Source organism: Mesorhizobium sp. M0019 (genome assembly GCF_040323975.1).
Lineage (GTDB): Bacteria > Pseudomonadota > Alphaproteobacteria > Rhizobiales > Rhizobiaceae > Mesorhizobium.
This window is the reverse complement of record NZ_JAMYVK010000010.1, coordinates 1-115,343: the sequence shown is the minus strand read 5'-3', so window position 1 is coordinate 115,343 and position 115,343 is coordinate 1. Positions and strand designations below refer to the sequence as shown.

Genomic DNA, 115,343 nt, shown 5'->3' with positions numbered 1-115,343 from the left:
GGCGTTGGCCGAGCTTGGCGAACGTGCCGGCCTGCCGGCTGGCGTGTTCAACGTCCTCACCGGCAGGGCTTCGATCATCGTCGGGCGGATGTGCGAAGACCCGCGCGTTCGCGCCATGAGCTTCACCGGCTCGACCGAGATCGGCAGGTTGATCGCCGCTCAGAGTGCGCCGACGATGAAGCGTCTGGTGATGGAACTCGGCGGTCATGCGCCGCTGATCGTCTTTGCCGACGCCGACCTCGACAAGGCTGTGGCCATTGCGGTCGACGCCAAATTCGCCACCTCCGGCCAGGACTGCCTCGCCGCCAACCGCATCTATGTTCAGCGTCCGATTTACGATCGTTTCTGCGCTGCTTTCGCTAAACGCGTCGAGGCATTGCGGGCCGGCAATGGCCTCGCCGACGACACCGAAATCGGACCCTTGATGCACGAACGCGCCGTCAAGAAGGTCGAGGAGCAGGTGGCCGATGCGCTCGCCAAAGGCGCGCGTTGCCTGACCGGCGGCAAGCGCCATCCGGCCGGTCCGCTGTTCTACCAGCCGACCCTGCTGGCCGATGTTGACGACGACGCCCTGATCATGCGCGAGGAGACCTTCGGTCCGGTTGCGGCCGTGACGCCTTTCGATAGCGAGGACGAAGTCGTCGCCCGCGCCAACGCCACCGAATACGGGCTCGTCGCCTATGTCGTCACCGAGAACGGCGGCCGGCAATTGCGCATGGGCCGCGCGCTCGACTATGGCATGGTCGCCATCAACCGCGTGAAGATCACCGGCGCGCCGATCCCCTTCGGCGGCGTCAAACAGTCCGGCATTGGCCGCGAGGGCTCGCGCCACGGGCTCGAAGCCTTTACCGATCTTAAATACCTCTGTCTGGACGTGGCGTAAGCCGCGCCCGACCCTTTTCCTCAGGAGTAAAAAGATGCTCGACCAGTCCAACGAACTCGCCGCCTGGGATCGCGATCATTTCTTCCATCCCTCGACCCATATGGGCACGCACGCACGCGGTGAATCTCCGACGCGGGTGATCGCCGGTGGCGAAGGCGTCACCATCTGGGACAATAACGGTCGCAAGAGCATCGATGCCTTCGCCGGGCTCTACTGCGTCAATGTCGGCTATGGCCGCCAGAAGATAGCCGACGCCATCGCCGCGCAGGCCAAGAACCTCGCCTATTACCACGCCTATGTCGGGCACGGCACCGAGGCATCGATCACCCTTTCCAAGATGATCATCGACCGCGCGCCGCAAGGCATGTCGAGGGTCTATTTCGGCCTCTCCGGTTCCGATGCCAACGAAACCAACATTAAGCTGATCTGGTACTACAACAACGTGCTCGGCCGGCCGGAGAAGAAGAAGATCATCTCGCGCTGGCGCGGCTATCACGGCTCCGGCATCATGACCGGATCGCTGACCGGCCTCGACCTGTTCCACAACGCCTTCGACCTGCCGCGTGCGCCGGTCCTGCACACAGAGGCGCCCTATTACTTCCGCCGCGCCGACCGCTCGCTGAGCGAGGAGCAGTTCTCGCAACATTGCGCCGACAAGCTCGAAGAGATGATCCTCGCCGAAGGCCCGGAAACGGTTGCCGCCTTTATCGGCGAGCCGATCCTCGGCACCGGCGGCATCGTGCCGCCGCCGGCCGGCTACTGGGTAAAGATCCAGGCGGTGCTGAAGAAGTACGACGTGCTGCTGGTTGCTGACGAGGTCGTCACCGGCTTTGGCCGGCTGGGCACCATGTTCGGCTCCGACCATTACGGCATCAAGCCCGACCTGATCACGATCGCCAAGGGCCTGACCTCGGCCTATGCGCCGCTGTCGGGCGTCATCGTCTCAGACAAGGTCTGGCAGGTGCTGGTGCAGGGTTCAGACAAGCTCGGCTCGCTCGGTCATGGCTGGACCTATTCGGCGCATCCGATCTGCGTGGCCGCCGGCGTCGCCAACCTGGAACTGATCGACGAGATGGACCTGGTGCGGAACGCCGGCGAGACCGGCGCCTATCTCCGCGCCGAGCTGACGAAAGCCGTCGGTGGCCACAAAAATGTCGGCGAGGTACGCGGCGACGGCATGCTGGCGGCAATCGAGTTCGTCGCCGACCGGGACGACCGCGTGTTCTTCGACGCCTCGCAAAAAATCGGGCCGCAGGTCGCGACCACCCTTGCGGAAAGCGGCGTCATCGGCCGCGCCATGCCGCAGGGCGACATTCTCGGTTTCGCGCCGCCGCTCTGCCTCACCCGCGAAGAGGCCGACATCATCGTGTCGAAGACGGCCGATGCGGTGAAAAGCGTGTTTGCCAACATCTGAAGAACCGACATGAATGCCATGACCAAGACCCTCCCCGCCACCATGGCCGCCGTGCAGCTGATCGGTCACGGCGGACCGGAAAAGCTCGTCTACCGCACCGATGTGAAAGTGCCCTCGCCCGCCCGGGGCGAGGTGCTGGTCAAGGTCACCGCTTGCGGCATGAACAACACCGACGTCTGGGTGCGCCAGGGCGCCTATGGAACGGAGGAGGATGCCGCCGCTGTGTCGACCTGGCGTCGTCAGGGCAATACGCTGAGCTTCCCGCGCATCCAGGGCACCGACACGGTCGGCAACATCATTGCCATCGGCGACGGCGTGTCGCCAACCCGCATCGGCGAGCGGGTGATGGTCGATTTCTCCATCTACAATCGCGACGACGATTCACTCGCCGACATCGACTATATGGGCCACGGCCGCGACGGCGGCTATGCCGAATACCAGGCAGTACCGTCCGAAAACGCCCATGTCGTCGACACCGATCTGAGCGACGTCGAGCTTGCCACTTTCTGCTGCGCCTATCTCACCGGCGAGCAGATGCTGGAACGCGCCGCATTGAAGGCCGGCGAGCGTGTGCTGGTCACCGGCGCCTCGGGCGGCGTCGGCTCGGGCATCGTGCAGCTGGCGCGGGCGCGCGGCGCCATTCCCTATGCGGTTGCCGGCAAGGGCAAGGAACAGGCCGTGCGTGACATCGGCGCCGAGGCCGTGATCACCCGTGGCGTTGCCGATCTGCCGGCCGCCGTCAGCGCGGCGACCGGGGGCCAGCCGATCGACGTGGTGGCCGATCTGGTCGGCGGCGCGATCTTCAACGACCTCCTGCGCATCCTAAGGCCGGAAGGCCGCTATACCACGGCTGGTGCAATTGCCGGCCCGGTCGTGCAGCTGGATCTGCGCACCATGTATCTGAAACAGCTGCAACTGCATGGCTCGAGCCAGGGCACGCGGGCGGATTTCCGCCGCATCGTGCGTTACATCGAGGACAAGAAAATCCGGCCGCTGGTCGGCGGCGTCTACAAGCTGTCCGATTTCCATCGCGCCCAGGCGGATTTCATCGGCAAGGATTTCGTCGGCAAGCTGGTGGTCGTTCCGGATGCGGCCGCCAAAATAGCGCGTCGACAACAAACGCCTATGACAGGCTCGGGCCGTTCGCGGACGCGGTGAGGTCGAGCGCCACATCCAAGCAGCGTTTTCGTGATGGCTTTGTTTATCTGAATGAGCAAAACCCATTCTGATTTGGCTGCACGCCGGCAACAAGGATTCCTGACCCTCTCCTGCGGCGTTATAAGGTTTTCGCGATTTTCTTATAACCCCCGCTTGCGTCCCTTGAGGTCATGCCGCTATAAGAGAACCGCATTTTTCTTATAACCGGAGCCGCCCGACATGAAGACGGTCGACCTCGTTTACCGCACGATGTATGCGGAACTCGTCCAGCGATCCTTGGACGCAGCCTTCGAAACGGATTTCCCTACGACGGGCAATCTCGTCAAGGTGCCCGTCAAGGGCAAGGTATACTGGTATTTCGAGGAAACGCAGCCGACGAAGACGCGACGGTATGTCGGGCCTGACAGCGATCCCGAGATTGCAAAACGCGTCGAATCCTTCCGTCAGATCAAGGACGACCTCCGCGCCCGCAGGAAGCTGGTATCCACGCTCGTGCGCGAGGCAGGGCTGACGGAACCCGAAAGGTTCACCGGGGATGTCGTTGAGGCGCTGGGGAAGGCTGGCATCTTCCGCTTGCGCGGCGTCCTGGTCGGCACAGTCGCCTTTCAGTCCTACGCGGGCTATCTGGGCGTGAAGCTGCCCGGTGCAGCGTTGCAGACGGGCGATGCAGACTTCGCCCTATTCCATTCCGTGTCGGCCGCGGTCGAGGACAGCCTGCCGCCCATCCTCGAAATCTTGAGGGAGATCGACCCAACCTTCAGGGAAATCCCTCACAGATCAGATCCCGGACACGCGACGCAATTCGAGAACGCAGTCCGATACAAGGTCGAGTTCCTTACACCGAACACGGGCAGCGATGACTACGCCGATCATGCAACCTCGATGCCGTCTTTGGGCGGTGCATCCGCGCAGCCTCTTCGGTTTCTCGATTTCCTGATCCACGAACCAATCAGAACTGTGCTGCTGCATCGATCGGGAGTGCCTGTCGTGGTACCGTCGCCCGGACGATATGCGGTTCACAAGCTGATCGTTGCCTCGCGCCGACAGAACAACGCAAACGGCGTGGGCAAGCGGGAAAAGGATGTCCACCAGGCAGCACTTCTGGTCGAGGCACTGGAAGCTACCCGTCGCCAGGACGATCTCGCCATCGCGTTTTCGGAAGCGTGGGACAGGGGGAAACATTGGCGTGAAGCGATACAAAAAGGACTTGGCTTGATTCCCCAGAAACAGCGTGGCGACGTCGAGGCGACGATCGTCAACGCACTTTCAGGAATCGGCGAGGAACTGGAAGGATTCAGCGGCTCATCTGCGAAAACAAAGCACGGAGACTAAACGGCAGCAACGGGTGTGGAGGGTAACCTTCTGCCAGCCGTCGCCGAGGCGTTTTTGTTTTCAGGTTTCAAAATCGACTTTGCCTATTCAGCTCTGCGATCGGACCTGCTTGGCGGCAGCCTCGAGCGACCGTTCAAACGCGTCGATCAACTGGTCGACCTGCGGCTCGGTGATGATCAGCGGCGGGCAGAAAGCCAGCGCATCGCCCATATTGCGCGAGATGACGCCGTTCTGCTGCATGAAGCCGTTGACGAGTCCGCCCAAGGCACCAACCGTGCCCCACGGCGCCTTGTTCGCCTTGTCGCCGACCAGTTCGACCGCCGAAATCAGGCCGATGCCGCGCGCCTCGCCGACAAGCGGGTGCGAAGCGAGATCGCGCAGCCGCTTCTGCAAACGCGCGCCGACGGTGCGCGCGTTGCCGACAAGGTCGCGCTCCTCAATCAGCTTCAGGTTCTCGAGCGCGACCGCCGCCGCAACGGGATGGCCGCCGCCGGTGAAGCCGTGGCCGAAGGTGCCGATACGATTGCTTTCGTTGGCGATCGGCTCGAATACCTTGTCATTGATCAGCAGGGCCGAGATCGGCAGGTAGGACGAAGAGATCTGTTTCGACAACACCATGATGTCCGGCCTGATGCCGAAGGTCTGCGAACCGAACATCTCGCCGGTTCGGCCAAAGCCGCAGATGACCTCGTCGGCGACGAGCAGGATGTCGTATCTCGACAGGACCGCCTGTATCTTTTCCCAGTAGCCGGCCGGCGGAACGATGACGCCGCCGGCGCCCATGATCGGTTCGCCGAAAAAGGCGGCGATGGTTTCCGGTCCTTCGGCGAGGATCAGCTTTTCCAGCTCGTCGGCAAGCCGCGTCGAAAACAGCTCTTCGCTTTCACCCGGCAGCGCCTCGCGCCAATGGTGCGGCGTCGAGGTATGCAGCACATTGGCAATCGGCAGGTCAAAGGAAGTGTGGTTGTTGGGCAGTCCGGTCAGGCTCGCCGAGGCGATGGTGACGCCGTGATAACCCTTCTTGCGGCTGATGATCTTCTTGCGCGCCGGCTGGCCGAGCGCATTCGACCGGTACCAGATCATCTTCATGGCCGTATCGTTGGCCTCGGAGCCGGAATTGGTGAAATACGCCTTGCTCATCGGCACCGGCGCCATCTGCACCAGTCTCTCGGCAAGATCGATCAGCGGCGAATGCGATTTGGAGCCGAAATCGTGATAGTAAGGCAGCTTCGACATTTGCCGTACTGCCGCATCGATCAGCCGCTTCTCCGAAAAACCGACCGCGACGCTCCAAAGCCCGGCCATCGCCTCGATATAACGGTTGCCGGCGAGGTCCTCGACATAGATGCCGTCGCCCTTCTCGATAATGAGCGGCCCCGATTCCTGATGCTTGCGCGCATTCGTATAGCCATGCATGTGAAAGCTTATGTCGCGGGCTTCGGGAGAATTCGGTCGTGCGTCCATGATGGCTCCTGTGCTGCACGCGGAAACAGTCCTGCCGCCGGTCCGGCTCGGCAGGTCCCCGTGCATTATGCCGTTTGATGCATCTTTCTCGAACGGTATAGTGTCAAGCGCTTTCGACAGGGCCAGCGGATGGATGGACGCATGCAGAACTTCGGCTTGACCTGACCGTGGACCATGTCGACTGCATTGTCGCCGGCGCCGGCGTTGTTGGCCTGGCGATCGCGCGAGAGATGGCGCAGCGCGGCATCGATACGCTGGTCCTGGAAGCCGAGAGCGCTATCGGCACCGGGACAAGTTCGCGCAATTCCGAGGTCATCCATGCCGGCCTCCATTATCCGGTTGGATCGCTGAAAGCCCGGTTCTGCGTGGCCGGCCGGGAAAGACTCTATCGCTATTGCGAGGAGCGGGCGATCCCGCACGCGCGCTGCGGCAAGCTCATCGTTGCCACAAATGCCGAACAGGAGCCGGTGCTCGCCTCAATCCGGGCCAATGCACGCGCTTGCGGCGCCGGCGACCTGTTGCGCTTGAGCGAAGCCGAGGCGCATACGCTGGAGCCCAGCCTTAAGTGCACGGCGGCGCTGCTGTCGCCCGCCACCGGCATCATCGACAGCCATGCCCTGATGCTCGCCCTGTTGGGCGACGCCGAGGAGCACGGGGCGGCACTTAGTCTCAACACGCGCATCGCCTCCGGCCGCATCGAAGCAGGCCGCGTCGTGCTCGAGACGGTGGACGCTGCCGGCGGCGAGCGCTTCGAGATCGCCACTCCGCGTTTCGTCAATGCCGCCGGGCTTGGCGCCGCAGCACTTGCCGGTTCGCTTGAAGGGCTCAATCAGCAATTCGTGCCAAAGCTCCATTATGCCAAGGGCAATTATTTTTCGGTGGCCGGCCGGGCGCCGTTCTCGCGATTGGTCTATCCGGTGCCCGAACCCGGCGGGCTCGGTGTTCATCTGACACTCGACTTTGATGGCGTCGCCCGCTTCGGGCCGGACGTCGAATGGACCGATCAACTCGACTATCGCGTCGACCCGGCTCGTGGCGAGCGCTTCTACAGCGAGATCCGCAAATACTGGCCGGACCTGGCCGATGGCAGCCTGCAACCCGCTTACAGCGGCATCCGGCCAAAACTGTCCGGTCCCGGTGAGGCCAATGCCGACTTCGTCGTCCAGGACGTGGCGGTGCACGGCGTGGATAGCCTGGTCAACCTGTTCGGCATCGAAAGCCCCGGCCTGACCTCCTGCCTGACGATTGCCGACCATGTCGCGCAGTGCCTCGCGCCGAAGTTGTAGCGTGCGGCGCCCCGCGCCGCGATCTGCACTGTATCAAGGCGCATTGCGTGAACTTTCAGACGCAAGTCCCCTATGAGGCACATCGCGCACTTGCAGCCCGCTCCGCGCTCTGATTCCCTGCATTCTGGGGCTGTCCTGATTCGCACTGCCCGGTTCAGAGTTTTCGCAGTGCGCCCGGGACAAGCTTCCAGCGACCACTCGGCGTATCCAGGGAGAACGGCAATGAACACCGCGACGAGGCCGGTAATCTCGGAGATGAGGCCCAAGATCACCGTCGTCGGGGTCGGCGGCGGCGGCGGCAACGCCGTCAACAACATGATCGCCGAAGGCCTGCAGGGCGCGGAATTCATCGTCGCCAACACCGATGCCCAGGCCCTTGCCATGTCGAAGGCAACGAGGCTGATCCAGTTGGGCGCTCATATCACCGAAGGTCTCGGCGCCGGGTCCCTGCCCGAGGTCGGCCGTGCTGCGGCCGTGGAATCCATCGACGAGATCACGGATCACCTTGCTGGAACGCACATGTGCTTCGTGACCGCCGGCATGGGAGGCGGAACCGGCACTGGTGCCGCGCCTGTGATAGCGCAGGCAGCGCGGGCAGCCGGAATACTGACCGTTGCCGTCGTCACCAAGCCATTCGTCTTCGAAGGCAGGCGCCGCATGTACGCTGCCGATGAGGGCATCGAGCGCCTGCGCGAAAGCGCCGATACCGTCATCGTCATTCCCAACCAGAACCTGTTCAGGATCGCCGACGCCAGAACCACGTTCGCCGACGCCTTCGCCATGGCCGACCGGGTCCTCTATGCGGGTGTCGGCTGCATCACCGATCTGATCGTCAAGGAAGGCCTGATCAATCTCGACTTCGCCGATGTGAAGTCGGTGATGCGCGACATGGGCCGCGCCATGATGGGAACCGGCGAAGCCGCCGGAGAAGGCCGCGCCAAGAAGGCAGCGGAAGCGGCAATCGCCAACCCGCTGCTCGACGAAGCTTCGATGATGGGCGCCAAGGGCGTCCTTGTCTCGATATCGGGCGGCATGGACATGACGCTGTTCGAGGTCGACGAAGCCGCTACCCGCATCCGCGAGGAGGTCGACAACGATGCCGACATCATCGTCGGCGCCATCTTCGACAAGGCACTCGCCGGAAAATTCAGGGTGTCGGTCGTGGCGACCGGCTTGCGGCGTGGCTTGGAGATTCCACTGCTTGCCGAACCGGAAGTTCGCATGAACTGAACGCGTATCGCTGCAACTCGCTCAGCCGACTGCCAGCCTCGCGTCACCAGGGCCGCGCGCCGTCGATGACTTCCATGGCGCGTGCAGCAAAACGGCCGGCCAGCGGGACTACATCCGCCGCATCGGCCGCAACCGCGCTGCCGGCCAGCACGCGGTCGGCGATGCCGACGAAGATCACGGCAAAGCGGAACATGGCAAACACCAGATGGAACCGCTGCAGCGGCGCCGTCGGCACGGCGTGGGCGAAGTAATGATCGAGGAATTCGCGCTGTGTCGGAATCCCGAGGGCTGCCTGATCAAGGCCGAGGATGCCGCCATATTCGTCCGATGAGGAATGCCAGGGCATCGAGCAGAAGCCGACATCGGCAAGCGGATGACCAAGCGTCGACAATTCCCAGTCGAGAATGCCGATCACCTCGGGCCGCTCGGGATGGAAGATGAGATTGCCGAGACGGAAATCGCCATGCGCGATCGAGACGCGGCCGTCATCTGGCGGAAGATGTCGCGGCAGCCATTCGGCGACGGCTTCGAGCGCGGCAATGCGCTCGCTCGGCGATTCCCGCAACTGTCTGGTCCAGCGCGCGATCTGTCGCTCAAAATAGTTCCCGGTACGGCCATAGTCGCCGAGCCCGACCTCTTCCGGCCGGACTGCGTGCAGCTTTGCCAGCGCCTCGGCCGTGCCGAAATAGATGCCGCGCCGCTCGTCCGGCGCCAGTCCCGGCAAGGAGCCATCGTGGAACACCCGGCCGTCGAGCCGCTGCATCAGATAGAACGGCGTGCCGAGCGGCTCGTCGCCGTCGTGATAGAGCACCGGCCGCGGCACCGGCACCTTTGTCGATGCTAGCGCCTCGATCACCCGGTACTCGCGATCGACGGCATGAGCGCCGCGCAGGATCGGTCCCGGGGGTTTCTTGCGCAGCACCATGCGGCGGCCGCCATAGTCGACGAAATAGGTCGGGTTGGATTGGCCGCCGACGATCCGCTCAAGCGACATTTGGCCATCGCCAAAATGCGCTCTCAGAAAATCCTCCAGGCGTACTGCATCGAAATCCATCCTCATTGCCGGCTCAGCGGTTCCCGCCGCGACCTGTTTCGTCTTGTCTGCCGGCTTCGACATGCCAGCGCCAGAAGCCCGCACCTTCCTCGTTGAGAAAGCGGTTGAGCACCATCTTGTGGACCTCGTCGGCGCCGTCGACCAGGCGAGCCTGGCGGGCGTAGCGGTAGATCCATTCGAGTACAGTGTCTTTCGAATAGCCGCGGGCGCCGTTGATCTGGATCGCCACGTCGGCGGCGTCGTGCAGCACGTTGGCGACCTGGATCTTGGCCATGGAGACCTCCTTGCGGGCAAAGCCGCCGCGATCGAGCTCCCAGGCCGCCTTCATCACCAGCAGCCGCCCGATCTCGATGCGCATGGCAAGGTCGCCGAGCATCAGCTGGATACTCTCACGGTCGGCCAAAAGCTGCCCGAAACCGCTACGCTCGGCGGCATAGGCGCGCGCGATCTCGATGCAGCGCTTGGCAAGCCCGAGCCAACGCATGCAATGGGTGAGCCGCGCCGGACCGAGCCGGACCTGGGTAACCCGGAGGCCGCTGCCTTCGCCGGCAAGCACGTCCTCGACCGGGACTTCCAGGCCGTCGAACTCCAGCTCGCAATGGCCGCCATGTTCTTCCGGTCCCATGATCTCGATGCGGCGCACGATCCGCCAGCCCGGCTGGTCCTTGTGGAACAGCAAGGCCGAAAGGCCGTGACGCGGATCGTCCGAAGTGCGCGCAATGAGAATGAAGTGGCTCGCCTCTTGCGCGCCGGTGATGAACCATTTGCGGCCTTTGACGACATATCTGTCGCCACGCCGTTCGGCTCTGGTCATGATCATCGACGGGTCGGAGCCGCCGCCCGGGTGCGGTTCCGTCATTGCAAAGGCCGAGCGCACCTTGCCCTCGACGATCGGTTTCAGCCATCTTTGCTTCTGCTCCGGCGTCCCCAGTCGCTCCAGCACCATCATGTTGCCGTCGTCGGGGGCCGCGGAATTGAACACGACCGGACCGAAGATCGAGCGGTTCATCTCTTCATAGCAGACGGCCATATCCACCTTGGAAAGGCCGGCCCCGCCGGTCTCGGGTTTCAGTTGCAGGCACCACAGGCCGGCTGCTTTCGCCTTGCCCCGCAGCGTTTCAAGCAGCGGCAGCGCAATATTGCCATGGCCGTCATAGCAAGCCTTGTCAGCCTCGAGCGGCAGGATTTCGCGCTCGACGAAATCGGCGATCCGGCTGCGGAAGGCCTCGGTTCGGACGGAAATGTCGAAATTCATGGCGCTCACAAGGATGAAACGAGATGCCGCCATCGGCTCCGATGGTCGCGGCCGGTAGTGTAACTGCCGTCGTTGAATGGGAGCAACAGCAGTTCGCCGGCCGTTCCTTGCGCACGTCAAAGCGCCGGTTCGATATGGATCGATGCCGGCGTGCTGCCGATGGCGGTCGAATTCCAGGATCAAAGAGTACTCAGGTTTCGTATGGCTAACGTCCGCGACAATGCTCAGATCAATTCGAGGACAGCGCAGCCATAGCCGTCCAGCGTCAACACTCCGGAGACAGGTCCTTCGCTATCGAGCAGGTTGCTGCCGAAGGGAACGCCGGTTACCGCAACGGGCGTGTCTTTGATGTTTTGCACGAACAGCAGCCGGCGTTCGTCATTCTCGCGCATCGTGACCTCGACGCCGTCCGGCAGATCCGGAACCAGAGGCTCCACATTCGCATCCACGAAAGTGCGCGTAGCGAGTTGAGCTGTCAGCTCCGGGGTTAGATAAGTGCCGACATAGAGCACACGGCCCTTGCCGACGGCGCGGGAGGTAATTGCGGGCGTTCCCGCCGCATAGCGGTTCGACCAAACCCCTACAATTTCGACTTCCGGTTCGACTGCGAGGTTCTCATAGAAATAACCGGCATCGAACTCGTGGTTTCCGACGGTGAAACGACGGATACGGCGGCTGGATTCGGCCGGTCTGTCGGGAGGAATGACGAGCCCGCCGGAGCGCGACATGGTATTGAACAGGCCATTGGCCCCGGGTGCCGCCAGCCGCCCGAAATCCTCGACGCGAACGCCGGTCAGCTTCGACAGCGACTGGCCCGGCGCTGTCTCGCGGATGACGTGGTTGTTTTCGTCGCGGATTCCCGTGCGCGCGCCGATGATGACGGTACCGCCATTTTCGGCAAAGACTTGCAGCCGCTCGGTCCAGCTGTCCTTCCAGATCACCCAATGCGGCACGTAGAACACCTTGAGCTTCGACAGATCGTCTTCCGGGTGGATGAAGCCGCAGGCGATGCCGCGGTCATAGCAATACTGATGCAGCAAGATTGCATCATCCTGCGGACTTGGCAGGCCGATGGGGAAGGTCTTGTGGGCTTCCTGATTGTCGAAGTCCGAGCCGGCGATGCCGACATCCATCCGCACATGGGTGCCCAGGATCTTGTCTTTAAGCGCCGTCATCTCGGTGGCGAACTGCCTGGCTTCGTCATAGCGGCGGCGAGCGACATCATCGTGATCGATGATGCCCATCCAGTATATCTCGGCGCCGAAATGTGCGGGACGCCAGCGGAAGAACATGATCCCATCGGCGCCACGCGCAACCGACGACATCGCCATGCGTCGCATTTCGCCCGGCTCCGGCGTCAGCGTGCAGAAGCCCGGCTGGGCGCCAAAACCCGACTGTTGTTCCGGCACTATGTAGTTGCCGGAAAATCCCCTGCAGATGTCGAGATGCAGCGCCTGGATCTTGGCGTGGTTGCCTAGGCGAAAGAACTCGTCATAGAGGAACGGATAGATGTCGTAGCCGACGAAGTCGAGATCGGTAGAGAATTGGCCGCGAAAGTCGATGTCACGCAATCCGCCGAGATTGTGGAAAATGAACCAACTGGCATTCGCTTTTCTCAGGATCTCGACCTGGTCGTGCTGGAACCGTGCTGTCGAAAAGGCGAGAAAACGGTGGTAGTCCTGGAGGTGACCGGGACCGGGAAAGGACGGGGAAAAATCCAGCGGGAAGACAATTTCGCTGAAATCGCCGTAAGCCGTCGCCCAGAAATCGCCACCCCAGGCGAAGTTCAGCCTGTCTATCGTCTTGTAGGTTTCCTGGAGATAAGCCTGGAATTCCTTCAATGCCGACGGCGAATAGGATTCCGGCATGCTGGTGTTGAGTTCGTTGTCGGTCTGCCAACCTATGACATTTGCATTGTCGCGGTAGTGGTCCGCCATCGCGTTGGTGATCTTGCGGCTATAGTCGCGAAACACCGGGCTGCTGGTGTCGGCATACTGGCGTGAGCCGTGGCTCATCGACCGGCCATTTCCATCACGCCGCAGGATTTCCGGATGTTTTGCCGTCAGCCAGCGCGGCGGAGTGGCGGTCGGCGTGCACAAGATCGTGTTGACGCCGTGACGCGCCAGCCCCTCGATTGCCCGGTCGAACAGGTCGAAATCGAAGGTGCCTTCACGCGGTTCGAAAATGTGCCAGGCGAATTCGCCGAGGCGGGCGACGTTGAAGCCGGCCTCGGCCATGCGCCTGGCGTCATTGTCCCAGTAACTCTCGTCCACATGCTCGGGGTAATGCGGCGCGCCGACCAGAAAGCGGTCGGTCTGGATCGTGCGCCAGACCGACAGGGCGCGGCCGTTTGAAGTCTTGTTCACGAAGGATACTCCTGCAGGTCAATCGGTGATGGTGGGTTTACGGGCACTGATGGTCCGCTCATCGACAGAGGAAAAGAGATAGACGTCACGCGGCTCGACCTTTAAGCCGACGGTCGCGTCGGCAGAGACAGCGCTCGCATGGCCGATCTGGACGGTGACGTTGCCGCTGCCGCTTTCAGAACTGACGCATTGCAGCGGGCCGGCGTCGGCATAGAGGATGGTCTCGCGGCCGAGATGCTCGACCAGCCGTACCCGTCCTGCAAAACTCGCTGTCCCTTCCGCGGCCAAGCTGATGCTCTCCGGCCGAATCCCCATCGTCACCCTATCGCCGACCTGTACGGATGCCGCTTCCGTCAGTTCGACAGTCAAAGGAGAAAGACCGGCGGTCGACAGCGTGGCGGCGCCGCCGGAGACGGCGGCGACGGTCACTTCGAAAAAATTCATCCGGGGTGCGCCGAGGAAGCCCGCGACGAAAAGGTTGGCCGGATTGCGATAAAGTTCGAGCGGAGCGCCCACCTGCTCGACCGAGCCGCGATTGAGCACGACGATACGGCTCGCCATTGTCATCGCCTCGGTCTGGTCGTGCGTGACATAGACCATGGTGGCGCCGAGCCTGGCGTGCAGATCGGAAAGCTCGACGCGCATCTGCGTGCGCAGCGCTGCGTCAAGGTTGGATAGCGGTTCGTCGAACAGGAACACGTCGGGCGAGCGGGTTATGGCACGGCCGATCGCCACACGCTGACGCTGGCCGCCGGAAAGCTGTTTCGGCCGCTTGTCGAGCTGGTCGGTAATGCGAAGGATCTTGGCGGCTCGCAGCACGGCGGCATCGATCTCGGCCTTGGGGCGATGCGCCATGCGCAGGCCGAAACCCATGTTCTCGGCGACCGTCATATGCGGGTAAAGCGCATAGGACTGGAAGACCATGGCAATGCCGCGCTCACCCGGCTCGGTGGTGGTGACATCACGGCCGTTGATGAGAATTTCACCGGTCGAGACGGTTTCAAGCCCGGCGATGATCTTCAACAGCGTTGACTTGCCACAGCCGGACGGCCCGACGGTGACAATGAACTCGCCCTGTTCGACGCTGAGATCGATGCCGCGCAGCGCGTGGTAGCTGCCATAATTCTTTTGTATCTGCCGGAGTTCAAGACTGGTCATGGAGCCCTGCTTGCGAAATGAGTTTCGGATCGGGGCGACGCCTTGAAGCCATGGTCGCTCATCCCTTGACCGCTCCCATGGTGAGGCCGGTGATGAAGTGCTTCTGCATTAGGAAGAACATGGCAACCGGCGGCAAAGCCACAACGATGGTTCCGGCCGAGATCAAGTTCCAGGCCGAAACCCATTCGCCGCGCAGGTTGGCCAGGCCGGCGGTTACCGGTTTGACGGTATCGCTGATGGTGAGCACGACCGCCCAGAAATAATCGTTCCAGATGAAGGTGAAGAGCAGGATCGCCAGCGCCGCAAGAGCCGGCCGCACCAGCGGCACCACGACATGTACCAATGTCTGAAACGGTGTCGCGCCCTCGGCCCTGGCGGCCTGAAACAGTTCTCCCGGCAACGCGGCGATGAAGTTGCGCATGAACAGTGTCGCAAACCCGGTCTGGAAGGCGATGTGGAAGATGATCAGGGCGGCCATCGTGTCGTAGAGGTTGAGCCGCACCATGAGATCGCGCACCGGGATCATCATGATCTGGTGCGGCAGGAAGTTTCCGCCGACGAACAGGGCGAAGACGAGCATGTTGCCGCGAAAACGGTAACGGGCGAGCACGAACCCGGCGAGCGTGCTCAAGATGAGAACGCCGATCACCGAGGGGATGGTGATCGTCAGGCTGTTGAGGAAGTAGCGGGCCATCGGCGTCTGGGTGAAGACCGCCGTGTAGTTGTCGACCAGGCCGAATTGGGTCGGCCAGCCCCACAGATTGCCGCCCATGACATCCTGCGTAGAGCGGAACGAGGTAAGGATGATGGCAAAGAGCGGCGCCAGCCAGACAATCAGGATGCCGACCACCAGCACGACATAGAGGCCACGCTGCCAAATAGCAATCTCGGGAATCGGGCGGGGAAACATCAGCCGCCTCTTTCATCGGCGCGGATCATCCGCGTCAGGTACCAGGCGATGAAGACCGCCATGATCACGAACAGCACCGAGGCAATGGCCGCGCCATAGCCGAAGCGGTAGGAAAATATGGACTGCTCGAACATCTGATAGGCAAGCACCTCGGACGAACCGAAGGGGCCGCCGCTGGTCATCACCGAGACCATGTCGAAGGAACGCAGTGCGCCGACGACAGTGACGGCGATGGCGATAAAGGTGACCTGCGTCAGCTGCGGCAACACGATGTGGCGCAGCATGTTCCAGCCCCTGGCGCCGTCGACCCGCCCGGCGCCGATCAGGTCCTCGCTGAGATTGTTGAGGCCGGCGAGATAGAGCACCATGCAGAAGGCGATCTGCGGCCACAACGCTGCGATCACGACGGCGAAGGTGACGAAATTTTCATCCGACAGCACTGCCGGGGCGGTCGCGCCGAAGGTGCGGAAGATCAGGGCGAGAAGTCCGAATTCCGGCGTATAGACCCAGGTGAAGACCACGCCGACGGCAACCGAAGCCAGCACCAGCGGAATGAAGAACAGCGATTTGAGCAGGCGCATGCCGCGGATTTTCTGGTTGACGAGCAGCGCGATGGCGAGGCCGAGCGGCGGCGCCAGCATGAACATCACCAACCAGATCAGATTGTTCTTCAGCGAAACATAGAACTGCGGGTCGGCGAACAGTTCGCGGTAGTTGCCGAGGCCGATCCAGACCATCGGGCTGAAGCCGTCCCATTCGTGCAGGCTGATCCATAGGCTCTCGACCGCAGATGCCAGAATGACGACGGAAAACAGCACAGCGGCGGGCAGAATCAGAAGTGTCGGTGTCAGCCACCAGCGATGGCGGCGCCAAAGCTTCGTCATTTTGGGAGACCTCATTCACGGAAAGCATCGGGGAGCAGAGCACGAACCCCGCTCCCCTCCGCTGGGAGGCGCTAGATCTTGAAGATCCGGCGACGGGTTCCCTCGAGACGCTGAAGAATGGCGTCCCGGCGCTCCGGCTTGGCCATGAATTCCTGGAAGCCGACCAGGCCGGCCTGGGCCATGTCGGGATCGGTATCGCGGTCGTAATATTGCGATGTGCCGGCCACCGTCTTCAGGCTTTCCACGGCTGCGTTGACCAGCGGATCCTTGCTGGCCGGAAGGTCGTTGCGCGGCGGAACGTTGCCGCCAGGTTCCAGATAAGGGCCGAAATTTTCCGGCTGGTAGAAGAAGGCGAGGAACTCGCGGGCACCCGCCTTGTTCTTGGCGTTGGCCGGGATGTGGACCGAATTGACCGAGAATTCTTCGTAGCGGTCGAGGGCGCCGTCAATCTTCGGGAAAGGAGCGAATGTCAGCTGCTCGAGATCCTGCTCAGGGAAAGTAGCCTTCACGAAGGCACCGAGGTTCATCATGCCGGCCTTCTTCTGGGCGAGGAAGGCGCCGGCCTCCTGCCAGCCGAACGACGTCTGATCCGGTGTGAAGAAACCCTGCTTGATCAGCTCTTCCCAGTGGTCGAAAACAGGCGTCAGCGCCGGGTCGGTGTAAGCCATCTTGCCGTTCATCAAGGCAAAGTGCTTGTCGAGACCGTTGATCCGCAGGTTCATCTGGTCGAACCATCCGGCCGCCGGCCAGAGTTCCTTGGTGCCGATGCTGACGGGAATAAGGCCGGCAGCCTTGGACTTCTGGCCGTAAGCCAGGAATTCGTCCCAGGTCGCCGGCACCGTCAGTCCGTGCTCGGCAAAGACGTCCTTGCGATAGAACATGCCCCACATCGTGCCGCCAGTCGGCAGGCCATACTGCTTGCCGTCGACAGTGACGGCACCGGTCATGGCACCCAGCACGTCCTTGTACTTTTCCTTCTCGAACAGATCCGAAATGTCGTCGAACAGGCCGCGGGTGACGAAGGCGCGCATGCGGTTTCCGGAGAACCAGAAGCAGACATCCGGCGCCCCGGCGACAAGGTAGTTGCGGATCGCGGTCTTGTGGGCCTCGTGATCCATATTGTTGATCACAACCTTGGTGCCGGACTGCTTCTCGAAGTCGGCCGCAATGCGCCGCAAGATCCGCAGGGCATCGGCATTGTTTTCGTCTGAAATGATGGTGACTTCGCTCGACTGGCTGAGTGCCGGCATCGGGAAGCCCGCGAGGGCTCCAGCGGAAATGCCCCCAGCTCCCTTCAGGAAATTGCGCCGCGTCGACGGCTTTTCAATCCACTTGAACGTCATTGTTACTCCTCCCGTGTTGTCAATTTCTCTACTGGCACACCGGCCGGCGCGGTTGTTCTTCTCACCGGCACCGCTCACCTCCCGGGCAAGGGAATATGCTTGCCCGCTCCTTCAGAGCGCGGTGATATTGCTAACCGGATTAATTTCGCTGACCCCCGGTTCGGGTGTTGAACAGTCGGGCAAACTTATGCATACGTTTTCTCGAGAGGCAATAATTAATTTACAAAATTAAGAAAGCGGATCCGTGAAGCTCAAGGGTGACCCGAGCACGACTCGGGCGATGAACCGCAGACTGATCCTCAATCTCTTGCGGCAGGAAGGAGCGCGCAGCCGGGCCGACATAGCGTCAGTTACCGGCCTTAGTCCGGCAGCGGTCACCTTCGTCGTGGCCGACCTCATCGAGGATGGCCTGCTGATCGAAGGCAAGACAGTCGTGGGCTCGGCTGGGCGCCGCCCTATCCCGGTGGATATCAACTATGCCAACGGCCTTGCCATAGGTTTCAAGCTGATGGTCGGATCGGTCGAATGCGTGGTCACCGATCTTGCGACCAATCCGCTGGGCTCTCTGCGCGTCAAGCTCTCGGACAGCGATCCCGACCATATCATAGCGACCTTGGCCAAGGCGGTGCCGGAGCTGATTTCGATTGTCGATCGGCCCGCTGCCAAGCTTGCCGGGATCGGCATTTCAATGCCTGGCGTCATAGACAACCAGAAGGCTGTGTGTATCCGCAGCAATCGCTACAACTGGGACAACGTTCCCCTTGGCCCGATGCTGGCCGAACTGGTAGACGTCCCCGTGTGGCTTGAGGACGACACCAATGCCTATGCCATTGCCCAGCAACTCTTCGGCCTCGGACGCCAGCACCGCAATATGGCCGTGCTGGCGATCGGCGTCGGAATCGGCTGCGCGCTCGTCTTCGATGGCAAACTCTATCGCGGCGCGAACGGTGCCGCCGGCAAGTTCGGCCACAGCTCTTATGAGGAGAACGGCCGCCTTTGCGAGTGCGGAAAACGCGGCTGCTTGATGGCCTATTACGCCGAGCCGGCGATCCTGCGCACCTGGCGCGAAGCCACCGGGCACAACGAAACGGATAGCAAAGTCAGCCTTATGGCAGCCTTGGCAGACCGCGAACCGCGAGCCGTCGCCATTCTCGAAGAAGCCGGACATGGCATCGGCCGGCATCTCGCCAATCTTGTCAACATCACCGACCCGGAGGTCATTGTCGTCGGCGGTGAAGCCGTGTCGTTTGGCGATGCGCTGTTTGGCCCAATGCGGCTGACGCTTGGGAAAAATACCTTTCGCGCGGCACCACCAATGCTGCTGGACTGGGAGGACAATTCCTGGGCAAGGGGAGCGGCTGCTCTCGTAACGCAGAAACTCTTTGATTTCGAAACATCTGCCGGCAACGCCGCTCCGCTTTCAAAGCCGGCCCTATGGTCGGCATAGGTGAGTGAAACAGACAGCCCTGCGCCTCAGGCCGCCCGAACGCTGCGCGCTCCACGCGCCCAGGCCGGCAGCCAATCGCCATGCGCAACCAGCAAATCATCGACCAGCGACCATATCTGGTCGAGGTCGAGCTCGGCCGCCGTGTGCGGGTCCATCATCGCCGCGTGATAGATGTGCTCGCGGTTCTCGGTCATCAGCGCTTGGACCGTCAGCTCCTGGACGTTGATATTGGTGCGGATCAGCGCGGTGAGCTGCACCGGCAGGTCGCCAATGAACGTGGGTTGAATGCCGGAGGCGTCGACGAGGCATGGCACCTCGGCCGCGCAATTATACGGCAATGTCGTGATGCAGCCATTGTTGCGGACGTTGCCGTAGATCACCGACGGCTCGCCGGTCCAGACCGAGTTCATGATCGAGGACGCATATTCCTTCGACTGCTCCACTTCGATCTTGTCAGCCGAGCGATAGGCTTCCGCTTGCCCCTTCCAGCGTTCGATCTGCTCGATGCAGCGCTTCGGGTATTCGTCGAGCGGGATACCGAATTTCTCGATCAGATCCTCGCGCCCGTCCTTGATGAAATAGGGCGTGTATTCCGCGAAATGTTCGGAGCTCTCGGTGACGAAGTAACCGAGGCGCTTCAGCATCTCGTAGCGCACCTTGTTCGGGCAGCGCGGATTCCATCCAGGCTTCGGCGCCCGCCCTTCGCTGTAGGCGCGCAGCAGATCCGGATAGAGATTGCGGTAGGAGCCGTCCGGCTGGCGATGCTCGAACTTCAGGTAGAAGGCCATGTGATTGATGCCGGCCGAGCGGTAGCGAATCTCCTCGCAGGGAATGTCGAGATCATGCGCCAGCTCCATTGCCGTGCCTTGCACCGAATGGCAGAGGCCGACCTGCTTGATGTCGGGGTATTTCTCCGCGATCGCCCAGGTGTTGATCGCCATCGGGTTGACATATTGCAGCATGATCGCCTGCGGGCAGACCGCGAGCATGTCCTCGCAGATCTTCCAGAGATGCGGCACGGTTCTCAACCCTCGCATGATACCGCCGACACCGAGCGTATCGGCGATGGTCTGGCGCAGCCCGTATTTCTTCGGAATTTCGAAATCGGTCACCGTGCAGGGCTCGTAGCCGCCGATCTGGAAGGCGACGACGACGAAATCGGCGCCCGCCAGCGCCTTGCGCTGGTCCGAATAGGTTTCGGCTTTGGCCTTTACGCCAAGCGTCGAGATCAGCTTGCCGACGACGATTGCGCTTTCCTCGAGCCGTTGCGGATTGATGTCCATCAGCGCGATCGTCGCGCCGGATAAAGCCGGACGCTGCAATATGTCGCCGACGATGTTCCTCATGAACACCGTCGAGCCAGCTCCGATGAAAGCGACCTTGGGATTTCTTGCCACAACAACCTCCGGCATAAGCAATTAGGCTACCTCGAAAGCGGCTTTGACCAGCCGTTCGGTGTAAGCGGTCTTGGGATGGGACAGGACTTCGTCGACCGGCCCCTCTTCGACGATCTTGCCGTGCTGCATGACGATGACGCGGTGGCACAGCGCCCGCACGACCTTGAGGTCGTGCGAGATGAAGATGTAGCTCAGGCCCCGTTCGCGCTGCAGCTTGCGCAGCAATTCGATGATCTGCGCCTGGACCGAGAGATCCAGCGCCGATGTTGGCTCGTCGAGTACGATGAATTCCGGTTCGAGCGCGACGGCGCGGGCAATCGCAATACGCTGGCGCTGGCCGCCGGAAAACTCGTGCGGGAAGCGCGAGAGGATATCGCCGGGCATGCCGGCGCTGATCAGCGCCTCGCGCACCCGCTCGATCCGATCGTTCCTGGTGGCGCCCATGCGGTTGACGACCAGCCCTTCCTCGATGATCTGGCCGATCGTCATGCGCGGGTTGAGCGACGAGAACGGATCCTGGAAGACGACCTGCATGCGCGACCGCAACGGCCGCATCTGCGCGCGCGAACAGCCATGGATCGGCTGGCCATCGAAATAGATCTCGCCGCTGTCCGTGGTGTTGAGCCTGAGCAACGCCTCGCCGAAGGTGGTCTTGCCCGATCCGGATTCGCCAACGAGACCCAGCGTCTCGTGCCGCCGAAGGGTCAGGCTGAGGCTGTCGACGGCGACGAGTTCGCGCAGGTCCGGCCTCATGAACGTGCCATGCCGCAGCATGAAGGAGACGCGCACATTCCTAGCCTCAAGAATAACGTCGGCGCCTTCCGGCAACGGATTTGCCTGGCCGCGCGGCTCGGAGGCAAGCAGGTGACAGGTGTAGGGATGCTGCGGATTGGCGAACAGCTTCTCCGTCACATTGTGCTCGCGCATCTCCCCATGCTGCATGACGTAGACATAGTCGGAGAACTGCCGCACCACGGTCAGGTCGTGCGTGATCAGGATCACCGCCATGCGCAGTTTCTTCTGCAGGTTTCGGATGAGATTGAGGATCTGCGCCTGAACCGTGACGTCGAGCGCCGTCGTCGGCTCATCGGCGATCAGCACATCGGGATCGTTGGCCAGCGCCATGGCGATCATTACACGCTGGCGCTGACCGCCGGAAAGCTGGTGCGGGTATTGTTTCAGCCGCGCTTGGGGTTCAGGGATTTGCACCTGCTGCAGCAGCTCGAGCGCCCTTGCTTCGGCCTGCCTGCGGCTCATCTTGCGATGCACCCGTATCGCCTCGACGATCTGGCTGCCGATCGTGTAGATCGGGTTGAGCGAACTCATCGGCTCCTGAAAGATCATCGAGATGCGGTCGCCGCGCAGTTTGCGCCGCGCACGCTCGGAAAATTTCAGGATGTTCGCCCCGTTGTATTCGACAGTCGATTTCGGCGACACGACTGCGCGCTTCGACAACAGTCCCATGACGGTGCGCGCCGTCACCGACTTGCCCGATCCCGACTCGCCGACAATGGCGATCGTCTCGCCGCGATAGAGCTGGAACGAGATGTCCTTGACGGCTACGATCATGCCGTGTTCGACCTTGAAATCGACGGCGATGTTGCGGGCATCAATGACCGGGTTTTCCGAACGGCCGTCATGGTCGAGCCGGACAGGCGGTGCGAAGGATTTGACGAGCGCGTGTTGCATCATGTCATGCTCAATAAGGATCGACCGCATCGCGCAGTCCATCCCCAAGCGCGTTGAACGCGAAGACGGTGACAAGCACGAAGCCGACCGGCGAAAGGATCCAGGGATAAGTGCCGATGACCGAATAGGTCGCGGTGTCTTGCAGCATCAGGCCCCAGGAGATCAGCGGCGGCTTCACCGCGAAGCCGAGAAAACCGAGGAAGGATTCGAGCAGGACCACGCTGGGGATTGCCAACGTGACCGCAACGATCACGTGGCTCATCACGTTCGGAAAAATGTGTTGCATGATGATGCGGCCATCTGTGGCGCCGACCGCCATCGCCGCACGAACGTAGTCGATCCGCGCCAGTGCCAGGGTCTTGCCGCGCACTTCGCGCGACATCTGCGCCCAGCCGAGTGCCGACATGACAACAATCACGAAGGCCAGGAAAACATTCGTCGGCGCCGTCACCGGAACCAGCGAGGTCAGCGCCAGATAAAGCGGCAATTGCGGAAACGCGAGCACCAGTTCGACGAAGCGCTGGACCCAGACGTCGAATGTGCCGCCGAAATAGCCCGACACCATGCCGACCGTCGTGCCGATCACGGTGACGATGAAGACCACGGTCAATGCGATCATCAACGAGATGCGCGAACCATAGATCGCACGAGCCAGCACATCGCGACCGAATTTGTCGGTGCCAAGGAAGTGCACCGGCTGGCCGTCGGTCGAGCCGAAGAAGTGCCGGTTCGCGGGAAGCAGGCCGAGCAGTTTGTACTCCGCTCCCTTGACGAAGAAGCCGAGCAGCCGCGGATGGTCGTAGTCCGGCCCGACGACGGGTTGGAAGGTGACCGGGTCGAGGTCTTCCGAATCCGCCAGGGCATAGACGCGTGGCTGGAAGACGAAGTTGCCGTCCTTGTCATGGAAGCTCATCATCTGCGGCGGGGCGAAGCCGACATCGGTCACCTTGGGATCCATCGGTGCGAAGAAGTCGGCAAACACCGCCAGCAGCACCAGAAACGCGACCAGGATGAGCCCGGCCATGCCGGTCCAGGACCGTTTCAGGCGGCGCCAGACGAGTGCGATGTAACTCTCATTGCCGCGCGGCTTGATCTTGGCCGGTTCCTCGGCAATTGGCGGCAGCGAGGGCTCGAAAGCAAGCATCTCAGGACCCTGCATATTGGCGCACGCGCGGATCGAGCATGACGAGCAGCATGTCGGCGATGATGTTGCCGACGATCAGCGTCGCCGACAGCACCATCATGAATGTCGCCGTGACATAGACGTCGCCCACCGCCATCGAGCCAACGATCGCCGGGCCGACGGTCGGCAGGGCAAAGATGATCGCGGTCTCGATCTCGCCGGTCAGCATATAGGGCAGCACCACGCCCTGATACATGACCAGCGGATGCAGCGCATTGGGCACCGCATGGCGCATCACGACCGCACCGCCGCTAAGGCCCTTGGCGCGAGCGGTTTCGACATATTGCGCATTCAGCGTGTCGAGCAGATTGCCGCGCATCACCCGCATGTTGTAGGCGAGCCCGCCGAAGGTGGCGATGGCGACAACCGGCCAGACATGCCGGACGAGATCGACGAACTTCGCCCAGGACCACGGCGCCCCGCCAAATTGCGGCGAGAAGAAGCTGCCGATCTCGGAGACGTTGAATTGGAAGACCAGCAAATAAACGATGATCAGCGCCATCAGGAAGCGCGGCACCGTCATGCCGAGGAAGGAAATCGCTGACAGCGTACTGTCGATCCAGCTGTACTGCCTGGTCGCCGCCCAGATGCCGAAGGTGATACCGAGGACCGATGCCAGCAGATGGCACACCAGCGCCAGGAGCAGCGTGCGCGGCAGGCGCTCGCCCACCACATCGGCCACCGGCTTATTGTAATAGAGGCTGTAGCCGAAATCGCCGCGGGTGATGATGCCGCCGATCCAGTTGAGATACTGGACGGGCAGCGGCTTATCGAGACCGTGTTCTATCCGATAGGCCTTGGCCTGCGCGTCGGCCTCGGCGAATGAGGCCCCGCCCTGATTGATCAACTGCGAGCGGATGTAGTCGGCATAGTCGCCCGGCGGCGCCTGGATGATGGCGAAGGTGACCAGGCTCAGAATGGCGAGGACCGGGATCGCCGACGCTATGCGCGTGAGCAGGAATCGCAACATCGGTCGGTCCGCTTCCTTGTCTAGCCGGTCGCTCTCTTTGAGCGTACGGAGGTTTGCTTTGTCCGGCCGCGCCAACTGGCGCGGCCGGAGTTCTCAGTCAGGGGAGGTAAACCTAGTTCATCGGGCCCTTGTCTCCGGGCTTGCCGGGAAGCTCTTCGGGGAACAGCTCGTATTTGGCCTGCTTGTCGGCAGCGACAAAGACCCGCTCGCGGACAATCGAATCCTCGGCCCAGTTGAACATGAAGATCGGCGTGCCCTGCGGGATGTTGGAGAAGCGTTTGTTGATGATCAGCGCGCCGGGATATTCCGTCAGGCCGACATTGTAGACGTGCTCGGTCGAGATCTTCTGGAACTCTCTCATCAGGCTGGCGCGCTCGTCATTGTCCGCGGACGAGACAAATTTGTTGACGATGTCGACGAGGTCCTTCTCGAAAGGCATCATATCGACCTCGCCGTTTTCCGGCGCACGATGGTCCCAACTGGTTCGTGGACCGACCGGGGCCAGTTGATCGGTATTCTGGACGACGGAAGTCAGCTCCTGATCGTTGCGCCGTACCAGCCAGTCGAAGCGGCCGGAGTATTGCGAGGCATCGCGCTGGGTGCCGTTGAGTCCGTTGAGCACGATCCGAAGCCCTAGCTTTTCCATCTGGGCGACTACACCTTCGGCAAGGCTCTTGTCGGTAGTGTAGTCGTTGTTGACGAGCATCACGATCTCGACATTCTTGCCGCCGGCGGTACCTGCAGGAAAATTGACGAAGCCGTCGCCGTCCGTGTCTTTCAGGCCTGCCTTGGCGAGTTCCGCCTTGGCGCCTTCGAGATCGAAGGGGTAGTAGACCGTCGACTTCCGGTCGTAGAAGCTCGTGCCCGAGGATAAGCCGCCCGGATAGATGGCAGTGAACGGACCCTTGACCAGCGAGTCGCCGAGCGCCTTGCGGTTCAGCGCCATGGTGACGCCCTTGCGGAAATCCTCGTTGCGGTTCAGCTCGCGTATCGCCTGTCCGCGCTCGTCGGGGTTGCCCCAGCCATTGGCTGAGAAATTCATGCGCAGATTATAGCCGATCAGCCGCGCGCCGAACGCAAGCCGTGCCGGTGCGTCCTTTTGCGCCGCGCGCTTCAGCGAGGCAACGAAGTTCTCCGGCTGCTCCAGATTGGAGAAGTCGCCGGCTCCCGCGACGGCCTGAACGTCGCGGTCGGCCCAGGTCGACAATTTGTAGTGCAGTTCATTGAGATACGGCAGTTGGTTGCCCTTCTCGTCGACCTTCCAATAGTACGGATTGCGACGCATGACGATGATGTCGTCGGGGCGGTATGCCACCGGCACCCAGGCACCCATCACCGGCATGTTCATATATTCCGGCGGGAACGCGTTCTTGAACTGCTCGTAGGTGTTCTTCGAATATTTCGGATGCTGCGGCTTGAGGATATGCGACGGGCCCGGACAGAAGGTGCCGTAAGCCATGGCGTAAAGGTATTGTTTCGGAAAGGCGTCCTTGAACGTCCACTCGACGGTGTAGTCGTCGATTTTCTTCAACGTCGTGCCGACGCCGAAGGTCTCCTGCGTCGCGCCGTTCAGCGGCGACACATTGGGGTCGATCACCTCGTCGTCCCAATAGAACATCACATCGTCGGCGTTGAATGGAACGCCGTCCGACCATTTCGCGCCCTCGACCAGATGCATCGTCAGCGTGTGGCCGTCCTTGGACCAGTCCCAACTCCTGGCGAGGTTCGGCAGCGGCTCCGTGTCCTTGGCCTCGACCTGGAAAAGCGGCGCGGTGCGCGTCAGGCATTCGGAAAGGCCGATGTCGATGCCGCCCCAGCCTTGCGTCTGGCCGGCGCCATAATTCCAGCCTTCCGGCCGGCCGCCGATGACATGGCGCATCGTATCGCCGTAAACGCCGATGCCATCCGGCATGTTGCCGGTCTTGAAGACCAGCGGCTCCTTAGGCAAACGGTCCTTGACCGGCGGCAGCTTGCCCGCCTTGACGTATTTCTCGGTGACCCAATCCGATTCGTGATATTCCGGCAGTGCCTTGAATTCCAGGATGGAGTCGCGCGCGACGTATTTGATCTTTCCCTCGGCGGGGAATTGCGCGGGCACCGGCGGCACGGTCGGCTCGGATGCATACGCGTTCAGCGCCGAGGCCGAGACGCTAAGCGCCAGCCCGGCGAGAATGCCAATGTTTCGAAAATTCCTCATCGTCTCTCCTCCCTGTTTGTTCAGGAGCGCGTTGACGCGCTCCATTTCTCCTCGAACGAATGTACAGACGGGTGCGGAAAATTCTCCCGAAAGCTCGCCGCGATCCACCCGGTGAAATTCACACGGCCTGCTTGAGAGCCGTTTTTTCCGCACGCAATTCCTCGATCGAACGGACGTCGCGCCTTGCCGCACCGGCCCATTCGCGGGTCTTGATCCTGGATTTCGAAAGCCGTTCCTTCGCGGCCGGCACCGCATCGGCATATTGCGGCAGCCAGCGAGCCTGGGCGACGACCATTTCGTCCACCATTTGCCAAACCTCTTCCGGCGTCGAAACCGCGCCGACCAGCGGGTCGTGCAGGACCGCGAGCTTCAGCAGGTCGATATCGCCGGAGATCGCCGCATGAACCGACATGCGCTGGACGTTGATGGAGGAAATGCAAGTGGCGGCGCAGGCCTCCGGCAGCGTGATGCCGGAGGCCATGTTGATACCGAAGCGGTCGACGAAGCCGGGCGACTCGACGATCGCGTCCTGCGGCAGGTTGGTGATGATGCCGTTGTTCTTGACGTTGAAATGGCCGCGATAAACGCGGTTCGTCTCCAGCGCCTCGAGAATGTGGCTGGCATGCTCGTTGGAGCGCTTGGCGGGGTCTATCGGCCTGGCGGCGGATTCCAGAAATTGCGGGAACTCCGTTTCGAACCAGTTGCGTGTTTCGGTCGAATAACGAAGGTAGCCGCCGGTCTCGCCGTGGATCCAGTCGGACATGTCGATCCAGCGGGTGATTTCGTCCGGCCGCTTGCGATACCAGGGCAGGTATTCGGAAAGATGGCCGTTGCTTTCGGTCGAATAGACGCCGAAGCGCTTCAGGACATCGATGCGCAGCTTTTCCTGCTGCGAATAGACCGGATGCGCCTCGAAGGCGGCAACCAGCTCGTCCTTACCGATCTTGCGGCCGTTGAGACGCAGGTCGATGAACCAGGTCTGGTGATTGATGCCGGAGCAGACGTAGTCGAGCTCGGTGCGCGACTTGGCGCCGAGCACTTCGGCGATCTGGTCGGCGCCATGCTGGACGCCGTGGCAGAGGCCGACGGTATCGACCCTGCCATATTCGATCGCCGCCCAGGTGTTCATAGCCATCGGATTGGCGTAGTTCAGGAATTTCGCCCCAGGCTCGGCGACTTCGAGGATATCCTTGCAGAAATCGAGGATTACCGGAATGTTGCGCTGGCCATAGAGGATGCCGCCGGCGCAGATCGTGTCGCCGACGCACTGGTCGATGCCATACTTCAAGGGAATGCGGATATCGTCCGCATAGGCTTCGAGACCGCCGACGCGAACGCAGCTGATAATGTAGCGGGCGCCCTCGAGGGCAGCACGGCGGTCTGTCGTTGCCGTAACCTTGGTCGGCAGCCTGTTGAATTCGACGACCCTGTCGAGGATCGACTTGATCATCTGGAGGTTGCGCTCGCTGAGATCGGTCAATGCGAATTCGACATCCCTGAATTCAGGAACGCACAAAATGTCGGTGAAGAGCTTCTTGGTGAACCCGACGCTTCCCGCACCGATGATAGCGATCTTGAAACTCATCAGCCTCACCTCGACCTGATCGAATGCTAGGGCAAAGGCGGAGAAAAGAGGCCTGGCCCGCCTGCCACGCTATGCAGGCTGGAATCCGGCACTTCCTCCCATCCGCTCTTTGACCGCGGTTTCTTTTGCTTTTCTCGAGGGATTATGCGCCTTATTCGGCACGCGACCAGAGAAGGATTATGCTTTTAGGGGTAATTTTGTGCTGCGGAACTTGATCGACATCGGGCCGGCGGGCAGGACGGTATCGCTGCCGCGCGGGCGCCAGCGCCTACACACCATGCCGACAAGCACCGGCTATGAAGTGCGCGAGAACGAGGTCTACGACTGGGATGGGCGCAAGCGCGGCCTGACGCCGTTTACCGTGCTCCAGCATACGATCAGCGGCACCGGCCGATTGCGCTACGAGAACCGGAACTACCGCCTGCAAAAGGGCGACACTTTGCTGGTTCTCGTGCCGCACAACCACCGTTACTGGCTGGCCAAGGGCGAACGCTGGGAGTTCTTCTGGATATCGATGAACGGCGAGGAGGCACTGCGCATCCACAAGTCGATCCTTGCCGCCGTCGGTCCGGTGCTGCGGCTGCAGCCCTCGACGATCGATCATCTGGCTGATTGCAGTGTGCGCCTGATCACGGGCGCGGTCTCGCCGGGAGCCGCCTCGGCCGTCGCCTATGAAGCAGCCATGGCGCTCTACGACGATGTCTTCGGCTCGCATGCCGTCACCGACGACAAGAGCGCCATGCAGCCGGTCATCGATCACATCAGGGCCAATCTCGACAGGCCGCTCCGCGTTGCCGATCTCGCTGAGATCAGCGGCCTGAGCCGCGCGCATTTCTCGCGCTGCTTCGCCGAGAGCGAGGGACTTCCGCCCGCCGAATTTGTGCTGCAGCAGCGACTGCAGCGCGCGGCGAAGTTGCTGACGAAGACCGATTTCCTGCCGGTCAAGGAAGTCGCCATCATGTGCGGCTTTGAGGATGCCAATTACTTTTCGAAGGTCTTCCGCCGCCTCTACGGCATCAACCCGACGCAATTCCGCACCAACGGAATGTATGCCAGCCTGGGAACCGCCCGATAGATTGGCACCGCGCGTGGCGTCGGAAGCGGGAACGCTTTTGCTTCCCCTTGGTTTAGGACAAGAGAGCCTGCTCGCCGCTGCGGCAACCCGCTCTTGGCGGAGATCAGGTCACAGTTGTCAGGGGAGTGATCGATGAACAATCCCGATCCGAATAACCCGAATCCACTGCCGGACAATCCCAATCCGGAGCCGGCCCGGCCGCCTGCCCCGCCGGAGACTCCGCCGGGAGAACCTCCAGGCGTACCCCCGCCCTCGCCGGATCCAATTCCGACGCCGGACCAGGAGCCGATCGGAGTTCCTCCCGGCACGCCTTCCGAAATTCCTTCGGAACCGACCTTTCCCGGGCCGACCGCCTGAAGGGCGGTCGGGTGGAGGATGGCAAGGGTGATTTCGGCGAAGCGCTCGAAACGGGTCTTGCCATGGAACGTTTTGCGCTGGCGCTCATTCACCCTTCCATCATGGAAACCCGCGGCGGGCCCTGCAACCAACGGAGGTTAAAATGAAAGTTAGCAACTGCATGACAAAGGACGTCGAGATCGCCAGTCCGCAGCAAACCCTGCGCGATGCGGCAGAAATGATGGGTCGCCTCGACGCCGGCGCAATGCCGGTGGGCGAGAACGATCGGCTTGTCGGCATGGTAACCGATCGCGACATCGCAATCCGCGGCGTCGCCCAAGGCAAGACACCTGACGCCAAGGTACGGGAAGTGATGAGCACCGAGGTCAGGTATTGCTTCGAAGACGAAGACGCGGAGGATGTTCTGCGTAACATGGCTGACCTGAAAGTGCGCCGCTTGCCGGTGCTAAACCGCGACAAGCGCCTGGTCGGCATCGTTTCGCTGGGCGACCTCGCCACCAACAGCGAGACGGCGACAGCAGGTGAAGCGCTGAGCGGCTTCTCGCAACCCGGCGGCGAGCATTCGCAAACGATACACTGACGGCGCACCACCGGCCGGCCTTTGCTACGACCGAACCGCCGGCTGGATAGACGCCGGCCTGCCGGCGAAACTGTTCAGAGCGAACTGGACTGCAAACCGACGAGGAGCAAGCCATGATTACGATGAAGGCCGTCCGTATCCACGATTTTGGTGGACCGGAGGTTCTTTCGCTGGACGCGGTTCCGTTGCCTCAGCCGCATGACGACGAGGTCACGCTCAAGGTCTACGCGGCAAGCGTCAATCCCGTCGACTACAAGGTTCGCGAGGGCTCTTCGGGCGCGGATCTGCCCGTCACGCTCGGCCGCGACGTATCCGGCGTGGTGGAACTGTGCGGCACGCGGGCCCATATGCTGAAGAAGGGCGATCCGCTATATGCCATGCTCGGCAACGACCGCGGCGGCAACGCCGAATATGTCGTCGTCAAGGCAACGGAGGCGGCGGCGAAGCCGCAACGCTTAAGCCACGCCGAAGCCGCCGCCGTGCCACTTGCGGGCCTTACCGCGTGGCAAGGCCTTTTCGATCACGGCGGCCTCAAATCCGGGCAGCGGGTCCTTATCCATGGCGGCGCCGGCGGCGTCGGTCATCTGGCGGTGCAGTTCGCAAAGGCCGCGGGCGCGTTTGTCGCGACGACCGTGTCCGCGCAGGATTTCGATTTCGTCCGCGCGCTTGGCGCCGACCAGGCGGTCGATTACAAGAACCAGCGCTTCGAGGAGCTTGTCGAGGACGTCGACCTCGTCTTCGACCTGGTAGCGGGTGAAACACAGGACCGCTCGTGGGACGTGCTCAAGCCCGGCGGGACGCTCGTCTCAACGCTTTCCGAGCCGTCGGCGGTGAAGGCCCGCCTGCATCGGGCTCGCGGCGTTTCCTATTTGACCAAGCCGAACGCGGCGCAGCTTGCCGAGATCAGCCGCCTCATCGACGCCGGGAAGGTCAGGCCATTCGTGCAGGCAATCTATCCTCTTGAGGAAGTCGCCAGGGCCGAGGAACAGCTCGAGAAGCAGCATACGCGCGGCAAGATTGTGCTTCAGGTAGCTGCCTGAGCACTCGCCGAACAACAGGCCGCAGGCCAGTTTGCGGAGTGCTCGGACACAGGCCGTTTTCTGCTGTCCAGAAGCCCGGCGGCCGAGAGTTTGACACAGGACGGCCCGCCGGGCCTGGCCGGCTTAGGCAGGTGCCGGCTGAAGCAGCATGCGCCGGGTTTGCCGGGATGCACAAATCAAACAAATCAAGGAGATGCAACGGATTGTGAGGCACGTCGCGACGACATCGTCGCACGGCCGCCGTCAGTTAACTGCGAAGCGAAGGACACAGCGTTTACCGACAGGCGGGCTAGGTTCCTACCGGCCGCAAGCCGCAAAAACCGCTTCAAACTGTCGGAAACCGGCGATAGGTTCGAACCATGTCTCAACCCGCCAATCCGATCTCCATTGCCCGTCGCGATCAGATGTTTCCAGTGCTGGCTGAGGCAGAACTGGACCGCATGGGCCGTTTCGGCGAAGCCGTGTCCTATGCTGCAGGCGAACAGATCGTCAAAGCCGGCGAGCTGGCGCCCGGTCTGATCGTGGTCCTGTCCGGCAAGGTGGATATCATCCAGGGCGGCAGCTTCGGCCGGCGCGAAACAATCGTCACGCACGGTGCAGGCAATTTCGTCGGCGAGTTGGCGCAGCTTTCAGCCCGACCCTCACTAGTGGATGTGGAGGCGGTCGAGCCGGTCGAGGCGCTCGTCATCCCCTCGCAAAGGCTGAGGGACCTGATGGTGCAGGAAGCAAACCTCGGCGAGCGCATCATGCGGGCGCTGATCCTGCGCCGTGTCGGCCTGCTCGAGAGCGGCACAGCCGGCCCGATCATTGTCGGACCGGTCGACAGCGGCGACGTTTTGAGGCTGCAAGGTTTTCTGGCTCGCAGCGGTCAGCCGCATCGCGTTCTCGATTCGGCTGCCGATCCCTGCGCCAGGACCCTGATCGAACGCTTCCATGTCGATATCCACCATTTGCCGATCGTGCTCTGTCCGAACGGCAAGCTGCTGCTCAATCCCGGAGAGAACGAGCTTGCCCGCTGCATCGGCCTGGTGAGGCCGATCGACGCCGGCAAGCTGTACGACGTGGCCATTGTCGGCGCCGGACCGGCCGGCCTCGCGGCGGCCGTCTACGCGGCTTCCGAAGGGTTGTCGACGATCGTGCTCGATTGCCGTGCCTTCGGCGGACAGGCGGGTGCCTCCTCGCGCATCGAGAACTACCTCGGTTTTCCGACCGGCATTTCGGGAATGGCGCTGATGGCGCGCGCTTACAACCAGGCGCAGAAATTCGGCGTCGAGATGGTGATACCGGACGAGGCGAAGCTGCTGGGCAGCGCAAGCGACACGTCCGGTGCCCACTACACGCTCGCCGTCGGCGGCGGGGAGACCGTGCGGGCACGGTCGGTGGTGATCGCCAGCGGAGCGCGCTATCGCCGCCTCGACATGGCAAACCTGGCGCAATTCGAGGGAACCTCCGTGCATTACTGGGCTTCGCCGATCGAAGCGCGGCTTTGCGCCGGGCAAGAGGTAGCCCTTGTCGGCGCCGGCAATTCGGCTGGTCAGGCTGCCGTCTACCTGGCGGCGCATGTGAAGAAGGTATGGCTGCTGGCGCGCGGCAGCAGCCTCGATGCGAGCATGTCGCGCTATCTGGTGGAGCGCGTCAGGGCACAGCCGAACATCGAAGTGCTGGCTGAGACGCAGATTGCGGCACTGGAAGGCGACGACGGCAATCTTGGCAAAGTGCGCTGGCGCAACCGCGACACCGAGACAGCACGTCCGATCCGCCACCTCTTCCTGTTCATCGGCGCCGATCCGAACACCGACTGGCTGGCGCAATGCGGCGTGGCGTTGGACGCGAAGGGCTTCGTTCGCACCGGGCCTGACATTGGCCAGGAACGTGGTGCACTGGAGACGAACCGCGGCGGGGTGTTCGCCATCGGCGACGTGCGCTCCGGCTCGATCAAGCGCGTCGCCGCTGCCGTCGGCGAAGGCGCCCAGGTGGTTGCAGCGCTGCATGCATATTTCGCGCGAAACGGCAGTCTCGCCGTGGCGCCACAACTGGTCAGGAGCGTATGATGGCAGACGAATGCAGGCACGCCGGGGACATTCGCGACGTGACACCGAGCGCGCTCGGCTGCGAGGAATGCCTGAAGAGCGGTTCGCAGTGGGTGCATCTGCGGCTCTGCCGCACATGCGGCCATGTCGGCTGCTGCGACGACTCGCCCAACCGTCATGCCACCAAGCATTTTCGGGCAACCGGCCATCCTGTCATCGAAGGCTACGATCCGCCGGAAGGTTGGGGATGGTGCTACATCGACGAAATCTTCCTCGACCTCGGCGACCGCACCACGCCGCAAAACGGTCCGATACCGCGCTTCATTTGAGCTTTTTGCGAGCGGGTCGCTACAGCAATTCCAGGAAAAGTGTGAACGGTTTTCATCCGGAATTGCGTCAAAACAAAAGATGGAGCTGTTCGGCGTTTCCGTGAAACGATGAACCATTCTAAAGCATGTCGCGCAAAAGTGCAGCGGTTTTGCGATAACGACATGTATGAAACAAGAATCTAAAGCGCGTCGCATGAGGCCGATCGAACGCGACGCGCTTTAGTCCAAGGCTGCTTCGGCTTGAGCGGGCGTATCGCGTCCCTCTGGTGGTGCCGATGACCGCTCGCGCATATGCCTGACGGTCTGGAGGACACGATCGGCAAGAAATGCAAGCGCGCCCTGTGCCGTGCGCGTCCCGATGACGGATTCCAGCGTAACCGCCTGCGTTGAGAATTTGTGTTTGAACGACTCTGCGCCACAGAGGAAATCGACCATGCTCAAGCCGTGATCGATCGACCACTGCACGTAATCCATCAACAGGATCACACCCGGCGACGCCCGGCCGAAATCCGGATCGAACGTCGTCACGAAGGCCATCATCACGTCGTGCTGGACGAAGTTGATCGACACCGCGACCATCACGCCATTGCATTCGAGGACGAAGATATGCAGCACGCCGGCGCGCGCCAACGCATCGACGAGCGCGGCGAGTACCGGCACGCCCTCTTCGAAGAGGTCTGATTCACGCATGCGCTCGGTCAGCCATTTCCGCTTCAAGGCCGCGAGGCGCTCCAGTACCGGTTGCAGCGGCTCGTCGGGCGCAAGCAGGCGAAATCTCACCTCTCCGGTTTCTTCCAGCGCCTTGATGCCGCGCCGATAGTTCTGGCGCGTCTTTTTCGACTGGTCCGCCAACCATGCCGCTCCGCTTTCCCATTGTCCGGCAACGCGATAGCTGACTTCCGTTCGGTGAAAGTGACGAAGCCTGATGCCGCCGGAAGCTCCCGGCGTGAAAATTTTGCGGGCCGCCGCATCCGGCGAGAGACGACTGATCAAGGCAAGATCGAAGCCACCTGCATCGCAGAGTTGCGTCCATAGCTCCTGCAGCGCCGATAACGAGCATTCCGGAGCAACGAGAATATCCCCATAGTCGGTATAGCTGCCGGCCGCCCATTCGAGAAACCGCAGCCCTCTGCGCCTGCCGATCGCCAGCGGAACGACAGCAACGAGTCTCTCGCCCTTCCAGACCAGGCCGATCCGCAACGCGCGCTGGTCACGGCGTTGTACGGTACTCCACCATGCCGAAATCCAGGCATGGCTTTGAAAGATCAGCCCGTCGGTACGATGCCAAAGCTCCATCCAAGCGGCTTCGACCGCAGCCAGGCGATCCGCCGAACGGACGATTTCCAGGCGCTCCGCGCCTAGGACGTCGATGGAAACAGCGGTGTTCATGAAGGAGAACTGTCCTGTGGCTGCGCGACCACATTGGGCCGTCTGTGAAACAGTCGCATGACATGCCTTGCCATCTTCTTGAGCGGCAGGATGTAGAGCCCAAAGAGCGACTGGTAATCGCGCACATCGCGATCGACCAGGCCAAATTTCAGGTCTTCATCCGGCTCCGGGACAAATTGCGTTCCGAACAGACGATCCCAGAACGAAAAAAGCAGGCCGAAATTCTTATCGTAGTGACGCGGGTCGATGCTGTGATGCACCTGGTGCCAGTGCGGACACAGGATGATGTTGTTCAACGGGCCGAACGATATCTTGAGATGCGTATGGCGAACAAAGTCCATCATCAGGATGTTGCGGATGACGTAGACGTTGATGCCGAAGATAGCGACCTCTACCGGATCGAGTGCGATCAGGCTCCAGACACCGAAGCAGATGCCCGGGATGACGCCATCCCACATACGGTTCATCAGATCGTCCAGCGGATGAACCCGGTCCTTGGTGATCCCCACCATCACTTCGGCCGAATGATGTACCTTGTGCAATTCCCACAGGAACGGGAAACGGTGCTGGGCGACGTGGTAGAGGTAGTATGAAATATCATAGGCGACCAGCATGGTTGCGGTGAAGATGACGATCGTCACCGGTCCCGCCGGGCCGCCGAGAAGCGGCGCGTGGATGTTAAGGAGCCAGCCAATTGCCTCACGTGTGCCATAGCCCACCGCGACGACGAAGGTGACGCCGGCAGGAATAAGCAGGAAAGGCATCATCGCCCGTTTCGTGATCCAGAACAGGGCGTCGGCTCGCGCCGACGGGTGCAGGATGACTTCCTGTGGGAAGGCGAAGTCGAAAAAGTCCCTGAGGGACTTATGTTCGGCAGTTCGCCAGTAGGCGATCACCGCGCTGCCCAGTGCGGTGAGGAGAAGCAGGCCGAGCGTGGTCAGATTGACGTTCGAAAGCTTTTCCACAATCGCTCTGGCAAATTCGGAAAACATTGATGCAGCGGCTCCTGGTCGTAAGTCGTAAGAAGGCGATCTGGCGAATAGCAAAGCACAAAATTCCCGCCAAACTCGCTACGCCGCCTGCAACCAGTGGCTGTTGCGGGCGCAGCGGGCAAAGCAGGCTGGATGGTGCGAGACTAGCAGATCAACGGTAACGAAACCGCTAAATGTCCAAACGTAATTAATGTCGAATACGGCTGGAACTCGCCCGGCAACTCTACGTTGGCACCGGTTTTTGCTGTTGCGGCGGGTGAATTGGGGCAAGATGGATATCGATCCCGGCTTCGCCCACTTCACCGTGCCAGGCGAGGCGTTCGGCTTGCTGCCTAGTGCCAAAACGCAGTGAAACCCAACCGCCTTGGCCCGGCATGTCACCGCCCGCGCCGATATCGAGCGCAGCATCAGGAAAGCGGATGGCCAACAGTACCTCGTCGCCGCGCAATACCGTGACCGTATCTTCGTGCCGGTCGGCATGGAGGCCGGCGGCCAGTTGGAAGACGATCTCGGACTGGCGCCTGCCGCCGAGCAGTTGGTCGGTGATGAGGATGCCATCGGCCTGGCGCGCCAAAGTGCGCTGATGCACGACGCCGAAGCGGCTTCTATAGCCGTCATGCCGGGCGCTCAGCCTCCAGTGCGGTCCCGGCTCGCTCTCCACCAGCGCTGCGACTGCCTTGTGCGACCAGTTGAAATTTCCAGCGATGGTGCTTTGGCTCTCGCCCTCGATGTTGAGCGTGTTGTGCGCCGGTGTGGAGCGGAACCAGTCGCGCCATGCGCCTCCCGAACCGTAGAGCCAGGTGCCGGGATCGACCAGCACCGGCTCATCGTCGATGCACAGGGTGAGCGACAGCGCGTCGGCATGGCCGTGCGCCGCTATCGAGAGATAGCCGAGCGGTCCATGGTCGAACGTCAGTTCGACATTGCGGCCATTCATTGCTCCGCGCCAGACGGAGAGCCCGCCTTGCGTGAATGTCTGCAAGCCATGCACCGCGGGCGCCGGGCCTGACGGCGCACCAAAGAAAAGCGAACGAAAATCGTCAGGCTCCGGCGCGTTGCCCGGCGTCCCCAGTAAGCCGTGGATGGCGGCCGCGACGGATCGGATATAGTTCGGCTCGTCGCCCAGCTTCAGCACATGGCCCTCATCGTCGTCGCCGAAGCGGGCGGCTTTCTGTGGCAGCCAGCCGACGAAATTGGCGAAGGCGCCCAGACGCGCTTCGACGGCCGAGGGAAACGGCGTTCCCGCCTGGCGTGCCGCGGCGGCGCACAGCAAGATGAGTTCGGCGCTGAAGGCTGCATAGGTCGGCGTTTGCTCGGCACCGGCGCCGTCGGCAAGAATCTGCTTGTGCGTCTCATTTAAGAGGGCGCTGCGGGCAATTTCGGATTCGGCCCCGAGCGCCAGGCAAACCAGATATTCGCCAGCCAACTCTGCGACGAGATGGTTGTTGGCGGAGGAATATCGCGACGGAAACCGCGGCAGCCAATAGGCGCTTGCCGCGAGTATCTCACCAGCTTTCCGCAGCGTCGCCGGGTCAAGCCGGTCACCGATAAGGTCCAGGGTGACGATCAGGCTGATGGCTCGCAGCGCTACTTCGATGCCGGAAGCCCAGCCAATGCCTCGGAACGGCGGATTGGCGGAATGCCAACTGCCGATTGCCGCCTCAATGGCACTCCGGGATCGATTGTCCTCGCTGAGGAGCAGGTGTGCAGCCAGTACTGGCAATTGCTGCAGCCGGTTGACCTCCCAGACATATTTTATATCGCCAAGGTCGCCGCCATCGCGAAAATCGATATCGAAAGTATGAGCCTCGGCGCCAGGCCAAAGCCTGCCGGTTACCGGATCAAGACGCCAAAGCTCAGCAGGAAACAAAAGATCGGGCTCACGCTTTGGCCATGTCCGCCCGAGTGCCGAAAACCGGCCATGAAGCATCTCTTGCGCGGCCGCCGCTATGGCCTGCCGTTGAGCGTCGGTCGCTGCCAGCGCAGCATGGCGAAATCCGGGCAGCACTGGGTGCAACTGCGGCGATGGATAGCGCTCCCACCCATCATCGCGGCGGCGCGACACGATCCTTCGACGTTGCTCGCCCAGCCGGTGCAACACCTCGGCCGGTCCCATGCTGCGCAATCGGTTGATGTACCAGCCGATTCTCATGCACGCCCCGTCAACGTTTCGGTCCTTGTATACCATGCCGTCGAAAAGCTGCGGGCCGGCAATCTTCTTTCCCGTTCGTTGCGGTTAATATCTCCCGCGAGCATGCGGAGGGAGCGATGCGAAAAGCGGTGTATGTTGTTGCCTGGGTGCTCGCCTTGCTTGTGGCGGCCGCGGCAGAGCCCATCCCTCTCAAGCGCGGCGTTGGCGTGCATCAGTGGCTCAACTGGTCGCCGGTGGAGAAAGACGGAACCTACGTTTGGCCGCCCTATCGCAGCGAAAAGGAGTGGCTTGCGGAAAGCAGGCCGCTCACCGACTGGCCGGCCGGGGAGGTGTTTGCCCACATCCGATCGATGGGCTTCGACTTCGTCCGGCTGAGCGTCGATCCCGGCCCGCTGCTTGCCAGCGGGGACGCCAAGCGGCAGCAGGCGCTGGACATACTTGCCGCCGCCGTTGAGCGGATCACGTCGACCGGCCTCAAGGTGGTTTTCGACCTGCATGGCGTCACTCAGGTTCCCGACTACAGCATGGAGATGATCTATGGCGGCGCCGACAGCGAGGGCGTTGCCCGCTATCGTCAAATGGTTGTGGCGGTCGCTGCCATGCTGGTCAAGATAGGCACCGACAAAGTCGCCCTCGAACCTTACAACGAGCCCGCATACTACCCTTGCGATGCGAGCGGCAGCGATCACTGGCAGCGGATCATGGCAGGGACCGTCCACGACATTCGAGCGGTCAGCAGCGAACTTACCATCGTTGCAACCGGCGCCTGCGGCGGCAGCATTGCCGGATTGGTTAACCTCAGCCCCGGCTTTGATGACCCAAACCTCTATTACAGCTTCCATATGTATGAGCCGCACAGCTTCACCCACCAGCGGCCCGATGACACGATCAGCTTTGCTTCGGGACTTCCCTGGCCGGCCGACAGTAGTACACCCGAAGTGGTGACCGAAACCCTTAGAGCGCGGATGGAAGCTGCCGGCTTGAGCAGGGTCGAGCAGGTCATGAACATGGCCACCGCGCGCCAAGCAATCGCGAACTATTTCGAGCAGAACTGGGGCCAGAGCCAACTGGAGGCGAGCTTTCGCCAGGCTGTCGACTGGGCTGAAGGCCATGGCATTCCCAGCCGGCGGCTCTTCATGGGCGAATTCGGCGCTATCCTCATGTCCGCGGACGGCCGCATGGGCGCCTTTGAGGCCGACCGTTCGCGCTATCTCAAGGCAGTGCGCCGAGAGGCCGAACGCTTCGCGATCCCATGGTCTGTCTGGGAGTTCTCCAATGCTTATGGGATGAGCCTCATCCCGCCCGATGGTCCCCCGGTTCCCGACCCGGAGATGCTGCAGGCATTGGGCCTGCCATAGGTGCCGTCACTCGCCCTCACCAGCGAACAACCGGTGCAATCCCTGACCGCCAGGCTCGATCGAGGAACGGCCCGTGGCAGCTTTCTCCCGGTTGGGTTGTATTGGCACGAAGTGTTTAACACATTTGTTGTACTGAATTGAGGAATGTGCGCGCCTAGGGGGAACAATGTGTGGAATTGCCGGATGGATCGGTCGAAGGGCTAAAAATCCACAAGAGCGGGCCGCCAGAATGTCAAACGCATTGCGGCATCGCGGTCCCGATGCCGAAGGCGCCGAGATATTGGACCTGAACACCGGCGAGCAACAATTGGCATTGGTCCATCGCCGCCTGGCGATCATTGACTTGGCGCCTGAGTCAAATCAGCCGATGCAGATTGAGGACGGCCGTCTCAAAATAATTTTCAACGGAGAGATATATAACTACATCGAGTTGCGGCAGGAACTGATCGGCCTTGGCCATCATTTTCGAACGCGCTCCGATACCGAGGTGCTGCTCCGAGCCTACGATCAGTGGCACTTGTCCATGTTCGACCGGCTGAGCGGCATGTTCGCCTTTGCACTCTGGGATGCTCAGAGGCAGGAATTGATCCTCGGCCGGGATCCCTTCGGGGAAAAGCCGCTTTACCTCATGCAAAGCGAAAGCTTGCTGCTGTTTGCCTCGGAGATCAACGCATTGTTGTCGGCGCAGCAAGATGCGCAGCAACTCGATCTGGATGCGGTGGACGAGTATCTGAACTGGCGTTATGTGCCGGGACCACGCACGCTTTTTAAACAGATCCGCAAGCTCAATCCCGGAAGCTATGCTGTCTGGTCGCAAGGGGTGGTCAAGGAAACGCGCTACTATACGCCTCCGGATCAGGCGGCCCTGGCCGAGCGGATCGACGGAAAAACCGCCAAGAAGCGATTTCTGGAACTGCTCGACCATTCCGTCGAGATCAGGATGCGCAGCGATGCACCTTTTGGGGCCTTTCTCTCCGGAGGACTCGACTCCTCGGCTATCGTCGCCCTGATGGCCAGGCATAGCGCCACGCCCATTCGCACGTTTTCCGTCGGGTTCGACGACGCAGCCTATAGCGAACTTGCATTCGCCCGGCGCGTTGCCGATCATTTCAAGACCGATCATTGCGAACTTGTCATCCAGCCAGGCGATCTGATGGATCAGCTGCCCGCGATGGTTCGCCAACGCGGGGGACCTGTTTCGCAAAGCAGCGATATTCCAATTTACCTGATGTCGGAGCGCGCCGCCCAGGACGTCAAGATGGTGCTCACCGGAGAAGGAGCCGACGAGATTCTCGGCGGCTATCCCAAGCATCGCGCGGAATCACTGGCCGGGATCTACCAGTCGCTTGTTCCAGCCTCGCTGCACGATAACGTCCTTTCCCCTTTGGTACGCGCCATGCCGGGCGCGTCGGCCAAGGTCGATACGTTTGCCCGCACCGCGGGCGAAAGGGACTTTGCCGCCCGGATGGTCTCCTGGTTTGGAGCCGTTTCGGCGCAGCAGCGCGCCTGCCTGATCGGCGCGTCCGCAAATCGCCGTTATGAGCGCAACGACTTTCCGTTCTCGTCAAGCGCTGCGGCTTCCCATCTTCGCCGCGTGCTGTTTTTCGATCAGACATCGTGGCTGCCTGACAATCTCCTGGAACGAGGCGACCACATGATGATGGCCGGTTCAATCGAAGGAAGAATGCCGTTCCTCGATCGAGACCTGGTTTCATTCGTCAGCAAATTGCCCGATCGCTACAGGCTGGGTTGGTTGCACAGCAAGCAGATCCTGCGCGACAGCATGGCCAATATCCTCCCGGAGGAAATTCTCAGCCGCCGCAAGGTCGGGTTCAAGGTACCGGTCGCCGAATGGTTTCGCGGATCGATGAGGAACTACGTGCATGACCATCTTTGCTCGCCTCACTCCGTCATTCGCAGCTATCTGAGTCCGAAACAGCTAGATCAAATCGTCTCGGAACACACCACGCGTGCTGCAGACCACGAAAAGCTGATATGGGCGCTGTTGAATTTGGAGATATTCCACCGCGAATTCAGGCTCGACGCGCCGCCGCGATCGTCGGCCTCAGCGCTTGACCGGTTGACGGCTTGACACGGCCGACCGCCAGACATCGCAGATTGCGCCAACAAACGGGGCGAGCTCAAGCCGTTCCCGATGCACGGCCATGGCACCGGCACCAAGCTTTGCCCGCAGTGCCGGGTTCTCCACGAGGCGGCTCAGCGCCTCGGTCAACGCTGTAACATCGCCTGGCGGCACCAGCAGCCCGGATTGCCCGTCGGTGATTATGTCTTCGACGGCGCCAACCGGGGTCGCCACCACCGCCAAACCGGCTGCCATGCCTTCGATCACCGACATCGGCAGATTTTCGGCGAAGGATGGAAGAACCAGAATATCGGCCGAAGAAATCAGCGATGCGACATCGTCCGGTCCCACCCAACCCGGAAAGGCGATCCGGTCTGCAATCCGCAGCGCGGCTGACTTTGCCCGTGCCGCCTCGACTTCGCCATCGCCGGCAATCGTGGCGCGCCAATTCTTGACAGGGCTCATGCGGTGCAGTGCCTCGAGCAATTGCGGTACGCCCTTGCGGTCGCCGATGCGGCCCAGGAACAGGATATGCACATGGTCGCCGCCGCCGACATGCGCCAGCGACGGGACTTCGGTCGCATTGGGCACGATCACGATATTGCCGGCTGCGCCCGGCGCCCGGCTGGCGACGAAATCGCGCCAAAGTCTGCCCAAAACGATCACCCGATCGGCATGCTCGAACAGAGCTTTGATACGGCGGCTTATGAAACCGCGGTCGGCTTTCCAGAATGTCTGATACTGCGCCCCGTGCAAATGCAGGACATAGGGTATCGACAGCAGCCGTGCGCAGGCGGCGATCACCATCTTGCGGTAGGTGCTGCCGGAAACTGAGATGTTGATATGAATGACATCGGCGCGTCCAGCCAGACGCGCTTTAAGCATCCGTAAGCAAAAACCGAGCATATAGAAGATCGAAAGTCCGACATGCCCCGGGCCACGACTGGCAAGAAAGCGCACATCGATGTCGGTGATTTCTTGCCGTTCGAACTCCTGCTTCAGCGCCCCCATGATGCGGTCGATGCCGCCCTGCCCCGAAACGCCCGAGGGCGTCGCGACCAGGACATGTATTTTTCGATCGGATATGAGGCGCTGCAACATGATGGTACTCTAAATAACACAGACCGGGTAACTGCAAAGCAAACGTTCCCGATAAGGTTTACGGCAAATCTTTTAGTTCAAACTGAATCTGTTCACCCTTCGGCATCATCGGGCTGGATTTTCCGCCAGTCGGCGGCTAGTCGAAGGTGAGTTTTCCAGGGACACGCCCTTGCTGCTCCGTTCCACGCTCATTTATGCTCCGGCGATCCTGCTGACGCGAATTTCGGCGCTGCTCCTGCTGGTCGTCGTGACGCGTTTGATCGACCAGACCGAGTATGGCCTGCTCACCCTGGTGGTGACCGTCGGGGAAATGACCGACATTGCCGTCACCAACTGGCTGCGCATCGCCTTGCTCAGGCTTGGCGGCAAGGGCGAAGTCAGCCGCGGCAGCCTGATGCTGGCCGGGCAGGTGTTGCTTGCCACCACGGCACTGGCGCTGGTCATATCGGTAGGCGCGTCGGCGGTGATCGTGCCTGAACGCTGGGTCGAGTTCGCGATCGCAGTCTGCGGCTATCTGGTCGCCGGGTCCATCAGCCGCTTCGCGTTGACGGTGCTGCAGATGCAGCAGCGCCATTCGGTCTATTCGATGCTAGAAGCCCTGCGTGCCCTGCTGCAACTCGCGTTACCGATCGGCGCTATCCTCGTCTTTCAGGATAGCTTTCTGACGGTGTCGCTCGGCTCGAGCCTCGGCGCCTTGATTGCCGGCATCGTGGCGGGCATCATGGCATCGCGACGGCTCGTTGCCGGTCCGCCGCGCTTCACCCACAGGGACTTCTTTGCGCTCGGTGTGCCGCTGATCATCATGGCGCTGGTAGGCTTCGGGCTCAACAGCGCGGAGCGTCTGTTCCTCAAGATCTATTACGATGCCAGCGCTGTGGCGATCTTCGCCGCAGCCTATGCGCTGGCCCGCCAGCCGATCGACATGGTCGCCAACGCCATCAACATGGGCGCCTTTCCCGAGGTGGTCAGCCGGTTCGACGAGGATGGGCCCGCGGCGTCGGGCCGGCTGCTGTCGCAACTGATGGCGCTGATGATGCGGCTTTGCCTGCCTATTGCAGCGATGCTGGTCGCGCTCAGCAGCGATATCACCGAGCTCATGCTGCCCTCGCAATATCACGGCCGCTTCGGCCTGCTGTTTCCGATCATTGCCTTCAGCGTGCTGTGCGCCAACCTCACCAGCTTCGTCTATGGCGTCGTAGTGCACGCGCACAAGCGGCCGTGGCTGCTGATCATCGCCAATCTCTTCGGCTCGGTGGCAACAATCGCATTGTCCCTGCTGTTGATCCCCCCGATGGCGGAGATCGGCGCCGCTTTGGCGCTGGCGGGCGGCTCGGTGGTGGGCTCCATAACCTGCATCATCATCAGCGAGCGGCTCACACCGGTGCCGGTGCCATGGCGCGACATCGGTGTCTCGGTGGTCATCTCGCTCAGCACGGGGGTGGCCGCCAAGCTTGCCAGCATGGTGCCCGGCGACGTGCCGGCAATCTTCTCGCTTGTCGCCGGCGGCACTGCCGGTGCTGCGGTTTTCTTCGGGCTGACCTCGTTGTTCCACCCTGTGGCAGCGACGCAATTCGTCGCCCAGCTGCGAGCGCGGCTACGGATCGCGTAAAGCGAAGTCCAGGGTCAACGCCTGTTTTGTGGGGGAACGCGAAACTATAAACCGGCGTTTCGGCGCCAGCGACGCTCCCAGAACTCTCGGCACAGCAGCCCTGCATAGGCAGTGTTGGTATCGTAGTAGCGGCGCCACAAGCGTCGCGGCTCCTGGACGACGCGGAACAGCCACTCCAGGCCGGCCGCTTGTATCAGCTTCGGCGCACGGGCAACCTTGCCCCCATAGACGTCGAAACTGCCGCCCACGCCCATCACGAAGCTTGAGGCGAGTTCATCGCGGTAGCGTTTGAGAAAGCGTTCCTTGCGCGGTGTCGGCATGGCCACCAGCAGGCAGTCGGCGCCCGAGGCGTTGATCGCCGCGACGATCCCGGCCTCGTCCTCCGGCTTGAAATAGCCGTTGCGCATTCCCGCTATGACGAGGCTCGGATGGTCCTTGGCAAGTCTCACTACAACCGCGTCGAGAACGTGCTGTTCGGCCCCCAGCAGATACGGCCTGAATCCACGCTTCGCGCAGAGGCTCAGCAGATTGATCATGATGTCGACGCCCGCCACCCGCTCGGGCAGCGCGACGCCGCACAGACGTGCACCCCAAAGCACGCCGATGCCGTCGACATTGACCACGTCCGCCCCAGCCACGTCCTCGCGCAGCTCGGCATTCTGGCGCATGGTCACCAGCTTGGCGACGTTCACGACCACATGATGCAGCGGCCGCCCCAGGGTCATCGCCTCGTCGGCGATGGCCAGTGTCTCGGCCATGGTCAGCGCATGGATCGGTGCGCCAAGGAACTCCCGGCGCCGTGATGCCAACAGGGAATGCTGCGCCCATGCCGGGGCGTGCGCGTTCATGCGGCCTGCTCCCTTGCAAGCGTCACTTGTGCGACCTCTGGTTTCTTGCCTTCGATGCGGGCGTCGGGCTTGCGTGCCTTGCGCCACGTCCACAGACCCCTCGTATCGACGAGCTTCTTGTCCTTGAGCGCTTCGGGGTCGACCAGATTGAACTGCCGATGGTCGACCAGGAGGACGACGATATCGGACTTGTCGATGGCCGAAAGTGCGTCGGTGAACACGATGCCCCTGCCCTCGAGCTCATGCGGCAGCGCATTTGTGTTGGGTTCAGCCGCAATGATCTTCACATTGGGGATATCGGACAGAAGTTTCACCACCTCGACGGCCGGGCTCTCGCGCAAATCGTCGATGTTGGCTTTGAAGCTGAGGCCAAGACAGGCGATCGTCTGTTTGCGGGAGGGGTCGAGCAAGGCCTCAATATCCCTGACCACCGACATGGGCCGTTCGGAATTGATCCGGCGTGCCGAAGCCATAAGCCGCGTGCTGTTGGGTGCGGCGTCGATGATAAAATATGGATCGACCGCAATGCAGTGACCGCCAACGCCCGGGCTCGGCTGGAGGATGTTCACGCGAGGGTGTCGATTGGCGAGATCGATCACTTCCCATACATTGAGCGACAGATCCTGACACACGGCGGCAAGCTCGTTGGCAAAGGCGATGTTGACGTCGCGGAACGCGTTCTCCGTCAGTTTCACCAGCTCAGCACTTTCGGCCGTTGTCATGAACAGGTCGCCGGTGACGAAGGTCGAATAGAGTGCCGCGGTCCGCTCCGACGATTTGCGGGACAATCCGCCGATCGAGCGATCGTTGTTGATCAGCTCGGTCAGCACCTTTCCCGGCAGCACACGCTCGGGCGAATAGGCGACCAGCACATCGGCGTCTTCGCCATGCTGGACAGGAAATTTGAGATCAGGCCGCAACTCGGCAAGCAGCCCGGTCATGATACGCGTGGTTCCAACCGGCGATGTCGATTCCAATACCACAAGGTCTCCCCGCTTCAGCACGGGGGCGATGCTTCGTGCCGCCGCGAGCACGTAGGTCACGTCCGGCTTATGATCGTGGGTCATCGGGGTCGGCACGGCGATGATATAGGCGTCCGCCGGCTGCGGCGTGCTGTAGGCCATGAGCTTGCCGTTCGCCACGACCTTCTGGATCAGACCGTCAAGGTCCGGCTCGACGATGTGGATTTCGCCGCGGTTGACCTTCTCGACCACCGCTCGGTTGACATCGACGCCAATGACGTTGAGCCCGCGGCTGGCGAAAATGGCGCAGGTCGGCAGGCCGATATAGCCCATGCCGATTACGGAAACGGTTTTGATTTCAGCCATGATGCAGCAGTTCCTCAACAATCCGGTTACTGGCCCGGCCATCGCCATATGGGTTGTGTCGTTCCGCCATGCCGCAATAGGCAGCCTGATCGTCGAGCAGGCGATTGGCGTTGAACAGGATTTTCTCGACGTCGGTGCCGACAAGACGGGCGGTGCCGGCCACGATCCCCTCGGGTCGCTCGGTATTTTCGCGCATTACCAGCACCGGCTTGCCGAGTGAAGGCGCTTCTTCCTGCACGCCACCGCTATCGGTAAGCACCAGATAGCTCTGCTTCTGCAGGTACAGGAACGGCAGATAGTCCTGCGGCTCGACCAGGTGGATGTTCGGCACGCCTTCCAGCTCTGCGTTGACCACTGAGCGCACATTGGGGTTTGGATGGACAGGGTAGACGATCTGCACATCTCCGCGCGCCGCCAATCCCTTCAATGCCGTACAGATGCGCTGGATGCCGCCGTCGAAATTCTCGCGGCGATGACCGGTGACGAGGATCATCTTCTTGGAAGGGTCGAGGAAAGGGAAGCGGGCAGCGAGCTTCGCGTTCATCAGCCTGTCAGCATCGATCGCGCTTGAAAAATGCAACAGCGTGTCGATCACCGTGTTGCCGGTCACGAAGATGGTGCTTTCGGCCTTTCCTTCGGCGATGAGATTGTCGCGCGCTTGAACGGTCGGCGCAAAATGCCAGGTAGCAATGTCGCCGGCAATCTTGCGGTTCAGTTCTTCAGGAAACGGCGAGTTGATGTTGTGGCTGCGCAATCCTGCTTCGACATGAGCGACGGGGACACGCTTGTAGAAGGCAGCCAGCGCCGCGGCCATTGCCGTGGTGGTGTCGCCCTGTACCATGACGATATCGGGCTGCGACTTTTCCAGCACCTCGGCCATGCCCAGGAGCACGCGCGAGGTCACGTCGAACAGCGACTGGCCGGGTTGCATGATGTTGAGATCGTGATGCACCGGCAGGCCGGTCAGCTCGACAACCTGGTCGACCATTTCACGATGCTGGGCGGTGATGCATATTTCGGTGATGAAGCCTGGATGAGCAAGGGCGGCACGCGCCACTGGAAAGCATTTGAGTGCCTCCGGCCTAGTGCCGAACACGATCAGCAGTTTCTGCCTGGATGGCAGTTTTGGACGTGAAAGGACGTTCATCGCTGATCCTGGTCGCCTGCAGCCTTCGGGACATGCCGACTATTGCCCGCAAGAGCCATAATAGCGCCGGAAAGCGCCTTCGTGATCTCAATTCTTAATATATGATTAACAACCAAGGCCGCGTTCTCCCGGTTTAACTCTTGTGAAAGGTTGGGCTGACAAGTAGTCTATGACAGTAGTCTTGAAAAAGAATATATTGGATTGACTAATATTTTAATCATCGGCCACGCCGACACATCCCGGCGCTGGGAAAATGAGCTTCTGGCGCGGTTGAGTGCAGCTGGACATGCGGTTTCGAGTTGCCGCGCGCCGACGCCTGAACCCAATGCGCGCACGATGGATAACGTGCTGGCGCTCGAGGGCCGGCGCTTCGGCCCCTCACTGGCAAGCCGTTCCCGGCCGTTGCCGTCCGGCGACACCGGCCCAGTCGATCTTATGGTCGATCTCACCGCTACCGCCGCACGACGGGGCACGCCTGTCCTGACGCTCGAATTTTGCGGCCAAAGCAGCTTTGCCGCGGGCATGACCGAGATGCTGGCGAGCGGGCGGCTGCCCGAACTCACCGCTCGGCTCGACGGCGTTGCCGTCGCCAGAGCGCGGCCGATGATCAGCGACCGGTTGTGGCTGTCTCGAACCAGCAACGACCTGCTCGCCGGCGCCATCTCCCTGATTGCCCAATGTGTCGCCCGCTTTTCCGCGGGCAAACTTGCGCCGATTGCCGAGAGCCCGGCGCCGCCCCTGCAGAAAGGCGGATTTATCGGGCACTATCTGCCCTTTTTCGGCAGGGGGTTGGTCGACCGCGCCGTGCAAAAACTGCGACGTGGTCGGCGCCCCTTCTATTGGCAGGTTGCTTATCGGCTGATCGACGGTCCAGGCGTCGCCGAAACCGGACAGCTGGATGGTAAGCCGTTCACCGTGCTTGCCGATGACGGGCAGCGCTTCTACGCCGATCCGTTCGTTCTCGAGCGCGACGGCCGTCATTTTCTGTTTGTCGAGGAGTTTCCCTACTCCACCGGCCGCGGGGTGATTTCTGTCGCTGAACTTGGCACCGACGGCACTTTCGGCGTGCCGAAAGTGGTGCTGGAGGAAGCGCATCACCTGTCATATCCGCAGGTGTTTGCTCACTCCGGCGAGATTTTCATGATCCCTGAAAGCGCTACGGCGCGAGAACTGGTGCTCTACCGTGCCGAGCAGTTTCCGGATCGCTGGGTACGCGATACGGTGCTGATGACGGACAGGGATTTCAACGACGCCACGCTGCTCGAATCCGACGGTCGCTTCTGGCTGTTGGGGACTGAGCGGTTCGGTCACGGCAGCGCGTCCGACACGATGGCCGTCTATTCCGCCCCGGCGCTGCGTGGGCCGTGGGCTGCGCACGCGCTCAATCCCGTCGCAGTCGACCACTCCGCCACTCGGCCGGGCGGCGCCTTTATCCGCCAGGGCGACGCTTTGCTGCTGCCGGTGCAAAACGGGTCTAGAGCCTATGGCGGCGGCCTGGGATTGATGCGGCTGGATCGGCTTGATGATTTCGACGTCCGTTTTGAACTGCCCCGCTCAATCGATCCCGGGCCGGCATGGGCTCGGTCCGGCATTCACACGCTCAATCGCGCGGGCGGTGTCGAGGTCGTGGACAGCGCCGGCTGACCGGATCCGAGGTCCGTGCTTAACGAGATCCAGCCGGGTTTGGGCTGGATGCAGCAGCCGAAGGCATGCTCTCGAGCGAGCCTCCATGGGGCTGCTTCCTGTAGGCAAGCAGCAACACCACGATGATCGTCATGTCCGGCGTTTTTGACGAAAGCGCGTTGTTTGACAGCGCGGCAAGCAAGAACGTTATGGTGCCGATCCATGCCGGCAGCGGCGCCCCGCGCAGCAGCCGGAAGACGAACCAGAATATCAGCGCTGTAAACAGCAGGGCTATGGGCAGGCCGAAGAGCAAGATAATTACCACCGGCGCGCTTTCGATGTAGGGCAGATGCAGCTTCTGCCGGACGATCGCCAGCAGGTCGTCAACGTTCATGCCGAACAGGATGTCGTTCCAGCTGACCAGTCCGAACACCTGATAAATGGTCACCCGGGCCATGAAGTTTTCGTCGAAGATGGTGTTGCTGAACCGATTCAGCAGACCGCCCGCAAACAGTACCGCTACGAGCACCGCGCCACCCGTCACGGTGAACATCAGCACGACAAATTTGGCCTGCCGCTCATATTTGAGCGACAGGCCCGGCCAAGGCACGAACAGCAGCAGAATGAGGATTTCGCCGGTGGCGAGCATCAGCGCGGCGCGAGCGCCCGATGCAGCGCAACCGATGAACAACAGGAAGATCGCCATCACCCGCGCCCATATGCGCCAGTGCGTCAGCGGCACGAATCCGATGGTTGTGGCGCAGAGCGCGCCCAGTGCCAGCGGATGGGCCGACAGGCCAGTTGGCCTGAATTGCAGTTCGTTCAACCCATAGGGCAACAGCCGATGTTGAGTCACCGCCTCGATGGTGCCGATGACAGCGCTCAGGATCGCCATTCCAAGCACGACGTCCCCCAGCGCCCGCCGCACCTCTGCATTCAATGCCAGCATCAACAGGCCTGTGGCGCCGGCCACCAGATAGGTATCGATGATGAACCCGGAGGAGCCCGCACGGCCGGTAACGAACAGATAGGGCACCAGCGCGAACATCAGCACCGAATAGCGGATCAACGCCTTGAATATTCCAATTTCGTCGCCGTGCAGCAGAAACGGCCGGCTGAAAAGAACGATAGGAAGCAGCAGGATGATCGCATAGGTGCCGAAATGCAGCTTCTCGTAGAACGAGCCTCCCTGGGCCGTATAGTCGACGACCATGTTCATCACCTGCGGTGATACCGTAAAGCGAAGCAGGAGCGCGAACGCTGCGCATAGGAAAAACAGCAGCGACAGCGCGTTCTGACGGCGCGCTCGGCTGGACGATAATCGTTCCGAAGCGGCAGCGGGATAGCTCATGGCCCATCCAAATGGCGATATTCGAACGGCATTCTGGGCAACGAAATCCCTTCAACGTCCGCCGGACGGACAGCGTGAGCGGTAAAATGGGCCAACTTGGAAAATAAGATGTTAACGATGTTTCTGTAGAGCAGGCCAAGCGTAATGATTTAACAAGGGTTGTCACCATGTCTGCCGGTTCCGGCACACCCCCCATCTCCGCGACGGCTTCCAATAACAGTGCATTCGAGCGTATCGCCAATGCACGGCGCAGGGCATTGCTGCAACAGCATGGCCCAGTCGCGGCGCTAAGCTCCGCGCCGGTGACGCCGCAACCTCCAGAGCCTGTCGCAACGGTGACCCTGGACAAGATCGGCGATTTCCTCGAGCTCGATTTTCGACGCCTGTTCGTCTGGCTGCGGGCCGGCCTCGCCCTGGCCTTCATGCTGGCGGTAATCGGCGGCATTGTCGGCGGCGCCTATGCATTGCTGAGCAAGCAGCGTTACACCGTCACGACCGAGGTCCTCATCAACCCATCCAATTTGCAGGTTGTGGAAAACGACCTCTACTCGCAACCGGGCCAGATCGATAGCCAACTGCTCAGCACGCGCAGCAAGCAGCGCATCCTGACCTCGGGCAACGTGCTTTCCCGTGTGGTGGACGAACTGAATCTGACTCACGATCCGGAGTTTTTCGATCCGGACCGGAGCACATCCTCGTCCGGCGCTGTGGCGAAGCCCGACCCGAGGCTCATCGCCTTGAAGAACCTGGCGGACCGGGTAGACGCCATCGCGGATCCGACCTCGTTTGTCACAACCCTCTCGGTATCTGCGGAAACCACCGCCAAGGCGATCCTGATCTCGCAGGCCATAGTCAAAAACTTCCAGGAAGAACTGGCTAAGGCGGAAGCTGCCGGCGCCAGCCGTGCCGCGGCTGCCCTTGACAGCCGGCTTGGCCAACTCAAGAGCGACGTGCAGGCAGCCGAAGAGAAGGTCGAGAGCTACAGGCGCAGCCACAACCTGTCGTCCAGCAATGGCCAGCTCGTCAGTTCGCAGACGCTGACGCAGCTCAATGGCGAAATCGTCGATGCGCAATCGCGTGTCATCGCCGCGCAGGCAAGCTACGACGCCCTGGTTGCCTCCGGTATCAACGGGGCCAATCCCGACCCCACGGTTTCGGAAGCGCTCGCGGCGCTGCGCGACAGGTCAAACAGCCTGCGGCAGCAGATCGATTCACAGTCGATGACCTTCGGTCCGCGCCACCCGACGATTGTCAGGCTCAGGACGGAACTCGAGACCGTCAACTCGCAACTCCGGGCCGAGTTCTCCCGCACCATCGGCACGGCAAAGGCCAGCCTGGACAAGGCCGGGGCCTCGTTGGCTTCTCTCAACGCCAGGATGAACGATCTGAAGAGCAATGTATTCACCGACAGCGAATCCGAAGTCGCCCTGCGTGAACTTGAACGCGATGCCGCCTCGAAGAGAGCGGTCTATGAGAGCTTCCTGTCACGTGCGCGCCAAATCAGCGAGCGCGAGCAGATCGACACCACAAACGTACAGGTGATTTCGACCGCGGTGCCCCCGCCAGCGCGCTCATGGCCCCCGCGCACTGCCCTGGTGGCAGGCGCAGGAGCGTTCGCAGGCTTTGCCCTGGGCATGCTGCTGGCCATCGGCATGGGCATCATCCGCGACATGCGCCGGCCGCCGAACCGATCAGGCCTTGCCGCCAGCCGAGCCTGAAGCAAGGCATGGTGAAGCGCATCGTTTTCCACATCGCCAGCCTGAGGGGCGGCGGCGCCGAACGTGTTTTCGTCCTGATGGCAAATGAACTGGCGTCGCGTGGCCACGAGGTCACGCTTTTTACCTGGAACGCGGAAGGCCCTAACGCCGCGCTGCGTTCAGCTGCCGTGCATCTGGTCGACTTCGGCCTTCTCTTGCGCGGCGAGGGTTACGCCAAGTCGGCGACGCTGAAAGGCATCGTGCGAAGCGCAAATTTGTTCCGCCGCCTTGATCCTGATGCGGTCTATAGCGCCCCGGAATTCGCCAATCTGGTGATGGCGCTGTCACTCATGTTGGCCAGAAGCCGGGCAAAATTCTTTCCAAGCTTTCATGCCGCCGCCTCGCTGCCTGCCAGCGGCCTCGGCGCGAGGCTGGCGATCTGGCTTTCCGCGCTGGTTGCAGCGCGCGCAACCAAAGCCATCGCCGTTTCAGCGGGTGTCGGCCGTGACATCATCGCCCGCGGCTTCCCCGAATCCAAGGTCGTCGTCATCAATAACCCGCTGCCGCCGGCTGAAGCACCGCCGGGGACTTCCTATGCCTGGCAGGCAGCGTTGGCGGCGATGGGCGATGCGCCGGTCATTGCCACCGCCGGGCGCCTGGTGCCGGTCAAGGACCACCGGACTTTGCTGCGGGCCTTCGCTGCCCTGCGCGCCGGCCGCCCCGCCCGGCTTGTTATCTTCGGCGAAGGTCCGCTGGCTGCCGAATTGCACGCCTATGCCGAAGAGACAGGCATAGGCGGGGACGTGCTCTTTGCCGGCTATGTCAACGATCCCGCGGCTTGCTATGCCGCGGCCGATCTGTTCGTTCTGTCATCGACCAGCGAAGGCTTTGGCAACGTCTTGGTCGAGGCCATGGCCGCCGGTGTCCCCGTAATCTCCACCGATGCTCCGCATGGCCCGCGCGAAATACTCGCTGACGGCCGTTTCGGCACCTTGGTGCCGGTCGGTGACGCCGCGGCCCTGGCGAAGGCGATGGCCGAGATGCTGGACCACCCCACCCCTGCTGCCGTGCTGAAAAACAGGGCGGCGGATTTCACAGTCGACAAGATTGGCGATCAATACGAAGCGTTGCTCTAGTCGTTACGCACTGCCAGCAGATCGCGGTTGGATGCGGTCGACGTGGTCGGGCTTTGATTGCGATAATCTCTTCACGGGCTGGGGCGCAACGAATTTATCGTGAGGCATTCCCTCGTTCCTTGAGTTGTTGGGCGAGGAAATCCTTGACCGAATCGAGAACCGCATCCCGTTCATGAGATACGCCTGGCAGCAAATCGAAGCGCACGCGCGCCCCCGCCTCCTCGAACGATCGACACAATGCCATGAGGCGTTCCGGCCGTGTTCGCCCCGCATCGTTGGCGCCCGGCATCCAATGGGTGCTGCCTTGGACATGAGTGATCTCCCAAGTCTCCAGGTCAGCGTCGCCGACGATCATCTGGAAAGGCACTTTTGCCAGCGCTGCGGCATCGAAGGTGATGCCGAACTTCTCCGGCAGATCGCGAATGCCCACCCACCAGTCACGCGTCGGATCGAGCAAGGTCACCGAGCCTGGCGCGCCGATTGAGGCCGCCCAGAGCCTGTCGGGATGCAGGATAGCAAAACGATGCGTGAAATGCCCGCCGCCGGAAAATCCGAACATGGCAAAGCGGCTCCAATCCTGACTGTATTTGGCGCTGACCTCCTCAACCATGGCGAGCAGCACCTGATCGTAGCGTATGTTGCCCTCGAGCAAATATTTGTATCCGCTGCGGGCATCATCCCCGAGAACGCCGATTGGAAACAGCGGACACAAAACGGCGCAGCCGTTCCAGCGTCCGAACTCGGAAAACGCATCGCGGAATCCAAGAAAAGAGGTGCGGCCGGTGCCATGGACAGCGACCATCAGATCGACTTTGGCCCCTTCCCCAACCGCGGGAGGCACATACAGGCAATAGTGAAAGCGCGGGTCTGATTTGGAAGCAAAGATGGCGGTCGCGCCAAGGTCATAGGTAGCGCGACCGCGATCCGCGACAGGCCCCTTGGCAACGCTTGTCAAATCGATAACTCCTTAATAGGCCCGGCATTCCGGCAACAATATACCGGTCGGCCGACCTCGTGAACTGGAGGCGCCTCCAGGCAGCCGCGAGGAGGACCTCGTCGTGCATCGGAAGCAGGGCGCCGGCGGGGCGATCAGGGGCAAAAAGAATGCCTCCGCCAACGCCTCGGGAAGCCGCCATTAACTTTTCGTTAACCATGCCGGGCTAGCCTTAACCAATCAGTAAGGACTCGCCTCTGTGACCTGCGTCGCTCCCATCCAAAACAAGTCCATACGCTTTCGAGCGCGCTCGTTTGTAGCCTTCACCCTCACCCCTGAGGCCCCGCTAGGGGAATGGCTGCAAAGCCTCGATCACTGGACCGAAAACTCTCCCGGCTTCTTTGCCGGCCGCCCGGTCGTGCTCGATCTGAATATACTCAAGCCCGAGGTGGGCGAGATGCGGGATCTGGTCTTACAACTCGCGGAGCGCGGGATTCGCATCTACGCGATCGAGGCCGATGGCAATGTAGCTCTCGATGCCGATCTGCCGCCGCTCCTCGTTGGCGCCAAGGAGGCCACCGCCGACGCGCTTTACGTGCAGCCGCACCCGAAGGCCGCAGCTGAGGCCAAGACGGAAGAGCCGCAGGCGCCGAACTCATTGATGATCAAGGCACCGATCCGCTCCGGCCAGTCGATCTTTCATCCCGATGGCGATGTGGTCATTGTCGGCTCCGTCAGTTCCGGTTCCGAGATCATCGCCGGAGGATCGATCCACGTCTACGGCACGCTGCGTGGACGTGCGTTCGCCGGCGCCACGGGAAATTCCGCGGCTCGCATCTTTTGCCGGAAAAACGAAGCCGAACTTCTGGCGGTGGACGGCTGGTACCGCACTGCCGAGGAGATGGACGCCTCCTCGCGAGGAAGGCCGGTACAGGCCTTTCTCGAGGACGGCGCACTTTGCGTCGCACCGCTCAACTAACAACATTGGAGGCACAAATATGGGCAAGGTAGTGGTTGTCACATCCGGCAAAGGGGGTGTCGGCAAGACGACCTCGACGGCCGCTCTCGGCGCCGCGGTCGCGAAAACCGGCAAGCGGGTGGCTCTCGTCGATTTCGACGTCGGCCTGCGCAACCTCGATCTGATCATGGGTGCCGAGCGGCGCGTTGTTTTCGATATCGTCAACGTCATTCAGGGAACCGCCAAGCTTTCGCAGGCGCTGATCCGTGACAAGCGACTCGAAACGCTGTTCCTGCTGCCGGCCTCGCAAACGCGCGACAAGGATGCTCTCACCGAGGAAGGCGTCGCCGATGTCATCGACAAGCTGCGATCGGTTTTCGACTACGTCTTCTGCGACAGCCCAGCCGGCATAGAGCGGGGCGCGCAACTTGCCATGCGCTTTGCCGACGAGGCGGTAATCGTCACCAACCCGGAAGTGAGCTCGGTCCGCGATTCCGATCGCATCATCGGCCTGCTCGACTCCAGAACGATGAAAGCCGAGCAAGGTGAATCGATTGTCAAACACGTCCTCGTCACGCGCTACGATGCTGCGCGCGCTGCCCGCGGCGAGATGCTGAGCATCGATGACGTGCTCGAGATCCTGTCGACGCCCTTGCTGGGAATAATTCCCGAGAGCCAGGACGTGCTGCGCGCATCCAATGTGGGCGCGCCGGTTACGCTCAGCGAAAACACCAACCCCGCCGCACGCGCCTATATCGACGCGGCAAGAAGACTCGAGGGCGAGGACCTGCCGGTCATTCTGCCTTTCGAGCGGAGGGGCCTCCTCGACCGGCTGTTGGGAAGGAGGGCAGCATGAACCTGCTCGATATCTTCAAGCGCCGCGGCAGCGCGCCGGTGGCGCGCGAACGCTTGCAACTGCTGTTGGCTTACGAGCGTCGAAGCCGCAACCAGCCCGATCTCGTCTCGGTGTTGCGCGAGGAGATCATGGCGGTGATCGCCCGGCATGTTCAGGTCGACCAGGATTTCCTGCAGGTGAGCATGGATCACGGCGAAACGACGTCGAGATTGGAGATCGACATCCAGATCCCCAACAAGGTCGCAATGCCCATGGCCGCGGCGTTCTAACGGAATCCTCCGGCCAGGGCTTGCGTCGGCTGCTGCCGAGGTTGCGGCGCCGTGGTTGGCGTGTTTGACCCGGTCGCCACCGGCAAGTTCTCGCAATTCGAGGACAATAACCACTCCCTCACCAAAACCCCGCGGCCGTTTCCAGCCGCGGGGGCCTTGGGAGGGCCTTTCGAAGCCGTGGTCAGATGTTGGCGAGCAATTCGTTGACGCGGCTTTCCATGTCGGCAAGGGCGGTGTCGACGTCCTTCTGGCCACTGATTGCTGCACTCATCTCTTCGCCGATAATGTCCTGGATCGCAAACTGACGCTGTACGGCGGACGGCAGCGGCTTGCCGAGATCAGCGACCGCAGAGATCGTGTTGCGATGCGGCAGGGCCTTGAACGCGTCCGAGGTGATGACGGCCTTATAGGCCGGCAGGTGACCGGTGCGTGACCATTCGAAGTCGTTGTCGGCGAAGAACTTCAGGAATTTACCGATGGCCGCGATCTGTTCAGGCGTGCGGTCTTTCTGCGAAACGGCCCAGGTGTGGCCGTCGGCATATTGCGCGTGGGCGCCGCCAAACAGCTGCGGATACGGATAGACCGCATAGCCGCCCTTGTTGAGCGCCGTACCCTTGGTCTCGGACTGGGCGTTGTAATCGCCGACCACCCAGGTGCCGTTAAGGTGGACGCCACCCTCGCCGGCAAGGAAGGCGTTGATCGAGCCGCCATAATCGAGATCCTTGGTGGTGTAGCCCTTCTCGAAGATCGCCTTGTACATCTCGACGACCTTCTTGGCTTCCGGCGTATTCAACTTCACATGCTTCGGATCGGCGAAGAAATCGGAATCCTGCTGGAAAAGATAGGTGTAGAGGTTGCGTGTGTAGAGTGCAGTCTCATTGGTCAGGTTCTGGACGAAATAAGGCTTGCCCGTCTTCTGCTTGAACTGTTCGGCCTGGGCGAGCAGTTCCTCGGGCGACTTTGGAAAAATCGGCGTGCCGTCGGCATTGACCAGGCCGGCTTGTTTGAAAAGATCCATGTTGACGTGATAGAGCATCGTCCAGCTGTCGATCGGCAGGCCATAGACCTTGCCGTCTTTGGTGGCGCCATTGCGTGCCGCGTCGGTGAAGGCGTCGGGTGTCACGCCGACCGACTTCAAGAGATCGTCGAGCGGCATCAACAGGCCCTTCGACTGATAATCCGACAGTACGGATTCATGGATCGTGACGATGTCCGGAGCGTCGCCTGAAGCGAACTGCGCGGTCAGCTGATCATAGCCGGGCCATTCCACGGTGGTGACGTTGACATGGACATCGGGATTGTCGGCGTTGAACTTGTTGATTAGCGAGGTGATGATGCCGCATTCGCCAACGGCCTTGGTGGCATCGGTGTTGGTGCCGAAATCGGCATCGCAGGCGCCGAAAAAGCGCTGCACGCTCAGCTCCGTGGCCGCGAAGCTTGGACTTGCGAGCATCATTGCGCCCGCAGAGACTGCTGCAAACAGTATTTTCTTCAGTTTCATATCAGTTCCTCCTACTGAGTTTCCGCCGCTCCACCCTGGATTGGCTTTCGTGCTTCAATCGCTGCGCATTCCCCCGGCCGTCAGGCAATCTTCGTTATCTCACCGCAGCGCCGGAGACCGCCGTGACGATGTATTTCTGGAAGAACAGGTAGACTATCAGGATCGGTGCACCGGCGAACACCGCCTGCGCCATCAGGAAGCCGATGCCTTCGGACTGGGCGAAGTTGGTCTGGGTCGAGGCCATGCCGACCGTCAGCGTGAACATGTCCTTCTTCGTCGCCGAAATCAGCGGCCAGAAGTAGTCGTTCCAGGCGCCGAGAAAGGTGAAGATGCCGAGCGTCGCCTGCGCAGGCAGCGTGAGCGGCAGAAGCACCTTCCAGAAAATTCTGAGCCGGCTGGCGTTATCGAGCATGGCGGCTTCGTCCAGCTCCTTCGGGATGGCCTTGAAATACTGGGTCATCAGGAAGACACCGAACGGAGCCGAAAGGCCCGGCAGAATGAGCCCTTGATAGGTGTTGTGGAACTTCAGCATGCTGAAGATCTGGTGACGGGCGACAAGCACGGCCTGTTCCGGGACCGCCAGACCGAACAGCACGATCACGAACAGCACGTCTCGGCCGGGGAAATTCAGCCGTGCAAAACCGTAGCCCGCGAGCGACGACAGGATCAACGTGCCGAGCGTCAATCCGCCCGAGACGATGATGCTGTTGCGCACCCAGATGAACACCGACGAGGTGCCGACGGTGTTGATGTAGTTCTTCAGCGTATAGGGCGCGTGAAACACCGAATTCGGATCGGCCATCAGCTCCGTATTGTCCTTGAGTGACAGGCCGATGACCCACAGAACCGGCGCGATCATGACGATCGAAAGCAGGATGACCAGGGCCAATAACAAATGGTCGCCAAATGCCCGGCCCTTGATGGAAGCTGCTGTGGCGCTCATGCCTGGTCTCCCCTGCTGCGTGTCACCAGGTACTGGGCCATGGCCGCGACCAGGATGAGGATGAACAGGATTTCCGATGCAGCGGCGCCCAGGCCGAGATCCCAGCGACGGAATGCGGTATCGTAGATGTAGAGCACGATCGGCTTGGTCAGGTTGTTCGGACCGCCGCGCGTCATCAGCCAGGCCTGGCCGAACAGCTGGAATTGCAGCACGATCTGGATGATGATCACCAGGATGAAGGTCCGCTTGATCGACGGCAGCGTGATCGAGCGTAGCGTCTGCCAGCGATTGGCATTGTCCAGCGCTGCCGCCTCGTAAATATCCTGTGGAATCTGCTGGAGCGCCGAGAGAAAGAGCATCATCGGCAGGCCGATACACCACCAGATGGTGGCAATGGCGATGCCGACCATCGCCAGGCTGGGATCGGAAATGAAGGCCGGAGCCGTTGCGCCGAACCATCCGTAGATCGTCGACAACAGGCCGACATTCGGAATGAAGACGATGCGCCAGATCAGCGTGACGATGGTGACCGATAGCACCGACGAGGAAAAGAACAGCGTCCGCAAAACCGCGGCAGTGCGCGTGCGGCGGTTGAGGCAAAGCGCCAGGAAAAGGCCGATCAGCGCCAGCGTCGGCACCGTCAGAAGCACGAAATAGAAGGTGTTCCAGATCGATTGCAGGAAGACCTTGTCGTGATACAGCCTGGCGTAATTGCCGAGACCGACAAAATTTCCGGACGAAAACGTGTCGGCCTTGTGGAAACTCAGCCACATCCCCCAGAGCAGCGGGAAGAGCAGCAGCGTGGTGAAGAAGAACAAGAATGGCGCAACGAAAATGACGTTTCGCCATTGCGGCGCATAGATGTCGGCGGTAGGGGCTCTGACGCCGACAGCAAGCGTCGCGGTCGGGGACATCGCCAGCCGGTCAGCCATCTCAGGCCTCCCTCGCATGCCAGGCGCGGCCGGTCTCGTTGAACAGATGCGATTTCTGGCCATCAAAGGCGAGCCCGATTCTGTCGCCGACGGCGACGCGGCTGTTGCCGGCATCCGAGCCGACGATCTGCTGGCCATCGCCCAGCCGCGCGTAGATCAGGGTGCGTTCGCCGAGCCGCTCGAGCACATCGACCACGCCGCCGGCATTGCCCTGTCCGGCGGCAACGATGCGCACGTCTTCAGAACGGATGCCGAAAGTGTACTTGCCATCGGTCAGTTGGCTGGAGGCGATCTCGGTCTGCACCGAGACGCCGTCCGCAAACCTGGCCGTGGCGTTCTTGCCGTATCTGTCAAGCGTCGCATCGACGAAGTTCATCGCCGGCGCGCCGACGAAACCAGCGACGAATTTGGTCGCCGGGCGCTCGTAGATCTCCATCGGGGTACCTATCTGGTCGATCTTGCGATTGTTCATGACGACGATGCGGTCGGCCAGCGTCATTGCCTCGACCTGATCATGGGTGACGAAGATCATCGTCGATTGCAGCCGCTGGTGAAGCTGGGCAAGCTCGATGCGGGTGCGGGTGCGCAACGCGGCATCGAGATTGGAGAGCGGCTCGTCGAACAGAAAGGCCTTCGGCTCCTTGACGATCGCACGGCCGATGGCGACGCGCTGGCGCTGACCGCCGGAGAGCTGGCCCGGCTTGCGATCGAGCAGATGCGGCATTTCCAGCATGCGGGCGGCTTCATTGATGCGCGCCTCGATGACCTTGCCTGGTACGCCGATATTCGCAAGGCCGAAGGCCATGTTGTCGCGCACCGTCATATGCGGATAAAGCGCATAGGACTGGAACACCATGGCAATGCCGCGCTTGCCCGGTGGCAGATGATCGATGCGCTCGTTGTTGATGGCAATCTCGCCGCTGTCGACAGCTTCGAGCCCGGCAATCATTCGAAGAAGCGTCGATTTTCCGCAGCCGGACGGGCCCAGGAACACGATGAATTCGCGTGCCCTTATGGAGAGCGACAGATGATCCAGCACCGTCATGGCACCGAACTGCTTGCTCACGTTCCTGATCTCGATATCGGCCGTCACGTCGACGCTCCTCCTCAGCGTTTGCGCTTTCTCGATGATCCGCCTGAACTCAGAGCCTCAGGCGTATGACCTGGTAGGAATAGGCCGGCAGTGACAGGCTCAGCTTGCCGCCGGCGAGCGAGGCGCCCTCACCCTTCCTGGGGCCGACATTGCCAGGGTTTTCGGCCGAATTGACGGCTTTCAGATCGGCGTGTGCCATCACCTGGTGATCGACGATCTCCGCCGCGCCGAAGCCGGTGAGGTCGACCACTGTTTCGATTGCCTCGCTCGAATGGCGGTTGACGGCGAAGAAGGTGACGTGGCCGGTTTGCCTGTCGTGCACGCCGGCAACATCGACATAGGCGACGTCGCCCGCAACGCTGGATTTGTAGGTCGGGCTTTCCACCTTGAGATCCAGCGCATTGCCGCGACCATAGTTAGAAGCAAACAGATAGGGATAAAAAATCGTCTGCCGCCATGCCGGGCCATTCGGAACGGTCATGATCGGCGCGATGACATTGACCAGTTGTGCCAGGCAGGCGATCTTGACGACATCGGAACGGCGGATGAAGGTGTTGAGGATCAGGCCGACCTGCAGCACATCCTCGAAATTATAGATGTCTTCGAGCAACGGCGGGGCGAACGGCCAGCCGTTGCTGCCGCCGAGTATCTTCCTGTCCTGCTCCTTGGAATGGTACCAGACGTTCCATTCGTCGAACGAGATGTAGACCTGCTTGTTGGAGCGCTTCTTGGCCTTGATATACTCGATGACGCCGGCGACCGAGACAATGTAGTCGTCGAGCTTTTCGCTCATGGCGAGATAGTTCGGAGCGTCGTTGGCGTCGTTGTCGAAATACATGTGCAGTGAGATGTAGTCGACCTCGTTGTAGGTATGGTCGAGAACCGTCGCTTCCCATTCAGGGTAGGTCGGCATCTTGGCATTCGAAGAGCCGCAGACCACCAGCTCGAGTGACTTGGAGAAGGCGCGCATGGCCTTGGCCGTCTCATGCGCCAGCCGGCCATACTCGTCCGCGGTCTTGTGACCGATCTGCCAGGGGCCATCCATTTCATTGCCGAGGCACCAGAGCTTGACGTCGAAGGGCTCCTTGCGGCCGTTGGCGATGCGCCTGTCGCTCCATTTGCTGCCGCCGGGATGGTTGGCGTACTCCAGCAGATTGCGGGCTTCGTCGAGGCCGCGCGAGCCGAGATTGACGGCAAGCATCATCTCGGTGTTGGCGCAGGTGCACCAATCGGCAAATTCATGCAGGCCGACTTCGTTGCTTTCCGATGTGTGCCAGGCGAGGTCGAGGCGCACTGGGCGCTGTTCCTTGGGACCAATGCCGTCTTCCCAATTGTAGGCCGAGACGAAATTGCCGCCGGGATAGCGGACGATCGGAACATTGAGTTCCCTGACGAGATCGATGACGTCCTGACGCATGCCGTTGGCATCCGCTGTCGGATGGCCGGGCTCATAGATGCCGGTGTAAACTGCCCGCCCCAGATGCTCGATGAAGGATCCGTAGAGCCTCGGATCGATTTCCGAGACGACATAATGCGGATGAGCCGTAACGGCTGCCTTCATGCATTCCTCCCATCGATATCACAAACGATGATTTAAATCATCTTGCCCGATATCAAAGAGGAATTAGCAGCCCTTCGTCAAGCCAAAATACCCAAATGTAGGACAATTAGACGAACGCTTTGGCACAGCAGAAAGCCAGATAGTTGAAATTGCTGCGTTATCTTCAGAACCCGGTTTCATGATATCAACCAGTTTTGATCCTGAGCAGGATGTCCTGATCGTAATTTCCAAAGCCCTTGCCGAAAATATTGATCCCGCCAGGGCGCTTGGCGTCGTCCTTGACGCCGATACGGACGCGGATTGAATGATGGCTCTTCAGATCGAGTGCGGCGACGCCGGTTTCGGAAATCCTGAGGCCGTCGACATAGGTGCCGTCATTGGCAATTCGCCAGTTCTTCAGCTTACCGTATTGCGAGCCCTTGAGCTTCCACCAGGAGGGCGTGAAGACGCCGCGCTTGTCGCCGAAATCCCCCGGCGACGTCCAGGTGCCGACATCGACGCCATTGATCGTCAGCGTGATGTCCGAGGGCCAATCGGCGCTGGTGCCCGGCACTTCCGAAGACAGCTCTATCGCAACTTCGAGTCCGGTGATCTCGGCATTGGCGAGCTTGGCATTGTTGGGGAACTGGTATTCGACAAAACCGCGCGTGAACCATAGCAGACCGGCTTTCATGCGGTCCGGATCGAGGAAAGTGTTCGGCACATCGAGCAGACCGATGATGCCGTCCGGCGAACAAAGGCCGCAGGGCGCGGTAACCTCGAAGCCGGTATAAAGCCCGATCGGCATCGACACTTCGATCGCGTCGTTCTTGACCGCACGATATTCGCTCTTGAACACGACGAGCACTTCTTCGGCCGTCGGATAACAGATTTTCTGACTGCCTTTCTTCGCTTTCAGGTTCTCGGTGCGGATCAGCCCCGCATCCTCCAGCACCTGGATGTTGGTCGAGACGGTCGACTGCGGAAGCGACAGCACGGCGGCGATTTCGTTGACATTCATCGGCCCCTTCTCATGCAGCAGTTTCAGCATCGAGATCCGCGCCGAGGAGGCAAGCCCCTTGAGCACGGCAATGCCTTCCTCAGGTTCAATCACCAGAAAATTGCGACTCATGAAATTGCCCGGCCCATGTAAAATCTATATCCGAAATTACCCTGTATATCGGGATATCTGATTTAATCAATGTGCAGGCGGAACGCCGGGCAATTTGTTGAATCCGGCAGGGCGAGGGTCGCGCGGTGGCCCTGCACAGAATTTGTGCAGGAGCCATATGCAGAGTGGACACCTGAACGCCGATCGCCCAATCTAGTCCGGAGCCGAGCCCGGTGATGGCGGCTTGCACATAGAGTGGTTGGACGGGTCGTGACCAAAGGGTGGAAATTATACGATCAGCGACTGGCCTGGGTCCTCGTCGCGCCTGTGCTTTTACTGCTTACCCTGCTTCTGCTGCTGCCGATCGCGATGATGACGGTCTACACGTTTTTCACCTTCGTCACCGCGGGGGTGGAATCGGCGGTGCTGACCTTCGACAACTGGAAGGAATTCCTCACCGACAGCTACTATCACGGTTTTCTTTGGAAGACCGTTCGCGTCGGCGCCATCACCGCTGTGATCTGCGCGATCCTTGGCTATTTCCCCGCCTATTTCATCTGGGCCACGACCTTCAGGCACAAATGGCTGCTGTTGCTGCTGCTCATCGTGCCGTTCTGGATCAGCTTCACCATCCGGACATTCTCGTGGATCCATATTCTCGGCGAACAGGGGCTGATCAACGTCGTGCTCATCAGGCTGGGGGTTATCAACGAGCCGTTGCCGATGCTCTACACCGAGGGCGCCGTCATCATGGGGCTGCTGCATTTTCTGCTGCCCTATATGATCCTGAACGTCTATGTCAGCCTGGAAAGCATCGACCGCACGCTGATCGCCGCCGCCCGCTCGATGGGCTGTACCAGCGCGCAGGCGTTTCGCGAAGTGACCCTGCCGCTATCGATGCCGGGGCTGGGCGCCGGGCTGCTGCTCTGCTTCGTGCTGGCGGCCGGCTCCTATGTGACGCCGCAGCTGCTCGGCGGCAGCCGCGATGCGCTGTTCGGCAACTTGATCTACGACACCATCATGGGGCAGCTCAATTGGCCGATGGGCGCCACGCTTTCCATCGTCCTGTTCGTCCTGCTCGGCGCGGCCGCGGCCGCCTACAGCCGCTATATGGGCCTATCGCAGATCATGAAGGGCCTCAGTGCATGAGAGCGGATCATCCCAATCGCGAAGGCAGATGGGCGTGGCGGCTGACCGGCGCGATCACGGTGTGCGTCTACATCTTCATGTTTGCGCCGATCCTCGCCACGGTCGTGCTTTCCTTCAACGCCTCGATGTTCGGCGGCTTTCCCCTCACCGGCTTCAGCCTGCGATGGTACGAAAAGCTGCTCACCAACGAGCCGGTTCTCGACGCCTTCCGGACATCGATGTGGATTGCGCTGGTGACGGCAACGGTGACGACGCTGCTCGGCATCATGGCGGCATTGGCGCTGGTGCGCTTCGAGTTCCGTGGCAAGCAGGCGATCAACACGCTTGTCATTCTTCCCGCGCTGGTCCCCGAAACGATACTCGGCGTCGGCCTGCTGGTCATGATCAAAGCCGTCGACCAGCCGCGCAGCATGACGCTGCTGGTGCTCGGCCACATTCTGCTCACGCTCCCCTACGTGGTGCTGATCGTCCAGGCGCGCATGGTCGGCATAAAACGTTCCTATGAGGAGGCGGCGCTTTCGCTCGGGGCGCCGCGTGTGTCGACATTCCGCGAAATCACGCTGCCGCTGCTCATTCCCGCAGTGCTTGCCAGTGTTCTGCTCGCTTTCACCATTTCGTTCGACAACACCTCGGCCAGCCTGTTCTGGCGGCCGGCGGGCGTCGAGACCATGCCGACGCAAATCCTTTCGATGCTGAAGATCTCGATCAGCCCCGAGGTGAACGCGCTCGGAACCGTCATGATCCTTTTGACGGTCGGCATTCCCTTGGCTGGCGGGCTCGTCCTGCAAAGCCTCACCTGGTTCAAGGCAGGCAAGTGAAGATGAAAATGGGAGAATGGAAATGAAACTGACAACCACCAAACGACTGGAACGGCTCAACGAACGCTATGCCAATGGCGACATCAGCCGCCGATCGTTCCTGACGCTGACGGCCGCCGCTGCCGCCGCCACCGGGCTTTCCATGCCCTGGATGGGACGGGCGCTCGCCGCGGTTTCGGAAGTGCGCTTCGACGGATGGGGCGGCGTGGTGCAGGAGGCGATCGATAAGTACGCGTTCCAGCCTTACACCGCCAAGTCCAAGGTCAAGGTCGTCCAGGGCACCTTTGGCGACGAGAACGAGATCATCACCAAGATCAAGACGTCGAAACCAGGCGACTTCCAGATCGTCCATTCTTCCGGCGTCAACTACTATATCAAATACGTCAATGGCGGTTTCAATTCCGAGATCAACGAGGCGAACATTCCGAACATGGCGAATGTGCTGACCGCCATGATCGAGCCGTTCCGTAAGATCACGCCGAAGCTGTCGGCGGTGCCATATGATTACGGCACCACCGGCATCGCCTACAACAACAAGGTCATCTCGCCGGAAGAAGCCAAGGAAAAGGGCGCCAACCTGCTTACCGACACGAAATATGCCGGCAAGATCGGCGGCTACGCCGATATGACGACGCGCGTCTGGTATGCGGCACTGCAGACGAAACAGGACCCCAACAACATCCAGGACATGGATGCGGTCTGGGCCAAGGTTCGCGAGACCCGCGACCTGGCCAAGAAGTTCTGGAGTTCCGGCGCGGAACTCATGGACCTCCTGTCGCGAAACGAGATCGTCGTCACTGACGCCTGGTCAGGACGTGTCGCCGCCCTGCAGCAGCAGGGCCAGCCGATCGGCTATCTCGACCCTGCCGGCTCATACGCATGGATGGAGGACATGCTGGTGCTCAAGGGATCGCCGATGGCCGAATGCGAGGAGCTGATCAATTTCATGCTGGATCCGGCCACGTCGATCGCCGTCGCCGAGGGCCAGAACTATCCGCCATCGCTTGACCCGACCAAGGTGAAGCTGACCGACAAGATCGCGGCGCTTCCGGCCTTCGACCCGACTGGATCGATGAAATCGCTGACCTTCGCCGATCCGCTCTACTGGGCGAAGAACGAAGACGCCTGGACCAAGCAATGGGACAGGGTGTCGAAAGGTGCATGACGACAACAGCCACGACCAGCAGCCCCGGCCGGCTTCGGCCGGGGCTGATGGCGACCCGCTCGCCCAGAGCGAGCGGCAGCCGATAGGAAAGCCTGCGGTCGAGTTTCGCGACATCGATATTTTCTACGGCAAGTTCGCCGCTGTGCGCGATTTTTCACTGGCGATCCGCAAGGGTAGTTTCGTCACCTTGCTGGGGCCGTCCGGGTGCGGCAAGACGACGATCCTGCGCTCGATCGCGGGCCTGGTCGACATCTCCGGTGGCCAGATCTCGATCGGCGGAAAGCGGGTCGACGACATCCCGATCTACAAGCGCAACATTGGTCTGGTGTTCCAGAACTACGCGCTCTTTCCGCACAAGAACGTCTTCGACAACGTCGCATTCGGCCTGAAATACCGGAACGTGCCGAAACCGGAAATCGTGCGCCGGGTCAAGAAGGCGCTGGATATGGTGCGGCTGCCCGGCAGCGAGACAAAGCTGCCGTCGCAGCTCTCGGGCGGCCAGCAGCAACGCATCGCACTGGCCCGCGCCATCGTCTTCGAGCCGGAAGTGCTGCTGCTGGACGAGCCCTTGTCGGCGCTCGACGCCAATATGCGCGAGGACATGCGCGTCGAGATCAAGAAAATCCAGAGGGAGACGGGCATCACCGCTATCTTCGTGACGCACGACCAGGAAGAAGCCTTGTCGATGTCCGACCACATCGTCGTGATGAACGCCGGCCTGATCGAGCAGATCGGCTCCCCCGCGCAGGTCTATGACCAGCCGGCCACCGCATTCGTCGCCAATTTCCTGGGCAAGGCCAACATGCTGCCCGGCAGCGTGACAGCGATGGACGGCAAGATGGCGACGATCGCGCTGGCCACCGGCCATGTCGTAAAGGCGGCCGCGCCGAAGGCGCTCGCGACCGGCAGCGCGGTCACCGTTGTCGTTCGCCCGCAGAAGCTTACCGTCGGTACCGCCGGTGCTGCCAACAGGCTGGCGGGACGGATCGTCTCGACCTCCTATCTCGGCGGCAATGCGGTCTACGAGATCGACATCGGCGCCGGCACGCTGGTGCGCGCCAACACGTTGATCGACGGCCAGCCGCTGCGTGAAGGCGAAGCGGTCGATGTCTGCTTCGACCCGCTGGGCTGCGTGCTTCTCGACGCGCAAGGCTTACGCATCGCCTAGCGAGGCGGAACTGAGCCGTTCAGTCTTTCGCGTCACCCTTTGGCCCGAGAAACCGCGCATAGACCTCACCGACAATACCGCGCCGGAAAACCAGCACGCAGACCATGAAGGTCAGGCCGGTGGCGATGGTCACCGGAAAGTTCGAGGTGGCGAGCGTGTTTTCCAGGCCGACGACCAAACTGGCGCCGATGATCGGCCCGACCATGGTGCCGATGCCGCCGAGGAGCGTCATCAGGATCACCTCGCCCGACATCTGCCAGGTGACGTCGGTGAGCGTGGCAAACTGAAAAACGATCGCCTTGAGCGCCGAAGCGCAACATAGCGTCGGATCGTGCGGCGTCCAGATCGGCCTCTATTCTCGCCGAAGCGACGATTGCGGCTGAACGGTCCTGATCCGATATCGTTGAACGAGAATTCCCCTAGTCAACCGTCGGCGGGATGATGGCACGCGACCAGGCGGCCCTCGCCAATGCTTTGGAGAAGCGGGCGCTCGCTGCGGCAGATCGGGGTGGCAGCTGGGCAACGGGTGTGGAACCGGCACCCCGAGGGTGGGTTCATCGGGCTGGGCAGATCACCCTTGAGCACCAGCCGGCCGCGCCGCGCCCGGTCGATGCTGGGTATCGGCACGGCGGAACGCAGCGCCGCGGTGTAATGGTGTCTGGGCGCCGCAAAGACCTCGTCGGTCGGCCCGCTCTCCACGATCGATCCCAGATACATCACCGCCACACGGCTCGAGATCTGACGCACCACGGAAAGATCGTGGGCGATGAACACATAGGTCAGGTTGTACTCCTCGCGCAGGTCGGCGAGCAGATTGACGATCTGCGCCTGGATCGACACGTCGAGCGCCGAGACCGGCTCGTCGGCCACGATCAGCCGTGGCCGCAGCGCCAGCGCGCGGGCGATGCCGATACGCTGGCGCTGGCCGCCGGAGAATTCGTGCGGGTAGCGCGATGCGTGCTGGGGCGACAAGTCGACCCGGCGCAGGAGCTCGGCCACGCGGTCCGCCATTTCCGATGCCGAGAGGCGTTCATGCATGCGGAACGGATCGGCCAGCAGATCGCCGACCCGCCGGCGCGGATTGAGCGAAGCGCTGGGATCCTGAAAGACCATCTGCATCTGCCGCCGCAACGGACGAAGCTGGCGCTGGGAGGCGTCGCTGATGTCGCGGCCCTCGAATTCCAGCGACCCCGAGCTGATTTCGGTCAGACGCACCAGACACCGGCCAAGCGTGGATTTGCCGCAACCGGACTCGCCGACGATGCCGAGGGTCTCCCCGGGCCAGATGTCGAGCGACACCGTATCAACCGCATGCACGGTCCGGCGCTGCGCCGGGAAGATCGAGCGGCCGACGCTATAGCGCTTCGACAGGTCGCCGGCACGAAGCAGCGGACGTTCGCGTGGCCTGGCATTCATCGTTGCATCTCCACCACGCCGCCAGGCCTCTGGGCAGCGAATTGTCTGCGCGTAGGCTCCGGCAACAGGCACGCGGCGCGATGGCTCTCGCCTTGCATGATCGGCAGTTGAACCAGACAGGCGTCGTGGCGAAAGGCGCAGCGGGGGCTGAAGGCGCAGCCTTTCGGCAGGTTGGAGAGCGATGGCGGAATTCCCGGAATGGCAGCGAGCCGGGCTGGACGTGGTCCCTCCATCGGCGGGATCGAGCCGAACAAGCCCCATGTGTAGGGATGCAGCGGCGCCCGGAACACGCTGCTCTTGCCGCCCTCCTCGACAAAGCGTCCGCCATACATCACCAGTACCCGGTCCGCGACTTCGGCGACGACGCCAAGATCGTGCGTGACCAGGATCACAGCGGAACCGAACTGGTCGCGCAATCGTCCGATCAGTTCGAGGATCTGCGCCTGCACGGTAACATCGAGGGCTGTAGTCGGTTCATCCGCGACGAGCAGCGCCGGGTTGCACGAGAGCGCCATGGCAATCACCGCGCGCTGGCGCATACCGCCGGAAAGCTGGTGCGGGTAGCTGTCGATGACCCGATCCGGATTTGCGATGCCGACCGCATCCAGCAATTGCACGGCCCTCGCCCGTACCGCTTTCGCCGACACTTTTTCATGCGCGCGAACCTGCTCGCCGATCTGGTTGCCGATCGTATGCACCGGGGTGAGCGCAGACATCGGATCCTGGAAGATCATCGCGATCTGGCGGCCGCGAATGGCATCGAGCGCACGCCGCTTGAGCCCGATCAGCTCCCGTCCCATGAAACGGATGGAACCGGAGACGATAGCGTTGGGGCTGTCGATCAACCCCATAATGGCGAGCAAGGTCTGGCTTTTGCCCGAACCGGATTCGCCGACCACACCGACGATCTCGCGCTGCTCGACGGAGAACGAAACACCTCCCACCGCGCGCACCAGGCCCTCGTCGCTGCGGAAGGAGACGGTGAGGTCCTTGACCACCAGAAGAGGAGCATCAGCCGACATCGCGAGCCCTCGGGTCGATTATGACGAAGACCACGTCGACGACGAAGTTTGCCATCACCACGAAGAAGGCGGCGTAGATCACCGTGGCAAGGATCATCGGCAGATCGAGCGTCTGCAGCGCCTCGTAGGTCAGTTTTCCGACGCCCTGCAGTCCGAAGACCACTTCGGTCAGCAGCGCGCCGCCACCGACCAGGGCACCGAAGTCGAGGCCGAACATGGTAACAAATGCGACCAGCGAGGTCCTGAGGCCATGATGCAGCACCACCCGCCGCTCGCCGATCCCCTTGGCTCGGGCGGTGCGGATGAAATCCTCCTGCATCATCTCGATCAGGCTTGCCCGCAGCACCCGGCCGTAGAGGCCGACATAAAGGGTTGCCAGCGTGAACCACGGAATGACGAGCGCCTTGAACCAGCCCCAGGGATTCTCGGTCAGGGGGATGTAGCCGAGCGGAGGAACCCAGGAAAACAGCCAGCTGTCGTGCCAGCGGCTTTGCGTCAGCAGGTTGGCGACCTCGCCCAGCCAGAAGACCGGGATCGACACGCCTACCAGGCTCAGGATCATCAGCGCGCGATCAATGAATGTACCGCGCGTTGCGCCTGCGATCACACCGACGATCAATCCGCCGAGCACCCACAGCACTGCCGCGCCGCCGACCAGCGACAGCGTCACGGGAATGGCGCTTATCACGGTCGGAATGACGCGCTGCCCGCGATTGACGAAGGAGGTGAGATCGCGGCTGACGAAAAGCCGGTTCATCATCAGCCCATATTGCACCGGCAATGGCCGGTCGAGACCGAAATCGTGGCGCACCTGGATCAGCGTCTCTTGCGAAGCATTGCGGCCGGCAATGCGCGCCGATGGATCAGCGCCAGGCGTCGCAAAGAAGATCAGGAAAGCGACGACGCTGATACCGAACATAACCAGCACCATCTGGCCAAGCCGGAAGCCGAGCGCGGCAACCACTAGACGCCCCTCGGCGAGGATTTCGGATCGAGCGCGTCGCGCACGCCGTCGCCCAGAATGTTTAGGGCCAGCACCGTGATCACAATGGCTAGCCCCGGCGCCAGTGCCACGACCGGCCGCGAATAGAGCAGGCCCTGGCCGTCCTGGATGATCGTGCCCCAGCTGGCATCCGGCGGCTGCACGCCGATCGACAGGAACGACAGCGAGGATTCCGTCATCATGTTGAGCGCCAGGATCAACGGCACGAAAACGATGATGCGGGTCACCACATTGGGCATGATGTCGCGCAAAAGGATGCGCCAGGGCGATGCGCCAAGGCCGATCGCAGCGGTGACGAATTCGGCATGCATTAAGGTCAGGACATGGCCGCGGATCGGCCGCGCCACATAGGGCACATAGACGATGCCGATGATGAAGACCGGTAGCCACAGGCTGCCGGAGCGGATTTCGAACGGACCGATCTGGATACTCTGCGCAATCAGCACGATCGACAACGAAATCGCCAACAGGAAAATCGGAAAAGCCCAGAGCACGTCGAGAATGCGCGACAGGCCGATGTCGACGATGCCGCCGAAGAAGCCGGAAACGACCCCCAGGAATGTCGCGAGGACAAGGCACAGCACGGCTGCAGCACCCGAGATCAACAGCGAATCCCGTCCGCCGTAAAGCAGCCGCGCCGCGACGTCACGGCCCTGGTTGTCGGCACCGAGCATATAGGGGCCGATGCGCCAGGTCGGCCCGACCGGCGTCATGCCGAGGCCAAGGCCTTCGGTGGAGGGCTGCAGCACCGGCTGGGTCACCCCATCGACGACGATCTCGCCATTGAGATTGGTCGCAAATGGATCGGTGCCGGAGACGTATCGCGCATAAAGCGGCGCCGCGAGCGAGGCGATCACAATGACGACGAGCACGGCGAAGGCAGATATTGCCGAACGATCGCCTTTCAGCTTGCGCCAAGCGGTGCGCCACGGGCCATCGGTGGCCCGGCGAACCGGGATGGCAGGCTGGTCCGCAATGACATTGACCATGAACAGGATTGCCTGGGAAAAATCGCGGCCTGGAAGATGCGCTGATCCGCCGGAAAAGGAAATGCGACGGAGAGCCAGCGGCACTCCGTCGCATTGGCTCCGGTCGGCTATTCCACCCAGGACTGGCTGACAATCCAGTAGAATTGCGGGCTGAAGGTGAAGTTCTTCAGCCTGGAAGAGATCACATCGACGCGCTTTGGCGTGAACAGGACAGCGACCGGAGCCTTGTCCGTCACAGCCTTGTCGATGGCGGTCCAGAGTGTCGCGCCCTTGGCCGGATCGGCGATGGTGGCTGCCTCTGCCTCGTCCATCGATGCGTCGATCGACTTGTCGCAGAACCCCGAAATATTGACCGAGGCGTCGGAGCCCGGCGTAAACGAGGCACAGCTGAACAAGACCTGCAGGAAATTCGATGGCGCCGGGTAATCCTGGAACCATTGCGAGATCGAAATCTGCACCTTGTTATTGGTGTTCTGGATGTAGGTGAACTGTATGTTCTGCGAGATCGGCTTGACCGACGTCTTGTAGCCAAGCTGGTTGAGCACATCCTGCAGGTAGACGCCGATCGCCTTGGAGACCGTGGTGTCCTCGGTGATGATCGTCACCTCCTGACCTGCGGTTCCCGATTCCGCGACCAATTGCTTGGCCTTGTCCATATCCGGCGCCGACCACTTCTCACCTGGATTGGCGGTGAACGAGCAATAGGCTGCGAATGACGGGAAGCCCGGCGGCAGGATCTGACAGGCCGGCTGCGCCAGATTGCTGCCGCCGAACAGCTTGACGATCGCGGCGCGGTCGATCGCGAAGTTCACGGCTTGGCGAACGCGGATGTCGTTGAACGGCGCCAGATTGGTGTTCATCGGCGCATACCACATTGCCGTCAGCGGGTGAACCGTGACCTGCGCGGCATATTTGGTGCCGAGTTCGGCGAGACGGTCGGACGGCGGTGGGTCGAACATCCAGTCCGCCTGGCCATTCTCGACCGCCGTCACCGCCGCCTCGTCGGTAAGGCCGAATTCATAGTCGATCTCGTCCGGATATCCGGCCGGCTGCGCTTCCTTGCTCCATTCCTTGAAGTGAGGATTGCGCACAATCTTCATTAGCTTGTTGGGGTCGTAGCTGGCGATCATGTACGGTCCGGTACCCGGGATCGGATCGGTGCCGGCGTCCTTCAGCGGCGCGCTCGCCGGCAGGATCGACGCGTGTGGAACGGCCAACTTCTGCAGGAACTCGGCATCCGGCTGGACCAGGTTGAAGGTAATGCTTCCGGCCGCATCGTCGACCGACAGGCCACCTTCGAGGGTGCATGCAGCGGGGGCCTTCAAGCACGCATCCGCGCCGACGATGCCTTTGTAGAAGGTCCCGGCCGTCGGCCCGCTGATCTTGAAGATGCGTTGGAACGAAGCCACCACGTCCTTCGTGGTGACATCCGAGCCATCCGCGAATTTGATGCCCTTGCGCAGCTTGAAGACGTAGGTCTTGCCGCCGTTCTCGACCTGCGGGAGGCTTTCCGCCAGGTCCGCGACGACTTCGAAGCCAGTCTTGTCCCCGGCCTTCTTGTAGGTCACCAGGCCATCGTAGAGGACATAATTGATCTGGAAATACTGCAGCGTGTAGTTGATGTGCGGATCGGCGGTGCCTGCCGCGGCATTGGCCAGCAGTCGGAGTGTGCCGCCTGGCTTGCCCTCGGTGGCCAAGGCACTGCTTGCCGGCGACATCATGATCACGCCGAGCAGAGCCAGGCAGGGTATCAACGCTGCAAATGCTTTTTGGGGTCGCATATTTATTCCCTCATGGAGGCGTGTCGGCTTTTGCCGCGCTGAACCCGATCGATCGACCATTGCGCGGCTGAAACAGTCTGGGTTTGCGAACGGTGTCCGCTACTTGGCCCAATCACAAAAGACTACGGCGAGCGAAGCCGGACGGGATAGCTATTAAGATAGATAGGGTCGGACAGGCTTATCCCCGCCTATTTGTTGAGCAGCCGGCCGACATGGCTATTTGACAAGCAATCATCAGCGGGTAAGCTTGCCCGATGCAAAGCCTTCCAGGCGATCTAGAGAGCCGGTTCCAAACCGGAATGAGCATCGACGCTGCCATGGCGGTGGCAACGGAGGTGCTGGAGCCCATCGGTTTCACCGCGTTCATCTACGACTATACGCCCGTGCCGGTCAGTCACAAGGGCGAGCTTATCACGCCCTCGTTGATGGCTCTGCGCAACGTGCCGCGCGACATGCAGGATCTCTGGTGCAAGGGCGGATATTATCAGCTTGACCCGGTGCAGGAGGCCGCGCTCACCGTATCGAGACCGTTTCTCTGGTCGCACAGCGGCGTTCAGAGCACCGTCATGCAGCGCGTGCTCCAGTCCAAGCACGATCCTGTGGTCAGCTATTTGCTTGACACCAGGATGACCTGCGGCGTCACCGTACCCATTCGCCTTGCCGGCGGCGATCTCGCCACCTTCACCGCGATCCGTGCCGATCCGGAGGCCGGGTTCGAGCTCGAAGCCAGACCCTTGATCGCCGAGATCGGAGATCTGGGTCATCTGCTGCATGACTCCGCCTACGCCGGTTTCGACGCCGGAATCCGCACCTGCCAACATGTCCATCTGACGTCGCGCGAACGTCAGTGCCTGCGCCTGGCCGCTGCCGGACTGACGGCCAAGCAGGTCGCGCGTGAGATTGGCCGCGCGGTGCCTACCGCAACGCTGCACCTCAACGCGGCGACGCGAAAGCTTGGCGCGCGCAACCGCTTCCATGCCATCGCGCTCGCCGCCCATTACCGGCTGCTCGAACCGGAGCATTGAGGCTCGCGACCTGCGGGGGATCGGCCTTGCCTCGGGCAAACCCATAACCGGCGAACCTATAAAAAGTGCTAGCTGTAAATGCGCTGGGCCGCTTAGTACCGTCGGCCGCAAACAAGGCTTGGGAGGGGTGCACCAAAGTGGCTCCTGCCGCGCCATGATGCGGAGCTTGGACTGTGACGGCACATGCGATCACCGAAGGATTTAGCGACTACAAGGGCTATCGCACCTGGTACCGTGTGACCGGGGACCTCGGGTCGGGCAAGCTGCCCCTGGTCGTCGCTCATGGTGGACCGGGCTGCACCCACGACTATGTGGACTCATTCAAGGAGCTTGCCGGAACCGGGCGAGCCGTCATCCACTACGATCAGATCGGCAACGGCAAATCGACCCATCTGCCGGACAAGGGCGGCGACTTCTGGACCGTCGATTTCTTCCTGGGCGAACTCGATGCGTTGCTCGCCCATCTCAGCATTGCCGGCCATTATGCCCTGCTCGGCCAGTCCTGGGGCGGCATACTCTCGGCCGAGCACGCCGTGCGCCGCCCTGAGGGGCTCAAGGCATTGATCCTGGCCAATTCGCTGGCCTCGATGGCGCTGTGGGTGGAAGGAGCCCGGCAATTGCGCACCGAGTTGCCAGCCGATGTGCAAAGTGCGCTCGACCGGCACGAAGCGGCGGGAACCACCGATCACCCCGAATATGTTGCGGCGACGAAGGCTTTCTACGACCGTCATGTCTGTCGCGTCGTTCCGATGCCGCCAGAGGTCGCCCGGACATTTGCGGCAATCGAGGAAGATCCGACCGTCTATCACACCATGAACGGTCCCAATGAGTTCCACGTCATCGGCACGATGCGGAATTGGACCATCGTCGACCGCCTGCATCGGATCGAGGCGCCGACCCTGGTTTTCCGCGGCTTCTACGACGAAGCGACCGAGGCCTGCGTCCAGCCCTTTCTGGATCTTATCCCGTACGTTGAAGGCCTGGTCTTCCCGAATTCCAGCCACATGCCGCATGTGGAGGAAAAGTACGACTGCCTCAGCGCCGTCGGGCGCTTCCTGGCCAAATACGATTGACGTTCCAGCGCCAGGTCTTCTGTTCCAACGGATCGTCGACACGACGCAGTCGTCGTGAGGCAGGTTCAGAAAACCTCGAACCGTCCCATTTCTCTGCCGACGCACATTGCTATGCCTCGGTGATGGCGACGCCACGCTATGTGGATGTCCCGCAAAGGCCTGCAGGGTCGTCCGATGAGGCCAAATCACGGGCAGAATGCCAGATCACGGACAGCATAAAGGAGCCCATTCGAGCGCCTTTTCCATTGCCCGCGGAGGCAGGGGCCTAACGTTGCGGCGCAGATTGGCATGTCGCCGGCATGGCCGCAATCAGCCTGCCCTCCCCTGAACTGGCATCCCGTCGCTGAAAAACCTGACGGATACGGAGGACCAAGTTGCCGGTGGGTACGGAAAGTATCGGACCCAAAGTTTCGCCAAGCAGTTGCAACCGAATTCATTAGCCGGCGTTAAAGTGCGGGTGATCTAGCGGGGCATGGGGAGGCTTTCATGCAGACGTATCTCGTCGAGCGTATGGACGGCGACGATGTTATCTCGGTGCGCGTTGTCAACGCGCCGAGTCCGTTCAGAGCCGCAGCTATGATGACGGGCGGGCGTATTACCTTCCGAACGTGGGAAAAGGATTGGATCCGCGTGACCGACGAAAATCGGGGACAGATCTATGCCTATTGTTTCGTCCCCGGCAGCTATTCCGACACCGAAGCATCGCCGGTGTCGTCCGGAAGAACCACCGAATAGGCAATATGCCTGAATAGCGGCAATTCCATCTTCGACCCCACCTTGGTCTTCGAGCCCGCCTTGGCATGTGTCCGTGTCATGCGCACCACAACAGCCAGCGAGCCCGGCATGATTGGCTCGGCCGGCGGCTTGCGAAACAGGCGAAGTGACTAACCAAGCGCCCTTGAGGGAAGATCAGGGCATCATCAGAATGATCGATGAAAAGATTGGGGCGGGGGGCGATAAGTGACCCTAATCTTAGCGTAGGCAACTCATGTCTTCGGCATATTTGGGATCAGAAGTCGCGGATCAGGATCTAGCGGTGGATTGTCAGACAACGACCTCCGATAATTGGTCCAGTGTCCCACAATACGCACTGGATCAGGGTGGTCCCGTACTGCGCCCATTTCAAAGATTGGGCGTCGATTTTACCAACATTGCGGCCTTCGATCACCTGAGAAATGTCGTCCGCCAGTACCCCGACAAGCTTGCAATCAGCGACGGCGCCAATCGTCTGACCTATTCCCAGCTCCTCCGGTCAGTCGAGACGCTGTCCCACCAGATCGCGGCGACCGTCCCAGACGGACAGGCGATAGGGATTCTTCAGGCCAACTCGGCCTGGTATCCCATTGCCATGCTGGCAAGCATGACGGCTGGGCGGCCTTCGGTGCCACTCAACGCGCGAGATCCTAGCTCGCGTATCCTTGAAATCGTGGCCGGGGCGCGGCTCTCAGCTGTCCTGGGCGAGGGCAATGTCCGACCCGATGGATTGCCCCACCTGGTCAGTTGGATCGATGTGTCGACCAGTGCGGCCTCGCAGGCTGGGCAAGTGCCTCGTTCTTATTCCGTCTCGGTCGATGCGCCCGCCATCGTGCTTTATACGTCAGGGAGTACGGGCCGGCCCAAAGGCATCGTTAACAGCCAGCGCAGCTTGCTGTGCCGGGTCCAGCAATATGTCGATGCGTGCCACATCAACTCGGATGATGTTTTCCTGCCATTGACCGGACCCGCCACAATCGCCGGGTGCCGGGAGATTCTTGCTGCTCTTCTCACCGGCGCCACCTTGCATCTGGTCGAAGTCGAAGCGGTCGGCCTGCGCGCCGTTCAACGCCTGGTGCGATCCGAAGACGTGACAATCACCTATCTGGTGCCGGCACTGCTTCGCGCGCTTATGGCAGACGGACCTGCAGAAGCGTTCCATTCACTCAGAGTCGCCCGGATCGGTGGCGAGAAGGTGCCCTGGACCGACATCGCCCTGCTGCGCAAGGCCGTCTCCGATACGTGCCTTATCCAGATCGGTTACTCGTCAACCGAGACCACCGGCTCGCAATGGTTCCTGCCGCGAGACTGGCCAGAGCATGGAGATTCGGTTCCAGTTGGCTGGCTGCTGCCTGGAATCACCTTCGCAATTGTCGACGAAGCGGGCCGCCGCGTTCAACCGGGCCGCAGCGGAGAGCTTCTGATCAGGAGCCCGTATGTCTTGCTTGGCCATTGGGAGGACGGGGCGGTTGTGCCGGCAACATCAGACCCGCACGATCCAGGCCTTCGGATTTTCGCGACAGGTGACCTCGTTCGACTTGATGATCAAGGCCTACTGCACATCGTCGGTCGCAAGGGGCGCCAGGTAAAAATCAACGGTCGACGCGTCGAGCCAGCCGAACTCGAACGGGTGCTGCGTTGTGCACCCTCTGTCGCGGATGCCGTGGCAATCGTGACGGCCGCGAATGAGCTTGTCGCCTTTGCTGTTCCTCGGCGCTCGGCCGAAGCGACCTTTTCGGACGAGCTTCGCCAGCTTGTCAGGACCAATCTGCCGCCGCCGCTGCGTCCCTTGCGGTTGCACACGATCGCCGAGATTCCGCGTCTGCCGAGCGGCAAAGTCGACATCACGACACTTGCAGAGATGGATCTTTCAGCCAGAGAGACAGCGGCGACCGCGCGTCCGCTCGAGCCGCGAGGCAAGCTGACCGCGCAGCAGGTTGTCCAGCGGGCATGGACCAGCATTCTCAATACGCGCGTGGCGGCAGGACGCTGGGATGACGCCGGAGGAGATTCGCTGAAGCTGCTGCACTGCGTCATGGAAATCGAAAGCGCCATCGGGCAGGAACTCGGCCTTGAGGCCTTCACCGTCGGGATGAGCCTGGAGCAAATGGTCAAGGCGGTCGTGTCCGCCCAGGCAGGCGATCAAAGCGCGCGCGCCCAGAAGCACGACCCTCCCATTCTTTTTCTGTTCCCGGGGTCCGTCGGCTATGGCCCGAGCCTTGCAGCCTTTGCAGCAGCGATGGGCAAGGTGACCCGCGTTGCCCCGATCAGGTATCCGGCCCTGGCTATGATACTGCGCGGACAAGACAGCCTCGCCGATATGGCCGACGCCGCCGTCGACCAGATCCGCCGCGCCCAACCCTCGGGCCATGTACGACTTCTAGGCCATTCGCTCGGCGGCGCTGTTGCCTTCGAAGTTGCGGCGCGGCTGCTGGCAGCGGGGCGAACCGTAAAGTTCCTCGGCATCCTCGACACCAGCCTCGTCGGGGAGCGAAGCGCCCGCTGGGAGACGTTTACGCGCACATTCAATCGAATCCGAACCAACCGCGTGTCCGCTTACCGGATGGCATGCCGCGCCCTCGCGAAAGTCGCCGTGGCAATGAAGCGCGAGGCACAACTGGTCCAGTTTCTCGACCGCTTCGCTCAAGGACAGTTCAACGCGACGAGCTTTAGAACCAAACTGGAACTGCAAGAGGTTTTGCGCGCGCAAGCCTTCTTCCAGTGGGTGGCCGAGCCAAAGCCGGCTCTGCCGATCACAGGCACCCTGTTCCGCTGTGCTCGACCCGGAATGCCTCTGGCAATCGGCTGGGATAGCGTCTTCGCCCATCTGGACGTGATTCCGATCGTCGGCAGCCACATTGATCTGGTTGTAGAGCCTCACCTTACCACCAATCGTCCCCTTATCGAGAAAGCGGTGGCGAAAACCTATTCGCCAATCGAGTCTCGCAAACTGGAGTACAAGCCATCGACCTGATCTCAACATTCGGCAAAGACGCCCTGGTGCTCGACGCTGGCGCGGAAGTCGATCGCATCGTCCAGATCTTGCGCCAGCAGGTCCTCGGCACGCTGCGACGTCGAGGGGTGGTTGTCGGCCTCTCAGGCGGCATCGACAGCTCCGTCGTTGCGGCGTTGTGTGTTCGCGCCTTTGGGAAAGGCAAGGTCCTCGGGATATTCATGCCGGAGCGCCATTCCTCCGGCGACTCACTGAGGCTCGGCCGCATTGTCGCCGCACACCTTGGTATCGAAACGATCCTGGAGGATATAACGCCGGCCCTGGAAGCGATCGGCGCCTATAGACGGCAGACCGAAGCAATCCAGACCGTCGTTCCCGAATATGGGGACGGCTGGAAATGCAAGCTGGTGCTCGCCTCGGTTCTCGAGAGCAACGGTCTCAACATCACGCGCCTCACGGTTCAGGACCCCGAGGGCAGGACCGACACGGTGCGCCTGCCGTCGGCAGCCTATCTGCAGATCGTCGCTGCAACCAACTACAAGCAGCGCCTGCGCAAGATGACCGAATACTACCATGCCGACCGCCTCAACTACGCGGTAGCGGGCACGCCGAACCGCCTGGAGTACGACCAGGGCTTCTTCGTCAAGCAGGGCGACGGAATTGCCGACCTGATGCCAATCGTCCACCTCTACAAGACCCAGGCCTACCAGTTGGCCGAATATCTTGGGGTGGAGGAAGAGGTCCGGCGCAGACCGCCCACCACAGACACCTTCTCGATGGCGCAGAGTCAGGAGGAGTTCTACTTCGCGCTTCCTTATTATCTGATGGATCTGTGCCTCTACGGCTTGAACCATGGGATCGCCGACGAAGACGTCGCCGAGGCAACCGGCCTCACCGTGATGCAGGTCCAAAAGGTTTTCAAGGATATCGACAGCAAGCGGCGCGCCGCACGTTATCTTCACGCGCGGCCGTTGGTGTCCTCTTCAATGGGCGAGGGCTAGGCGATGTGCGGCATCGCCGGAATTGTGTCGCTGAGCGCCGCAGCGGCGCCCCCTTCCCGCGATGCGCTGATACGCATGGCGGGCGCGCTGGCGCATCGCGGCCCGGACGAACGCGGCCTTTACCGGGACAGACGTGCGGGATTGGCGCATGCCCGCCTGTCCGTCATCGATCTCGCAAGCGGCCAGCAGCCACTCGCCGGCGCGGGCGACACAATGTGGATCGTCTTCAACGGCGAAATCTTCAATTACGTCGAGCTGCGACAAGACCTGGTCGCGCTCGGTTATCGCTTTCGCACACGCAGCGACACCGAGGTCATCGTCCATGCCTATCATGCCTGGGGCGAGGCCGCCTTCGAGCGAATGAATGGGCAGTGGGCAGTCGCCATCTGGGACTCCGTGGCAGGTCGTCTCGTCTTGTCGCGGGATCGGTTCGGCATCTGCCCGCTGCACTTTTGCGAGCATGGCGGACGGCTTTACTTCGCCAGCGAGGTGAAGGCCATTTTCGCGGCCGATGCGGATATACCCCGCGCCTTCGATCCAGCCGGCATCGATCAGACTTTCACACTCTGGACTGTCGCGCCGCCACAAGGCGTGTTTGGAGGAGTAAGCGAACTCACGCCGGGGCATGTCCGCATTTATGACAGCGGCGTCGTCCGGGAGCGGGCTTTTTGGAAGCCTGACTATCCAGAGGTTGACGGACCCGGCGATGATGAATTCACCGGCTCGCTTGATGACGCGGTGGAGGAAGTGCGCAGCGCCCTGGAAGCCGCGACGGCGCTCAGGATAGTACGCGCCGACGTGCCGGTCGGCTGCTATTTGTCCGGCGGGCTCGACAGCTCGCTGGTCGCCACGCTGGGGAGACGCTTCGCGGGCGAGCGCTTCCAGACTTTCTCGCTGCGTTTTGCCGACGCCGAGTATGATGAGACACATTTCCAGCGCCTGGTTGCCGGCGTGGCCGGCAGTGACCATCATGAGGTGGTTGTTTCGCGCAGCGATATCGCTGGCATCTTCCCTGAGGTGATCTACCACACCGAGCGGCCAATCCTCAGGACCGCGCCGGCGCCGCTGTTCCTGCTCTCGAGACTGGTGCGCCAGCACGGCATCAAGGTCGTGCTGACCGGCGAAGGGGCCGACGAAATGTTCGCCGGCTACGATTTGTTCCGCGAGGGCAAGGTCCGCCGCTTCTGGGGACGCCAGCCCGCCTCGACGCGACGCTCGCGGCTGCTGGAGCGCCTCTATCCCTATCTCAGCCGCTCGCCGGTGCAGCAGCAGGCGATGGCACGCCAGTTCTTCGGGCGCGACATCCACGCCTGTGACGCGCCTGGTTTTGCGCATGGCACGCGCTGGCGTACCACAAGCGCCATCAAGCGGCTGTTTTCGGCAGACATGCGCGCCCAAACGGAGCGCCGCAACGCCGTGTCCGAGCTGCTTGCCCGCCTGCCGCCGGAGTTTTCGCGATGGGGCTCTCTTGCGCAGGACCAGTACATAGAGATTCAGACGCTGATGTCGGGATACCTGCTTTCCTCACAAGGGGACAGAATGCTGATGGCTCATTCCGTCGAGGGGCGCTTCCCGTTCCTCGATCATGAACTCGTGAGACTCGCGAATTCGCTTCCTGCCGCCTACAAGCTGCGCGTGCTCGATGAAAAGCATGTGCTGAAGCGCGTAGCGCAACCGATCGTGCCGTCGGAAATCGTCACCCGCAAGAAGCAGCCTTACCGGGCCCCCAACGCGCTCTGCTTTGTCGCAGATGGCGCTCCGGCCTACATTCGCGAAGCACTTTCGGAGGCGGCGCTGCGCGAAGCGAACGTCTTCGATCCCAAGTCGGTTACCCGGCTCCTGAACAAGTGCCAGGCCAGCGCCGGCGACGGCGACCTGTCCAACTCCGACAATATGGCGCTTGTCGGGGTGCTGTCGACGCAGCTTCTTCATCGGCAATTTATCGCGAGCCTTCCAAGTGGGGCTCGCACGCTCAAGCTCAGCATCGATATCGACCGCGAACACCGCGAAGAGGTGCTCGCATGATGCATGGCGCCGTACCGCTCCTGCATGACTATCTCACCCACTCTGCCAGCCGGCTCGGCGAGAAGGTGGCCCTGGTGTGCGGCAATCAACGTGTCACTTATGGCGATCTCGATATGCGTTCGAACGCCATAGCGCACCATTTGACCGATGCCGGAATTGCGCGTGGCGATCGCGTGGTGGTCTTCGCCGACAACACTGTCGAGGCCGTCATTGCGTTCTGGGCGGTGCTCAAGGCCAACGCCGTGGTGTGCATCGTCAATCCGCTCACCAAAAGCGACAAGCTTGATTATCTGCTCAACGATTGCCGCCCGACGGCACTGATCACCGACAAACACCTGCACTCGATTTTCAGGGAGCCGGCGCGGAATTGCCCATCGTTGCGCCGCATGATCGTCTCCGGGCCGATCGAACACAGCGACCTGCAAGAATTGCCGCATGCTGTGCGCTGGGACGCCGCGGTCGCGGCAGCCCGCAGCACGCCGCCCTCGCGCCGCTGCATCGACATCGATCTCGCTGCGATCATTTATACATCCGGCTCGACGGGCGAGCCCAAGGGGGTGATGCTGACGCATCGAAACATGATCGCCGCGTGCGCCTCGATTTCCTCATACCTGGCGCTTGCCGAAGACGAGGTGATCCTCAATGTCCTGCCGCTCGCCTTCGACTACGGTCTTTACCAGATGATCATGGCATTCGGCGCGGGCGCCCGGCTGGTGCTTGAGCGCTCGTTCGCCTTCCCGGCGCAGATCCTTGGGCTGATCAAGCAAGAAAGGGTGACGGGTTTTCCCGGCGTACCGACCATCTTCGCCGCACTCGGGGAGCTCAGGTCTCTCAGGGATCAGGATTTTTCGAGTATTCGCTACGTCACGAACACTGCGGCCGCCCTGCCGCTCAAGCACATTCTCCTGCTGCAGGAGCTGTTTTCTGGCGCCCGCATCTATTCGATGTACGGCCTTACCGAATGCAAGCGCTGCACCTACCTGCCGCCGGAGGATCTGGAGCGAAAGCCGTCGAGCGTCGGGATCGCCATCCCCAATACGGAAATGTGGATTGTCGACGAGCATGACAGGCGGGTCGGCCCCGGCATCGTTGGTCAGCTCGTCATCCGCGGAGCGACGGTGATGAAGGGCTATTGGGGCAAGCCGGAGGCGACAGCCAGGAAGCTCAAGCCTGGCCCGCTGCCGGGTGAGCAGGTCCTATACACCGGCGACTACTGCCGGATGGACGCCGAGGGCTATCTCTACTTCGTCGGTCGCGGCGACGAGATCATAAAATCGCGCGGAGAGAAGATAGCGCCGAAGGAGGTGGAAAACGTGTTGATGAACATTGCGGGCGTACGGGAAGCCGCGGTCATCGGCGTTCCGGACGAGCTGCTCGGGCAAGCAGTGAAGGCATTTGTCGTGATGGAGCAGGGAAGCATGATCGGTGAAAAGCAGTTGCAGAAAGAGTGCCAGAGACGGCTGGAAAACTTCATGGTTCCGAAGTCCATCGTCATCGTACCCAGTCTGCCGATGACCGACACGGGTAAGCTCAAAAAAACGGCCCTGTCATGAGTCGGTACCAGGGCGAAGTTGATCAGCATTCATCTTTTGTACCGGAGGCGAAATCAATGTTATCTACCAAGGATAGAACCGATACCTGCAGCGAACAAATTCGCGCTTTCCTGGCTTCGAATTTCTATATAGCCGATCCCGAGAGCCTGGAGAGCGACACCTCGCTACTCGACCAGGGCATCGTGGACTCGACGGGTGTGCTCGAGGTTATCGGCTTCATCGAGGAGACCTTCGGCATCACAGTCGAAGACAGCGAGCTGCTGCCGGAGAATCTCGATTCCATCGAGGGAATTGCGCAATACGTCATGCGCAAGAGAAACTGACGCAAGAGAAACTGATCGCCGAAATCTCGCGCAACTCTGTTTCAACTTCCCGGCCGTTTCTAGCCGCGACAGCGCGTCTACCTGCCGCGGCTGCGATGCTTACGCCTGCGCCCTCGTATGTCCCACAACCACCCTGCCCTCACCGGCCTGGTTGGTGACTGCCCGGATACTCGAATAGGCCTTGGAACGCTCGAGCAAACTCATGACCTGCCGGTCCTGGCCAAGCCCCACCTCGAAAAGCAGGATGCCTCCGCGCCGCAAATAGCGCGGCGCCTCCTTGAGCACCCGCATGTGGATGCTCAGGCCGTAGGGGCCGGCTGCGAATGCTTCACGCGGCTCGAGCTCGACCAGATGCGAACGGTCGCCCTCGAGCCGTTTTTCCGAAATGTAGGGCGGGTTGCAAACGATCACGTCGATCGTGCCATCGAGCTCCAAGCCTGAGAAGGCGCTGAACAAGTCGCCCTGAAGCACCGTTACCCGGTCCTCGATTTCAAGATGGGTGACGTTGCGGCGCGCGACCTCCACGCATCCGTCGGTAAGATCGCTTGCCCACACGCGCGCGGTGGGAGCGTGGTGCGCGATGGCGCACGCCAGATTGCCCGCCCCACAGCACATGTCGACAACGCGAGGCACCGGCAGGTTCAGTTGGCTCAGGACATCGAGAGCGGCCTTGCCGAGCAGTTCCGTTTCCGGCCGAGGAACAAGCGCACCGGGCGAGACCAGCAACTGCAATCCCATGAAGGTGCTGCGCCCCCTGCCGTAGGCATCGGCAACGTTGATCTCTTCGCTCACGACACTCACCTCCCGATTTAGCCGGCGTTGGTGGCCGACAATTGCGTACCGATGAAGTGTATCTCAAAACCGTTTAACTCTCGATCGACAAAATCAAAACCGATCCCTCCCCAGACGCTTTGAAGCCTTGATGCTACAAAGATGACCATAAGCTTCTGCGCCGTGTCATGATTAGGAATATCTCCTTACTCGACCCGGTTATCCCCAGCCTGGCGAGCCAGTTGCCGAATTCTCAGCCTGGCGTCACGATTTTGCTACATTTTAATCAAAGAAGGCACGTATGTAAGCAATTCGTAATGTTCAGCAGCGGGGCGGGGCTGCTGCTTCCCGGAAGGTTAAAGTTTGTCCCTCATCGAAAGAATCGACGAGATTGCGCGGCAATTTCGCGTCAACGAGCGCACATCATGAAGTCGACCAAAGGGCGCTCGCTCGATCTCCGCTCCGCAATGTTCGGCTGTGTGCACGGCCTCGTCGGCGTAGGCATTTTCTCGGCATTGATAAATATCCTCGCCTTGACCGGCTCCGTCTACATGCTCCAGGTCTATGACCGCGTGCTGCCTTCGCAGAGCGTGCCGACTCTTGTCGGATTTACAGTCGGGATGCTGGGACTTTACGCGGCCTATGGGCTCCTCGATTTCGTGAGGCTTCGCCTGTTGGTCCGCATCGGCAGCCGCCTGCATAGAAATCTGCAGCAAAAAGCGTTCGCAGCCTCGCTTTCCCTGCCCCTCGTCGCCGGGCCGGATGCGAACCGGGTACACCCGCTTCGTGATCTGGACCAGCTACGTGGCTTTCTTTCCGGGCTCGGGCCGACAGTCTTATTCGACGCTCCCTGGATACCATTTTATATGGTGGTCATCTATCTGCTGCATCCCGCGCTTGGCGTGCTGGCAACGCTCGGCGCATGTGCCGTTGTGTTTTTGACGGTGGTTGCCGAGATCATCGGCCGCAAACCTGCGGCTCGTGCATCTGAGACACTCGTAGCGCAGCGGCTTCTGGCCGACTCCGGCCGCCGCAACGCAGAGGTTGTTCAGGCGATGGGCCTTTCCGCCCCGCTTAGCCGGCGCTGGAACGAGGTCAGTCATCTTTATCTGAAGAACCAGGAACGGCTCTCCGACGTCGTCGGCGCAGCAAGCTCACTGTCGAAGACGCTCCGAATGGCCCTGCAATCATGTGTGCTAGGGCTTGGTGCCTACCTTGTGATCGGCGGCGAGGCCTCGCCTGGCGTGATCATTGCATCGTCCATATTGCTGGGCCGCTCGCTGGCGCCGGTCGATGTGGCGATCGCAAACTGGAGAGGGTTTCTGGCAACCCGCAAAAGCTATACCGAGCTGTCGGCAGCCCTGGATGCTTTTGATAGCCAGCAAGAGCCAATGGAACTGCCCGGCCCGAAGGCTGAGCTTGCGGTCGAGGAATTGACCGTCGCGCCACCAAGCCTGCAGAAGCCCACCATCTTCAATGTAAGCTTCCGCTTGGCGAGAGGCGCAGGGTTGGCGGTCGTCGGCCCGAGCGGCTCCGGCAAGACCACGCTCGTGCGCGCTTTGGTCGGGGCATGGAAGCCGCTTCGTGGCACGGTAAGATTGGACGGCGCCTCGCTCGATCAGTGGAATTCAGAACTGCTCGGCATTCATATTGGCTACCTTCCGCAGGACGTTGAGCTGTTCGACGGGACGATCGCCGACAACATTTCGAGGTTCGGCGGCAAGCGCGACGCAAAAGGCGTGCTGGCAGCTGCCAAGGCTGCGGGCGTGGACAAGATGATCATGCGTCTTCCGCAGGGTTTTCAAACACGCATCGGAGAAGGCGGCGCGGCCCTTTCGGCTGGGCAGAGGCAGCTCGTCGGGCTTGCCAGGGCACTTTACGGCGATCCATTCCTCGTCGTTCTTGACGAACCAAATTCCAATCTGGATGCAGACGGTGATGCTGCTTTGGCCGGCGCAATCCTGGCAGTGCGTCAGCGCGGCGGTATCGTGATCGTCGTTGCGCATCGCCCCTCCGCTCTCGTCAACATCGATCAGGTACTCGTCCTGTCGAACGGGATGCTCCATTCGTTCGGCTCGCGCGAAGACGTTCTGGCAAATGTGATCCGGCCCTTCCCGCGCCCGGACAAGCCAAACATTGTCGTTCCGCTGCAGCACGGTGCAAGCGGGCATGCGTGAGGTATTGCTTAGTGTCTAACGTGACCATGTCGTCATATGCTGCGGTTGGCGGCGAAGGCCAGCCGACCGGGGAGAAGCCGGAGCCGGATGGGATTCGAGCCAATCTACCCTGGGGTACTCTGGTCCGGAGCCTAGCAGCACATTGTCGTTCCGCCGCACAAAGGTGCAGCCGGGCATATGCGAGGTATCGCTCTGCTGTTGCCGTGTCGTCATACGTCGCAGCCGGTGGCGAAAGCCGTTCGTTGGAGACGAAGCCAGAGCCGGATGGCATCCGGGCCAATCTGCTCTTGGGCCTGGCAACCAGCTTGCTGTTGATCTTTGGCGGAGGGCTCTGGTTGGGATTGACCAAGATTGCCGGCGCGGTGATTGCGCCCGCAACCGTGGTGGTCGAAAGTAACATTAAAAAAGTCCAGCATCAAACCGGCGGCACCATCGGCGGAATCTTCGCGCAGGACGGCGATCATGTGAAGGCCGGCGATGTGTTGGTCAGGCTGGACAACACATTGACCCGAGCAAACCTGCAGATAATCACCGAGGACCTCAATCGCGCCACCATTCGTCTGGCCCGACTGGAGGCCGAGCGCCAGGGTCTGCCGGAAATGCAGATCCCGCCCGACCTTCGCGCTCAAATGGGCGACCCGCAAGTGGTGGCACTTGTCAGTGGCGAGCGTGCCTTGTTTGAAAGCCGTGCTGCGGCGCTGGCTGGCCAGAAGGCACAATTACAAAGCCGCGCGAAGCAGCTGGAACGTCAGATCGATGGCCTCAAATCGCAGCAGTCTGCAACGGACGAGTCTCTGGATCTGCTGACCAAGAACCTTGCCGATGTCGCATCTCTCTACGCAAAGAAGTTGGTGTCCAAGGAGAGGTTGAGCAATGTCAGCCTGGACAAGACCCGGGCTCGCGGCGAATCGGGGCGCCTTGTCGCAGCGATAGCAGAGGTACAAGCTCACATCAGTGAAACGGACCTGCAGGTGCTTCAGCTCGACGAACAAATGCGGAGCGACGTGACCAACGAACTTCGCGAAACGGAAGCCAAGCAGACCGAACTCAGTGAGCGCAAGGTGGTGGCCGAAGACGAACTCAGCAGGACAGACATTCGTGCCCCGCAATCGGGCACAGTACAAGAATCCTCGGTCCATACCGTAGGAGGCGTGATTGGCGCAGGAGAGGTGCTCATGATGATTGTGCCCGATTCCGACAACCTTGTCGTCGACGCTTCCATTCCTCCGTCGCGTATCGATGAGATTCATCCCGGACAGCAGGTGTCGATCCGCTTTCCAGCGTTCGACGCCGGCACCACACCTGCTTGCGAAGGCTCGGTCAAGCGCGTCTCAGCGGATCTGATCAAGGATCAGCAACGCCAGCTTTCCTTTTTTTCGGCGCGCATCGACGTCGAGAATGAAGCGACGTGCCTGACAGGAGAGAAAATACTCAAACCGGGCATGCCCGCCGAAGTCCACATAAGAACCGACGAGCGCAGTGTCTGGTCCTACTTGATGAAGCCCCTTACCGACCAGTTTTCCAGGGCCTTCAGGCAGTAAAGCGGTTGCGAAACGCGGCCCGATCTATCGGGTCGCCGCATTTTCGAGAGCGCTGCTGAATCTGACCTCGATCGTGTCTCCCGGCATGACCTCGGTGTCTTCTTGGGCAAGCTGTTTTCGCCATTCTTCGCCGACCTTGCGAATGATCGTGACCTCGGCCTGAACCTTCTCGCCGGCAACCGGCAACGGCAGTGCGGCAGCTCCCGTGGGCTGCAACTTTTGGCTGGCGGCGCGAAGCCTTGCGCTGACGTCGGCAAGGCGCACGTTGGTATCCTTCAACTCGATCAGCAGACCCATCCTTCTTTGGTTGTCATTGCGTTCGTGCTGTCTGGCAAAATCGTCCTGCTGACGTCGTGCTCTCATAAGCTCAACCGACGTTTCGAGTGCCCGGCTGGAAGAGAGAACCAAAGCGCGCCGGACGTCGGCGAGCCGGTTGTTGGTGAGATTTCCGGACTCAAACGCTTTCCTTACGCGCGCCAGATCGTCTTCGTCCGCCTTCACCCCATCCGCTTCGGCCTGCTCGCGTTTGAGCAAGGTCTCGGTTTGTGCGGCGGCATCCTTGCCGCTTTTATCCAGAAAGCCCTGCTCTTGCTGGAAGTTGTCCAACGAGAGCTTCAGCCCTTCCGCTTCAGCCTGCGCGATCGCCGACGCAAAACTTGCCGGCAAGGGAGATCCTTGTGGTGGCTGCATGTCGAAAGTCGGTTTGTCCTGAAGTTCGGCGCGGATGCGGGCGCTATGAAAATAATCTCTGGTATATTCCCCCCAAAGCGACTCGTAATCGCGCCGCAGATCCACCGGATCTGGGCCAACCTGGTTTGCCCGGGACCGCAAAAGGCTGAAACCGCCTGACACGGCAATCGCCTGCCGCACGGTCATCAGCGGGCGGTAGGCCTGCTGTCCGGGAGTGAGCACGTCGCCGGTCACATAGATCGGCCTGTACTCCGCAACCACGGCGGTCACGTCTGTCGGCTTGATGACGATCATTTGCTCCCGCCCATCAGGCAGACGCTGGTGGAATATCTTGGTCGGCAAGATCGTCTGCATGCGCGTTTGCAGTTCAGCCGGAGTTAAGCCGCCCACCGAAACCATACCGACTTCGGGAAGCGCGATCGTGCCGTCCATCTGGACCACCGCACGTTGCGTTCGCTCCGGGATGGAGGCAATTCCAATCTCGACGGTGTCGCCGGCAGAAAGTCGATAGGCGACCCGCGGTTCCGCTGCAGCAGCCGTATCCATGGCAGCCAGCATGCCGAGCACGACAATAAGGATTCGATCAGCGAGGACCATGGGCGACAATCTCCTTCTGGCTCGAATCCGGCGATACCGCGGCCGCAATCAACAGCGGAGCCAATCCTCCCGGGCGAAAGCTCATGTCATGTAACCCATTTCGTGTCGCACCCGGCCTTCGCTGAGGCGCCCTTGCCACCATCCGATGGTCCGCTCCAAGCCTTCGCGCAGGCTGGTCTGGGCACGCCATCCAGTCTTGCTTTCGAGGAGCGAAGAATCGGCCAGCAAGGCACGCACCTCGGAATTCTGCGGCCGCAGGCGGCGCTCGTCCCGGTGGATTGGTTTCTTGCAGCCACTCAACTCGATCACCAGATCCAATATGTCCGAGATCGTCACAGCGCGCTGGCTTCCGGCATTGTAGGCATGGCCAAATTCGAGCTCGGCGGAACCTGCGGTCAAAAACGCCGCCGCGGTGTCTTCCACGAAAGTAAGATCGCGGATCGGGCTTGTGTCTCCCACCATGATCGCCGGGCATTTTTTGTCGAGAGCCTGGCGTATAATGGTCGGTACGATGGCCCGCTCACTCTGGCGCGGGCCGTACGTATTGAAGGGCCGCATGATGACCACGGGGATGTCGAACGATCTGGCGTAGGACTCCGCCATCATGTCCGCGCCGATCTTGGATGCCGAATATGGTGACTGTCCCTGCAACGGGTGGGATTCGCTGATAGGCATTGTCAGCGCGGTGCCGTAGACCTCGCTTGTCGAAGTGTGCACTACACGCTCCGTCTCCCATTGGCGCGCCGCTTCGAGAACGTTGACCGTGCCCAGGATGTTGGTCTCCACATAGGACTGGGCAGCGGCATACGAATACGGGATAGCTATCAGTGCGGCGAGATGAAACACGACCGCCTGGCCACGCACGATCCGGTTAAGGAACGCGCTGTCGCGAACATCGCCGCGGACGAGATTCAACTGGCGTCGTATGGTGTCGGGCAAATCGTCCAGCCAGCCGTGGCTGTCGAAGGAATTGTAGAGTGCCAGCGCGGTGACGTCGGCGCCGCTGCGGACGAGTGCTTCGGTGAGATGAGAACCGATGAACCCGTCGGCACCCGTAACCAGAACTTTCCTGCCCTTGTATGCCATGACCCAAGCGTTCCCCCTATGACGTGAGGCACTGACGTTGCAAATCCACGAGAGGGATGTCCCACCTGCTCTCAAGGTCCAATCGGCGGCGGCGAAACCACGCCAAGCACCGCCAGCAAGCCGCGCACCATCCACACAACATCGGAGCCGATCGTGCGCTGCGGATAATAGGAAAGGTCGAGCCTGGCTTTGGCAGGAAACAGAACCTGGCGATAGAACAGTAGCGGGTCCACCGATCGCGGATAGAAACGGGCTTCATGCCGGAAGAGAACCTGGGCTGGACCCAGCAAGCCTGGCTTGTATTGTAAAACGTCTTCGAAGCCCCCGCGAAAACAATCGGCGAAGGCAAGGCTCTCCGGGCGTGGCCCGATGATTGCCATCTCGCCTCTGAAGACGTTCCAAAGCTGTGGCAGTTCGTCGAACTTGGTGACGGCGAGGAACCGTCCTATCGGCGTCATGCGGCTGTCATCGGCCATGGTCAGAGCCAAGCCACCGGGGTCGCATTGCACGCTGAACTTGCGGAACTTGTACATGCGGAATGGGCGAGCACCGGCCCCGACGCGGGTCTGTGTGAAGAAGATGGGCCGACCGCCTTCCAGCAGCAGCGCCACGGCAATCAGCAGCATCAGCGGGGCGAAGACGATCGCCGCGGCTGCCGCAATGACGAGATCGATTGCTCGTCTCGCAGACCCATGGGCGGCGCTCGAGACGTTAGACCGCTGAATGGCTAGGTCCAGGGCATTCATGCGGCTGTTCCTGTCTGAGCGCAATTATTGACCGCCGCGGCAAGAGCGACGACTACCGATTCGACCAATGGCGCGGTGATCTGCGGATGCAGCGGTACAGTCAGTTCGCGCTGCGCGAAATCTTCAGTGCGCGGTAAGTGAGTACCGGGAATGAGCTCACGATAGAGCGTCATCTGGTGCACCGGCGGGTAGTGGATAGTGGTTTGTATCCCTTGCCCGCGCAGTGCGTCGATGACGTCTTGCCTGTCGGCGTAACGTGGCAAAAGGATAGGCATGATGTGGTAGGCCGACGTCCGCGGCTCGTGGAACGGGATGGTCACGGCCGGGCAATGCTTCGCTATGAGACGGCGATACAGCATGACCAGGATACGCCTGATCTCATTCCACTCCTGCAGATTTTGCAGCTGGACCAGTCCGATCGCAGCCCGCAATTCATCCATGCGATAGTTGAATCCGAGCATGGTGACATCATACTGAGGGGTGCGGCTGTTCAGCCTTTGACGCGTCCCGGTGGTCATCCCATGTCCACGCGCCTGGCGGATTGTCTCGAGCAGACCGGCATCCCTGGCGATCACAGCCCCGCCTTCCGCCGTGGTCATGTTCTTGTTGCCGTAGAAGCTGAAGGCGGCTGCGGCACCAAATGTCCCCACCTCCTTCAAGCCCGGCGCATGCGCCGCGTCCTCGACGATGTGCAGCCCCCGGGCACGGGCGAGCCTCTGCCATTGTTCCCGATCGGCGAGGTAGCCGGCGAAATGAACGAGAATGATTGCCTTGGTGCGGGCCGTGCATTTCGCTTCGGCTTCTACGATCGACATCAGCGGCACGTCGGCTGACTCGATGTCGACGAAAACCGGCGTCGCACCGACATAGAGGACCGCATTTGCGGTCGCCACGAACGTCAAGGATGGCACCAGCACCTCGTCGCCCGGTCCGATGCCAAGTGCGTGCAAAATGAGATGAAGCGCTGCGGTGCAAGAACTGACCGCGACGCAATCCTCCGCATCATGAACGTCGGCAAAAGCTTGTTCGAAGGCTCGTACCTGCTCCCCCATGGTCAGCCAGCCGCTGTCGATGACCTTGGTCAAAGCAGTCTTCTCCGGCACACCCAAGATCGGGGCACTGACCAAGAGCATCACAACCTCCTAGACTGATAACTGTGGGAACCGGGCTCGTGACTTCATCATGCAGCCGTCGCAGTGACCTCGATCGAGGCCGACTGGTCTTCCCAGGAAATGGTCTGTGCGTTCTGAAAATCGTCGACGCGCCCGATATCGAGCCAGAGACCCTCATGTTTGTACACGTGCACGGTTGTGCCGTTCTGCATCATCTGCAGCATCAGGTCGTCGAACCCAAAGGGTATGCCGGATGGGATAAACTGCAGAACATCCGGGTTCATGCAGTAAATTCCCATGCTGACCAGATGCGAAAGCGTCGGCTTCTCGCGAAAGACCTGCACGGTATTGTCGACTTCGTCGATGACGCCGAAATCCATCTTGATCAGGCGACAGGCTGTTGCGATCGTCACTGGATCGGTGTGCTTACGGTGCGCTGCTACAAATCGACTGAGGCTTAGATCCGTGAGGACATCGCCATTGAGAACGATGAATGGCTCCGTCAGTTCATCCCTGATCAAAGACAGTGGCCCGATGGTGCCAAGCGGCTCCATCTCCTGCGTATATCGAATTTTCAGGTTCCACTGCGAGCCATCTCCACACACGGTGCGGATCAAGTGGCCGAGATACCCGGTTGTAATATAAACTTCCTGAATGCCGTTGCGTCGCAACCATTTCAGAAGCATCTCGAGAACCGGCCGTGCCCCGATCGGCATGAGCGGCTTCGGCAAGACCGAAGTGAAGGGGCGGAGGCGTGTTCCCATTCCTCCACATTGAATAACCGCTTTCATCCTGGTCCTCCCTTGTTCATTCGGCCTGAACGCTATCGTCACGGGCCGGCTATCCTGCCCTGGTCAGCACCCGGGAAACGCGTTCTTGTCCCCTCAGAAGAACCGGTGAGATTTCCCGTAGAAGACCGGTGAGATTTCTCCACTGTCCCCTGATCCGGACATTGCATCTGGATGGTATGTGGCCGTCAGGGTGGATGTCGTCGTGCATTCGAATGGTAACAATTCAGCCGTTTTGCTGTTCTATATCTTTAGACCTATAGCACTGCTGAACGACCGGCCGGTCTGTCAGCTGTCCAAAAGGTCAGAACGTATGTTCGACGACGTTCGGCGGGTTTCGCTCACAAGGGGCAAAAAAAGAGGAGCGTTTCCCGTCATTTAAGATTATATTAGAAATCTGGCGTTTGCGGTGTTGGGGGTGCCGTAGCGTCGGCTGGATGAATCGACGAGATGATGGCCACGACTTTCAGGCCATTACCGTTCAATCCATTCAGATAGGCGTTGGGGTAGTTCAATGTATCGAATCGTCATCGCCGACGATCACGGCTTGTATCGTCGCGGCTTGCGATTGGCACTGACCGCAGGCATTCCAGGTGTGGAGATCTTTGAAGCGTCCTGTTTCGACGCGGTGCTCAGTTTGCTGGCAGAGCAGTCGTTCGTGGATCTTGCGATCCTGGATCTGAATATGCCGGGCCTGTTCAATCAAGAAGTGCTCGGCGGGATCCTGTCTGCCTATCCGGACACGCGATTTGCGATCGTTTCCGGAAACGATTCACGCTCGGAAATACTCACGGCTCTGTCGATCGGGCTTCACGGCTACATCGTAAAATCGCAGACGGACGAAGAGGTTGTTTTGGCCGTCAATGAAATCCTCTCCGGCCGCATCTATGTTCCTGCACTTCTGTCACGCCCGGGAGCGACGCAAACAACCCACGCGCATACCCATTCCGACGACAAAGGCCCACAGAGGCGTACCGCTGGCGTCAACCTTGGCAGGCTGACTTCGAGGCAAAAGGAAGTCCTCAAGCTGATGGCGGAAGGCTATTCAAACAAGGAAATTGCGCGCGATCTGGAAATCGCAGAGGCGACCACGAAAATCCACGCTGCTGCCGTTCTGCGTGAATTGGGGGTACGCAATCGGACCGAGGCTGCCGTTATGCTGAAGACTTGGCTTTCGAGACATGCCAGCTAGAGCGCCGCGCGTCCTTTTGGACGTGCAAACGGCGTCCCAAGACTCCTCATGCATTTTACTGCATATCCCAAAGCCGCGGCGCAGCTTTGGGCCGACGACATTCTTGGAAGGAACCCTGCGCATCTCAAAGGCCGCTCAGCGCGACCCGCCTTTAGATATCTGCTTTCCGATTGGAGCACTGCACTACAATCCGATTTCCTTGCGTGACAGCCGCAGCGAATACCGCAACCCTTGGTCCGATATTTCCAGCCTGGGAGAGTGACCGACAAGCGGCGCTCCATCCACTCCGATTATCATGGAACCGAAGCCATGACGGACTACGCTTGAGGTCCTACGCCGCCCCGATTCCACCCACTCGAACACGATATCGCTGCCTGTTTCTTCAGGTGCGAACGTCCAGCTTACGTCGATCCGGCCTTTTGGATCGGCAAGCGCTCCATATTTCATGGAATTGGTGGCAAGCTCGTGAACGATCATTGCAAAACTCTCGGCGGCGCCTCCCGACATCGCCACGGAAGGACCGCTGACCGATATCGCACGTGTTCCAATATATGGGTGCAATTCTTGCGCAACGAGATCGTTTATCGCCCCCGATACGCTGCCGTTGCGTGAAAGAAGCAGATGGGTTGCCTCGAGCGCGCGTATCCGGTCGATCAGCATTTCCTTGTATTTGGCGACGTTGTTTCCGGGAACATCGACCATTTTCACGAGCGCCGTGATCACCGCGAAAACGTTGCCGAATCTGTGACGCTGTTCGAGCATGATGCGCTCCCGCTTCTTTGCCGCGGCGCGCAGCAGCGTGGTTTGTCGTCTCTCGCTCAGGTCGGCAGCCACTCCAAGCCGCTGTCCACCATCATCATGTCTTTCCTCCCTTCCGCGCAGCGCAACCCAGCGGATATGTCCGTCCGGTCGGCGGACGCGTATCTCAACATCGTAATTCGTGACCGATGGTGCGGCCTTTCTCGATGCCGCCAGCTTTGGCCAGTCCGCCGGATGAACGACAGCTGACAGCTCCTCCAAACTGCGGCTATTGGCCTGGGCCAGGCCGAGAATGTCCCAGAACGTGTCCGAGCCCGTGACTATCCCGCCTTTAAGGTCTATGCGCCACGTGGCCAAGCGTCCAGCAGACAGAGCGAGGTCCAGCCATTCCTTCTGGGCCCGAAGCGCTTCGTGAACAGCGCGTCGTTCCGAAATATCGTCGACCACCACGAAGATGCTCTCCGAGAGGCCACCCTCGGGCACGGACGAAGAAAGCGTTAGCCTGGCCCAGAATGCCGTACCGTCCTTTCGTGACAGACGCACCTCCGAAACGAACGAAGAAATGTCATTGCCCAGCCTCGCCAGCAATTGCGCCAAGTTATCCCGGTCGTTCGGATGGGCGAGCGTATCGAGCTGCAGTTGGGCAAGCTCCTCCTCCTTGTACCCGGTCATCTCACAAAGGCGTCTGTTGGACTGCAGCAACTCACCTTTCTTGTTGGTGTTCGCGAATCCCATGGCAGCACGTTCGAAGGCCCAACGATAGCGGCTTTCGGTCGCCTCGACGGCAGCGAGCCTGGCCTCCGCGACTTCCAGCAACTCACGCAAGTCCTGCCGCAGACGATGGAAGGTCATGGCAATCACGCCACCCGAAACCAGAAGCAGGATTGCGCGTGCCCAATCTCCACTTGAAATCTGATCGTGTCCTCGTGCCCACAGCCCGACAGCCACCATCAGAATGGTCGCAGCGAGCGCCGGTACGCGGTCTTCGAGATAGGCGATAATAATAATAGCCGGAATAAATTCCAGAAAACTGGCGCCTTGCCCAATATAGGCTGACGATTTTATTTCAAATATCAGTGTGGCAGCTAACACCGATGCAGAGGCAATATGAGTTAGCAATCTGCCCGACGGGTTCGAATTCGACCTGCGCGACTGCGAGCTCATGGACACAGACTACAACCTTCTGACTAGCCCGTCGAGACTAGAGCAAAAAACGTACAGCTTAGTACCACTGCCGGATTGCCATACCGCTATCATAGCGCGCATTTTATCGGACGCAGCGGGGCCTAAGAGCTGCCTTAGAACTGTCGGATCATATTAAGTTTTCAAGGTGGTGATGAACGTATTATCCGTCAGCGCATAGAAGACTAGAATCCAGCTACACATAGAAGACTACATGAATCCCGAATACTTATTTCGGGCGTGTGAAACTTTGGGTTAGGGGTAGAAAATGAATCTGATCGATAGACAGGTCGATGCTTCTTCGAGCAATCGGTACATTGTTACGAGGACCAAGTATGATTTTGAAGCGCGGAATACGCGGCCCTCTTCTGGTCACCTTCCCGATCGCGCATCGGATCCATTGGACGCAAGGTTCGCCGAACCAAAAGGCCGCAGTCTGGAATCCATAACCGGCGTGCTTGATCGCATTGGCTGTGGCTATCTCGTGCTGAATCGCGAAAGAAAAGTAGTCGAGTGGAACGCAGCCGCCCAAACCACGCTTGAGCGCCAGGGCGAAGCGGCCGACACGGCGAGCGGACTTACGGCCGCCCTAAGGCGGCTGATCGCGAATGTTCCGGGCCAATTCCTGCCGGGCTCGTTGTCTTGGGTGGTGATCCGCAGCAGGGGCGACCGACCGGTGATACTGAACGAGAACGGCGTTATCGCTCCCGACGGAACGAGCATTGTGGCGCTGCTGGATCGCGACAACAGGTCGGGGCCAAATCCTCGGACGCTGCAAAGAATGTTTGGCTTGACGAGCGCAGAAACGCACCTCGCCTTGCGCTTGGCCCAGGGCGACGCACCTTTGGAGATCGCTCGCAGCTGGCGTCTCAGCCGCACCACGATCCGTTCCCAGCTTGCCTCGCTGTTCGCCAAGACCGAAACAAAACGCCAGGCGGAACTGGTGGCCCTTCTTGGGCGTATTTCGGTCCTGCCGTAAGGCCGGCCACTTAGATCCAATCGCCGGACGTCGGCATCCGCCCGGGATTCAAACTACGCAAGTTGGCGTGTCATGACTTGGCAGGTCGTGCACCGCATTGCGCACTCCACTAGGTTCGATGCGCCAGCGTAAATATCGGAAGCCGCAATCCCGGACCGGCTATTCGGTACTGTCGAACGGATTTCGAAAGGCGACAAGTGGACAACGATCTATGCAGCGATTCTGTCCTTGCCGCAGCGGAGAAGATGGAAATCGCTCGATCCCGTTCGGACCGCGCGGTGAAGAAACTTGCACGGACAGGACCGATCGTCGTCACCGGCGCCGCAGGCTTCATTGGTTTTCACGTGGCCTCACGGCTTTTGCGTCTTGGTGTCAAAGTCGTGGGCGTCGACAATTTCACGCCCTATTACGATCTGCGGCTCAAGGAAGCGCGGTTTGCACGCCTCTGTAGCGAGGCGAAGTTCACGCCGGTACGAATGGATCTGGCGGATGCCGCGCGCGTTCAGTTGCTGTTTTCAAACGTTCGCCCCTCACACCTCGTCCATCTCGCGGCTCAGGCCGGCGTGCGTCATTCACTTGTTGACCCGCACGCCTATGTGCAATCGAATATAGTGGCGTTTCTCAACGTCCTTGAGGGCTGCCGGCATCATGGCGTCGGTCATCTCGTCTACGCCTCTTCGAGCTCCGTCTACGGCTTGAATCGAACCATACCGTTTTCCGAAAATCACGGCGCCGATCATCCCGTCAGCTTCTACGCCGCCACCAAGCGTTCGAATGAATTCATGGCGCATTCATACAGCCATTTGTTCGGCCTGCCCGTGACCGGACTGCGCTTCTTCACCGTTTATGGCCCTTGGGGCAGGCCCGACATGGCCGTCTACTTGTTCACGCGCGCGATCGTCGAGAGCAAACCAATTGAAGTAGCCAATGCCGGCCGCGTGTGGCGAGATTTCACCTATATCGACGATATCGCTGAGGGCGTGGTTCGAGCACTTGCTACACCGCCGCAGCCGGATCCGAATTGGGACCCTTGCACCGCCGACCCTGCCACAAGTTCCGCGCCGTATCGCGTCTACAATATCGGCAACGACCGGCCCGAGGAGATCAACCGGCTGATTTCGATCATCGAGACCGCTCTTGGCAGCCGGGCAGTTCGCGTGGATGTGCCGTTGCCGCCTGGCGACGTTCTGGAGACGCGCGCCGACGTCAGCGATCTTCGCCAGGCCGTCGGCTTCGCCCCGGCAACACCGCTAGAGGACGGAGTGCGACGCTTTGTCGAATGGTACCGGGACTTTCATGGAACGGATGCCGCGGCCAGCGTACGGCAACAGACGTTGGTGAATGAGGCCACCGTGTAGGCCGCGGGCCCTGTCGGGCGATGATCTGCCACTCGGCGTGTAACGCGTCGGCCACAAAGCCGCACTCGCCAGCCTCTATCCGACACAACCCTGGACTCGAAATTCCTGAACGCTGATGCCGTCGCGTATCGGGGCGCGACGGTCTCAAATCAGCGCAGGAACCAATGTCGCCGCTGGCCTTCGACTGCGTGCGTTCTGAACGATGTTAGCGCAAAGATCAGCCCAGGGATAATTTTCAGCCGTTTGCTGATGTAGATCGACATCGCCACATTCCAAATCGCCAACGCAAGCGCGAGGCCCACTGCGGCGCCCGGCGCGCCGTAGAGCGCAATTCCTGTGGCACAGCCTATGATACTGGCCGCAGCGCCGACGATCATGGTTGCGGCTGCCGCCCATTCGTTTCCGGTCATCATCAAGAGGAGCATCTGGGGTCCGCACAGCGCGACAAAGACATATCCGAGAATGAGTATCCGCGCGACGGGTGCCGCGGTACTGAAATCCCCGCCGAACCAGCTCAACAGAGGTTCAATAATCGCAAGCATCGGGATGGCCATCGTTAGAGCCCCACCAGAGGAAAGTAGGGCGGCCCGTGAAAACAGCTGCTGCAGAGCCATCCGATCGCCTCGGGCATGAAGGGCAGCCGCTGTCGGCGCAAACATCGTAGAGACGGCAACCAGGGAAAGGCTCACAAGCAAGGCGACGTTCAATCCCAATGCGAAAATGCCTGCTTCGCGAATGTGATGCGTCCAGCCCAGCACCATGACTCCGGCCCGGCTGATGAAAACATCGAGCCCAGCCATGAGCATCATTGGCGGAACCGCGGACCACCATTCCCGCGACTCGTCGCCTGGCTGAACCTGCCGCAAGCCAGGCGGCTGAAATTTTGTCGCCATGACGAACACCAGGCCGACCGTGATGGCTGAACTTGCCAGCACCGCCTGCATCACCAAGGGTGCGTTGGGGGTCCATGATCCGGATAAGCCCGCCATTCCCAGCAACGTCAACAAGAGGCCGTCGCGCACTATGCGTTCCGGCAGGAGGGCCGAGACACCGCCGCCGAAAGCACGAACAAGTGTTGCGCCCAAAGCGTAGGCGGTGACCAAAGGCACTGCTGCCATGCCTAGCAGCTGGCTGATTTGAAGCTCCTTGTGAGAAGGATCTGAAAAGAAAAAGATCAAGGCGGCGCCAACGATGCCGAATAGTGTCGCCGCCGCCAGCGACCTCTGCAGAGCAAACCTGATTACGCCGTGTACCAGGTCAAGCCGCCCTTTGGCACTGTAGGCGGAGACGAAACGCAACAAGGATACATGGAAACCAAGCGTTGCAAGATAGGCAAGCACCGAGGTCCAGGCCAGAACATAGGAGTAAATGCCATAGCTGGTGGAGCCAACGATGCGCGCAATCAATAACTGCGCCAAGCTGGTCAAGCCCGCACCCCCGATATAGACCAAAAGAGCGAAGATGCTGGCATAGCCGAGACCCCGGCCCGTGTCCTCCTTGTGCGGCAAAACCATATTCGTTGGAGCAACGGAGGCCGCAGGGAAGCGGGCGAGCTTCGGATCGCTGAAATCGTCGATGTCTTTTGCGCCGGCGTCGCGCATTTCTTCGCCTTGATCGCCCTTGGCCGCGGACCCTGCTCCGGACTGCGAGATCGTCGATATTATCTTCCGCTCGACAGGTCGAATGCCGTGGCGGTCGTTACGCGGAATCCCGCATGTGACATTCATGATGTTCTCTCGAGCAAGAGATCCGCGCTGTCCCCAAACCGGTAGCCGGCGTGTTTCCTAAGATTGACCTGCGTGAGAACGCTGCCTACGGGGACCTGAGCCGTCTCGTCCTCCGTCAGCAACTGCAGAACACCACGCGCGATGCTGCGACGCGTCCTGGCCCAGCGAACAGCGAAAAGAACTGCGTCAGCCCAGCCCGTCAGTAGCCTGGCCTCAGGTCCTCCAAGTCCCAGCGGTCCATTTATGATGACGATGCTGTACATCGAGCGCAGCTCATCTGTGACCAGGGACCCGTCGATCATGGACAGTTGCGGCAGCAGATCCTCTGATGGTGCGAGTGCCATGAAGTCGATTCCAATTTCAGGCATTCCCGTGACCGCGTCGTGCAGCGGACAACGGTCGCTCATATAGTCTCCAAAGGATTTATGCGGCTTGAACGCACCGAATTCGTTCAGAAACTCGTTCGTGAGGCGGGCGCCCGTGCCATCAAGATCGAGAAAAAGCACTCGTCCCCCAAGTCGGGTAGCTGCCAAGGCGAGGCTCCATGCGAGCTCGGTCTTGCCATCATGCCGGACGCTGGACGTGACGAGGATGACGTGCGACGCACGGCCTCTCGCTTTGTTGAGAGCCACGGTGACAAGGAGAGAAGTGACGGCTCGGCTGTAGCTGCAGTTTTGCTGGCCGAGAACCAGCTGCTGTAGTCGTTTCGCGTGTATTGTGGGCGCTTCCGGTATCAGCCCCAGGCACGGAACCCTGAGCGCGGCTTCAGCTTCGGCCCCGCCGCGCAAGGTCTGATTGAGACGGCTGCGGACCAAGACGAAGACCCCGCCAATGAGGCCAAACACGATCATGCCGGGCGGAATAAGAAAGATGGGCGGCAGGGTTTTTGGATTCGTTGGCGGCCATGCCGCTGAAAGGATCGAGACCCCGGGCAAGGGAGTTGCGATGCGCTGCACCAGATCCTGTTGTTGGGTGAGAAGCTGGTTGTATCGCTGCGTCAGGATGCTGACCTGCGGCTCGAGCGCACGCAAGCCGGAAAGCCGGCCGGCTGTGTCGGCCACCACCGCATCGAGCACATTCTTACGGCCCTCCAGAGCAGCGATCTGGGCACGGTAGATGTTCCCCTCCGCCGCAATGCGAGCAGTGCCTTGTTCGATCTCGCCGTTGATCGCAGTGCTAAGGCCCGCATCCGCATTGTCGTTGGCTTGGCGGGCCGCCATGTCGGCCAATACCGGAGACCCGATCGCTTCGGCGAGCGCCGCGACCGATGCTCCTTCCTCTCGCAAAGCCTCGATGTGCTGAAGGTGAGATTCCGTCGCTGAGAGATCCGCTTTCGACAAGGATATCTGCTGACTAAGTTCGGCTGTCTCCTTGGCAGCGTTATCCGCCGCACCTTGATCGACCGCGCCATGGCTCAGTCGATACTTTTCCAGGCGGTCGGTCGCTTTCGCCAGGTCGCTTTGTACGACCGGCAGGCTGGCGACGATCGAGGCGAGTTCCAGCCTGTCTGACGCCCTGCGCTTCTGTGCGAGATCGTCGATGTATACTTGGACGAACGTATTGGCCACCAGGGCGGCTCGCGCCGGATCGTCGTCGGTGAAGCCGACGGTGATCACCCTTGATCTCAGTTCCTGTCCAACCCTCATGCCCTTCCGCAATGCCTTGAGTTCGGCTGCATCGGCCGCCTCCGGCCTGCCCTGCGGCCAAATCCTTTCTAGCAGACCAGCTGCGAAGGTGCGTATGTTCTGCAGGTTGCCGCCTACCGGGGCGGCGCGGGAATTTCCGACATCACCTTGCTCAGCAATGTTGCCGATCTTTGTCTCGCGTAGGGCTGCCACCAGGCGACGCAGATGCCCCTGCGAAGAGAGCATGGTTAAGTGGTCATCAATGCTCGCATCCAGCATCTCCTGAGCAGAATCCGCACCTCCGGGAGCCGCGTTCCTGCCAGGAGCATCGACGATCACCTGTGCGGTCGCCTCGAACAGGACAGGACGCACAAAACCCGCAAGCCCAGCCAACACTCCGCCCAAAATCACCATTGCAAGCAGGAACCATTTTCTCCTCGCGATGGTAATGAGGAGTTGATGGAAGGGGGTCTGCGCGTCGACCTGTTCGCGCAGGAATGGCCTCATGCGCGGATTGATCTCGCGCGTCGGCACGTGCATTTCAGTGGCGCGCGGAAGGTGAATTCGGCTGACTATGGAACCTTCCATCTCATACTCCTGTCAGTTCGAGCGCTGTGGACATGCCCGTTGCCGGCCCGGCGGACCGCCCGGCCTCGTTGCGCCAGGCCTGGAACATCAACGCGGGCCACAAATCGCGAGAATGATCCTGTCTTCCGTCAAGATGGTCGCGCCAGCAGGTTTCGACCTTCGCAAAGTCGAAGATCCCATCTCCGGAGAGGCGTATATCGGCGACTAGATCGCTGGCCCAGATGCGCAACGGGCCGCTCAGCCAGACTGCTATGGGAACATCGAAACCCTGCTTCGGCCGGTCGATCAGCCGTTGCGGAACATAGCGGCTAAGCAGCTGACGAAGAAGCCACTTGCCTTTGCCATTGCGGACCTTCGCATGTGCCGGCAGCCGCCAGGCGAATTCGACAACCCGATGGTCGAGAAGCGGGCACCGGCCTTCGAGGCTATTGGCCATGCTGGCGCGGTCCAACTTCACCAATATATCGTCGGGCAGGTAACCGGCCATGTCGTCGTACAAGAGACGGGACAGCAGGCCATCAAGCCGGGGGGACCCTTGAATTGATGTGGGCGGCGTGTGGAGTGCGAGGCTCCCGGTCGATGCTCCGGTCAGCCGTCGATGCAATTCGTCCTCATCTGGCGCAGCGAGCAGCCGAGCGAGGCGATGCAGCCGGTCGCTCCGCAGCGCGTGCCGTCCACTCGCCGAAAGCGGCAGCTTGCCGACGAAATCGTGACGCGCTGCACGGGCCAGCAATCCGACCCCTGCAGCAAGCGCGTGACGCAGCGGCGACGGCAGCGCATGCTGTCGTTTCAACCGCGCAGCCATGAAATGACGAGCGTAACCGGCGAAGCATTCATCGCCACCGTCGCCTGATAGCGCCACCGTAACGTGCTGGCGAGCGAGCCGCGCCACGAGCAAAGTCGGTATCTGCGATTCATCGGCGAACGGCTCATCCCAGATCCGCGGCAGTTCCGGAATGACTTCACGCGCAGCGGCTGCTGAAAGGTGGAGTTCAGTATGATCGGTGCCCAGGTGCCGCGCGACCTCCGCCGCGTGGGGAGCCTCATCAAACCCGCCTTCTCCGAAAGCGATCGTGAATGTGCGCACCGGTTTTGGCGATTGGGCCTGCATCAGCGCCACAACCGTGGAGCTGTCGAGGCCACCAGACAGAAAGGCACCCAGCGGCACATCGGCTATCATGCGTTCCCGGACGGCAAGTCGAAGCAGATCGTCGAGTCCATCGGTCAGTTCTTCGTCGGTACCGGCGATTGGATTCTGTCGACCGTTCGCGGCGATTTCAGACAGCGACCACCAGTGTCGGGCGCGTTGCGAAAGGGATGCGGCGCTGCGCGCCTCGGCAAAATCCGCCGCCGTCACAGACAGGACCGAGCCCGGAGGTAGCTTGAACACGCCTCGCCAGATGCAACAGTTTCCCGGTACCCATCCTTTCGAAAGCATTGTCGCGGCCGCGTCGAGATCGAGCTCCTGACAGAAACCTGGAAAACGATGGATTGCCTTCAACTCGGAGGCAAAAACGAGCGCATCGCGCGTTGCAGCAACATAGAGCGGCTTCTTGCCCATTCGGTCGCGGGCGAGATGGAGGGTCCTGGTCTTTAGATCCCACAATCCAAATGCGAACATGCCAGCGAAGCGCGTGAGTGCGGTGTCGAGACCCCAGCTCTCGATTGCGCACAGCATCACTTCGGTATCGCTGGCGCCACGGAACCGATGGCCAGCGTCTTCAAGCTCGCGGCGCAGATCGCGGAAATTGTAGATCTCGCCGTTGAAGGTAATGGCATATCGGCCACTTGCCGAATGCATCGGCTGGCGTCCTGCTTCCGATAGGTCGACTATAGCCAAACGTCGGTGGCCGAAGGCAATGCCGGCTTCGCGATTGATCCAGAAGCCTTCGCCATCAGGCCCACGATGACGAAGGGCCGTCGTCATCTGGCCAATTGCCCTGAGCGGTTTGATGTTGGCGGCATCGGGTGCAAGGAGAATTCCGGTAATCCCACACATGCCATCACCTCAGGTCGCTAGAGGTTGCCGAAATCGTTCGCGGCGTTCCGGCAACAAGGCAAATGGTAAGCGCAAACCACACGATTGGATGGCGGATGATCAGATGTGGCATTCCGAAGATGACGATCGACACCACCAGCACGAACAGGGCATCGAGCTTCGCACGCCATGCGCATAAAGCCGCCGCGCCGACAATCCAGGCCAGGGCCAGGACCGCAACCAAACCACCTTGAGTGTACAGATCGAGAATCGTGTTGTGAGCCTCGAAAGGCCGGGGCAGAAATTGGCTGTAGGAAATGGGCGGGCGCTCCAGATGCGGGCCAGGACCAAGGCCCAGGGATCCTGACGTTAGGCCCTTGCCCAATGCATCTCCCCAGAGATGGATTCGAAGTGCAGCGGTTTCGGCGGTCGCTTCGCCGCCCTTGTCCTTGGTAAGACTCAAGGCGAACTGTTCGACGCTGCCCACCTCCGTGACGATGTAAGGCGTCATCGACATGGCCAACGGAAGGAAGCCAATCATCAGCAGGAGGGTAACTTGCCGGGACAGGCTGACCTTGCCGTCACCGGCTGCGAGCCATGTCCGAACCCGCAGCCCAAGAAATATCAGGCCGACCAGGACCGTCGTGTAAAGATAGGTATCACTCTTCGTCAGCCTTCCGACATAGATGATCAGGATAAGGCTGCTGAGCCCGGCCAACCTCGCCCACGGCTTGCTTGTAGTCGTCGCAAGATGCAAGGCGAGCGGACCAAGGAGTGCGCAATAGAGCGCGAGCTGGTTGGGGTTCTCGGACCAGCCTCGGAAGCGATCCCAGTACCAGGGATCGACGCCGGATTGGTGGATCCAACCCCATCCAAGTGCCAGCTGAACAATAAAGCATGCATTCGCAATCGCGACCACCCACCAGGCAGCACTGCGCAGACGGCGATCCGCGTCGGGCTCCGCGGCGGCCAGGCAGGTGACGCAGATCAGCAGCAGGTAGGCTACCCCATCGTGCATCACCACCGACAGATACAGTACCGTGGTCAGGTAGCCAACGATGGTGCCAATACCCAGAGCGAGCGTGATGATCAGCCAGAAGCCCGCAACACGGATCAGGGCGGGCCTGACTACCAAGTGACCGCCGGCGAGCACCCGCCCGATCGACAGCATGATCCAAAGCGCGAGAAACAATTCGCCATAGCCGAAGGGCAAGCCCGGAACTGAGAGCTGCGCCGCATACGACATGGCCACGCCGCAGGCCAGGATCGCGTCCCGGATCATCGGCGCGCTCCACCCGATCCGCGGTTTGCAGCAGGCTCTTCAAGCAACACCGGCGATGCCGGTCGAGCGAAGCCGCCCTGGGATTTGGCACTAAGGACATTGTCGTAGAGATCGCAATATTGCTCGACCACCCAGGGCAGCGAGAACTGCGTCCGGACGAGCTCGACAGAGCGAGCGCCCATGGTCCGTCCTTTCCGGCGGTCGGACAGGACCTCTATAATTCGAGAGGCAAGGCCGTTCGCATCGTGCGGGGGGACGAGATGGCCGTTCCATCCGTCCTCGACCACCTCATTGCAACCAGGCATCATCGAGGCGACGATAGGCAATCCCGCGAGCCCTGCCTCCAGCAGGACGCGCGGAATCCCTTCTCGGTATTGTGTTGGAAAGGCGAACAGATCGGCCATGCCAAGAAGGGCAGGAACGTCGCGTCGTGGACCCAAGGCGATGACATGCGGCACATGTCGATCGATCTCAGCCTTGTCCACTGCAAATGGGCCCTCGGATTCCAATGGGCCGACAAGCACGAAACGGGCATTGGGCCTTTCCGACAGGATGCGAGGGACTGCCTTGAGGAGTGTCGGGATGCCTTTCTGGCGCGTTAGCCGGCCGACAAAAATTACGATCTCGGCGGATTGGAGCCCAAGCTCTTCGCGCATTTTCATCGCCGACGGGGCAAGATGCCTTGCCATGGCGAACGCATCGACGTCGATTCCAGAACTGCGGATCACTCGTCCGCTGCCGCGTCCGATCAGTCGGTAGCGTTCAAAGAATGCCTGATCGTCCCGATTCTGGAACACCGTAGCCGCCGTCCATAACGACGAAAGCCATTGCAGTCCGCAAAAGATTGGGCGCAGGGCAAGGGCGCGCGGTTCCAGGGACGAGAACGTCCAGCCCAGACCGTTGATAGTGCGCACGACTGGAACGCTTCCGCGCACCGCAAGTGGCGTCACCAGGTTGGGCTTGGTGTCGAAGCTTTGGATAATGTCCGGCCGGAGTTCCGCCATCAGCTTTCGAATGGTTCTGATGGCGGCCCATTCTCCGCTGCTGCTGGAAAATCGGTCGAAACCGTAGCTGCGATGCGGAATGCCATGCCGCAGGAATGCGGCTTCACCGCCGCTCGACACCGCAGTAACACGGAATCCCTTCTCTCGCAGCGACATCAAGAACGGAATTCGCAGGGCATGATCCTCGCCTCCGACACACACCAGATGCGGATTCATCCTGCGTCTCCTGACCGTTCGCTGTAGCCCGATCGCGCGAAGTGGCCGGCCCTTGAATTTGCTTTCATGGTGTTGGTTTCGCTACCCATCTCGCCCAGGTCACGGTAGGGGCAGGTCTTGCCACTGTCCTCGTCTGTTTAAATGACGCAAACCCTGTCCCGGCAGCGGGCCGCCGTACCCAGCCGGTTCAGGTCGCCGCGCGTTGCATCAAAGAGGTCGGCACTGCCCGGGTGCCGAGCGCAGAGTGGTCCGCAGACAAACGGCTCGCGCTCCGCGGCACACTTTCCTGTCATTGCTGGCTGTCGTCGGAAAGCCGCCTACTTTAGCGCGGCTCCCATCATCGTCTGGATGCGCGAAGTTTGACCACGCGGGAGGTGATCGTCCGTGCCTCCGAGGCTAGCAGGATTGGAATGCCGTCGCGAACCGGATAGGCAAGTCCTGCGCTCTTCGAAACGAGTTCATCGCGATCCGAATCCCAGGCAAGTGAGCCCTTGGTCATTGGGCATACCAACCATTCTAACAACTCAGGGTTGAAAGAGGCATTCTCTTCGGCTCGCTTATCCGTATCCATCTGCTATTCCTTTCTCGGCCGTGACATCAACAGTGAGCTCCGGCGCGAGCGCCCTTGGCGATACAAGCCGTCACCCGACGTCATCGCTGTAATTCGTAGGATTCCGGCAAGTGTCATAAGCCTTGCAAACTGCACAATCACGCTAGGTGCAGGCTTGGCCACTGTCGTCGTCCGTTTGAATGAATCGACATCGAACGGAGCCGTATGGCGGCGAAGTTGAACGTGAGGCGTTAAAAGCGTGAATGGAGCAAGCACGATCGGCCATATCGCCATAGGCGACCGGAAGGTTTTGTTATTGAAGACCGCTCGCGGCTAATGCTCTCGAGCCAGTGTCTGATCCTTCCGGCCAGTCAATACGGGCGACGAAATCGTAAACCGGGCCGCCGGGTACTCCCCAATTGCTTGACCAGATCACCTGTGAACCGTCCGGGGACGGCGAGGCGTGGGTCTCACTCCAGTAGTCGAATGGAACGTTCTTCGTCTGCACAATGCGCCGGACCTCTCCGCTGCCGTCGATGCGCAACGCGATGACTTCCCGCGCATACGGCGCCCAAGCCGGATATTTCGATACTTCGTCCGGATTGCCCGAATAGGTAAGGAACACCCAACCGGGCCTGTCCAGCGACCTGAGCGATGCATGCTGTGCTTCACCATATCTCATGAGCGAGGTGACTTTCCCATCTGACAGCCTTCGCTTGATCACCTGGAATATGTCTGGATCGGACTTACTGATCCCCACATAGATTTCGCTGCCGTCGGCATCGACGGTCATGTCGCCATGGCCAGGCCGATGATGCTCAGTCCATTTCTGGCGCAGAACGCCGTCAACAGAAAAGATGAACGTCTGTTCAGTGTCGTCTTTCAGGTTCTGAATGCATAAGATGTTGACGCCCAGCGGCGAGATTGAGCAGGCGCCGTTGGCCCCGACAAGCTGTGCGAGATTGATTTCCGGAAATTTCCGCCGCTGTTTGAGATCGTAGGCAAAGACGACCGCTTTGCCGTCCCGGCGAACCGCGCGTACGGCAATACGGCTGCCATCTCGGCTTGGATTACCTTTGTATGGCCCGAACTGGAGATTGCTACTGTCAGTCGAAACAAACAGGACCTCCTCATGATTGGTGCGTGGCGCCCAGGTCGAGATTTTCCGACCACCGACGCAGATCATCAGGTCGGGATCGTGAGGATGCCATTCGCATTCGGTCGATCGATCACGGCGAAAAAGCGGGGCGTAGGTGCGCCCATCCAGGAAGCATAAGCCGCCGCAGCCGTTGCTGATGACAAGAAGGCTCTGATCCGCATTCCAGGCCTGGGCGCTCGAATAGCGGTGGCTGCAATATTTGCTCCCGCATGCGATGCCGGCGCCGAGGATTCCGGGTTTGGTTATTCGGGTGAAAGTTGTGCCAAATGCCGCATCCTTCGCGGCGTGCAGGTAATCCGGCAGGTCCATGGCTACCGGCGCGACGAACTTTGTTGATGCGACGTCTTCTCCACTCACCGCCCCGTGGATAACTATGGATATCGCGCTGACAGCAGCTAACGTCAACGCCAAGGCAGTCTGGTAGCGAGAAAAGCGCATGTCATGTCAACTCGCGCGGTTCCTTTTCAATAATTCGATTTTCCATATTATTGGATATCTTCTTATCGACGCTTCAAAACCGCATCTCTCTAAGCTTCAACTCTTTTAAATTTCGCCCGCGCCGCGCCGAACTTGTCGATTACTCCACGCGCTATCATTTCTGTGGCGGCTGTGAGCCCGTTCGAATCTAAACTTTCGACGCAAGTTGTTGGCACGGGAAACGATCCAAGTTGTTCCCCAATGAGATTAACGTGGTCAATATGATCAAGACTGCTCTGCAGATCGACTTCGAGGAACTTCTGAATGATACCGAGGTTACGCCGGCGTTCCTTCAGACGGACCTCTAGAATTTCCCTTGGCGCCTGCAATCGGACAAGCAGATCCGGTTTGGGTAGAAGCTCGAGCGCGCGCGACACCCTTTCACGATCCGTTACGCCGCTGAACAAAACCAGTGAACATACGAATTGCACCATACCCTGGTCAAAAATTGAGATCGTGTCATTGGACGCTATTGCCGCGCGCCAAGCTTGAAGAAGAGCTTCAAGATGCCAGTTCAGGCGAGCCGCCCACAGCTCATTCTTGGGTGGAAGAATCTTAAGCACTTCTGCACCGAGAGAACGCTGTCCGATCCACTTTGAATGCAAGCCGGAGACCAGTTTGAAGGCGGCCCTCCTAACCGGATGTCGGCGGTCACCGGTCTGCAAAACAACACAGTAGCCCTGAGCTCGCAAAACGTGCACCAGCTCGGACGCTAACGTCGTCTTACCAGCACCGGACGGCCCAAATAGCTCCAAGATCATCTTTCAATCCAGACTGAGGGAAGCCTACTGGCAGTGACGTCATGTCCATTTGCTGAAGCGAACGCCCATCTCTTCCTGGGATGTCTAGCCGACGAGCCAGGAATCCGCGCCATCCGTATGAATGACGGTGTGGTCACGTTAGGATATCGACGGACGCCAAAATCGTGAACGGAAGGAGTGCGTTTCGGTGACTATCCTTCCGGATTGCCTACCGTCCGTTTACCGTTCCGTCTCCGAAAGGGGTGTGCAGTAGCCCTATTCCCCAGCACACTTCCGCGCGGGCGCGGCAGTCATGAGTTCGGCATGTCTCATCCGTTCGAGGGATGCGAGACACCCAGCCTTCTGGAAACCTTCTCTGTGATGGACGCAGCCAACTGGCCGTTTATCCCCTCTATCGCCAATAGGGCAGCTTGGTCGGCTATCCAATGAACGTGTCGGACAAAAATCTTCGATCTCATCTGCAGGAGAAATCGTATGAAAGCAGGCATATGAGCGAGAACCTCGAGCCACATCAGACGGCAGCGGCAAATACGGCTATACCTGCCAATTACAACGCCAAGGTCGCGGCAGTCGCGGCCTATGAGCTCCCGACAAAACAGAGATATCAAGATCCGAGTTTTGCGAGCTGGTACCTGAACGGCTATGCAGGCCGGTTGAAGCTGTCCACCGTTGCGTCATACGTCATTGCGCGACGGGAGCAACGCTGCATCGCCAAGGCGCTGGAGAGGTGCAGCCCGCCTCCATCTCAGGTGCTCGATATCCCATGCGGAACCGGGAAGCTGGCCGGCGTGCTGGGCCAGCATAATTGTCGGGTGCTGGCTGCAGACATTTCAATGGAAATGATGGCCTTGGCTAAATCAGCATATGAAGGTCAATCCGGATTTCGGGGATTCATCCGATGTGACGTGACGCAGCTGCCGTTCGCCGACGAAAGCTTTGATACGGTGGTCTGCCTTCGCCTCATTCACCTTATCCCGCCACATCTCAGGCGCGACATTATCATTGAGCTCGCGCGCGTTGCCAGCCGTCGCCTGATCGTATCCTACGGCCTTGGCACCCGCCTCCAGAGAATACGGCTAAGGCTGCGGAAGTTGATCACCGGAAGGATGTCGGCGCCTCATCCCGTCAATCTCACCGTTGCACGACAGGATTTCGCGGCGGCGGGGCTCAAGCTGGTACGCTCTTTTAGCGTCCTGCGGTTCCTGTCCTGCGAGCAGCTGTTCGTACTTGAGAAGGTAAAGGCTTGACCTGCCGCCGGTTTGCAGTCTTCGCGTTAGCACTGGTATTGCGGATCAGGCCGCTGATGGTTGTCAAAAGCTGAAACGGCTGCGGGAGGTAGCTGTGGAACCGGCAGGCAAGGCCATTCCGGCGCGCATGCCATCACTCGACCTGCTGCGCCTAGCTGCAGCCCTCGCGGTCGTGCTCTTTCACTATCTTTTTGGCGGCGCGATCGCGGGCAATCTCGACGTGGAATATCCTGCCGCAGCACCTTACGCCATCTACGGCTATCTCGGCGTCAATCTGTTTTTCCTGATCAGCGGTTTCGTCATCGCGTGGTCGGCCGAAGGTCGAACCTGGCAGGAATTCGCGGTCGCCCGCTTCGCCCGGCTTTATCCCGGATTCCTCGTCTGCATGACCGCGACGTTTGTTGTTCTCGTCGTCGCCAAAGATCAGCGTTTTCCGACCGATGTTCCAACCTATGTAGCCAATCTTTCCATGTTCGCCCGCCTCTTCGGCAGGCCGTCCATGGATGGCGTCTACTGGTCGATCATGCTCGAGATCCTGTTTTACGGCTGGGTTGCAGTGCTGATCTTTGCCGGCGCCTTTCAGCGCTGGAAAATACCCATCGCGGCCATCTGGCTCGCAATTTCGGCAACCAACGAGTTCTTCTTTGGGAACCCGGTGATACGCATTCTCTTCATTACAAACTATGCGCCTTTGTTTGCCGCCGGCATCCTCGCGGAAGACATCGTTGCAAGGGGCCGTTCACCGGCTGCGTTCCTGTTTCTTGCCGTCGCGTTCCTGGTGTCTTGCCAGACCGCAATGTTCTCTCATAACTGGATGCAGGAGCACTTTGGCGCAGCCATTTCGTATCCGGCCCTCCTCGCTGCCAATATAGTGGTCTACGGAGTCTTCGCTGGCGCGATATTGCTCCGCTCCGTGATTGCTCCATCCAAGGCTATCATGATGCTCGGAGGGTTGACTTATCCGCTGTATCTTTTGCACCAGTATATCGGCTACATTTCGCTTAACGCGCTGGCGCCTCATGTCGGCAAGAACGCCGCATTCTTCGTCGTGTTGGCCGGGGTCCTCCTTGCCTCTTTTATCGTCTGGCGCTTCATCGAGACGCCGGTACGCAAGCCGCTCGTCCGCGCCCTGGTGTCTGGGATATATCGCCTTGCACCAGCCTCGCGGCCAATCCGGCCAACCTCTTCCGCGCGAACGTCATGATCAGGAGCTTTCGGCGGATGCCGCAGAAGATGTTTGAGTCCAACCGTCGCCTCGCGGAAAAGGCAACTGGGTAGCCCCACGACGCCTGCGCAAGCGAATACATGATCTGTGGGTCAATCCGCAGGCGAGCAGCAGGCCGGCGATCAGGCGAGACAGCACCGGGGTTCCTTCCAAGCCGCCGATGTTGCACGGCACCGCTGTTGCGGCAATGCCGGCTGCGAGGCGCATTCGCATTTCGGAGAAGCGCCGTCTAGATCGGCAGCTTCGTCGATTGTGTCACATTTTGTTCTTGCTTTGTGCCGGCAGCTATGCTAGTAATTTGGGTACGGTGCAGATTCGCACTGACGACCCGCCGCTAGGCGGGTTTTGTTTTTGGTCTGGTTTTCAGATTTCCCGGCCGTCCTGCGTCGGACGGCTTCTCGACCGCGCCATTCGAGCCAAGCTCCACACGGTCGGATCAAGTTAGCCGAGTCTTATCCCGAATAGAACCATCCTTGGCTGGTCGTCGATACCGTTGCGGAAACGAGTTCGAAGGGAGCGCCCCTCCAACGCTCAATCCTACTTCAAACCTCAATATTTCTGTCAGAGGGTGTCGGTATGTGATTTGGCGCTAATATACGCCGTCTGTAAGTAGGCACGGTCGAAACAGAAAAAGGAATATTGGATGACAACTCTGCATTACACGTCAGGTGGATCGGGCACGGAAATTTCGCAAGCCGGATTCAATCTGGCCGACGTTTCATCTGTTGACCAACTCAATGCGCTGCCGGACGGTATGAAGGGCTTGGTCTACCTCAACGAAACCGACGGAGCGACGTCGTCCTTTATCGACAAGATCACGCCTTTCATCGGCAATCCGAAGCTGTTCGGATTCTTCCTTGTCGACGAGCCGGATCCCACCGGCCAATGGGGCACCTACGCCTCCGCCGCGAATCTGAAGGCAGAATCCGACTGGATTCACGCCAATGTGCCGGACGCCAAGACCTACATCACGATGATGAGCTTGGGGACGTCCGCGAATCCGGATTTTTCGAACACGTACAATCCCGCCAATACCGGTATCGATTACTACGGCGTGGATGTCTATCCTGTCCGCACGGATGGCGCGGTCGACTATAACATGATCGATAAATTCGTTGCCGCCGCTCAGGCATCGGGCATCCCGACGAGCAAGATCATTCCAGGCTACCAGACGTTTGGCGGTGGCGACTATAACACCGACATGGGTGGCAAATATGTCGTGCCCACCGCCGCCCAGATGGAAACCATGATGGACCACTGGGCCAAGCTGGTTCCGTCACCCGCCTTCGAGTACGCGTACGCCTGGGGTTCACAGCGAGGCGACACCGCGCTTGAGAGCTCCCCGGAACTGCAGGCCGTTTTCCGGCAACACAATCTCAGCACCGCCGGGACTGCTCCTTCCGAAGCTGCGGCCACCGATCCCATTTCTACGGCGACGGTCCCTTCCGAGGCCACCACCGGCGATAGCACCGCGACTGTCACCGCTCCTTCCGAAGCCACCACCGGCGGCAGCACCTCGACCGCCACCGCCCCTTCCGAAGCCACCTCCAGCGGCGGCACCTCGACCGCCACCGCCCCTTCCGAAGCCACCTCCAGCGGCGGCACCTCGACCGCCACAGCCCCGGCCGAGACCATCACCGGCGGCAGCACCTCGACTGCCACCGCCCCTTCCGAAGCCACCTCCAGCGGCGGCACCTCGACCGCCACAGCCCCGGCCGAGACCATCACCGGCGGCAGCACCT

At 60.8% G+C, this 115,343-nt stretch carries 89 protein-coding genes and 2 pseudogenes (1 of these 91 running past the window's edge); 41 read left to right on the top strand and 50 right to left on the bottom strand.

Annotation, left to right across the window (positions count from 1 at the left end):
- From NKK47_RS10350 to NKK47_RS10335, 4 genes are all read left to right on the top strand, one after another.
- Positions 1 to 883: the 3' portion of an NAD-dependent succinate-semialdehyde dehydrogenase gene (locus NKK47_RS10350; RefSeq protein ID WP_352576520.1), read on the top strand. The gene continues 611 nt to the left of window position 1, outside the view; the window shows 883 of its 1,494 coding nt (coding positions 612-1,494); its start codon lies off the left edge, out of view; it ends in the stop codon at positions 881 to 883.
- 34 nt (positions 884 to 917) lie between these two features.
- Entirely contained in the window at positions 918 to 2,297 is a 1,380-nt protein-coding gene (locus NKK47_RS10345; RefSeq protein ID WP_352576443.1) for an aspartate aminotransferase family protein, read from the top strand.
- Positions 2,298 to 2,306: 9 nt separating this feature from the next.
- Positions 2,307 to 3,455: an alcohol dehydrogenase family protein gene (locus tag NKK47_RS10340; RefSeq protein ID WP_352576441.1), complete on the top strand. Its 1,149-nt coding sequence runs from the start codon at positions 2,307 to 2,309 to the stop codon at positions 3,453 to 3,455.
- A 219-nt stretch (positions 3,456 to 3,674) separates the two neighbouring features.
- Positions 3,675 to 4,787, top strand: coding sequence for a nucleotidyltransferase family protein (locus NKK47_RS10335; RefSeq protein WP_352455374.1), 1,113 nt, complete (start codon positions 3,675 to 3,677; stop codon positions 4,785 to 4,787).
- An 87-nt stretch (positions 4,788 to 4,874) separates the two neighbouring features.
- Here NKK47_RS10335 and NKK47_RS10330 read toward each other — a convergent pair whose 3' ends face one another.
- Positions 4,875 to 6,251 (bottom strand): aspartate aminotransferase family protein, encoded by a 1,377-nt coding sequence (locus tag NKK47_RS10330; RefSeq protein ID WP_352576440.1) that lies wholly within the window; start codon positions 6,249 to 6,251, stop codon positions 4,875 to 4,877.
- Between the two features lie 167 nt (positions 6,252 to 6,418).
- On the opposite strand from NKK47_RS10330, the gene NKK47_RS10325 reads away from it, so the two are divergent.
- Positions 6,419 to 7,537 (top strand): NAD(P)/FAD-dependent oxidoreductase, encoded by a 1,119-nt coding sequence (locus NKK47_RS10325; RefSeq protein WP_352576438.1) that lies wholly within the window; start codon positions 6,419 to 6,421, stop codon positions 7,535 to 7,537.
- A 222-nt stretch (positions 7,538 to 7,759) separates the two neighbouring features.
- Complete coding sequence (ftsZ, locus tag NKK47_RS10320) at positions 7,760 to 8,767, top strand: cell division protein FtsZ (RefSeq protein WP_352576436.1); 1,008 nt, start codon at positions 7,760 to 7,762, stop codon at positions 8,765 to 8,767.
- A gap of 43 nt (positions 8,768 to 8,810) precedes the next feature.
- On the opposite strand, the gene NKK47_RS10315 is transcribed toward ftsZ, so the two are convergent.
- The 7 genes from NKK47_RS10315 to NKK47_RS10285 form a co-directional block, all read right to left on the bottom strand.
- A complete protein-coding gene (locus tag NKK47_RS10315) occupies positions 8,811 to 9,827 on the bottom strand; it encodes a phosphotransferase family protein (protein WP_352576518.1) in 1,017 nt (338 codons plus the stop codon).
- A gap of 7 nt (positions 9,828 to 9,834) precedes the next feature.
- Positions 9,835 to 11,076: an acyl-CoA dehydrogenase family protein gene (locus tag NKK47_RS10310; protein WP_352576516.1), complete on the bottom strand. Its 1,242-nt coding sequence runs from the start codon at positions 11,074 to 11,076 to the stop codon at positions 9,835 to 9,837.
- Positions 11,077 to 11,300: 224 nt separating this feature from the next.
- Complete coding sequence (locus tag NKK47_RS10305) at positions 11,301 to 13,442, bottom strand: beta-galactosidase (RefSeq protein WP_352576434.1); 2,142 nt, start codon at positions 13,440 to 13,442, stop codon at positions 11,301 to 11,303.
- An 18-nt stretch (positions 13,443 to 13,460) separates the two neighbouring features.
- Entirely contained in the window at positions 13,461 to 14,600 is a 1,140-nt protein-coding gene (locus tag NKK47_RS10300; protein WP_352576432.1) for an ABC transporter ATP-binding protein, read from the bottom strand.
- A 58-nt stretch (positions 14,601 to 14,658) separates the two neighbouring features.
- Positions 14,659 to 15,510 carry a carbohydrate ABC transporter permease gene (locus NKK47_RS10295; RefSeq protein WP_352576430.1) on the bottom strand — a complete coding sequence of 284 codons (852 nt, stop codon included), beginning with the start codon at positions 15,508 to 15,510 and terminating at the stop codon, positions 14,659 to 14,661.
- Positions 15,510 to 16,394, bottom strand: a complete 885-nt coding sequence (locus NKK47_RS10290; RefSeq protein ID WP_023677182.1) for a carbohydrate ABC transporter permease — start codon at positions 16,392 to 16,394, stop codon at positions 15,510 to 15,512. Before NKK47_RS10290 ends, NKK47_RS10295 begins: the two co-directional genes overlap by 1 nt.
- Before the next feature lie 71 nt (positions 16,395 to 16,465).
- The gene (locus tag NKK47_RS10285) at positions 16,466 to 17,737 is read right to left on the bottom strand and encodes an ABC transporter substrate-binding protein (RefSeq protein ID WP_352576428.1); all 1,272 of its coding nucleotides are present in this window, start codon (positions 17,735 to 17,737) and stop codon (positions 16,466 to 16,468) included.
- Between the two features lie 244 nt (positions 17,738 to 17,981).
- On the opposite strand from NKK47_RS10285, the gene NKK47_RS10280 reads away from it, so the two are divergent.
- Positions 17,982 to 19,184: an ROK family transcriptional regulator gene (locus NKK47_RS10280; protein ID WP_352569054.1), complete on the top strand. Its 1,203-nt coding sequence runs from the start codon at positions 17,982 to 17,984 to the stop codon at positions 19,182 to 19,184.
- Positions 19,185 to 19,210: 26 nt separating this feature from the next.
- Here NKK47_RS10280 and NKK47_RS10275 read toward each other — a convergent pair whose 3' ends face one another.
- The 6 genes from NKK47_RS10275 to NKK47_RS10250 form a co-directional block, all read right to left on the bottom strand.
- Positions 19,211 to 20,581 carry an alpha-glucosidase/alpha-galactosidase gene (locus NKK47_RS10275; protein ID WP_352569053.1) on the bottom strand — a complete coding sequence of 457 codons (1,371 nt, stop codon included), beginning with the start codon at positions 20,579 to 20,581 and terminating at the stop codon, positions 19,211 to 19,213.
- Positions 20,582 to 20,602: 21 nt separating this feature from the next.
- Positions 20,603 to 22,270 (bottom strand): ABC transporter ATP-binding protein, encoded by a 1,668-nt coding sequence (locus NKK47_RS10270; RefSeq protein ID WP_352569193.1) that lies wholly within the window; start codon positions 22,268 to 22,270, stop codon positions 20,603 to 20,605.
- 10 nt (positions 22,271 to 22,280) lie between these two features.
- Complete coding sequence (locus NKK47_RS10265; RefSeq protein WP_352576427.1) at positions 22,281 to 23,414, bottom strand: ABC transporter permease; 1,134 nt, start codon at positions 23,412 to 23,414, stop codon at positions 22,281 to 22,283.
- 1 nt (position 23,415) lies between these two features.
- Complete coding sequence (locus tag NKK47_RS10260) at positions 23,416 to 24,423, bottom strand: ABC transporter permease (protein ID WP_031211897.1); 1,008 nt, start codon at positions 24,421 to 24,423, stop codon at positions 23,416 to 23,418.
- A 112-nt stretch (positions 24,424 to 24,535) separates the two neighbouring features.
- The gene (locus tag NKK47_RS10255; protein ID WP_352576424.1) at positions 24,536 to 26,620 is read right to left on the bottom strand and encodes an ABC transporter substrate-binding protein; all 2,085 of its coding nucleotides are present in this window, start codon (positions 26,618 to 26,620) and stop codon (positions 24,536 to 24,538) included.
- Positions 26,621 to 26,738: 118 nt separating this feature from the next.
- Positions 26,739 to 28,205 carry an alpha-glucosidase/alpha-galactosidase gene (locus NKK47_RS10250; RefSeq protein WP_352449637.1) on the bottom strand — a complete coding sequence of 489 codons (1,467 nt, stop codon included), beginning with the start codon at positions 28,203 to 28,205 and terminating at the stop codon, positions 26,739 to 26,741.
- A gap of 71 nt (positions 28,206 to 28,276) precedes the next feature.
- Between NKK47_RS10250 and NKK47_RS10245 the strand changes: the two are divergent.
- The 5 genes and pseudogenes from NKK47_RS10245 (at position 28,277) to NKK47_RS10225 (ending at position 33,616) form a co-directional block, all read left to right on the top strand.
- Positions 28,277 to 29,280, top strand: a pseudogene (locus tag NKK47_RS10245) (AraC family ligand binding domain-containing protein).
- Positions 29,281 to 29,779: 499 nt separating this feature from the next.
- The gene (locus NKK47_RS10240; RefSeq protein ID WP_352576422.1) at positions 29,780 to 30,217 is read left to right on the top strand and encodes a CBS domain-containing protein; all 438 of its coding nucleotides are present in this window, start codon (positions 29,780 to 29,782) and stop codon (positions 30,215 to 30,217) included.
- Between the two features lie 113 nt (positions 30,218 to 30,330).
- A complete protein-coding gene (locus NKK47_RS10235; RefSeq protein ID WP_245274720.1) occupies positions 30,331 to 31,257 on the top strand; it encodes an NADP-dependent oxidoreductase in 927 nt (308 codons plus the stop codon).
- 359 nt (positions 31,258 to 31,616) lie between these two features.
- The gene (locus NKK47_RS10230) at positions 31,617 to 33,308 is read left to right on the top strand and encodes an FAD-dependent oxidoreductase (RefSeq protein WP_352576420.1); all 1,692 of its coding nucleotides are present in this window, start codon (positions 31,617 to 31,619) and stop codon (positions 33,306 to 33,308) included.
- Entirely contained in the window at positions 33,305 to 33,616 is a 312-nt protein-coding gene (locus NKK47_RS10225) for a UBP-type zinc finger domain-containing protein (RefSeq protein WP_036238601.1), read from the top strand. Before NKK47_RS10230 ends, NKK47_RS10225 begins: the two co-directional genes overlap by 4 nt.
- A gap of 219 nt (positions 33,617 to 33,835) precedes the next feature.
- Here NKK47_RS10225 and NKK47_RS10220 read toward each other — a convergent pair whose 3' ends face one another.
- From NKK47_RS10220 to NKK47_RS10210, 3 genes are all read right to left on the bottom strand, one after another.
- Positions 33,836 to 35,005: a GNAT family N-acetyltransferase gene (locus tag NKK47_RS10220; protein WP_023677168.1), complete on the bottom strand. Its 1,170-nt coding sequence runs from the start codon at positions 35,003 to 35,005 to the stop codon at positions 33,836 to 33,838.
- The gene (locus NKK47_RS10215) at positions 35,002 to 35,997 is read right to left on the bottom strand and encodes a sterol desaturase family protein (RefSeq protein WP_023677167.1); all 996 of its coding nucleotides are present in this window, start codon (positions 35,995 to 35,997) and stop codon (positions 35,002 to 35,004) included. The genes NKK47_RS10220 and NKK47_RS10215 overlap by 4 nt, the downstream gene beginning before the upstream one ends.
- Positions 35,998 to 36,220: 223 nt before the next feature.
- The gene (locus NKK47_RS10210) at positions 36,221 to 38,149 is read right to left on the bottom strand and encodes a heparinase II/III family protein (RefSeq protein WP_031211889.1); all 1,929 of its coding nucleotides are present in this window, start codon (positions 38,147 to 38,149) and stop codon (positions 36,221 to 36,223) included.
- A 116-nt stretch (positions 38,150 to 38,265) separates the two neighbouring features.
- Between NKK47_RS10210 and NKK47_RS10205 the strand changes: the two genes are divergently transcribed.
- Complete coding sequence (locus NKK47_RS10205) at positions 38,266 to 39,507, top strand: glycoside hydrolase family 5 protein (RefSeq protein WP_352576418.1); 1,242 nt, start codon at positions 38,266 to 38,268, stop codon at positions 39,505 to 39,507.
- A 166-nt stretch (positions 39,508 to 39,673) separates the two neighbouring features.
- The gene (asnB, locus tag NKK47_RS10200) at positions 39,674 to 41,599 is read left to right on the top strand and encodes an asparagine synthase (glutamine-hydrolyzing) (RefSeq protein WP_051406144.1); all 1,926 of its coding nucleotides are present in this window, start codon (positions 39,674 to 39,676) and stop codon (positions 41,597 to 41,599) included.
- On the opposite strand, the gene NKK47_RS10195 is transcribed toward asnB (NKK47_RS10200), so the two are convergent.
- Positions 41,573 to 42,691, bottom strand: a complete 1,119-nt coding sequence (locus NKK47_RS10195) for a glycosyltransferase family 4 protein (protein ID WP_023677163.1) — start codon at positions 42,689 to 42,691, stop codon at positions 41,573 to 41,575. The two genes, asnB (NKK47_RS10200) and NKK47_RS10195, sit on opposite strands and share 27 nt — an antisense overlap.
- 169 nt (positions 42,692 to 42,860) lie before the next feature.
- On the opposite strand from NKK47_RS10195, the gene NKK47_RS10190 reads away from it, so the two are divergent.
- Positions 42,861 to 44,300: a lipopolysaccharide biosynthesis protein gene (locus tag NKK47_RS10190; RefSeq protein ID WP_352576415.1), complete on the top strand. Its 1,440-nt coding sequence runs from the start codon at positions 42,861 to 42,863 to the stop codon at positions 44,298 to 44,300.
- Between the two features lie 44 nt (positions 44,301 to 44,344).
- On the opposite strand, the gene NKK47_RS10185 is transcribed toward NKK47_RS10190, so the two are convergent.
- The 3 genes from NKK47_RS10185 to wecB are packed head-to-tail and all read right to left on the bottom strand — an operon-like array spanning position 44,345 to position 47,623.
- Positions 44,345 to 45,148, bottom strand: coding sequence for a WecB/TagA/CpsF family glycosyltransferase (locus NKK47_RS10185; protein ID WP_031211886.1), 804 nt, complete (start codon positions 45,146 to 45,148; stop codon positions 44,345 to 44,347).
- On the bottom strand, positions 45,145 to 46,476 hold the full coding sequence (wecC, locus tag NKK47_RS10180; protein ID WP_023677160.1) for a UDP-N-acetyl-D-mannosamine dehydrogenase: 1,332 nt from the start codon (positions 46,474 to 46,476) through the stop codon (positions 45,145 to 45,147). Before wecC ends, NKK47_RS10185 begins: the two co-directional genes overlap by 4 nt.
- Positions 46,469 to 47,623: a non-hydrolyzing UDP-N-acetylglucosamine 2-epimerase gene (wecB, locus tag NKK47_RS10175; protein ID WP_023677159.1), complete on the bottom strand. Its 1,155-nt coding sequence runs from the start codon at positions 47,621 to 47,623 to the stop codon at positions 46,469 to 46,471. The genes wecC and wecB overlap by 8 nt, the downstream gene beginning before the upstream one ends.
- A 201-nt stretch (positions 47,624 to 47,824) precedes the next feature.
- Here wecB and NKK47_RS10170 point away from each other — a divergent pair, with 201 nt between their 5' ends.
- Entirely contained in the window at positions 47,825 to 49,267 is a 1,443-nt protein-coding gene (locus NKK47_RS10170) for a glucosamine inositolphosphorylceramide transferase family protein (protein ID WP_245274719.1), read from the top strand.
- A 19-nt stretch (positions 49,268 to 49,286) separates the two neighbouring features.
- Here NKK47_RS10170 and NKK47_RS10165 read toward each other — a convergent pair whose 3' ends face one another.
- Positions 49,287 to 50,597: a VpsF family polysaccharide biosynthesis protein gene (locus NKK47_RS10165; protein WP_352455347.1), complete on the bottom strand. Its 1,311-nt coding sequence runs from the start codon at positions 50,595 to 50,597 to the stop codon at positions 49,287 to 49,289.
- A 167-nt stretch (positions 50,598 to 50,764) separates the two neighbouring features.
- Here NKK47_RS10165 and NKK47_RS10160 point away from each other — a divergent pair, with 167 nt between their 5' ends.
- Both NKK47_RS10160 and NKK47_RS10155 read left to right on the top strand, forming a co-directional pair.
- Positions 50,765 to 52,315, top strand: a complete 1,551-nt coding sequence (locus NKK47_RS10160) for a GumC family protein (RefSeq protein WP_031211881.1) — start codon at positions 50,765 to 50,767, stop codon at positions 52,313 to 52,315.
- Between the two features lie 8 nt (positions 52,316 to 52,323).
- Complete coding sequence (locus tag NKK47_RS10155) at positions 52,324 to 53,430, top strand: glycosyltransferase (RefSeq protein ID WP_352455346.1); 1,107 nt, start codon at positions 52,324 to 52,326, stop codon at positions 53,428 to 53,430.
- A 94-nt stretch (positions 53,431 to 53,524) separates the two neighbouring features.
- Here the strand turns inward: NKK47_RS10155 and NKK47_RS10150 are convergent, their stop codons facing one another.
- Positions 53,525 to 54,385 (bottom strand): hydrolase, encoded by an 861-nt coding sequence (locus tag NKK47_RS10150; RefSeq protein ID WP_023677154.1) that lies wholly within the window; start codon positions 54,383 to 54,385, stop codon positions 53,525 to 53,527.
- 238 nt (positions 54,386 to 54,623) lie between these two features.
- Here NKK47_RS10150 and minC point away from each other — a divergent pair, with 238 nt between their 5' ends.
- Genes minC through minE form a run of 3 tightly spaced genes read left to right on the top strand, consistent with a single transcriptional unit; the run spans position 54,624 to position 56,447 of the window.
- Positions 54,624 to 55,343: a septum site-determining protein MinC gene (gene minC / locus NKK47_RS10145; protein ID WP_023677153.1), complete on the top strand. Its 720-nt coding sequence runs from the start codon at positions 54,624 to 54,626 to the stop codon at positions 55,341 to 55,343.
- Between the two features lie 19 nt (positions 55,344 to 55,362).
- Positions 55,363 to 56,178 (top strand): septum site-determining protein MinD, encoded by an 816-nt coding sequence (gene minD / locus NKK47_RS10140; protein ID WP_023677152.1) that lies wholly within the window; start codon positions 55,363 to 55,365, stop codon positions 56,176 to 56,178.
- On the top strand, positions 56,175 to 56,447 hold the full coding sequence (minE, locus tag NKK47_RS10135) for a cell division topological specificity factor MinE (RefSeq protein ID WP_023677151.1): 273 nt from the start codon (positions 56,175 to 56,177) through the stop codon (positions 56,445 to 56,447). Before minD ends, minE begins: the two co-directional genes overlap by 4 nt.
- 181 nt (positions 56,448 to 56,628) lie before the next feature.
- Here the strand turns inward: minE and NKK47_RS10130 are convergent, their stop codons facing one another.
- The 6 genes from NKK47_RS10130 to NKK47_RS10105 form a co-directional block, all read right to left on the bottom strand.
- Positions 56,629 to 57,948, bottom strand: coding sequence for an ABC transporter substrate-binding protein (locus NKK47_RS10130; RefSeq protein ID WP_352449655.1), 1,320 nt, complete (start codon positions 57,946 to 57,948; stop codon positions 56,629 to 56,631).
- Between the two features lie 94 nt (positions 57,949 to 58,042).
- Entirely contained in the window at positions 58,043 to 58,891 is an 849-nt protein-coding gene (locus NKK47_RS10125) for a carbohydrate ABC transporter permease (RefSeq protein ID WP_031211878.1), read from the bottom strand.
- Positions 58,888 to 59,805, bottom strand: coding sequence for a carbohydrate ABC transporter permease (locus NKK47_RS10120; protein WP_051406145.1), 918 nt, complete (start codon positions 59,803 to 59,805; stop codon positions 58,888 to 58,890). The genes NKK47_RS10125 and NKK47_RS10120 overlap by 4 nt, the downstream gene beginning before the upstream one ends.
- A gap of 19 nt (positions 59,806 to 59,824) precedes the next feature.
- Entirely contained in the window at positions 59,825 to 60,916 is a 1,092-nt protein-coding gene (locus tag NKK47_RS10115) for an ABC transporter ATP-binding protein (protein WP_023677147.1), read from the bottom strand.
- Positions 60,917 to 60,965: 49 nt separating this feature from the next.
- Entirely contained in the window at positions 60,966 to 62,477 is a 1,512-nt protein-coding gene (gene arfA / locus NKK47_RS10110; protein WP_023677146.1) for an arabinosylfuranosidase ArfA, read from the bottom strand.
- Positions 62,478 to 62,661: 184 nt separating this feature from the next.
- On the bottom strand, positions 62,662 to 63,588 hold the full coding sequence (locus NKK47_RS10105) for an ArsR/SmtB family transcription factor (RefSeq protein WP_352576412.1): 927 nt from the start codon (positions 63,586 to 63,588) through the stop codon (positions 62,662 to 62,664).
- Between the two features lie 249 nt (positions 63,589 to 63,837).
- Between NKK47_RS10105 and NKK47_RS10100 the strand changes: the two genes are divergently transcribed.
- The 4 genes from NKK47_RS10100 to NKK47_RS10085 are packed head-to-tail and all read left to right on the top strand — an operon-like array spanning position 63,838 to position 67,867.
- On the top strand, positions 63,838 to 64,716 hold the full coding sequence (locus NKK47_RS10100; protein ID WP_023675645.1) for an ABC transporter permease: 879 nt from the start codon (positions 63,838 to 63,840) through the stop codon (positions 64,714 to 64,716).
- On the top strand, positions 64,713 to 65,534 hold the full coding sequence (locus NKK47_RS10095) for an ABC transporter permease (RefSeq protein ID WP_023675644.1): 822 nt from the start codon (positions 64,713 to 64,715) through the stop codon (positions 65,532 to 65,534). Before NKK47_RS10100 ends, NKK47_RS10095 begins: the two co-directional genes overlap by 4 nt.
- 22 nt (positions 65,535 to 65,556) lie before the next feature.
- A complete protein-coding gene (locus tag NKK47_RS10090) occupies positions 65,557 to 66,699 on the top strand; it encodes an extracellular solute-binding protein (protein WP_023675643.1) in 1,143 nt (380 codons plus the stop codon).
- The gene (locus NKK47_RS10085; RefSeq protein WP_023675642.1) at positions 66,692 to 67,867 is read left to right on the top strand and encodes an ABC transporter ATP-binding protein; all 1,176 of its coding nucleotides are present in this window, start codon (positions 66,692 to 66,694) and stop codon (positions 67,865 to 67,867) included. The genes NKK47_RS10090 and NKK47_RS10085 overlap by 8 nt, the downstream gene beginning before the upstream one ends.
- A 19-nt stretch (positions 67,868 to 67,886) precedes the next feature.
- Here NKK47_RS10085 and NKK47_RS10080 read toward each other — a convergent pair.
- The 6 genes and pseudogenes from NKK47_RS10080 to NKK47_RS10055 form a co-directional block, all read right to left on the bottom strand.
- A pseudogene (locus NKK47_RS10080) lies at positions 67,887 to 68,180 on the bottom strand (branched-chain amino acid ABC transporter permease); the annotation flags it as partial.
- 110 nt (positions 68,181 to 68,290) lie between these two features.
- Positions 68,291 to 69,283: an ABC transporter ATP-binding protein gene (locus NKK47_RS10075; RefSeq protein ID WP_352576410.1), complete on the bottom strand. Its 993-nt coding sequence runs from the start codon at positions 69,281 to 69,283 to the stop codon at positions 68,291 to 68,293.
- Entirely contained in the window at positions 69,280 to 70,305 is a 1,026-nt protein-coding gene (locus NKK47_RS10070) for an ABC transporter ATP-binding protein (protein WP_352576408.1), read from the bottom strand. The genes NKK47_RS10075 and NKK47_RS10070 overlap by 4 nt, the downstream gene beginning before the upstream one ends.
- Positions 70,295 to 71,269, bottom strand: coding sequence for an ABC transporter permease (locus NKK47_RS10065; protein ID WP_352576406.1), 975 nt, complete (start codon positions 71,267 to 71,269; stop codon positions 70,295 to 70,297). The genes NKK47_RS10070 and NKK47_RS10065 overlap by 11 nt, the downstream gene beginning before the upstream one ends.
- Complete coding sequence (locus NKK47_RS10060) at positions 71,269 to 72,297, bottom strand: ABC transporter permease (protein ID WP_352576404.1); 1,029 nt, start codon at positions 72,295 to 72,297, stop codon at positions 71,269 to 71,271. The genes NKK47_RS10065 and NKK47_RS10060 overlap by 1 nt, the downstream gene beginning before the upstream one ends.
- Before the next feature lie 107 nt (positions 72,298 to 72,404).
- Entirely contained in the window at positions 72,405 to 74,078 is a 1,674-nt protein-coding gene (locus tag NKK47_RS10055) for an ABC transporter substrate-binding protein (RefSeq protein WP_023675636.1), read from the bottom strand.
- A 299-nt stretch (positions 74,079 to 74,377) separates the two neighbouring features.
- Here NKK47_RS10055 and NKK47_RS10050 point away from each other — a divergent pair, with 299 nt between their 5' ends.
- From NKK47_RS10050 to NKK47_RS10015, 8 genes are all read left to right on the top strand, one after another.
- On the top strand, positions 74,378 to 75,103 hold the full coding sequence (locus tag NKK47_RS10050) for a LuxR family transcriptional regulator (protein ID WP_245274646.1): 726 nt from the start codon (positions 74,378 to 74,380) through the stop codon (positions 75,101 to 75,103).
- A 173-nt stretch (positions 75,104 to 75,276) separates the two neighbouring features.
- Positions 75,277 to 76,176, top strand: coding sequence for a proline iminopeptidase-family hydrolase (locus NKK47_RS10045; RefSeq protein WP_023675634.1), 900 nt, complete (start codon positions 75,277 to 75,279; stop codon positions 76,174 to 76,176).
- Positions 76,177 to 76,662: 486 nt separating this feature from the next.
- Positions 76,663 to 76,911 (top strand): hypothetical protein, encoded by a 249-nt coding sequence (locus NKK47_RS10040; protein WP_156937305.1) that lies wholly within the window; start codon positions 76,663 to 76,665, stop codon positions 76,909 to 76,911.
- A 253-nt stretch (positions 76,912 to 77,164) separates the two neighbouring features.
- Entirely contained in the window at positions 77,165 to 79,903 is a 2,739-nt protein-coding gene (locus tag NKK47_RS10035; RefSeq protein WP_023675632.1) for a non-ribosomal peptide synthetase, read from the top strand.
- The gene (nadE, locus tag NKK47_RS10030) at positions 79,900 to 80,883 is read left to right on the top strand and encodes an NAD(+) synthase (RefSeq protein WP_352576513.1); all 984 of its coding nucleotides are present in this window, start codon (positions 79,900 to 79,902) and stop codon (positions 80,881 to 80,883) included. Before NKK47_RS10035 ends, nadE begins: the two co-directional genes overlap by 4 nt.
- A 3-nt stretch (positions 80,884 to 80,886) precedes the next feature.
- The gene (asnB, locus tag NKK47_RS10025) at positions 80,887 to 82,908 is read left to right on the top strand and encodes an asparagine synthase (glutamine-hydrolyzing) (RefSeq protein WP_023675630.1); all 2,022 of its coding nucleotides are present in this window, start codon (positions 80,887 to 80,889) and stop codon (positions 82,906 to 82,908) included.
- A complete protein-coding gene (locus NKK47_RS10020) occupies positions 82,905 to 84,461 on the top strand; it encodes a class I adenylate-forming enzyme family protein (RefSeq protein WP_352569014.1) in 1,557 nt (518 codons plus the stop codon). The genes asnB (NKK47_RS10025) and NKK47_RS10020 overlap by 4 nt, the downstream gene beginning before the upstream one ends.
- Positions 84,462 to 84,517: 56 nt before the next feature.
- Entirely contained in the window at positions 84,518 to 84,784 is a 267-nt protein-coding gene (locus NKK47_RS10015; protein WP_023675628.1) for an acyl carrier protein, read from the top strand.
- 99 nt (positions 84,785 to 84,883) lie between these two features.
- Here NKK47_RS10015 and NKK47_RS10010 read toward each other — a convergent pair whose 3' ends face one another.
- On the bottom strand, positions 84,884 to 85,576 hold the full coding sequence (locus NKK47_RS10010) for a N5-glutamine methyltransferase family protein (protein ID WP_023675627.1): 693 nt from the start codon (positions 85,574 to 85,576) through the stop codon (positions 84,884 to 84,886).
- Positions 85,577 to 85,980: 404 nt separating this feature from the next.
- Here NKK47_RS10010 and NKK47_RS10005 point away from each other — a divergent pair, with 404 nt between their 5' ends.
- On the top strand, positions 85,981 to 87,732 hold the full coding sequence (locus NKK47_RS10005) for a type I secretion system permease/ATPase (protein WP_352576401.1): 1,752 nt from the start codon (positions 85,981 to 85,983) through the stop codon (positions 87,730 to 87,732).
- A 242-nt stretch (positions 87,733 to 87,974) separates the two neighbouring features.
- Entirely contained in the window at positions 87,975 to 89,273 is a 1,299-nt protein-coding gene (locus NKK47_RS10000) for an HlyD family type I secretion periplasmic adaptor subunit (RefSeq protein WP_352455326.1), read from the top strand.
- Between the two features lie 24 nt (positions 89,274 to 89,297).
- Here NKK47_RS10000 and NKK47_RS09995 read toward each other — a convergent pair whose 3' ends face one another.
- From NKK47_RS09995 to NKK47_RS09975, 5 genes are all read right to left on the bottom strand, one after another.
- A complete protein-coding gene (locus tag NKK47_RS09995) occupies positions 89,298 to 90,560 on the bottom strand; it encodes a polysaccharide biosynthesis/export family protein (protein WP_023675623.1) in 1,263 nt (420 codons plus the stop codon).
- 81 nt (positions 90,561 to 90,641) lie between these two features.
- The gene (locus NKK47_RS09990) at positions 90,642 to 91,646 is read right to left on the bottom strand and encodes an SDR family NAD(P)-dependent oxidoreductase (RefSeq protein ID WP_023675622.1); all 1,005 of its coding nucleotides are present in this window, start codon (positions 91,644 to 91,646) and stop codon (positions 90,642 to 90,644) included.
- A 71-nt stretch (positions 91,647 to 91,717) separates the two neighbouring features.
- Positions 91,718 to 92,392, bottom strand: a complete 675-nt coding sequence (locus tag NKK47_RS09985; RefSeq protein ID WP_352576399.1) for a sugar transferase — start codon at positions 92,390 to 92,392, stop codon at positions 91,718 to 91,720.
- Positions 92,389 to 93,525 carry a DegT/DnrJ/EryC1/StrS family aminotransferase gene (locus tag NKK47_RS09980; protein ID WP_023675620.1) on the bottom strand — a complete coding sequence of 379 codons (1,137 nt, stop codon included), beginning with the start codon at positions 93,523 to 93,525 and terminating at the stop codon, positions 92,389 to 92,391. Before NKK47_RS09980 ends, NKK47_RS09985 begins: the two co-directional genes overlap by 4 nt.
- 47 nt (positions 93,526 to 93,572) lie before the next feature.
- Positions 93,573 to 94,295, bottom strand: a complete 723-nt coding sequence (locus tag NKK47_RS09975) for a nucleotidyltransferase family protein (protein WP_023675619.1) — start codon at positions 94,293 to 94,295, stop codon at positions 93,573 to 93,575.
- A 511-nt stretch (positions 94,296 to 94,806) separates the two neighbouring features.
- Here NKK47_RS09975 and NKK47_RS09970 point away from each other — a divergent pair.
- On the top strand, positions 94,807 to 95,484 hold the full coding sequence (locus NKK47_RS09970) for a LuxR C-terminal-related transcriptional regulator (RefSeq protein WP_023675618.1): 678 nt from the start codon (positions 94,807 to 94,809) through the stop codon (positions 95,482 to 95,484).
- 183 nt (positions 95,485 to 95,667) lie between these two features.
- On the opposite strand, the gene NKK47_RS09965 is transcribed toward NKK47_RS09970, so the two are convergent.
- Positions 95,668 to 97,407, bottom strand: a complete 1,740-nt coding sequence (locus NKK47_RS09965; RefSeq protein ID WP_352576397.1) for a PAS domain S-box protein — start codon at positions 97,405 to 97,407, stop codon at positions 95,668 to 95,670.
- Positions 97,408 to 97,693: 286 nt separating this feature from the next.
- Between NKK47_RS09965 and NKK47_RS09960 the strand changes: the two genes are divergently transcribed.
- Together NKK47_RS09960 and NKK47_RS09955 are read left to right on the top strand one after the other, a co-directional pair.
- Positions 97,694 to 98,404: a helix-turn-helix transcriptional regulator gene (locus tag NKK47_RS09960; RefSeq protein ID WP_023675616.1), complete on the top strand. Its 711-nt coding sequence runs from the start codon at positions 97,694 to 97,696 to the stop codon at positions 98,402 to 98,404.
- A gap of 245 nt (positions 98,405 to 98,649) precedes the next feature.
- Entirely contained in the window at positions 98,650 to 99,762 is a 1,113-nt protein-coding gene (locus tag NKK47_RS09955) for an NAD-dependent epimerase (protein WP_352576395.1), read from the top strand.
- 149 nt (positions 99,763 to 99,911) lie between these two features.
- On the opposite strand, the gene NKK47_RS09950 is transcribed toward NKK47_RS09955, so the two are convergent.
- The 8 genes from NKK47_RS09950 to NKK47_RS09915 all read right to left on the bottom strand — a co-directional run bounded on the left by NKK47_RS09950 (position 99,912) and on the right by NKK47_RS09915 (position 111,129).
- A complete protein-coding gene (locus NKK47_RS09950; RefSeq protein ID WP_352576394.1) occupies positions 99,912 to 101,489 on the bottom strand; it encodes a lipopolysaccharide biosynthesis protein in 1,578 nt (525 codons plus the stop codon).
- Complete coding sequence (locus NKK47_RS09945; protein WP_352576392.1) at positions 101,486 to 103,702, bottom strand: GumC family protein; 2,217 nt, start codon at positions 103,700 to 103,702, stop codon at positions 101,486 to 101,488. The genes NKK47_RS09950 and NKK47_RS09945 overlap by 4 nt, the downstream gene beginning before the upstream one ends.
- Position 103,703: 1 nt before the next feature.
- Positions 103,704 to 105,701 (bottom strand): asparagine synthase (glutamine-hydrolyzing), encoded by a 1,998-nt coding sequence (gene asnB, locus NKK47_RS09940; RefSeq protein ID WP_023675612.1) that lies wholly within the window; start codon positions 105,699 to 105,701, stop codon positions 103,704 to 103,706.
- 4 nt (positions 105,702 to 105,705) lie between these two features.
- Complete coding sequence (locus NKK47_RS09935; protein ID WP_023675611.1) at positions 105,706 to 106,962, bottom strand: O-antigen ligase family protein; 1,257 nt, start codon at positions 106,960 to 106,962, stop codon at positions 105,706 to 105,708.
- Positions 106,959 to 108,182: a glycosyltransferase family 4 protein gene (locus NKK47_RS09930; protein WP_023675610.1), complete on the bottom strand. Its 1,224-nt coding sequence runs from the start codon at positions 108,180 to 108,182 to the stop codon at positions 106,959 to 106,961. The genes NKK47_RS09935 and NKK47_RS09930 overlap by 4 nt, the downstream gene beginning before the upstream one ends.
- A gap of 337 nt (positions 108,183 to 108,519) precedes the next feature.
- Positions 108,520 to 108,753 carry a Trm112 family protein gene (locus tag NKK47_RS09925; RefSeq protein ID WP_023675609.1) on the bottom strand — a complete coding sequence of 78 codons (234 nt, stop codon included), beginning with the start codon at positions 108,751 to 108,753 and terminating at the stop codon, positions 108,520 to 108,522.
- Positions 108,754 to 109,045: 292 nt separating this feature from the next.
- The gene (locus NKK47_RS09920; RefSeq protein WP_023675608.1) at positions 109,046 to 110,329 is read right to left on the bottom strand and encodes a hypothetical protein; all 1,284 of its coding nucleotides are present in this window, start codon (positions 110,327 to 110,329) and stop codon (positions 109,046 to 109,048) included.
- A gap of 89 nt (positions 110,330 to 110,418) precedes the next feature.
- Positions 110,419 to 111,129, bottom strand: a complete 711-nt coding sequence (locus tag NKK47_RS09915; RefSeq protein WP_023675607.1) for an AAA family ATPase — start codon at positions 111,127 to 111,129, stop codon at positions 110,419 to 110,421.
- Between the two features lie 425 nt (positions 111,130 to 111,554).
- Between NKK47_RS09915 and NKK47_RS09910 the strand changes: the two genes are divergently transcribed.
- The 3 genes from NKK47_RS09910 to NKK47_RS09900 all read left to right on the top strand — a co-directional run.
- Entirely contained in the window at positions 111,555 to 112,376 is an 822-nt protein-coding gene (locus NKK47_RS09910) for a class I SAM-dependent methyltransferase (RefSeq protein WP_084640985.1), read from the top strand.
- A gap of 94 nt (positions 112,377 to 112,470) precedes the next feature.
- Positions 112,471 to 113,580: an acyltransferase family protein gene (locus tag NKK47_RS09905; protein WP_023675605.1), complete on the top strand. Its 1,110-nt coding sequence runs from the start codon at positions 112,471 to 112,473 to the stop codon at positions 113,578 to 113,580.
- A gap of 775 nt (positions 113,581 to 114,355) precedes the next feature.
- On the top strand, positions 114,356 to 115,343 hold a 988-nt coding region (locus NKK47_RS09900), incomplete at its 3' end, for a calcium-binding protein (RefSeq protein WP_502904984.1).

Bases quoted from the DNA above. Each gene is read 5' to 3' on its own strand.
- wecC (WP_023677160.1), bottom strand. From the start codon at position 46,476: ATGGCTGAAATCAAAACCGTTTCCGTAATCGGCATGGGCTATATCGGC.
- NKK47_RS10050 (WP_245274646.1), top strand. From the start codon at position 74,378: ATGAGCATCGACGCTGCCATGGCGGTGGCAACGGAGGTGCTGGAGCCC.
- NKK47_RS09980 (WP_023675620.1), bottom strand. From the start codon at position 93,525: ATGCTCTTGGTCAGTGCCCCGATCTTGGGTGTGCCGGAGAAGACTGCT.
- NKK47_RS09955 (WP_352576395.1), top strand. From the start codon at position 98,650: ATGGAAATCGCTCGATCCCGTTCGGACCGCGCGGTGAAGAAACTTGCA.
- NKK47_RS10205 (WP_352576418.1), top strand. From the start codon at position 38,266: ATGCGAAAAGCGGTGTATGTTGTTGCCTGGGTGCTCGCCTTGCTTGTG.
- NKK47_RS10310 (WP_352576516.1), bottom strand. From the start codon at position 11,076: ATGAATTTCGACATTTCCGTCCGAACCGAGGCCTTCCGCAGCCGGATC.
- NKK47_RS09945 (WP_352576392.1), bottom strand. From the start codon at position 103,702: ATGGAAGGTTCCATAGTCAGCCGAATTCACCTTCCGCGCGCCACTGAA.
- NKK47_RS10300 (WP_352576432.1), bottom strand. From the start codon at position 14,600: ATGACCAGTCTTGAACTCCGGCAGATACAAAAGAATTATGGCAGCTAC.
- NKK47_RS10295 (WP_352576430.1), bottom strand. From the start codon at position 15,510: ATGTTTCCCCGCCCGATTCCCGAGATTGCTATTTGGCAGCGTGGCCTC.
- NKK47_RS10225 (WP_036238601.1), top strand. From the start codon at position 33,305: ATGATGGCAGACGAATGCAGGCACGCCGGGGACATTCGCGACGTGACA.
- NKK47_RS10125 (WP_031211878.1), bottom strand. From the start codon at position 58,891: ATGAGCGCCACAGCAGCTTCCATCAAGGGCCGGGCATTTGGCGACCAT.
- NKK47_RS10015 (WP_023675628.1), top strand. From the start codon at position 84,518: ATGTTATCTACCAAGGATAGAACCGATACCTGCAGCGAACAAATTCGC.
- NKK47_RS09915 (WP_023675607.1), bottom strand. From the start codon at position 111,129: ATGATCTTGGAGCTATTTGGGCCGTCCGGTGCTGGTAAGACGACGTTA.
- NKK47_RS09965 (WP_352576397.1), bottom strand. From the start codon at position 97,407: ATGAGCTCGCAGTCGCGCAGGTCGAATTCGAACCCGTCGGGCAGATTG.
- NKK47_RS10020 (WP_352569014.1), top strand. From the start codon at position 82,905: ATGATGCATGGCGCCGTACCGCTCCTGCATGACTATCTCACCCACTCT.
- NKK47_RS10005 (WP_352576401.1), top strand. From the start codon at position 85,981: ATGAAGTCGACCAAAGGGCGCTCGCTCGATCTCCGCTCCGCAATGTTC.
- NKK47_RS10270 (WP_352569193.1), bottom strand. From the start codon at position 22,270: ATGCAACACGCGCTCGTCAAATCCTTCGCACCGCCTGTCCGGCTCGAC.
- NKK47_RS10155 (WP_352455346.1), top strand. From the start codon at position 52,324: ATGGTGAAGCGCATCGTTTTCCACATCGCCAGCCTGAGGGGCGGCGGC.
- NKK47_RS10120 (WP_051406145.1), bottom strand. From the start codon at position 59,805: ATGTCCCCGACCGCGACGCTTGCTGTCGGCGTCAGAGCCCCTACCGCC.
- NKK47_RS10250 (WP_352449637.1), bottom strand. From the start codon at position 28,205: ATGAGTTTCAAGATCGCTATCATCGGTGCGGGAAGCGTCGGGTTCACC.
- NKK47_RS10265 (WP_352576427.1), bottom strand. From the start codon at position 23,414: ATGCTTGCTTTCGAGCCCTCGCTGCCGCCAATTGCCGAGGAACCGGCC.
- NKK47_RS10285 (WP_352576428.1), bottom strand. From the start codon at position 17,737: ATGACGTTCAAGTGGATTGAAAAGCCGTCGACGCGGCGCAATTTCCTG.
- NKK47_RS09925 (WP_023675609.1), bottom strand. From the start codon at position 108,753: ATGGATACGGATAAGCGAGCCGAAGAGAATGCCTCTTTCAACCCTGAG.
- NKK47_RS10185 (WP_031211886.1), bottom strand. From the start codon at position 45,148: ATGAACGCGCACGCCCCGGCATGGGCGCAGCATTCCCTGTTGGCATCA.
- NKK47_RS10330 (WP_352576440.1), bottom strand. From the start codon at position 6,251: ATGGACGCACGACCGAATTCTCCCGAAGCCCGCGACATAAGCTTTCAC.
- NKK47_RS10230 (WP_352576420.1), top strand. From the start codon at position 31,617: ATGTCTCAACCCGCCAATCCGATCTCCATTGCCCGTCGCGATCAGATG.
- NKK47_RS10255 (WP_352576424.1), bottom strand. From the start codon at position 26,620: ATGAGGAATTTTCGAAACATTGGCATTCTCGCCGGGCTGGCGCTTAGC.
- NKK47_RS09935 (WP_023675611.1), bottom strand. From the start codon at position 106,962: ATGATCCGGGACGCGATCCTGGCCTGCGGCGTGGCCATGTCGTATGCG.
- NKK47_RS09990 (WP_023675622.1), bottom strand. From the start codon at position 91,646: ATGGCATACAAGGGCAGGAAAGTTCTGGTTACGGGTGCCGACGGGTTC.
- NKK47_RS10070 (WP_352576408.1), bottom strand. From the start codon at position 70,305: ATGTCGGCTGATGCTCCTCTTCTGGTGGTCAAGGACCTCACCGTCTCC.
- NKK47_RS10215 (WP_023677167.1), bottom strand. From the start codon at position 35,997: ATGTTTTCCGAATTTGCCAGAGCGATTGTGGAAAAGCTTTCGAACGTC.
- NKK47_RS10095 (WP_023675644.1), top strand. From the start codon at position 64,713: ATGAGAGCGGATCATCCCAATCGCGAAGGCAGATGGGCGTGGCGGCTG.
- NKK47_RS10340 (WP_352576441.1), top strand. From the start codon at position 2,307: ATGAATGCCATGACCAAGACCCTCCCCGCCACCATGGCCGCCGTGCAG.
- NKK47_RS09995 (WP_023675623.1), bottom strand. From the start codon at position 90,560: ATGGTCCTCGCTGATCGAATCCTTATTGTCGTGCTCGGCATGCTGGCT.
- NKK47_RS09920 (WP_023675608.1), bottom strand. From the start codon at position 110,329: ATGCGCTTTTCTCGCTACCAGACTGCCTTGGCGTTGACGTTAGCTGCT.
- NKK47_RS09910 (WP_084640985.1), top strand. From the start codon at position 111,555: ATGAACGTGTCGGACAAAAATCTTCGATCTCATCTGCAGGAGAAATCG.
- NKK47_RS10165 (WP_352455347.1), bottom strand. From the start codon at position 50,597: ATGAGCTATCCCGCTGCCGCTTCGGAACGATTATCGTCCAGCCGAGCG.
- NKK47_RS10290 (WP_023677182.1), bottom strand. From the start codon at position 16,394: ATGACGAAGCTTTGGCGCCGCCATCGCTGGTGGCTGACACCGACACTT.
- NKK47_RS10105 (WP_352576412.1), bottom strand. From the start codon at position 63,588: ATGAGTCGCAATTTTCTGGTGATTGAACCTGAGGAAGGCATTGCCGTG.
- NKK47_RS10235 (WP_245274720.1), top strand. From the start codon at position 30,331: ATGATTACGATGAAGGCCGTCCGTATCCACGATTTTGGTGGACCGGAG.
- NKK47_RS09950 (WP_352576394.1), bottom strand. From the start codon at position 101,489: ATGAATGTCACATGCGGGATTCCGCGTAACGACCGCCACGGCATTCGA.
- NKK47_RS09985 (WP_352576399.1), bottom strand. From the start codon at position 92,392: ATGAATGCCCTGGACCTAGCCATTCAGCGGTCTAACGTCTCGAGCGCC.
- NKK47_RS10035 (WP_023675632.1), top strand. From the start codon at position 77,165: ATGTCTTCGGCATATTTGGGATCAGAAGTCGCGGATCAGGATCTAGCG.
- NKK47_RS10075 (WP_352576410.1), bottom strand. From the start codon at position 69,283: ATGAATGCCAGGCCACGCGAACGTCCGCTGCTTCGTGCCGGCGACCTG.
- arfA (WP_023677146.1), bottom strand. From the start codon at position 62,477: ATGAAGGCAGCCGTTACGGCTCATCCGCATTATGTCGTCTCGGAAATC.
- NKK47_RS10240 (WP_352576422.1), top strand. From the start codon at position 29,780: ATGAAAGTTAGCAACTGCATGACAAAGGACGTCGAGATCGCCAGTCCG.
- NKK47_RS10040 (WP_156937305.1), top strand. From the start codon at position 76,663: ATGCAGACGTATCTCGTCGAGCGTATGGACGGCGACGATGTTATCTCG.
- NKK47_RS10055 (WP_023675636.1), bottom strand. From the start codon at position 74,078: ATGCGACCCCAAAAAGCATTTGCAGCGTTGATACCCTGCCTGGCTCTG.
- NKK47_RS10335 (WP_352455374.1), top strand. From the start codon at position 3,675: ATGAAGACGGTCGACCTCGTTTACCGCACGATGTATGCGGAACTCGTC.
- asnB (WP_023675612.1), bottom strand. From the start codon at position 105,701: ATGTGTGGGATTACCGGAATTCTCCTTGCACCCGATGCCGCCAACATC.
- NKK47_RS10345 (WP_352576443.1), top strand. From the start codon at position 918: ATGCTCGACCAGTCCAACGAACTCGCCGCCTGGGATCGCGATCATTTC.
- NKK47_RS09960 (WP_023675616.1), top strand. From the start codon at position 97,694: ATGAATCTGATCGATAGACAGGTCGATGCTTCTTCGAGCAATCGGTAC.
- NKK47_RS10090 (WP_023675643.1), top strand. From the start codon at position 65,557: ATGAAACTGACAACCACCAAACGACTGGAACGGCTCAACGAACGCTAT.
- NKK47_RS09930 (WP_023675610.1), bottom strand. From the start codon at position 108,182: ATGAATCCGCATCTGGTGTGTGTCGGAGGCGAGGATCATGCCCTGCGA.
- ftsZ (WP_352576436.1), top strand. From the start codon at position 7,760: ATGAACACCGCGACGAGGCCGGTAATCTCGGAGATGAGGCCCAAGATC.
- NKK47_RS10160 (WP_031211881.1), top strand. From the start codon at position 50,765: ATGTCTGCCGGTTCCGGCACACCCCCCATCTCCGCGACGGCTTCCAAT.
- NKK47_RS09975 (WP_023675619.1), bottom strand. From the start codon at position 94,295: ATGAAAGCGGTTATTCAATGTGGAGGAATGGGAACACGCCTCCGCCCC.
- wecB (WP_023677159.1), bottom strand. From the start codon at position 47,623: ATGAACGTCCTTTCACGTCCAAAACTGCCATCCAGGCAGAAACTGCTG.
- NKK47_RS10260 (WP_031211897.1), bottom strand. From the start codon at position 24,423: ATGTTGCGATTCCTGCTCACGCGCATAGCGTCGGCGATCCCGGTCCTC.
- NKK47_RS09970 (WP_023675618.1), top strand. From the start codon at position 94,807: ATGTATCGAATCGTCATCGCCGACGATCACGGCTTGTATCGTCGCGGC.
- minD (WP_023677152.1), top strand. From the start codon at position 55,363: ATGGGCAAGGTAGTGGTTGTCACATCCGGCAAAGGGGGTGTCGGCAAG.
- minE (WP_023677151.1), top strand. From the start codon at position 56,175: ATGAACCTGCTCGATATCTTCAAGCGCCGCGGCAGCGCGCCGGTGGCG.
- NKK47_RS10130 (WP_352449655.1), bottom strand. From the start codon at position 57,948: ATGAAACTGAAGAAAATACTGTTTGCAGCAGTCTCTGCGGGCGCAATG.
- asnB (WP_023675630.1), top strand. From the start codon at position 80,887: ATGTGCGGCATCGCCGGAATTGTGTCGCTGAGCGCCGCAGCGGCGCCC.
- NKK47_RS10220 (WP_023677168.1), bottom strand. From the start codon at position 35,005: ATGAACACCGCTGTTTCCATCGACGTCCTAGGCGCGGAGCGCCTGGAA.
- NKK47_RS10060 (WP_352576404.1), bottom strand. From the start codon at position 72,297: ATGGTCAATGTCATTGCGGACCAGCCTGCCATCCCGGTTCGCCGGGCC.
- NKK47_RS10315 (WP_352576518.1), bottom strand. From the start codon at position 9,827: ATGAGGATGGATTTCGATGCAGTACGCCTGGAGGATTTTCTGAGAGCG.
- NKK47_RS10195 (WP_023677163.1), bottom strand. From the start codon at position 42,691: ATGTTGCAGCGCCTCATATCCGATCGAAAAATACATGTCCTGGTCGCG.
- asnB (WP_051406144.1), top strand. From the start codon at position 39,674: ATGTGTGGAATTGCCGGATGGATCGGTCGAAGGGCTAAAAATCCACAA.
- NKK47_RS10210 (WP_031211889.1), bottom strand. From the start codon at position 38,149: ATGAGAATCGGCTGGTACATCAACCGATTGCGCAGCATGGGACCGGCC.